Below are 108,085 nucleotides of genomic sequence, written 5' to 3'. Positions count from 1 at the left end.
TTGCATCTCATCCACCTTACAAATTCCAGTCCATTCCCATCCGGAAGATTCACATCACAAATGGTAACATCCACATTATTATCACTTGCAATTCTTTTCGCTTTTTTCACTGATTCTGCAGAAAAAACCTCATATCCGGATTTTTTCAGTGAGAATGTAATTCCACGATTTAAATTTTCATCATCTTCGACCACGAGTATACCTGGCATAGCATATGCACCTCTCTTTATTAACTATTTTTCCTCTTCGTTAAGACCTAGTTCATTACATATTTGTTCTGCCTCAATATCCTCGGCAGTGACTTTCCCTGTAATATCCCTATAGGCTTCTTTTATTCCATTTTTGACCGCCCACTTAATTATAAAATATAATGCAAGTAAGACGATTAGTGCTGTGCCAAAACTAATTCCTAATTCTTCAAACATTTCATTACCTCTGTCAATTCCGATTTGTTAAGTTTCTATTTTTTAAATTATATCAAATTCTACATGCTTCCGCAATCAAACAACGCATCTAACACTATCTGTTTCTAAGAATCTTAAAATTTTGTTATATACATTTTTTAATTTTATATATATAATATAATTACATTGTGCTTAACGAATGTATTTACATTCAAAGAAAGGAACATCTATGAATGCAGGATATGTCCGTCTCTCCAGAGACGATGATAAAAGGAACTATGTTTCCATAGAAAATCAGAAGCTGATTATCAACCAGTATGCAGCAGATCATGGTGTGGTTATTGACCGCTGGTATGAAGATGATGGCATTTCCGGCTATATCTTTGACAGACCGGGATTTCAGCAGATGATGGCTGATCTGGATAAAGATATTGATACTGTATATGTCAAAGACTTTTCACGCCTTGGCAGACATAATGCAAAGGTGCTGTTGCTTCTGGATGAATTTCAGGAACGTGGAAAACATCTGGTTGTGATTGACGATAATTATGATTCTATGGATTCCAGTGACGATACGATTGGCATTAAAACATGGTTTAATGAGCGATATGTAAAAGATACCAGTAAGAAAATCAAACGTGCCATAGGAGCCAGACAGAAAGAGGGAACACTGATTACCAGACCACCGTTTGGCTATCGCCGTAATGAACAAGATAAGACCGTTCTGAAAATTGTACCAAAAGAAGCAGAATACATTAAGCAAATTTATGACTTATATCTTTCAGGTTCCGGCTACCGCAAGATTGCCACATATCTGACTGAGCAGGGAGCACCTACTCCATCTATGATACAGCGTGAACGTGAAATAGAAGAAGGCAGACTGTCCAAAAGACAGGTAGCGTCTAAATGGTCAGATGCTATGATAAAAGAAATTCTGGATAATGATTTTTACATTGGTACTTTTCGCTTGAAAAAACGTGCAAGAAATACGGTTCATGGAAAAGATAAACGTGTACCAAAAGAAGAACAATGTATTTTCGAGAATCACCATCCGGCAATTATTGATAAGGCTACTTTTGCTCTGGTACAAGAATTAAAGGAAAAACGTAACCGTACCAATTATCGTGGAAGTCGGGGGCAATGGTTAGGTTCAGAAATTCCGAATCCTTTTGGCAGTTGTCTGTTCTGTAAGGATTGCGGAAGTCGTCTTACACCAATTAAACGCCAGACTTCCAGCAGGGAACGGAAATATTACATCTGTACTACTTATAATACCAAGGGCAAGCGTTATTGCTCCAAGGCACATTTAATTGAAGAAGATGACCTGCGGGAAGATGTTCTGGCCTATATCAAGATGTGCCGAAATGCTCTCTGTGAAGTTATTTCAACTTATGATTTAAAGGATTTTGAAGCAGAAAAGAAAACAATAGAGGAAAAACGGCATGAACTGCACACAGCCATCAATGAGCGAAAAAGTCAACTGAAAGTTATGCTTACCCAAAAAGTAAAAGATTTGGCGGTTGCTGCGGGAAATGAAGATTTAATCAATGAGACTTACGATTCTATGCAGAAAGATTTATTTGCTCAGATTCATGGTCTGGAAATGCAGATTAAGGAACTGAATGAAACTGTCATAGAAACGCCGGATGTAAAGGATAAATTGAAGAATGCTCTTGAAGTGGTAGATAAAATCATTGCAGGAGGAAGTCTTGACCGAAGAGATATTGAACTTCTGATTGAAAAAATTGTGGTAGACGAAGATGGAATGCCGGAAATTACATTGAAATACGGTCTGTCCAATCTGATCAGTTACAGTCCTGCCGATGAAATGAACCGCAGAGAAAATACCATTATTGCCATTGTGATGAAACTGATTGTTGAGGATGAACGTGAGTTTACTTCTGCAAAATATCTGTCAGAGCATATTACTGATTTGGGATTCAAGAAAACAAAGCAGAGCATACTTCCATATATTGAACTGATGAAAAGTCTTGGGATTCTGGAAAACACAGATAATCCGTTAAAGCCATACAATATTATAAAATCAAAAGAAGAAATAGCACAGTTTACCAAAGACTATCTGCCAGATTTATCACCAGAAACCACTGCGAAACAACTATCAGATGATTATTTACATAGTAATAATGATGACAGGCGGCATGCCAGAAATGGTTTTTGAATATATTCTGAAAAACAACGGCATTGACCCGGCAGCAGATCTGGAAATCGACCAGAGCATTGACTTTGGTTCCACAGCGGCGGCTTTTACAGGTGATGCTTCTGCTGCTTTCACAGTGGAATTCGAGCCTTCCGCTACCGCCCTTGAGAAAGAAGGGGCTGGCTATGTGGTTGCCTCTCTTGGCGTAGATTCCGGATACGTCCCCTACACCTCTTACAGCGCCAAAACCAGCTTTCTCAATGAAAATCCCCAGGTCATCCAAAGCTTTACAACCGCCCTTCAGAAGGGAATGGATTACGTGCAAAGCCACACTCCTGAAGAAATTGCACAGGTAATCGCACCGCAGTTCCCGGAAACCGATCTGGATACTCTCACCACCATCGTCACCCGCTATTATGAACAGGACACCTGGAAAGACAATCTGGTATTTGAACAGGACAGCTTCGAACTTCTCCAGGACATTCTGGAAAGTGCAGGCGAGCTTTCTGAAAGAGTAGATTACGAACAGCTTGTTGCTACTGAATTTGCGAAATCTGCGGTAAAATAACCCAATTTCAAACACACTCTATCTATACAGAGATGGGTACTGATATGTTTTCCAGGGTAAAACATACAGTCTTCATCTCTGTTTTTTATATTTTATCTGCACAAACTGCTACTCTCCCGCTCTATTTTCTGCTATAATAATAACAAAAAAATCATTTTTCCCACTTTTTTGACCTTTAACCACACATTTTTCCAAAAGGAGGGCCCTATGAAACTGAATCCCTGCTGTATGAACTGTCAGCTTCGCAAGCAGGAAGCGAAGATTCGTCACTTTGATGATGAAGACAGGAAAAAACAATATATGGAAGCAATCCGCCGCCGTTTCGACAATCCAAAGGAAGGCGACTGTGTTCCAAGCATTTCCACGGAACTGAAAAAATTTTACTGCTCCTTCTGGGGCGTCCCTATGGAAGATTTTTCCCAGATCAACAGAGAATATGACCAGCTTATGCTGGATCTGGAGGAGGAACTTCGCTCCACCATCCGCTATTCTGCGGATCCGCTGAAAACTGCCCTGATCTATGCCCGCACCGGCAACTACATCGATTTCGCAGCACTTCCGGAGGTCAGCCAAGAGACTGCCCTTGCCCTTATCAAAAGCGAAAACAAAGATACTCTGGATGAACAGGAGTACAAAAACTTTTGCCAGGATATGAAAAAAGCTGCCAATGTTGTATATATTACCGATAACTGCGGCGAAATCGTCCTGGATAAGCTTGCCATTTCGGTTCTGAAGAAAACGTTTCCCAATGTGCGGATCACGGCACTGGTACGCGGTCTGCCGGCTGGAAACGACGCCACCATGGAAGATGCAGAATTTTGCGGACTCACGGATCTTGTCCCGGTACTGGGAAACGGCAGCGATGTAGGCGGCACCTGGCTCCATGGAATCAGCGCCCATGCGCAGGAGCTTTTGCAAAGCGCAGACGTGATTTTGTCCAAAGGCCAGGGCAATTATGAGACCCTGCACGGCTGCGGTCTGAACATCTACTACCTGTTTTTGTGCAAATGTGACTGGTTTATCCATCTTTTTCAGGCAAAATCACTGCAGGGAATGTTCATAAACGAGAGGAGATCCCCTGCTGCTACCGCTTTTTCGTCAGATTGACAAGAAACAGTTCAAAAGTTTGTATGATTCTGCCCTAGCCCTTTTAGGTCATTTTCGCTATACTAACAGCAGATGAAAAAAGCATCGAAACAATTTTGATTATCATAATGTATTGAAATTTGGAGGAAAAATCATGGCAAGCTTATCATTACAGCACATTAACAAAACTTACCCAAATGGTTTCCAGGCAGTTAAAGACTTCAACCTTGAAATCGAAGACAAAGAGTTCATCATCTTCGTAGGACCATCCGGATGTGGTAAATCTACAACACTTCGTATGATCGCAGGTCTTGAGGAGATCAGCGGTGGTACATTAAAGATCGGTGACAAAGTTATGAACGATGTAGAGCCGAAAGACCGTGATATCGCAATGGTATTCCAGAACTACGCTCTGTATCCTCATATGACAGTATATGATAACATGGCATTTGGTCTGAAACTTCGTAAAGTTCCGAAAGACCAGATTGACAAAGCAGTTAGAGAAGCTGCAAGAATCCTTGACCTTGAGAAACTTCTTGATCGTAAACCGAAGGCTCTTTCCGGTGGACAGAGACAGCGTGTTGCTATGGGACGTGCTATCGTTCGTAATCCTAAGGTATTCCTTATGGATGAGCCTCTTTCCAACCTGGATGCTAAACTTCGTGTACAGATGCGTATTGAGATTTCCAAGATCCATCAGAGACTGGGCGCAACTATCATCTATGTAACACATGACCAGACAGAGGCTATGACTCTTGGTACCAGAATCGTTGTTATGAAAGATGGTGTTGTTCAGCAGGTTGATACACCACAGCACCTTTATGAGCAGCCAGGCAACCTGTTCGTAGCAGGATTCATGGGATCTCCGCAGATGAACTTCCTTGATGCTCAGATCGCAGAAAAAGGCGGCGACCTTGTTGCTAAGGTTGGTGAGTATGACGTTGTTATCCCAGCTGCAAAAGCGAAAGTTCTGAAAGATGGCGGCTATGTTGGAAAGACAGTTGTTCTTGGTATCCGTCCAGAGGATATTCATGATTCCCAGATGTTCATCGAGGCTTCTCCAAGCGCTCCAATGACATCTACCGTTAAGGTTTATGAGCTTCTTGGTGCTGAAGTATTCCTGTACTTCGATGTAAACGGAACTCAGGTTACAGCACGAGTTGATCCTCGTACAAACTCCAAGACAGGCGATACAATCAAATTCGCATTCGATATGGAGAAATCTCACTTCTTCGACAAAGAGACAGAGCTTGTTATCTGCAACTAATTTTTAGAAGAATGAAATTGGGCCTCAGGGGTTTTCCCCTGGGGCTTTTTTGTGTTATACTGTGAGTATCTAGGACGGATTTTTATTATTTTTTTCACAAAGGAGACAACCTTATGAAATTACTTCAGATTCTCCAGAAATGTCTGGAAGACTGGAAGAACATCAGTCATCTGGACTTCTGCCTTGTTCATTTAGACAACACGATTTATATCAGCACCTGCGACAGAGCCCTGCCTTCCACCGAGAAACTGGACGAATTTAAGGATGAGGAAGCTTTGTGTATTTCCAATATGAACTGCCGCCTTTACAAGGTTATGGAAAACCACCAGCTTCAGTATATTCTGATCGTGTGGGGAAATGCGGAGGCAGCTTCCACTATCGGGGAACTGGCTGTCTGCCAGATTGAGAGTCTGCTCACCGCTTATACGGAGAAAAGTGATAAGAATGTTTTTATGCAGAATCTTCTTCTTGGCTCCTACTCTGAAGTGGACGCTTTTAACCGTGCCAAGAAGCTTCACATTGCTACAACTGTGAGACGTGCCGTTTTCCTTGTAGAGACCAAACAGAGCAAGGATGAGAATGCGCTTGCTACCATCCGCAATATTTTTGCTGCCAAAACCCGTGACTTTATCACAGCTATTGACGACTCCGGAATTATTGTCCTTCGGGAGCTGCAGCCTTCTGAAGATTATTCTGATCTGGACGACATTGCTCATATGCTGGTAGACATGCTGAATACTGAGGCCATGACTTCTGCCTGGGTTTCTTACAGCAATATTGCGGATGACCTGAAGCAGCTTCCGGATGCCTATAAGGAGGCCCGCACTGCGCTGGAAGTGGGCAAGATTTTTTACACGGGCAAGAATGTTTTCGGATACAACCGCCTGGGAATCGGACGACTGATTTACCAGCTGCCGGTAGAGATCTGCGAGATGTTTATCGATGAGTTTTTCAAGGAAGAGACTCTGGATTCCATTGATGATGAGACTCTTACCACCATCCGCACCTTCTTTGAAAACAACCTGAACCTTTCTGAAACCTCCCGCCAGCTTTATGTGCATCGTAACACGCTGGTGTACCGTTTTGAAAAGCTACAGAAGAAATTTGGATTGGATATCCGGACCTTTGAGGATGCGTTGACATTTAAGCTGGCTATGATGGTAGTGAATTATATTAAGTATAAAAAGGCGAATTAAGTCTTATAATCAGGAAGTTACTTTTACATTTAACAGGAGCCCCGGAAATTTTTCTTGACTTAAAGTTGGGTTTAACATGTATAATAAAGAAAACTATTTTGGCCATGGAGCACTGCTGCTCTGTGGCCTGTCTTTCAAGAAAGGAGTATTTACTTTGATCAAGACAGTTACTTTGAATAGAAATCAGCAACCCACCAAAGAACAAATTCAACAAATAGAAGCTGCTGCCAAAAAGGATATTGTTTTTGATGAAGATTCTCCTGCCCTTACCCCAGCAATGGAGAAAGCCTTTCGTTTGGCGGCCAAAAATCGAAATACACAAAAGAAAACAGGTGTCTCATAATTTCTAATATTGGACACTTTACAAAATTATTTTGGCGGATTCCATTAAATGGATCCGCCATTTTTGTTTAGGACTGCAGATATGCCTGCAGTATAGCAGCGCAATCTTCTGTTATCTTCTATCTTCTCATCCTCTTCTCGCTTGCACGAAGAGTGAGTGTTTCTAAGATGCTTACATATTCGTCTCATCTTCCTTCGCCCACTCAAAGGTGCATCTCACAGCTTTCTTCCAGCCTTTCAGCTTCTTGCTGCGTTCTTCGGCAGTCATGTGAGGGGCAAATTTCTGGCCGATCTGCCAGTTTTGTTTTACTTCGGATGCGTCTTTCCAGAAGCCGGTGGCAAGGCCGGCAAGATAGGATGCGCCAAGGGCGGTAGTTTCGATGCAGCTTGGGCGGACTACCTGGGTGTCCAAGAGGTCGGCCTGGAACTGCATGAGGAAGTTGTTGGCGCTGGCGCCGCCGTCTACGCGGAGGGCGCTAAGATCAAGGCCGGAATCCTTTTCCATGGCTTCCAGCACGTCGTGCACCTGGTAGGCAAGGGACTCTACAGTAGCCCGCACAAGATGGGCTTTTCCTGCACCCCTGGTAAGGCCCAGAATGGCTCCTCTTGCGTACTGATCCCAATAGGGCGCGCCAAGTCCGGTAAAAGCAGGCACTACATAGACGCCGTTTGTGTCTGGCACAGACAGACAGTATTTCTCGGAATCCGGGGAGCTTTCCAGGATTCCAACCTCATCGCGCAGCCACTGGATTGCCGCACCAGCCACAAAAACGCTTCCCTCAAGAGCGTAACCGGGCGTTCCGTCGGCTTTTACCGCAATGGTGGTAAGAAGTCCGTTCTTTGATTCTACGGCTGTATCTCCGGTGTGCATAAGCATGAAACATCCGGTTCCATATGTATTTTTCACATCACCGGATTCGAAACAGCACTGGCCGAAAAGTGCTGCCTGCTGGTCTCCTGCTGCGCCTGCGATGGGAATTCTGCCGCCGATCAGATTCTCGTTGGTATAGCCGTAAATGCAGCTGCTCGGCTTTACCTCCGGCAGCATGCATTCGGGAATATTCAGATACTCCAGAATCTCTTTGTCCCATTTTCTCTGGTGAATATCAAAAAGCATGGTTCTGGAAGCATTGGTGTAATCAGTCACATGCACTTTTCCCTTTGTCAGCTTCCAGATCAGCCAGGTGTCCACAGTTCCAAAAAGCAGTTCTCCATTTTGGGCACGTTCTCTTGCTCCCTCCACATGATCCAGGATCCATTTCAGCTTGGTTCCGGAAAAATAAGCGTCCGGAATCAGTCCGGTCTTCTTTCGCACCAGCTCTGACATACCATCTTTTTCCATCTTCTCAATCATATCGGCTGTTCTGCGGCACTGCCACACAATTGCCGGATAGACAGGCTCTCCTGTCTTTTTGTCCCATACAATGGTTGTCTCACGCTGGTTGGTGATTCCGATGGCATGGATGTCCTCTGCATCCACGCCGATCTTGCTCATGGCCTCAGTAGCCACGGAAATCTGAGAGGACCAGATTTCCTTTGGGTCATGCTCCACCCAGCCAGGCTTCGGATAATACTGTTTGTATTCCTTCTGGGCAACACTGCACATATTGCCCTTCTTATCAAATAAAATACATCTGGAACTGGTAGTTCCCTGGTCCAATGCCATTATATATTTTCCCATAGTACACCTCGTTTTTACTAAATTCTTAATTCCTATTATAACCGATTCCCTTATGTAAGGAAACACCCTAATCTGTCAAAAACTTCATAGAAAAAGCGCCAGCCCGCAAAGTTTCCCCTGCAGGCTGACGCCGAAATTTCTTATATATAATTTTATGCAAGTAAGGTCTTGCCGATGAAATAAACCAGAACCAGCACACCAAGTACGATTCGGTACCAGCCGAATGCCTTGAAGTCATGCTTCTTGATATAGCCCATCAGGAACTTGATTGCAAGGATGGAAACCACAAATGCAACCACCATACCGATTACCAGAATCAATACCTCTGTTCCTGTAAATCCAAAGCCGAATTTCAGCAGCTTCAGAAGGCTGGCTCCGAACATAACCGGAATGCCAAGGAAGAAGGTAAACTCAGCTGCAACGGTACGGGAGGTACCAACCAGGATTCCTCCGATAATGGTGGAACCGGATCTGGAAGTTCCCGGAACAACAGAAAGAACCTGGAAGCAGCCAATCAAAAATGCAGTCTTGAAAGTCAGATCTTCCAGACTTGTGCACTGCGGCTCTCTGCCTTTGTTGTAGTTTTCCACAATGATAAACAGAACACCGTAGACAATTAACGCGATGGCTACTACAACATAGTTGTTGAAATGCGCCTCAATAAAATCATTAAACGGAAGCGCAATAATGATAGTCGGCAGACATGCTACCACGATCTTAAACCACAGGATCCATTTGTCCTTATCACAGTAGCGCTCAACAAAATTCAGAATTACCTGCGCCCATTTCGGCTTCTTAGCGATGGCCATCTGAGTTCTTCTGGGAAGCTTCTTTATGTAAAACGGCCACAGCTTATTCCAGTACAAAACAACGACTGCGAGAATTGCTCCCAGCTGGATCACAACCAGAAATACATCCATAAAATCCTGAGAAACATTCAGGTGAATAAACTCATCCACCAGGATCATATGGCCGGTACTGCTGATAGGAAGCCACTCTGTAATTCCTTCCACAATACCAAGGAGAATTACCTTTAAAAGTTCGATAATATCCATTTCTACCCCTTTCTTATCTTGAACAAAATGAGGACGGAGACTTAAATTTCTCCGTCCTCTTTAGTATATTACATCAAATGACTTTCGTAAACTTGTATTTTGCTTTTTTCGCAAAATTTAGCTTTTGTTTAACAGCTGCTTATCTTCTGGCGATAGTCGCGATATCGATCAGGCTCAACTTCTTGGCATCTGTGTTCTCAAGACTGGTTACCAGAGCTTCTGCTGTATCAAGGCTGGTAAGAACATTTACACCAGTCTCGATGGCATTACGTCTGATCACGAATCCATCCTTCTGATGCTCAACGCCCTGGGATGGGATGTCGATAACCACATCAATCTTATGACCAAGGATCAGGTCCATAAGGTTCGGTGCAGGCTGCTCCAGCTTGTTGGTGCGGATTACCTTAACGCCGTGCTCTTTCAAAGTATTTGCGGTTCCTCTTGTAGCGTAGATACGGTATCCAAGTGCCTCGAATCTCTTTGCGATCGGAACTGCATCTTCCTGCTCTTCCGGTCTGACTGTCATGATCATGTTCTTGTACTTCGGCAGACGGATTCCGGCACCAAGGAATGCTTTGTAAAGAGCCTCATTGAAGGTCTCTGCAATACCAAGGCACTCACCTGTGGACTTCATCTCCGGTCCAAGGCTGATATCAGCGCCGCGGATCTTCTCGAAGGAGAATACCGGCATCTTGATGGCAATATGTTTTGCTTCCGGCTGAAGTCCTGGCTCATAGCCCATGTCTTTCAGCTTGTATCCAAGGATTACCTTGGTTGCCAGCGGTACGATCGGGATTCCGGTAACCTTGCTGATGTAAGGTACGGTACGGCTGGAACGCGGGTTAACCTCAATTACGTATACGTCATCTCCAAGAACGATAAACTGGATGTTGATCATACCGATGACATGCAGTGCTCTTGCAAGACGTTTGGTGTACTCTGCAATAGTCTCTTTTGCTTTTTCACTGATGGTTCTTGCCGGATATACGGAAATACTGTCACCGGAATGGATTCCGGCACGCTCAATATGCTCCATAATACCAGGAATCAAAATGTCCTCGCCGTCGCATACGGCATCAACCTCGATTTCTTTTCCCATCAGGTACTTGTCAACAAGGATCGGATGCTCCTGTGCGATCTGGTTGATCACACCGATGTACTCTTCCACATCCTCATCGCTTACTGCAATACGCATTCCCTGACCGCCAAGTACATAGGAAGGACGAACCAGAACCGGATAGCCCAGCTCATTTGCAGCTTTCTTCGCTTCCTCTGCGGTAAATACAGTGTGTCCCTTCGGTCTCGGGATCTGGCACTTCTCAAGAATCTCATCAAACAGCTCACGGTCCTCAGCTGCATCTACGTTCTCAGCAGATGTTCCAAGAATCTTCACACCCATCTTGGTAAGAGCTTCTGTCAGCTTGATGGCAGTCTGTCCGCCGAACTGAACAACCGCACCGTCCGGTTTCTCAATATTTACAATATTCTCAACATCCTCCGGTGTAAGGGGCTCAAAATACAGCTTATCTGCAATATCAAAGTCTGTACTTACAGTTTCCGGATTGTTGTTGATAATAATCGTCTCATAGCCTTCCTTCGCAAAAGCCCAGGTACAGTGTACGGAGCAGAAATCGAACTCAATACCCTGTCCGATACGGATCGGTCCGGAACCAAGTACCAGGATCTTTTTCTTATCCGGTGTGGCAATTGCTTCGTTCTCTGTGCCTTCGTCACCATATACAGAATAGTAATACGGAGTTGCAGCAGCAAACTCTGCGGCACAGGTATCAACCATCTTGTATGCAGCCTTGATGCCGTACTCACTGCGAAGTCCCTTGATTTCATCCTCAGTTTTGCCTGTAAGGCGGGCAATGATGTAGTCCGGGAACTCCATGCGTTTTGCTTCCAGAAGAAGTTCTTTGGTAAGCTTTCTGTTCTTCAGTGCATTCTCCATACCTACCAGGATTGCAATCTTGTCAATGAACCAGATATCGATCTGTGTGATATCGTGAAGCATGGACTGCGGCATACCGCGGCGGATTGCTTCTGCAATCTTCCAGATTCTGCGGTCATCTACGATCTCAAGCTCTGCAAGAAGCTCCTCGTCTGTAAGCTGGGTAAAATCATAAGACATCAGGCTGTCCACATGCTGCTCCAGGGAACGGATCGCTTTCATAAGCGCGCCCTCGAAGTTGTGGCAGATACTCATAACCTCACCGGTAGCCTTCATCTGTGTGGTAAGGGTTCTCTTCGCTGTAATAAATTTATCAAACGGAAGTCTCGGAATCTTCACTACACAGTAGTCAAGCATTGGCTCGAAGCTTGCGTATGTTTTGCCTGTGATGGCGTTTGGAATCTCGTCCAGGGTATATCCAAGGGCGATCTTCGCTGCAACCTTGGCAATCGGGTATCCGGTAGCCTTACTTGCAAGTGCAGAGGAACGGCTTACACGTGGGTTTACCTCGATTACGCAGTACTCAAAGCTGTCTGGCTTCAGTGCGTACTGGACGTTGCATCCGCCGGTGATTCCAAGCTCTGTGATGATATTCAGGGCAGAGGTACGGAGCATCTGGTACTCTTTGTCCCCAAGGGTCTGGGATGGAGCAACTACGATAGAGTCTCCTGTATGAACACCAACCGGATCAATGTTCTCCATGTTGCAGACTGTGATGCAGTTTCCTGCACTGTCACGCATTACCTCATACTCAATCTCTTTCCATCCTGCGATGCAGCGCTCTACCAGAACCTCGCCGACACGGGAAAGGCGAAGGCCGTTCTCCAGGATCTCTCGAAGCTCATATTCATTATGGGCAATACCGCCGCCGCTTCCACCAAGGGTATAAGCAGGACGAAGTACAACCGGATAACCGATGGTATTGGTAAATGCAAGTCCATCCTGTACTGTTGTAACAACCTTAGATGCTGCAACCGGCTCACCGATTTTTTCCATGGTATCTTTAAATTCCTGACGGTCCTCAGCCTTCTTAATGGTCTGAGCTGTAGTTCCGATCAGTCTTACATTATGCTCCTTCAGGAAACCCTTTTCATCCAGCTCCATAGCCAGATTCAAGCCTGCCTGTCCGCCAAGAGTAGGAAGTACACTGTCCGGTTTCTCCTTCAGGATCAGCTGCTCTACAACCTCTACAGTAAGAGGTTCAATATAAACACGGTCAGCAATGTCTTTATCTGTCATAATGGTTGCCGGGTTGGAGTTCAGAAGAACAACCTCAAGGCCTTCTTCTTTTAAAGAACGGCAGGCCTGTGTTCCTGCATAATCGAACTCTGCTGCCTGACCGATGATGATCGGACCAGAACCAATAACAAGTACTTTTTTAATGTCTTTATTTCTTGGCATTATTTATTTCCTCCCATCATATCCATAAATCTGTCAAACAGGTAACTGGAATCTTGCGGTCCCGGGCATGCCTCCGGATGGAACTGAACTGTAAAAATATTTTTTCCAACATATGCCATTCCCTCATTTGTGCCGTCATTAACATTTACAAATGCAGGATGCGCAATGTTTTTCTCCTCAAGATCCTTGGCATCTACTACATAACCATGATTCTGGGATGAAATATAAACTCTTCCTGTTGCAAGATCCTTCACCGGGTGATTTCCGCCGCGGTGGCCGTATTTCATCTTATAAGTATCTCCCCCTGTTGCAAGTGCCATCAGCTGATGTCCAAGACAGATTGCAAAGATCGGAACATTGGAATCGTAAAGCTTCTTTACTTCTTTAATAATAGAAGTACATTCCTTGGGGTCTCCAGGGCCATTACTGAGCATGATTCCGTCCGGATGATCTGCCAGAATCTCTTCTGCCGGAGTAAGTGCCGGATAAATAGTCACCTCACATCCACGTTTATTCAATGAATGGGCAATATTGCGTTTTGCACCAAAATCCATAAGCGCAACCTTCGGACCGTCTCCCGGAAGGATTTCTTTCTCACGGCAGGTTACCTTTTCTACTACTTTACCAGTTGTATATGCTTTTAACTTGGGGAGAATTGCGTTTAAATCATAATTTTCATCCACTGTGATCATACCATTCATGGTACCTTTCTCACGGAGGATTTTGGTAAGTGCACGGGTGTCAATTCCTGCGATTCCAGGAATATCATGTTTAGTCAAGAAATGCTGAATAGTGTCAACGCTTCTGAAATTGCTTGGAACACGGGATAACTCACGAACGATAAACCCATCAATCCACGGTCTTGCGGATTCCTGGTCGTCATAGCAGATTCCGTAGTTTCCTATTAACGGATAAGTCATGCAAACCGCCTGTCCTGCGTAAGATGGATCAGTCATTACCTCCAGATATCCTGTCATGGAAGTATTGAATACGATCTCGCTGATGACTTCTCTTGCAGCGCCAATGCTGGTTCCTGTAAATACATGGCCATCTTCTAATATCAGAAATGCTTTCATACAATCTCCCTTTCTTATGTCGTATTTTATCCTAAATCTTCAAGATTGTATCATAGCAAAATGCTTTTTTCAACAAAATACAGGCAAAAAAAAATTCTGTTGTGCATAAAAAAATTGTACAACAGAAAAAAGCTACTGGATCTCAGATATCTCTGGTATTCGTAACAAAAGAAAAAAATAATGCAGGAGATGGGACTTGAACCCACACGATCTTGCGACCACAGGCACCTGAAGCCTGCGCGTCTGCCAATTCCGCCACTCCTGCATTTCTTATGTTTCAATCGCTTTCTCGCGACTGCTTGATTATAATACAACATATTCACTTGAATGTCAACACTAATTTTCAAAAAAATTTAAAAAATTTTGAATTTATATTGTTAGTCCATTCTGGTCTTTTTTAAGGTGTCAAATGAAACTGCAATTTATAATAAGAAAGATGGCCATATACAGACGGCCAGGTCTATATTTTTACACCAGAGAAATGAAATATGACGTACAAAAGAATCAGAGAGCTTCGGGAGGATCATGATTTGACGCAGACATATATGGCACACTATCTGAATGTAAATCAGCGCACTTACTCGCGATATGAAAGAGGGGAACGGAGCGTTCCTCTTGAACAATTATGCCGGATTGCTGACTTCTACAAGGTAAGTGTGGATTATCTGCTTGGACGTACTGATGTAAAGCGTCCTTACCCTGCATCCCGGCTCTCCAGGAAAACGTGAGACTTAGAGCAGCAGAAACAGCATCAAGGCTCGCGTCCTGCAAAACACAAAGAGACATCTTCTTTCAAAGGAGATGTCTCTTTATGTTTATATGTTTTCTCTTTTTCTTTTTTTGTCAGGAAGCAGGCTGGATACCGCCCACAGCACAGTACCGGCGGCGATGCAAAAATCCGAAAGGTTAAATACCATCCTGCGCATATCCTTGTTCTTTACATTAAAGCTGATATAATCTGTAACATAGCCCTTATTTCTGCGGTCCATGTAATTCGACATACCGCCTCCAAGAACCATGGCAAGTCCCATTCTTCCAAGCCTGCGGCCATGAATAAGCTCATGCCAGTATTCCCCCAGCACACAGCCAAGACCTGCTAAGGAAAGCTCTCGACAGCTTTCCTCATCAAGCTTTATTTTTCCAAACACCATGTTCTTGTTGTGACAGTTTCGAAAGATCACTCTGCCTCCAAGTACTTCCTCGCGGCTTCCCTGAAGCCTGGTACTGTCTACATGCTCCTTAATTTTGTGATCCAGCAGAAAAATTCCTCCTGCAATACTCAGTGAAAGCATACTCACTTCTCCTCGGCATCTTCCGTTTTCTTATCGCAGGTCTCAGAAGCTTCTGCTTCTTCTTTGGCAGAAGCATTTTCAGGTTCTGTCTCGCTCTCTTCTACTGTCTCTATGCGTTCGTCTGATGCTTCTTCTGGCATCCCTTCCTCCGCTTCTACCGGCTCCTCTGTCTTGGAATCTACAACCTCTCCCTCTGCTGCTTCAGGCTCAGGGTTCGGACATGGAGAACCACAAAGGGGACAAAATGCTGCACTTCTGTCAATAGACTTGCCACATGCAGGACAGATTTTCTGCCCCTTTAAATCAGCTGCCGCATCCTTATATCCTGCAATAATCTGCAAATGCTGCTGGATTTCTTCACAGAATCCCTTCAGTCCATCTTCTACCTCTGTACCATCCTTGTATTTCTCAAAGATTACGTTTCCAATATCAGCCTTCAGCTTCTGCACCATCTGTTCTTCACTAGCAATTTTACTTTTGATCTTCTGTGTCTCATAGATCTGACTTGCTTTTTTACTAAAATCCTTCGTTGTTCTTGTTATCGTGTCACTTAATTCATCAAAAAAATCGCGTGCCATTTTGCCATCTCCTTTATTTATATAAAAAGTGTTGACCACATGTTACCTGTGCAGGCAGCCAAAAAGCAGCTGCGGATTTACTGTACTGAGAGAAGCGGGATTTCCTGACCTCGAAGCAGGATTCTCGGTCCTCCGGTACCTTCAATATATTCTCTTGTAATAATCACCTGTCCAATGCTGTCATCCTTTGGAATCTCATACATGATATCCAGCATATACTCTTCCAGGATAGCGCGCAGTCCTCTGGCACCTGTATGCTTCTCCAGAGCTTTAGCTGCAATAGCATGAAGGGCTTCTTCTTCATAATCCAGCTTTACCTCATCTAATGCAAGAAGCTTCTGATACTGCTTCAGAATCGCATTCTTAGGCTCCTTAAGAATCTGTACCAGCATATCCTCATTCAGTCCGTTCAGCGTATAGATAATCGGAAGACGTCCGATAAACTCAGGAATCATGCCAAACGCACGAATATCATCTACAGTTACCTTCTCCAGAATATGAGGATCGTTGTCATATTTATCCTTAAGATCTGCATAAAAACCGATGGATGCCTGCTTATTCAGTCTCTCCTTAATGATATTCTCCAGATCCGGGAAAGCGCCCCCGCAAATAAACAGAATATTCTTCGTGTTCACAGTAACCATCGGAACCATCGCATTCTTGCTGTTGGCACCTACCGGAACCTCCACCTCGCTTCCCTCAAGGAGCTTCAAAAGTCCCTGCTGTACAGCCTCACCGCTTACATCTCGCTGATTGGTATTTTTCTTCTTGGCAAGCTTATCAATCTCATCAATAAAGATAATGCCGTGTTCCGCTTTCTCTACATCATTGTCTGCAGCTGCAAGAAGCTTGGAAACCACACTCTCAATATCGTCACCGATATAGCCAGCCTCTGTAAGCGAAGTGGCATCTGCAATAGCAAGCGGCACATCCAGAAGTCTGGCGAGAGTTTTCACCAGATAGGTTTTACCGCTGCCTGTAGGTCCGATCATAAGCATATTGGACTTCTCAATCTCAATTTCATCCATAGTATCTGTAGCAACACGTTTATAATGGTTATAAACAGCAACAGACATTACCTTCTTGGCACGCTCCTGTCCGATTACATATTCATCAAGGCTTGCCTTGATCTTGTGAGGTGCCGGAATCTTCTTAAGGTCAATGGCTGGCTTGGCAGCCTCCTTTTTCTTCTTTATTTTCTTCGGATGGGGAATGGCATCCTGAAGGCTTCCCAGATTGATCATGCTTACATTCGGCATGTTCAGAAGATCATTCAGGTTCAGTCCATTATTCATCTGCTGGGTCATAGTGTCAAAGCTCTTCTGCATACAATCGTTGCAGATATGTATATTATTAGGCAGTTCGATCATCTTGCCAGCCTGGCTCTCCGGTCGATGACAGAGAAAGCAGAATTTCTCATATTCGCTGTCATTCTGCTGATTGCTGTCGTTGTTCTCTGTTATATCTCCATCGATGATCTCGTCTCTTTCATCGTCAAAATGATCTGTCATAATTTTTCCTTTCCTGTTTCTTATTCTGTCCTTTTATTGTAGCATATTTTTGTCAGATTTAGAAATTAACTTTTTATAAACAAAGGGGAGCATTTCGCTCCCCTGAAATTTACTGATTACTATCCGGTCTGGCACCTAGCGTGACTGTAATCGTGGATTCCACATATTCTCCGTCGCTCAGGCGTGCCACGCCCACGTCTATTTCTTCTCCTGCTGTATAGTACTGGAGCTTGTCGTTGATATCCGCTTTGCTGGAAACCTTCTGTCCGTCCAGCTTGGTAATAATATCACTCTTCTGGATTCCCGCATTGTCTGCTGCGCCGCCGGAAACAACGTCCATGACAAAAGCACCTGCCGGCATATTATACATCTGGATTGCCTCTCTGGAAAGATCAGCAAACTTCACGCCCAGGTATCCTGCCTGTGATTCATCCGAAACCTTATCTCTTGTTTTGCGGTTCATCAACTCTTCCAGAATCGGCTGTGCCTTGGAAATCGGGATTGCATATCCGGTACCTTCCACACTGCTGGATGCAATTTTGGCACAGTTGATACCGATCAGCTCACCCTGCATATTCAAAAGTGCGCCGCCGCTGTTTCCAGGATTGATGGCTGCATCTGTCTGGATCAGGTCTTCATAAGTATTGGAATCAGACTGAACAGTTCGCTCCAAAGCACTTACCCATCCGGAGGTTACAGTCTGACCATATCCAAGGGCATTTCCAATAGCTACTACCTGCTCACCAACAACCAGGTCATCTGAATTGCCAAGCTGCGCAATCTTAATCTGATTCATGGTCTCTTCCGGGATATCACTTTTCTCCACTGCAATGACTGCCAGGTCTGTATCCTCATCTGTACCTTTGATCTTTGCGGAAACCGCTCCATCAATATTCAAATCTCCATTGCTGGTCACATAATTCTCAGTTTCCTGCTCTGCATTCACCACATCATCGCCAATGAAGCATACGCTTAAAGTAGTTGCTCCCTCTACCACATGATTGTTAGTAGCAATCAGAAGCTCACTGTCATTCTCTCCTACAATAATACCGGAACCGCTTCCTGTGCTCGGATACTCCATTCCATAACCGAAAAAGCTGCGGATCTCCTGCATGCTGACGGAGGTGATTGCCACAACAGAGGGCATGGCAGCCTGTGCAACTCCAGCCACAGGTCCTTTCTCATTTGCAACTGCGTCTGCGCTTACAGTATCGCTGCTGCTCTGGCTGGTCTCATCGGAAACAGAGGAGGTAAGCGTCTCTGCAGTGCCTACAGATGTGGTGGTATCTTTCTTAAAATACTGATCAGATACCGCATTCACCGCCTGAAAAACAAGGCCTGCCACCAGGCCAAAGATTACAGCCAGGGTAATGGTGTTTCTTGCTTTTTTTCCAAAGGAAGAAGATTCTCTCTTTTCATGATGCTTCCGATGTTTGGTCTTCTCTTCTTCCGGCTTCTTTTCCTGTTCGTCTACCTGGTAATGTGCATATTTAGGTTCTGCACCTTGTTCACCGGAAGTGCTTCCGGCACTGCTGCCAGATTCATTTCCCCCATAATTATGGGAGGCATAATAATTGCCATTATCTGAGTCTGCAGCATTGCCGCCAGATTCTCTGCTTCGCGTGTATTTATAATGATACGTTACATTCTCATTCAGATCTTCTTCGGGGGCTGTCTGCTGATCAGATGCAGCCTGCGCGGACACATCTGAATCTGACTGCCGGGGCGTATCATCCGTCTTCTTCGGATCCTGTCCCCAATTCCATTCATCACTCATGTTTTGCTCCCTTCTATGTTAAATCCTAACAATTTCTTTTATTTTATAGTACAAGTTTAGCAATCAATTGTGTTGAAAATGTGATAGATTCTTTAAGAAAAGGTGACAGCGTCAAAAGCCCTATTTTTCTTCCTGTTTTTTCCAGTATTCACGGTTCATGGTACAGAAAAGGATCATTTTCTCCGGCAGCTTCCGGTATCTTTTTCCAAGGAAATATCCTGCATATTTAAATCCGCTCTGCGCGATCAGCCCGGGAATCAGCCAGATATGTCCTGTTTTTACCAGATAGGCAAGACTTTTCTTTACAAGACGAATTCCCTCCCCTTCTGAGGGAACACCTGCGAAAATCTCCGGATGCTCGGCCTGGGAAACACCCAGGTCAAAATTACGGTGAAACTGCTGGCGACAGGAATAATTGTGGGAATGGATCACACAGGCATCTGCTGCGTAGGCAATCCCGTATCCTTTTTTTGCCATGGTTCCGGCATAGATCATGTCCTCATTAAAAATCGCATGCTCGATAAAGCCGCCCATTTCCTGGTAAATCTTTTTCTTATATGCGGCGCACACATTGGAACAGAAATAGGTCTTAATTCCGTATGCTGCAGTATCCTTCTCCCATTTCACGGAAGATTTGTCCGGATAATTAAAGGTACGGGTATATTTTTCCAGATAGGCACAGTCTTCTCTGGCCAGCTGTCTTGCAAAGGCAGCACCTACCTTTGGATTCTCCTGCAGCGGGCGGATCAGATTCTGAATCAGATCCTGATCTGCCGGAACGGCATCCTGAGTCATAAATACCATAATATCTGCATCGGAAAGCTTCGCTGCGGCCCGCCTGGTTCCGCCATGGTCAAAGTCTTCTTTTTTCAGATGGGTCACTTTCACTTTTTGAAAAGCATCCTCCCATTTGGGATTCCAGAATTTTTCTTCTGTATTCATGACAATGATATTTTCTATGGGATAACTCTGGCTGCAAAGTGCATCCAAAAGACCGGCAAATTCTTCCCCCGGACGATATGCAGGAATGATCACATCTACTTTTTCCATTGCCGCTTTCCTCCTTGCGTTTAAAAAAGGGACCATTCCTTCTCAGATGGTCCCCGAATTTTTTCTTTATAATGATGTCACTTCAAGATATCTTTTCTTTTAATATTCGCTTCCGTCTTCAAAGCCATCATCACTATAATCATTATCACTGTAATCGCTGCTATAGTCATCACTGTAATCATCGCTATAGTCGCTGCTGTAATCATTATAATCGTAATTTCCGCTTCCATCTCCCTGCCATACAACATCAGACGAAGTGTCATCACTGGTTACAGCTGGAGCTTCATCCACTAATGTGTCCGCTCCTCCTACAAGCTCAATGATCTTGTCATTGGCTTCAATAATATTCTGGGACGGCTCATAGCTCTCATCTGCGCCGTACAGGAATGCATGCAGTTCCTTAACGTTTTCCTCCAGGGTATCTGCAACTACCATGCTGGCATTCTTAACATCCGCAAACTTGTATTTCGATGGGAAACCTGTAGTATCTGCAATATTGTATCCGATCAGGCTCGGAACCATGTTCAGCAGCTCGGTCTTGGAAACAGATGTAGTAATCAGCGGGAATACCTGATCCATAATATTGAAAATAGTGGTAATTCCAGCCTTCTTCGCCTTATCCACCATAAGGCCGATCACTCGTCTCTGGCGCTCGGTACGTCCCATATCCATACTGGATGTGTAACGGATTCGGCAGTAGGAGACAACCTGTACTCCATTCAGATGATACTCTCCAAGAGCAGCCTCCTCATCAACAGGCTTTGGATCCGGCAGTTCCACCGGAGTGTAGCTCTTTCCAGTCTCTTCCGAGGTTTCAATACAGTAGTCATTCATGAAAACCATTTCTGCATAAGAAAGAGGAAGATCAAGTCCGCCTAAAGCATCTACCGCTTCTGCCATTGCACTGAAGTTTACCGTCACATAATCTGTAATATTCAGATCCAGCATGGTATTCAGCATGGAAATCGCCTGCTCCGGGCCGCCGTATGCATATGCTGCATTCGCCTTGGTATAAGTGTCATTTCCAATATTCAGAAGGGTGTCACGATATATGGAAGCCAGCTTCACTTCTTTGGTATCATTATTGATGCTTGCAACAATAATGGTATCACTGTTCTGCGCATCCAGCGCTGCATTCTTGGAACGCTTGTCAATTGCAAAAAGCGCATATGTGGTATAACCGGTCATCTGCGGTGCCGTCACATTCGTAACAATTTTACTCTCGTCCAGCTGCGGTGTCTCAATCTTATTCAGTCTGCTGTCGATCTGTCCGTATACATACAGACCGCCGATAAACAGAAGCAGACAAAGAATCTCAACAATAAACAGGGCTGTCTTCCTTTTTTTACCAGGTCTTGCCATTTCTCTTTCCTTTCTCAGTAAGCATTCTTATTAATAAATCCCTTAAAAATTGTCATAAACAATATTTTTATATCCAGACCAACGGTCCAGTTCTCAATGTAATACAAATCATACTCGATTCTTTTGCGGATGGAGGTATCTCCTCTGTAGCCATTTACCTGCGCCCATCCGGTCAGTCCCGGTCTTACCTGGTGCTTCACCATGTATCTTGGAATCTCCTCACGGAATTTCTCCACAAAAAATGGTCTCTCCGGTCTTGGTCCCACCAGGCTCATGTCTCCCTTCAGAATGTTAAACAGCTGGGGAAGCTCATCAATACTGGTCCGGCGCATAAATCTTCCAATTCCTGTAACTCTGGGATCGTTTTTCACAGTCCAGGCTTTCTTCTCCTCCGCCTCCGGCTGAATCTCCATGGAACGGAATTTGTACATCCAGAAAGTCTGGTTATGAAGTCCCACTCGCTCCTGGCGATAGATCAGCGGTCCCGGGGATGTGATCTTAATTAAAATACACATCACCAGCATAACCGGAGATGCCACAATGATCCCGATAATGGATCCGATAATATCCATCACTCTCTTGATCATGGAATTGAAGGTATTGCTCAGGGGCACATACCGGATATTGATGACCGGAAGTCCCAGGATATCTTCTGTATATGGTTTGGTAGGAATAATCTTATTATAGTCCGGAATAAACTTTGTATGCACTCCTGATTTCTCGCAAAGTGCAACAATCTCCTCCAGCCGGTAATATTCACTTAAGCCAAGCGTAATCGCAATCTCATCCAGCCTGCTCTCAGGCAGGATCACATTCAGATTGGCAATTCGTCCAATTACCTTAATGCCCTTGTACATAGTACCCGCAGGAATATTGTCATCCAGAATTCCTCTCACAACATACCCCCACTGCGGATTCTCCCTGATGCGGTCAATATATTCCTCTGCTGCCCGGCTGTATCCTACAAGTACCACCTGCTTCTGGTTCAGTCCGCGCTTTCGCATATTCCGCAGGCTGTAGAAAATGAGCATTCTCACTCCCCAGCTGGCCAGAATACAGATTCCATAGAACATATACAGCACAGAACGGGAAATATTCCCCTCTTCAATGGTGTACAGTATAAATATGGTAATCAGAATACCAAGGGAATTGGCCTTGATAATATTTGACAGCACAAGGCGTCTTCCCTGCATCCGCATAGGCTCATACAGGGAAAACGCATGATATAGCAAAATATATGCAGGCAGAATGAAGATCAGAGCAGACATATACTGCTCAAAGCTTCTTGCACGCACTGCAGTTGCCGCAAACGGGCCGATAAATCGAAGTACCCAGGCAAAGAAATAAGATAGCGTAATTACACAGGCATCTACTACAACATGGAGACGACTGAAATTCTTCTGATTGTCTCTGATCAAGCTTGCCACCTCTGCCTTCTGTCCGCCGCCCATGCACTTCCTTCAAAAGTGCTCCAGGACTGTGACTTTCCTTATCTTATAATAGATAAAACAGAATTGCAACAAATTCTTCAAACTTCATTTATAAAAATTTGATAAACATTCTTTTATGCAAAGAATCTGTAAAAGAGATTCCCCCATAATTCCAGCTGGATCTTTATATACTGTTCCAGATTTTTCAATTTGAATTTGACCTTTTTGTCTCTGTGACTGATCTGAAAACCGTTCTTGATCCCGGCAATGTATTCCCTTCCCATTCCTTTTTGGGTAAAGAACAGAATCTTCATTCCAAATCCCAGGATCAGAAACGGAAGATTCAGAAGGATCTGCAGAAACGGCATATTTTTGTAGATCAGATAAATATTATTTCTGGAAGAATACCTGGTCTTGAAATGATTGTATCTGGAGCCGCTTGTTCCGCTTCCTATATGATACACGATTGCTTTTGGGGCATACCAGTTCTCATAGCCATTGATTCTCGCCCTGTAGCCCACATCGATATCCTCCAGATATGCAAAGTGCTCCTCATCAAAATAACCAATCTTCTCGAATATTTTCTTCCTATATATAGCAGCCCCTGCACAGGAGGTGAAAATTTTGTCCTCACTCTCGCAACTGTGAACATCCTTGCCTTTTCCCCTGGCAAAAGCCCAGCCAAGGGCGCTGTAATAATTTCCAGCATCATCCAGCTTGTCCCTGTCATGATAGCAGATCATGCGGGCACTGCAGGAAAAAGCTCTTCTGTGCCGCTTGATGGCAGCCAGCATTTCTCCCACAAAATAGCGGTCCACTTCTGTATCATTATTTAAAAGAAGCACATAAGGAGCCCTGGCTGCGTAAATTCCCTCATTCACAGCTCTGGAAAACCCAAAATTATCAGGCAGTTCAATAATGTGTACCCAGGGATAATTCCCCATTGTAAAGGCCACGCTGCCATCAGATGATCCATTGTCTACCAGAATCGTCTCGAAATTCTGAAATTCCTGCTGCTCCAGGCTGGAGAGCACTCCCTCCAGATATGCCATGCCATTGTAATTTGGTATAATGACTGATACTTCCTGCATAATTTCTCCTTAGTCTTTCTCGTCATTTTTGCCGGACATACCCGGAATCGGTCTCAGGGAATAATTCCATTTGGTCAGAGAAAGATTCTTGTTATAATTAGGGTCTCCATTCTTCAGAATCCCTATCCAATTGCTTCTCATATACTCAATTTCTCTCTGAAAACGGCGGATCTTGGCATCATCATCCTCAGCTCCCCTGGTCTTGGACTCCATATGGTAAAGCTTCACATAAGGGTCATATACCACCAGATAACCTGCTTTTCCCGCTTTCAGGCAAAGATCCACATCGTTGAATGCCACAGCCAGCTGCTCGGTAAATCCGCCGGCCTTGTCAAAAGCACTGCGCTTCATCATCATGCAGGCGGCAGTTACAGCACTCATGTCCTGCAAAATAGAAGCCTTATGAAGGTATCCAGTGCGCTCTGCAGGCATGTCCACGAACATATGGCCTGCAATCCCGCCAATTCCAACCACACAGCCAGCATGCTGAATGGTATTATCCGGGTAAAGAAGCTTCACGCCTACAGCTCCTACTTCTCTTCGCTGGCATACGCCAAGCATCTCACCCAGCCAATCCTCTGTGATCACGGTCACATCGTTGTTCAGGAATAACAGATACTCGCCTCTGGCATTTTTCACGCCGAAATTATTGATGGCAGAATAGTTGAATTCCTTTTTCCAGCAGATCAGGTGGATTCTTGGATCTGCAGAAATCTTCTTATAATATTCAAAAATCTCATCTGTGGTACTGTTGTTCTCCACAATAATGATTTCGTAGTTGTCGTAAAGAGTGTTTTTCCGAATGGATTCCAGACAGTTCTCCAGAGTCTCCTTCTCATCCTTATTGGGAATGATAATGGAAACAAGAGGATGTCCCTGTACCGGATATTTCACACGATAAAAACCAAGGTCTGCAGTATGGCTAACTGTTCCTTTCACCCCGGTACGCTCAAGATGGGCCTCAATCGCACGCCTGCCGGCTTCAAAAGCATACATCTTGCTTGCAGGATTATCTGCGGTAGATGCCTTATGGGTACGCCAGTGATACAAAATCTCCGGCACATGCACAACCTCACGGGCTTTTTCCACACAGCGGAAAATAAAATCGTAATCCTGCGCACCGTCGAACTCACGGCGAAAGCCTCCCACTTCTTCCACAAGCTGCCGTCTCACAACAAAAAAGTGACAGATATAATTGTTGGAGCGAAGAAGATCGATGTTAAAATCAGGCTTTAAGTGAGGCTGAAAATGCTCGTCCAGTTCAGCCGTCACCTTATCCTCATCTGTATACACTGCATCTGCCTGTTCATGCTCATTCAGTGCATTCACGATCTCATACAGGGTATTGGGAGAAAGAAGGTCATCATGGTCCAGAAGCCCCACAAACTCTCCCTTCGCCATGGAAAATGCCGCATTTGTATTCTCTGCAATTCCCTTATTCTCATTCAGATCCATCCAACGGATGCGGCTGTCTTTACTGCTGTACTCTTCCAGAGTCTTTCTCATGGATTCCTCTTCCGGGCTTCCGTTGGCAATGCACAGCTCCCAGTTCTCATAGGTCTGGGCTATAAGAGAATCTATCATCTGCTTCAAAAACAGCTGCGGAGTCCGATACGCAGGAACTACCACGCTGATAAGGGGCGCATAAACAAACTTTTTCTTTCTCTGTTTGTCAAGGACCGTCTGGTCAGGCGCATACGCCTCATACCAGGGACCATATGGAATCTCCTCCGGCTCAAACCGCTCATGGAGCCGGATCCAGAATTCCTTCAGGCCATAATGCCGCAGATATAAAAGTCCCTTCTGGATCATATATGGAGATAATTTTTTGAAGAAACGGGACCACTGGATCCGTCCTTCTGATCCGCTTTTTTCACTCATACCAAAATCCTTTTCTATTATAATTGCCCCTATTTTAACATTGAAGAAACAAATTTGCAAGGAAGGCGTAAAAGAAAGGTTGAATTAACCTGGCTTTTAGGATATGATTGTATCCATAACCAGTACTTATATTTTCTTATTTTACAGGGAAACTATAGGATATGTTATAATTTTATTAAGTTTATTTTCGCACAGGAGTTTATTATATGATGAAAAAGCCAAAGATACTGTCAGCACTTATGGTTCTTGGACTTTCCGCTTCCCTTCTTGGCCAGGTACCGGTTATGGCGGAAGAGGCAGATCAGACCCAGACCACTGATGCAGCCGGTGGAATCACCACCAATTCTATTTCCGGATGGCCTCAGGCCTCCGATATTTCCTCAGAGGCAGCTGTAGTGATGGAGAATTCCACCAATACGGTGCTCTATTCCAAGAATGCAGATGAAGTGCTTTTCCCGGGAAGCACGGTGAAGATCATGACCTGCCTTCTTGCTCTTGAAAATGCACAGCTGACCGATCAGGTTACAATGACCGCTACCGGAGTTTCCGGAGTTACCGATGGAGGTGCCAGCATCTCCTCCCAGGTGGATGAGGTTTTCACTGTGGAGCAGTGTCTGTACGCCATCATGGTAGCCTCTGCCAATGATATCGCTTTGCAGATTGCAGAGCATGTGGGAGGTTCTGTAGATAATTTTGTACAGATGATGAACAGCCGTGCCCAGGAGCTTGGCTGCACCAATACCGTTTTTACCAATCCCACCGGACTTCCCGATGACAATCAGCATACCACAGCCCACGATATGGCACTGATCATGCAGGCTGCCATCCAGAGCGAATCCTTCCGCACTATTGCAGCAGCCACCAGCTATACCATCCCGGCTACTAATAAAGCCGCTGACCGTAATCTGACCAGTAAGTTTACCATGACCGATACCGCAAGCACTGGTTTCTATGAGGGCTGCATAGGAGGAAAAGAGGGCTATACAGAGGCCTCCGGCAGCACACTGGTGTGCGCAGCCCAGCGAGACGGCATGACACTGATCAGCGTTGTTTTGAAGGGTGCTTCCGGACAGACCGCACCGGATGCGGCCTCCATTTTGAATTACGGATTCGATCAGTTCCAGCTGCTTTCTCTTGGAGACAGTGATTTCAGTATTATCTCCGGCGGAGATGTGGTCGTCCCCAACGGCACTGCAGAAGACAGCCTGACTACAGAAGATACACAGAACGGCGATGAGATCGACCGCACTTATCTGTTTAACGGAGCGGCTGTGGGATCAGCTGTCCTTGAGGTGACACAGGCACAGGACACTGCATCTGTTCAGGAAGGTGAACAGAATATGCAGGCCGCCAGAGAATATTCGGAGGCACACACTTACATTCCTTATTATGTGATTGCCGGAGCTTTCCTTATTCTTCTTATTTTCTTTATCTGGAGAATTGTTAAGGTCGTGAAATCTTAACCTATCAAAAAATCAGCCCGAGCAGGATGCTATTGTGCATCTGCTCAGGCTGATTTTTTATTGCTGCCAGGGATTTCGGTTTCAATGATTATTTCATTATTTTCCAAAATCCGCTTCGATTTTCTTCTCGGATTCCATACGAAAGGTGCAGTCCCCACGTACAAGGCTAAGATTCGGATTGTAGTAGGGATCTCCTTTTTTCAGGAACTCTGCATGGCGTTCGCGGAAATGGCTGATTTCCTTTTTAAAGCGCTGCTGTTTTTCCTCGGTATTTTCCATACCGCGTGATTTGGACTCATAATGATAAAGGCATGCCTCGGGAGTGAACACAACTAATTTACCAAGTGCTCTGGCTCTCAGACAGAAATCAATGTCATTTAATGCCACAGTAAAGCTTTCATCCAGTCCATGAAGCTGGTCAAAAACAGACCGTTTCACCATGAGGCAGGCTCCGGTTACCGCACTTTCATCCTGGGCAACTCCAAGACGCCATAAATATCCCATTGCATTTCTGTCGTAACCTGTAAGAATATGTCCTGCAAAACCTGCAATTCCCACAACCACGCCTGCATGCTGTACCGTATTGTCCGGATACAGAAGCTTGGCTCCAACGATAGCCACATCCTCCCGCTGGCAGTATCCCATAAGATTCTCCAGCCACTGCGGAGTGATGACTTCCGTATCATTGTTCAGAAGCAGCAGGAATTCTCCCTCTGCATACTGTGCACCAAAATTATTGATCGCGGAATAATTAAAGGGGCCATCCCATTTAACCACCTTTACTTCTGAATACCGCTTCTCAAGTTCTTCATAATAACAGAAGGTTTTCTCTTCCTCGCTGTTATTTTCAATTACAATAATCTCAAAATTTTTCCATGTGCTTTTTTCCATAATGGAGGTCACGCATTTCTCCAGATCTGCAGTGTGATCCTTATTGGGAATCAGAATAGAGACCTTTGGATTTCCCTTTATGGCAAAATAGCTTCGGAAAACAACAGGATTTCCTGTATATTCTACGACTGCATCAATTCCCATACGCTTATAATGCTCTGTCAAAGCCTTCTCACCGGCAATCACTGCATATGGCTTGTCATCCGGATTCCCTGCGGTAGAGCCCTCATGGCTTCTCCAGTGATAAAGGAGCTTGGGAATATGTCGGATATTCTGTGTATGTTCGGTACAGCGCAGCAGGAAATCATAGTCCTGGGAACCATCATATTCTCCCTGCAGAAGGCCAACCTTATCAAGAAGGGTTCTCTTCACAACCACAAGATGACAGATGTAATTAACACAATGCAGGTAGTCCGGATTAAAGTCCGGCTTAAAATGAGGATACAGACGTTTTCCCTTGATATCAATAATGTCTTCATCGGAATATAATAACTCTGCTTCTGGATGGCTCTCAATCTCAGCTGCCATCTGATAGAGCGCCTCTTCTGCCAAAGTGTCGTCATGATCAGAAAAAGTAATATAATTGCCTGTTGCGATTCCAATTGCCGCATTGGTATTGTCTGAAATTCTCAGCTGTTTTTCATTATATACCACACGGATTCGGGAATCCTTTTTCTCATATTCTTTCAGAAGATTTTTGATCGGAGAATCCGGGCCGCTGCCATCGGAAAGACACAGTTCCCAGTTGCTGTAGGTCTGGGCAAGAACGGAATCCACCAGAGACTTCAGCAAATATTCATCCGTCTTATACAGCGGAACAACAATGCTGAATTTGATGTTCTCTTTAAAAACCCGCTTTCTCTGTCTGTTTAACTCCTGACGGGTAACTTTATTTTCTTTCAGCCAGGTCTCATACATTCCATCCTTCTGCTTCGGCGTCCTTAAGCGTTCGATGCATTTTTTTGCCATTGGAACAGCACCGTGGGCACGGTAATATACAGCAGCTTTTTTGCTGTAGGTGCCAAGTTTTCCCACAAATTTACTGATAGGAGTGGTTCCGATCTGGTAAACCGTCTTGTTTCCTTCCTGGTCCTTTATCACAAAGTAAACTTTTTTTCCTGTCACATTCTCGATGCGAATGGAAAAGCCGCATTCCTTCTCAATAGGCCATTCCCGGTACATCTCTGCTACATCCATTCTGATGCAGCGTTTCACCTTGATTTTCAGTGGTTTTTTATTTTCATCGTAGGCTCTGTACTGCAAAGGTGTTCTGGCTACTGCCCAGCCTCCAAGACCTACTGCATTTTCCTGGGGTGCAAAAATCTCGGCATCCAGAAAGAACTGCGGCCTGCCCTGCTTCCTGGCAATTTCCAGAACATTGGACTTATACCACAGACGTCTCTGCTTTCCATTTACAGCATAAACCTTAATAACCTTATGCTTCTTCAGATCTTCCGGCAAGGTTAGAAATACATCTGCCCATTTGCCCCCTGGAAACTGCTCATCCAGGGTTCGTTCCCTGGGAGATAAAACGATTCGTTCCTGTACCTCTGATGGAAGAAGTTTTCCATCAAGAAAGCTTTCAATCTGATCTTCTTTCGAAATAATGCCGGTAATCATATATTTTTTACTGTCATCCAGAAGAAAGCGTTCTTTCTCTACCAGCAATACTTTTTGACTCATGTTATTTCCCTTTCTTTTCCATAACCTTCTCATATACCATCTGAAGCATGGGTTTGTTTTTCTCTTCCAGTTCCCTGGTCCGCTGTTCTACAAGATCATTTAACCTTGCGTTCTCCTTTTGCAGATCCTGCAGGCACGCCAGCATATCCTGATTTTCCAGATAGATTTCCAGCTGCATGGTCAATTGCTTCGCACCCTGGGGTACGGCAATGTCTTTTATGTGGGGATCCGGCCTGGATATCAAGGCCCAGCTGCCATGGATAAAACCGTCCGGAACTTCTGCTTCATCCATAGATGCAGTCTGTCCGTCAAATGCCAGTTTCTTTATGTGAACCATACAGGGCTGGTCACCTGGATCAATTCGTATTTTGCGGCACTCTGGAGGCAGATCAATTGTGTAGTCCGCATGGCGTGTCATAATTGGACGCTTCGCGGAAAACGGTTCATAGTACCTGCCCTCTTCATCGCCGAAATACACCTGCAGCAGTCCTGTAGTCTCCACAGAAAATGAACTCATTCCAGGCGTCATCACTCCATACATTTCACGCATGGGAACATGACTGCCTGTGATATATCCCTGAAAAGCTTTCTCCATCTGAGCAAATGAGCTCTGCAGAGCTTCACTGATTCCCAGCTCCTGATAAAGCTTCTCTTCATTTAAAGGTGTCCGGATACTGTTTGTCTGAATATAATAGTGAATGATCCGATACAGAACATATTCACAGGGTACCGGAAATTCAAAGGTCCATTCATAATCCAGCAGCGTGATAGGTTCTGTAAGCATTACATTATCACAAACTATATCAATATTTGTAATCTCCGCACACATAAGCTGAGACGGCAATGTCACATTTCCAAATACCTGCTGAAATTCTGCTGTCACTTCAAATGGTTTCTGGCTGTATACAAGCCGCACCTGCTTCAAAAACTCCACAAGCCGATCAAATGCAGCCTGGATTTCCCCTCTCTGCAGCATGCTGTCCAGATGCTCCGAAAGACTTTCTGCATCCAGATACTCAAATTTCACGCCATCTTCCACGATTTCACATTTATTGCATACAAAGGGGACTTTCTCGTACACAGCATTTAATCTGCTGTTCCAGGAAGCCAGATTGTCCATATGCTCTTTTCCTTCCGGGTAAAGAGCTTTTTTCTGCAGCCAGCGCTTTTTGTTTTCTTCCAGAATATCTGTACGGATGGCAAAACGTCTGCTTCTCTCATTGGAATATTTGCTGTAAATAATCTCTGCCATTATTCTTCCTCTCTTTTCGCAATCACCAGAAACGAATTGGAAAACTCCGGAAAAAGTCCGGCATCCACTAAAGAATCATACACCCTTTCTTCATTAAACAGCTGAATCCTGGGTCTGTCAAAATTACAGAAATTATCTTTCAGTTCTCCCTTTTTTGGAAGGCGTTTATCGGAATAGATGGTCAGCGGAAACTTATAATCCGGATAAGGATAATAGAAGGTGGTCTGAAAGCTGCCTGCAGCATCGATCAGTTCCTGCAGTTCTTTTCTTGAAAAGGTTCTTACCCCTTTCGTATCCGGATAATTTTCAATGCCTTCAAAATATTTCCCTACATGGTCTTCGGTACAGCCAGCCCAGTATTTCAGTCCCAGACGATTTTCTATGGCAATGACCAGCTTTCCGTCTTTTTCCAGATGTCTGGATATGCGGCGAAGCATTTCCACATAAGGCTGATGAGTTCCAATATATCCTTCTGAATATTCGAACACGCCAATCAGCGTGATATAATCATATTTTTCAGTAAGGCTCACCTCAATATCCTGAAAATTTCCCACCATGATCTTTACATTGTCACATTCTCGATTTCGGTAAGCATTAATGGTGCTGCGCATTTTGGACAGATCAATACAGGTTACGCTTCCGGCTTTCTTTGCCAAAGCTCCTGTAATAGGACCGCATCCAGAGCCAATTTCCAGAACCTTGTCTGTTTTCCGGATTGGAAGCCACTCCAGTATATTCTGACGGATATGGGAAAAATGGTAAAGTACCGGCCAGCTGTTTTTCTCTGCAATTACACGATTTAATTCTTCTTCCCCATAACTGCGGGCAATTTCCAGGAGTTCCTCTTCTACAGGGCCATCACTGTACAGGTCCTCTCCCGGATAAAACTCATAGTCCAGCGTTACTTTTCCAATTTTTTCCTGCATCTACTATTCTTCCTCCACTGATACTGTGGAATTCATATCATAAAAACCAACGGTGTTCTTGGTAGAAACCACAGTAATGTTGCAAGCGTCATATAAACGGTGAAATACGGTAAAATCTCCATTCTGATATCCGGTACATCCAAAGGAAAGAAGGTATTCTCCCCCCTGCAGATTCATTTCCTGTTCAAAAGTAACCACGCACTCACAGCCTGAAGCGGATTTCTCTACATTTACGCCTTCGTACATGGTATTCGTTCCGGTAATTTCTGTTCCCTGGATATTTTTGAAGGTAAAGGCCATGATTGGCTGCTGAATGCTTTCGTTAAAATGAACCTTCATTTTAATTTTAAACCGGGAACCTTTTTCAATGGTATTGCTCTGGCGGCCCTTGGAATCCAGAACTACAAAATCACAGATCTCAGCCTGCTTGTCTCCATACTCCAAAGTATTGGGATTCACCTGAAAACCACTTCTCCAGTTTGTCTCAGAATTTACAGGTGCTGTATGCTCATCTTCTGCCTGCTTCACTGGATCCTGGTGTACCAGAAGCTGCTTGTACATATCTACCATTGCCTTCGGGGAGCCTTCATCCAGCTTCTCCCCCTGATTCAGCAGGATAACGCGGTCACAGTACTTGGAAACGCTTCCCAGATCATGGCTTACAAATAAAATTGTTTTTCCCTGTTTCTTAAATTCCTCGAATTTATGATAGCACTTCGCCTGGAAAAATACATCTCCTACAGACAAAGCTTCGTCTACTACCAGGATTTCCGGGTCAATATTGATGGCCACTGCAAATGCAAGACGTACGAACATACCGCTTGAATAGGTTTTTACAGGCTGGTGGATAAAGTCACCAATATCTGCAAAACTAAGGATCTCATCCAGGCGCTCATTAATCTCATTCTGGGAAAATCCAAGCATTGTACCATTCAGATACACATTTTCCAGACCTGAATATTCCGGGTTAAAGCCTGCACCTAATTCCAGCAGAGCTGAAATCCTTCCATGCACAGACACTTCCCCTGCAGTGGGCGCAAGTACACCTGTAATAATCTTCAGGATGGTAGACTTACCGGAGCCATTGGTTCCGATAATACCAACACATTCTCCCTCGCGCACATCAAAGCTTACATCTCTTAATGCGTAATGCTCCCGGTAGCGTTTCTTTTTCCCAAAGCCGAGGGAATCCTTCAGACGGTCTGAAGGTTTATTATAAAGCCTGTACATCTTAGACAGGTTCTTTATTTCAATGGCATTTTTACTTTCCACATTAGTTCCTTTCTATTTCCATGCATTATAAAACATCTGCAAAATGAATGCGAAGACGTTTAAAAATCCAGTTTCCGAACAGGAAACAGATGATGGATACTACCCAGAAGTAAATGGTCCAGTTCGGTCTTTCCCAGAACCATCTTTTTATAATAAAGGCATCTCTGTATCCTGACACAATATAAAACATTGGATTCAACTGAAGTATTTTGTACAGTCGGCTCTGTACACCGATCATGCTCTCCGCAACCCACATAATAGGTGTGATCCATACACCAATCTGAAGTATAATTCCGATAATCTGTCCCAGGTCACGAAACAGCACTACAATCGCGCTGGTTGCATAGCACAGCCCCGTTACCAGAAAGAAGGCACATGCACTGTAATAGAAAATCTGTAAATAGTACATATCTGGGAATCTGCCGTTGCACATATAAAGAATAATGGCTAATATAACAAAAAAGCCATGCACAAACAATGCTGAAATAATTTTTACGACCGGCAGCACGCTAATATTAAAAACTACCTTTTTTACCAGGTAATTATATTCAATCAGCGCATTGGTTCCCCCGGAAAGAGCATCTGAAAAGAAAAACCAGGGGACAATTCCCGCTACCAGATAAAGCACAAATGGGATTCCAAGCTCATCTGTGTTGGAGCGGAAGCCCACTGAAAATACAAACCAATATACCAGAATGGTTACAACCGGCTGAACAAATGCCCAGATGGTTCCAAAATAAGATCCTGCATATCTGGTCTTAAAATCATTTTTCGCCAGTTTCATAACCAGCCGGCGGTTTCTGTACAGATCCGCCGGCAGAGAAAAAATTGTTTTAAGCATTTATGATCTCCTATCTCTGAAGTTCCTTTAAACTTCCCCATTTCTGATCCTTGTCAGAGAAGATCAGTTCCATTCCTTCCGGAATCGGCCACTGTACGTTGATATCCGGGTCATTCCAGATCAGACCGCCCTCATCATTGGGATGATAGAAGTCAGAGCATTTGTATGTGAACTCTGCATTTTCGGAAAGAACCAGGAAGCCATGGGCAAATCCCTTCGGAATAAAGAACTGCTTCTTATTCTCTGCTGAAAGAAGAACGCCATACCACTTGCCGTATGTTTTGGAATCTTTTCTTAAGTCAACAGCAACGTCGAATACTTCGCCGTTTACAACACGTACAAGCTTGTCCTGCGGATAGTTCAGCTGGAAATGAAGTCCGCGGAGCACACCGTATCTTGAGCTGGACTGATTATCCTGTACAAACTCCACATCAATTCCAGCTTCCTTAAAATCATTGTAATTGTATGTTTCCATAAAATAACCTCTGGAATCACCAAATACAGTTGGTTCAATTACCTTTAATCCTTCGATATCGTCACAGTTTGTTACTTTAATTTTTCCCATTTTCTTTTCTCCTTATTTCTATTTTTGTGAAGTCAGAGATAAAATATCCCCCCTGACCTGCTGCCTTTGTCTGATCAGGCTTTGTACTGCTTCGTACATACACCGTCTTTATTAAACACAGAAACGATTCTGTTTTTGCTGGTGAGCTTTATACTCTGGGCACGAACACCTGCTTTCGCCCCGGTTCCATTATAAAAATAATACTTCTTTCCCTTAATGGTATGCCAACCTTTATAGGCTTTTCCATTTCTGTCAAAATAATAGGTAAGCTTCTGTTTGCCCACAGTTATAGAATAAAATTTATTCTGTACGCGAATACCATTTTTATCAAAGTAATAAATATTGCCTGAGGAGTCTATATATTTATAATTGGTCCGCAGTTCAAATGTCTTCGGATTAAAATAATAATACCTGCTTCCAATCTTTTTCATTCCAGTGTACGCCATGCCATTATAACCAAAATAGTATTTCTTTCCGCTTTGGGTCACAAACTGATTGCTTACACGAACACCATTTTTATCCAGGAAAAAGAGTGAAGTAGCTGATTTCCGCAATTTGTTCCTGTACATAGCACCGTTAGCTCTGCTAAAATAATAACATTTACCGTCAATTCTTTTCCAGCCGGTGACTTTTACGTTGTTTTCATAATAATATTTCCTGCTGTCCTCTGTAACCCAGCCATTTTTCATCGGGACCTTGTCCTGATATGACGGCTCTGCGGCAGGTGTATAACCTTGCTGAGGCTGCCATCTTGGTACAATTTTGGCAGTATAATCCACAAACCCAAAATTCACATCCACATTGTCCCTTTTTGAAATACCGCTTATAAGATTCTTGGTGGAAGCCATTCCCGAAACTTCGTCGCCAGCCGTCCCCTGCCAGATGGTATACTTGTATGTGCTGGTACTTGGCGCCAGGACATGATCTCCATAATAAGCAATCCAGACATCAATTCCAGCCCCTTCCAGTACACTCCAATCCACAAAATTATTATACCAGTCCAGATTCATATAAAGCATAGGCGTGTACCCAGCCTTACGGATCTCATCGCAGAAAGTAAGGGCAATCTGTGAAATTTCCCTTTTGCTTTTGGTTCCCAGCGTTCTCTCATCCTCCATGTCAAACACTACCGGGTAAGAAACCTTATGCCCTTTCATTTTCTGAATTGCCAGCTGCGCCTCTGCCAGTGCTTCCTTATTGGATTTCGCCAGGCTGTATACATAAGTTCCAACTGGAACGCCAGCTGCCTCCGCCTGTGTCATATTATAATCAAATTTTGAATCCACACGATTCAGACCATAAGAAAGCCGGATAAATGCGAAATCCACATCTTTCTTCACAAGTTTCCAGTCAATCGTTTCCTGCCACTGAGACACATCAATTCCACGCGTGATCGCACCATCTATTTTTTTTCCGCTTCCGTTGTAGCAAACACCATCAATTTTCTTCCAGGCTCTGGCTGCTTCTCCTTCTGTAGAACCTGAAAAAACCCTCACCCTTGCCATTGTTTCCTCTGGTGCAAGATTGTCAATCCTGTCGTAAGGCAAATACCCTGCATTTGCACTGACTGTTGCAGGAGCAGAAATTCCTGCTGCTCCCAATACAGCTGCCAATAAACCAGCTGACAGCCACTTTTTCCAATTCTTCATACTTTCTCCTAGTTCTTTATTTCTAAATATAAAAGTCAGATGCCTTGCGCCTGCAGCGCTGTCACAGCCGTCGATATAATATGTTAAAAATGTATTACTTCGTTATTATACAGTCTCCTTTTTCAAATTTCAACGTTATTCTCCAAAACAATGAAAAGGTGCCTTAAATTCATCAAAACTGATAAAATTAAGACACCTTTCTGTGCTTGTTTTATGTGAGTTATCAAGGACAAAATTCCTCGTCTCTGACTGTCTTTGTCTTATGCAGCCGGATCTGTGGGATCGTAATATCCGCCGTTCTTCCATCTGGCAGGTACAATTGCCCTGCGTCCAAGAGGTCCCTTGAATGATTCGTTGGAATTATAGGTACCGTCAAAGATATAAATAGTAGAACCGCTGCTGTTATAGTATACCCACTTGGCATCGCCTACACAGGTACGGATACATCCGTGAGAAGCCGGGCTTCCAAGTTTATTGTAAGCACTTACCGGAAGATTATAGCTGTTCGCATAGCTGCATGCAACCGAATGAACGAAAATACCACCCTGTCCTGCTCCGTTTACATGAGTTCCATACTGTCCCCAGGATGGTCCCATAAGTGCCTGCCATCTGCTGTAAGGAGTCAGCGTATATTTGCCCTTCGGGGTAGGTGTCCATGGATTACCTACGGAAACACGGATCGTCTTGACTGGAATGGTACGTGCAGAATCCGCATATACAGTCATAACGCCATTTACACGGTCAACCTCAAAGGTATAAGGTCCTTTATAAATATTGGTAAGATCGTTGATTCTGTATCCATTCTTATCAAAGTAATATTTCTTGCCGTTGATCCATTTGGATTCGTTTGTCACATAGCCCTTTTTGTCCGGATTAATATAGCGAACCAAGTTCTGTGAGTCATTTACGATTACCCATCCAGTTGTATATTTACCGGTGGAATCCACATAACCGTATCTGCTTCCCCGCTTTACAAACTCATTGGTAACCAGATTGTAGCTTCTGAAGCAATACCAGTTTCCATTCACCTGGCGCCAGCCGTTTCGAAGCAATGCTCCATCGGCATCTGCATAATAGGTCTTATTCTGGTAGCTAAACATCTTATTCTTAACCAGCTGGCCATTTCTGGTAGTTGGAGTTGAAGGCTGGAAGAAGTATTTCTTTCCTTTTACATTAACGAAACCAGTCGCAAAAGTTCCGTTTATTCTGAAATAACCGCCTTTCCCCCAAATATCTGACCAGTGATTTCCGTTTGCGTTAAACCAAAACCAGCCATAAAATCTTCCATTTGATAAGGTTACTGACTGCCAGCCAGTCTTCTTCACAATATTTCCTGCTGTAGAACCGAAATAATATAAGCGGTTTCCAGCTCCCGGACAACGATGCCAGCAATTCTTCCAATTGGCAACAGAACCGTCATCTGTTACATAATATTGTGTATTATTGTATGTAATGATTCTTCGTTTATAGATGATTCCGGATTTCGTCGTTATATAATATTTACGATTGGACGCTTTCACCATCTGGCTCTTAATCAAATATCCGTCTTTATCAATCAGATACGTATATTTCGGATTTTTGCGTCCGCTTAAACCAGTCGGTACAATTCCGTGCTGCCGAAGCTGACCAATTTTGGAACTGCCCTTTCTGGCTGGCTCATAATATCTCCACTGCTCTCCTGCTGAAGTCTTAAACATTTTCCAGCAATCATGAAACATCTTGCCTGGGATTTCCTGGTCATTTGCTGCCGGCTCAAAATAATACTGTGCAGAAACGCCATTGACAGTTAATGTCACATCCCCTGTACGAGGAGTTCCATTCTCATCCAGGCAATAATATTCGCCATTGATCTTGAAATATCCGGTATATGTATTCTGTGCCTTGGCATTCTCATCCAGCTCTGCAACAGTCAAAGCCTTGCCGCTGTTGCCATAGTACTGGAAATTCTTGGTGTCTTTATTCCACAGCCAGTAGTTCTTCTTCATCTGGCCTACTGTAGTCTTCCAAGGTACCAGTGCTGCGCCTTTGCCTTCGTATTCTTTATATGCGGCGGCAACGCTGCTGTCTGCAGGTGTGAAATAATAATCACCGCTGATCTTGCTGGCACACTCTGTTCCATTCAGAGTTTTCTTGCCAAGTACAAGATATCCGTTCTCATCAAACAGATAATAACCGGTATGATTCGTTCCGGTCTCATTTCTGGTAGTGATTGCAACAATGCCATCGGCAATTGTGTAATAATCGTCCTTCAGGCTGGTCACTTCTGCAGTGCCTGCTGCGTCAGTACCCTCAGTGCCTGTTGCTGCATCTGCAGGTTCAGCATTCTGTGCTTCACCACTATTCTGCACAGCTGCTGCGTCCTGCGCTTCGCTGTTATCAGAAAACTCGTCAGCAGTCTGTTCATCAGCAGAGCCAGCCTCCGCTGGAACGTCAGAAGACTGCACATCAGCAATCTGTACAGCTGCTTTCACAGCTTTCTTTTTATGGAGCCTGAATCTGCCGTCTGATGTCTGCTCCCATTCCTTCCATTCAAAAATGGTGCTGGATTCACTGGCCCGCATATCAGCAGCCTCTTCCGGTGTCTCCTGCACTTCAAAAGAATCTGTCTCATCCGTGTTCTCAAATCCCTGCACATCCTGTACAGGATTCTCTGCACTGGTTCTGTCTCCGTTCTCCGTGCTTCCAGATGTAAAGCCATCGGTAACGCTTTCACCTGCACTGACATTCTCCTGCGGGGTCTGCACGGTGTCAGATGTCTCCTGCTGTGATCCATCAACTGATGGAGTTTCCGGCTCAGATACTGCTGGCTGTTCTGCCTCCACTGCATCTGGCTGCTGTGCTTCCCCAGTCTGCTCTGAAGTAAAACCGGATGTAAAGCCGCCATCCAAAGCGGCGGCTGGAACCTCCAGTCCCATAGAAACACTGAGCAAAATTCCTAAAATTGCTGCGGCTGCTCTCTTTTTCATTTTTCTTCCTCCCAAATGTAAAACTTATTCACCAAGTCCCTTATTTATAACCATTACCAGGTTGCGCAATGCCTCTGTTTCATCAGCTCCTTCACAAAATATTGTAATCTCATCACCGCATTTCACACATGCACCCAGGACGCTCAGAACGCTCTTGGCGTTCGCAGTTCCTCCTGCATATTCAAATGTTATCAGAGATTTATATTTCATTGCCTCTTTACAGAGAATCCCGGCCGGCCGCAGATGAAGTCCGGATGGATTATTGATCTGTACCTTTTCACTTACCATAATAACATCACTCCCTTAACCATTATTCGAATCCGCATTTGTAATTTCTGATATGGTTACATCCGCCACTACATCATCCAGAAGTTCAAATCCTTCCGGCAGCTTCACAGTCACCGGAATCTGATAGCTTCCAACACTCATGTCTGATAAATCTACAGATGCTTCTACTTTCTCAATATCAAATTCGTCAAGGTTACCGTCAGTAGCCTTTACACGGATTTCAATCTTGTCGGTTCCAAAAGTTACCAGAAGGTTATCGTCCAGATTATTTACCTTGACCTGGTTGGACGGCAGTCCATAGGAATGGCTGTCCAGGGGCAGAATGCTCACTTTAACCCAAACATCCTCGCTGGTGCCGCTTGTAAGCTTCACATCATCAGGAAGCGCATCCTTAAGGCTTACCTTTTTCTCAATATCAGCAGTCTCTCCTGTGATATCAATGTCAGCACCGCCGATCCAAAGGATATTATCATTCTGCTTCAGAGTGTCCAATGCTTCATCTGTTCCAGCGATACTTACCGTATCTGGAACGGTAGTTACACTCTCCACCTGATATCCTTCTGCCGGTACACCTACAAAATTCGCACCGATATTCACTCCGGTACGTATCTTCCAGAATTTGGTGGTAACAACAACCTTGGTGTTATCTATGGTGATGTACGACATTCTTCCTGCAAAGCTGTCCTGATTCTTATCAATAATATTCAGCTCTGTTTCCTCGGAAAAATCCTTCGTCTTGCCATCTACATCAACCGTTGCATTTACTTTATCTATTTTATTAATTAAGGACTTCGGTCCTGTAATCTTCACTTTCTCCGGGCTGGCGGTCTGTGAGCCAACCTCATAGCCTTTTCCTGGCTGACTGGAGCCATAATTTACATTAACCAGGAACTCCTGGGTTACCTTCTCCTCCAGTCTGACACTGAGATACTGGGGTGTTACCTTAATGTTGTCAGGACTGATTCCCGGGCAGGAAGCCGTAATGGGAACCATAACCGGATCTGTATCCAGGCTGCCTGCCTGCTGCAGGTCTGCCGTCAGCGTAATATTCGCCTGGGTGATCTTGGTGAGAAGCCGTCTCTCTCCTGTAATGGTAACACGGATGGGGTCCGGATCATCATCCTGCATGCACATCATATTCGCACTGTCCACATAAGCCGTATTCTGTAACTCCACCTTGTCGCCAGCAATGGTGATACTTTTGGTGGACACCGGATTGTCTACATTTACCACAATAAACCAGATCAGAAATCCGATGAGAACAGACATGATTTTCAAAGGGAAATTCCTAGTCAGCTTTGTGTTCTTCATGTTTCATTCTCCCTTTCAGCAGATGACGGAGTTTACTGTTATTGACAACCTTCTTGTTCTGGGCCTTGATCAGAGCAGATCTTAACTCAGCGCTGGTAAGCCCTCTGCTGAGTTCCCCATTCTGTGCCACAGAAACCTGGCCAGTCTCCTCAGAGACGATAATGGTAAGGGAATCGCTTACCTCACTGATTCCCACTCCCGCTCTATGTCTGGTACCAAGCTGCTTGCTCAGTTCCATATTATCGGACAGAGGCAGATAACAGGTTGCTGCCACAATACGATTGCCACGCACAAGAACAGCACCGTCATGAAGCGGTGTATTATGCTCAAAAATATTTATCAGAAGCTGGCTGGTAAGAACCGCATCCACATTGATTCCGGTACGCTCATATTCACTGAGACGGATATTCTGTTCAATTACGATCAGAGCTCCGGTCCGCACCTCTCCCATATCAAAGCATGCCTTTACCAGCTCATTGATGGTCTTATCCGTAAATCGCTCCTGTACTTCCTTCCCGGAATCCAGTGGAAAAATAGATGCCACAATCTTCTTCTGCCCCAATTGCTCCAGCATTTTACGCAGTTCAGGCTGAAAAATAACAACTACGCTGGTAAGAAGTATGGTAGATAGATTCTTAATGATCCAAAGGATCGTATTCATCTTCAGGATATAAGCAACCAAAATAAAAAGGAGCACGATCAGGATTCCCTTAAGCAGCGTATAGGCACGGGTAAATTTTATCCATACCATAAACTGATATATAAAAAAGGAAATCAGGGCAATCTCCAGTATGTCTGTAACTCCCAGACTGGGCAGGGATAATTTTGACAAATATCCTGATAATGTGACTGCCAAATCCTGCATAGCGTACTCCTTTCCGGTACAGGTCTTCCCCACGCTCAGTGGGGAAGCCGTCTTCATTGTTTCATTAATATCCTGCTTTTAGAGATCCTTCAGGGATTCCTCAAGCTTTTTCTCAAAATCCACATCCTTTGCAGCTGGTTTCTCGGCCTGTCTCGGTTTTTTCTCAGCAGCTGGAACAGCAGTTTTCTTTCTCTTCGGTCTTTCATCCTGACGGAAAATCGGATTCGCATAGGTGCCGGAGGACTCTTCTGACCTGCGCTCTTCTCTTACCGGCTCTGCATTGATCTTCTTGATGCTTCTTTCTGAGGTAGCAACAGATGCCTTGGGCACTGCCTTCACATAGTAGAAATACTCATCATCCTCGTATTCCAGCCTCTCAGCTCTGCTGTAATCCCCGCCAAATGCGAAGAATTCCAGCACCAGTGCAAGAAGCACTGCTAAAACCGTACACACAAGCAGCGGTACCATTGCAACGGTTGCATTCAGGTTCATTCCAAAACTTCCAACCAGCATTATAAACACATATGCCACACCGCCTGTAATAATGGATATCCTCCATGCATGATCAAAAGAACGGGTACGGATCAGGTTCACCAGCAGTGTCACTGCTACAAAAGCTACAACAGCGATCCACATTCCCCAGTTCTGCACCAGACCGTCTGCCATGATCTGCAGTTTGTCTGTCATATCAAGATCCGGATTCGACAGAATCGCGGACTGTACTCTTAAGAAGCGGATAAAATAATACATTACCACACCGCATCCGGCCGGAATTGCAGACAGGCTGCTCTCCATCAGTCCGCTTCCAATCGGAAGCAGTGCCGGAATACTGAATGCAAAGGAAAGCGGGGTAAACACAAATGTTATATTCTGCTCTCCGCTGAATCTCATAAAGAAAATGAGCATCAGCAGAATAATCACCAGCATAAAGCCTGCCACTTCAATTCCAAGCGCATAGCTGTGAGCAAGGATCAGTATAAAACCAATATACATCATAGCGGAAGACGGCAGGATAGAACAGATCAGTGCCAGGATCAGAATGACAAATACGTTATTCAGCTGGGACATATACCCCATATTGGAATTGACCCATAAAAAATATACCAGCGCAAGCACAAATTTCAGTACAGGCAGAATATACATTTCATACTGCCCGTATATTCCTTTTATTTTCTGCTTTAATTCAAGTAATGCTGTCATTTTCTATATCCTCCTGACATTTCACGTCCTGCGAATTTCTTTTCTTCACGGTTGTAAATCTTCTCCAGCCTAGTCAGCTGAGAATAATACTCCTTCACGCTTTTCTTGGCTCTGTGATATTTCACGGTATACTGAATATAGGTAAGCAGTGTATACACAACCAGTGTCCCCACATATCCAGCCAGGACCACCACACCAAGAGAAACCAGATCCATCTTGTGAACATTATCCAGAAGATATTCCAGATTATATGCTGCGATCAGTGCAAGTATCAGTCCATATCCAATTGTAACAAGGAAAAAATTCTTAATCAGTGCCAGACCGATATAATCACTCCTGTAATACTTGCTCACCGGAAGATATTTCCTGCCTTCCTGTTTCTCATATAAAGCAAGCCGGTCCATTATCTTTACTTTTTCTTCATTTATCATAAATGGCTCCTTATGCATTTCTTTTAAAGCTGAAAAGCTATACTCATACAGGATGATTGTATCATATATCCCATGGCATGAAAAGTGTTTTTTTACCTGTTGCTTCCAATACATACCGTCAGGAAAAATACATGGGATGCACCCTTTTCCAGAAGAGCATGTGCAAGCACATCCATGGTACTTCCAGTAGTATACACATCATCAATCAGCAAAATACGCATTCCCGATGGATTTCCCACAACCTGGAAAGCTTTCTTCAGATTCTTCTTGCGTCCTGCCGCATCCAGCTTCTTCTGGGACCTGGTCGCCCTGCTCTTCTTCAGAAGCGAAACATCCACCGGAATTCCCGCACTTTTGGCCAGCTCCTCTGCAAGCAGTTCTGCCTGGTTAAACCCTCTTTTGCGCAGCTTCCTCCAGTGAAGCGGAACTGGAACGATCACATCCGGCTTCCACAAAGCCAGCTGATCCCTCCCATAAAGATACAGTGCTCTTCCGTAAAAGCGGCTGTATTCCCGGCAGCCAAAGTATTTATATTTCATAATCGAGTATTTCATCCGGTCATCATACAGAAAAATACCTCTTCCCTGGTCAAAAGCACCCGGGGCGGCCTTGCAGTCCCTGCAGTATTCTTCCTCTTCACTCACCGGTTTTCCGCATTTGTAGCATCTTGCTCCCTGGATGGGTCTCAGGTCTCCTGCACACTCCGGACAGATCAGTGCATGGCTGTCCTTAAGAATCCTGTGACACAGGGGACACCGTCTGGGATACAGCAGGTTCAGAAAGCTCCCGTATCCTTGTTCCAAGAGAGCTGTAACGTTTTTGCTGCTTCTCATTGCGGATCATCTCCCCAAAGGTTTCCTCACTTCCAACTACAGTTACGCATTTCCTTGCCCGCGTCACTCCTGTATACAGAAGGTTGCGGTTCATCAGCATCTTCGGGCCGGAAAGAAGGGGCAGGATTACTGCCGGGTACTCCGACCCCTGGGATTTATGTATGGTTATGGCATATGCAAGCTCCAGTTCTTCCAGCTGTTTAAAGGAATAATCTGCGAAACGGCCATCCTCGAACTCCACAGTGGCAGTCTCTGCAAATTCATTAATTTCCTTCAGAATTCCTGTATCTCCATTGAACACGCCTACGCCTTCCTCTACCGGAATTCCGTATTTTCCACGGACTTCCCATTCCATCTGATAGTTGTTCCGGATCTGCATGACCTTATCCCCTTCCCGGAAAAGCCGTTCGCCGATCTCTTTTTCTTTTTTGTCAGGGCCAGCCGGATTCAGATACATCTGCAAAATCTGGTTCAGCCTTTCCACTCCAAGAAGTCCCTTTCTCATAGGCGTCAGAACCTGGATTTCAAAAGGCTTTGCATCCACATATCGCGGAAGCTTCTCCTGAATCAGTGCGATAACCACCCGGATAATAATGTCCGCATCGTATCTCTTTAAAAAGAAAAAATCCCGGCTTTTATTATCCAGAGAAATCTGCTGTCCATTATGGATTTTGTGGGCGTTCACCACAATATCACTGTGAGAAGCCTGTCGGAAAATCTTCTTCAGCTCTACCACTGGAAAAACTCCGCTTTGTATGATATCGCGCAGCACATTTCCAGGTCCCACGCTTGGCAGCTGGTTCTCATCGCCTACCAGTATGATCCTGGTTCCGGCTGTCACAGCAAGAAGCAGGGAATGCATGAGAAAAATATCCACCATAGACATCTCATCAATGATGATCACATCCGTATCTAACGGATTCTCCGCATTTCTATCAAAATGAATGCCCTGGGACTCCCGGTTGTCATCATCAGGAACTCCATTCAGCTCAAGCAGGCGGTGTATGGTCTGCGCCTCATATCCAGTAGCCTCTGTCATGCGCTTCGCCGCACGTCCCGTTGGTGCTGCCAGCCGAAGCGTCGCCCCTTCTCCTTCAAAAAAACGGATAATGGCATTGATGGTGGTTGTTTTACCGGTACCAGGTCCTCCTGTGAGCACAAACAGTCCGTTTCCCGCAGCTTCTATCACAGCTTTCTTCTGCATTTCTTCAAGCACGGTACCTGTTTCTTTCTCAATCTGAGCGATCCGTCTCTCCATCATCTGTTCATCCTGAGGATAACGGATATTCAGCTCCGTCAGCATTCTGGCAGTATTCAGCTCCAAATGATAATACTGACTTGGATAAACAAGCACGATGCCGTCTTTCTCCTTCAGTACCAGCTTCCTGTCAAGAGCCATATCCATGAGATGCTTCTCCATATAAGAAACATCTACACGCAGCAGCTGGGATGCCCTTGCGAACAGCTCTTCCTTGGGAAGATAGACATGGCCTTCCCCGGAAGCCTGGATAAGAGTATACATCATGCCGCTGCGGATCCTGTAATCTGAATCTGCGTGAATCCCAATACGGGATGCAATGGCATCTGCTATTTTGAAGCCTACACCGGAAATATCATCAGCAAGACGATATGGATTTTCCTGAAGGACTCCATACACGGACTGGCCATATTTCTGATAGATCTTGGCTCCAAGATTCAGGGAAATCCCATATTTCTGCAGGAACATCATCGCTTTTCGCATATCCGCCTTCTCGGTAACCTGAGCAGCGATTTCCCTGGCCTTCTTTTCACTGATCCCCTTCACCTCTGCCAGTCTTTCCGGCTCTTCTTCCACGATTCGCAGGGTGTCCTCGCCGAAATACCGGACGATTCTCGCAGCCAGTGCAACTCCCACTCCCTTAATCGCTCCGGAACCAAGATAACGCTCCATTGCCTGGGTATCCTCCGGTGCTTTCTCCGCATAGGAATGGATCACAAACTGCCTGCCGTACACATGATGCTGGGAAAACTGTCCCTCTGCTTCAATGGTTACCCCCTGGGTAATATCCGGAAAGGTTCCCACGCAGGTGACTTCTTCCTCGGAATCTGAGGTTTTAAGTACCATAACTGTGTAGCCGTTTTCTTCATTTCGGAATACCACATGATCAATATATCCTGTAATTTTCTCACTCATCCCTTATTCTCCTGCTGCCAGTACATATCCAAAAGTCATCCCTTCTGGTATTCCCATCAGACAGAATCCCTCCTGTTCACAAAGGGTACTGCATAAGCAGTACCCTTCTCCTGAATAATCCATTATAATCTCCGCAAATACAGTCCCTGCCATTACTCTTCCATTCTGGTAAGTACTTCGGCATATTTGCCGGTTCCCACCACAACAGCGGACATGGCATCCTGCACGGTAAGTGTGCTTACTCCAGTCTTCTGCTCAATCAGAGTATCCATTCCGTGAAGCATCGCTCCGCCTCCGGTCAGCACAATTCCCCGGTCTACAATATCTGCAGCCAGCTCCGGAGGCGTTTTCTCCAGAACTCCATGTACCGTCTCTACGATCTGATTGGTAGCGTCCTTCAAGGCAATGCGGATTTCCTCGGAAGTTAAAGTGACCACCTTGGGAAGTCCTGTGATCACGTTTCTTCCCTTTACTTCCAGTGTCCGCGGTGAAGCCTCCTGGCTTGCGGTTCCGATTTTTATCTTGATGTTCTCGGCAGCATCCTCGCCGATATAAAGGCTGTGATTCTTTCTCACATAGCTCATGATTGCCTGGTCAAAATTATCCCCGGCAACCTTCACAGATGCAGATACAACCAGTCCTGCCATGGAGATTACCGCCACATCCGTAGTTCCGCCTCCAATATCCACAATGAGATTTCCAAATGGCTTGGTCACATCCACTCCGGCACCGATGGCAGCTGCAATGGGCTCTTCCACAAGGAATACCTCCCTTGCTCCAGCCTGATAGGTTGCTTCCTCCACCGCCTTCTTCTCGATTTCTGTAGTTCCGCTGGGGATGCAGATGCTGATTCTGGGCTTGCGGAAAGCATGTCTTCCCATAGCCCTGGAAATAAAGTATTTCAGCATTTTCTCCATAACGGTGTAATCCACGATCACACCCTGGCGGATGGGACGAATCACTTCCAAGTTGGAAGATAAATGGCCGCTCATCTGTCTGGCTTCTTCGCCGATTGCTTTTATTTTCTCTGTATTTTTATCATAAACCACTACGGACGGCTCGCTGAGTACCAGTCCCCGTCCAGTGGAATATACCTGACTGTTCCTGGTTCCCAGGTCAATTCCAATATCACTGGCAGGCATTGAATTCCCCTTTCTTTACTCCATTGACAACAATTCATTCTGATATCTTTCTTCGTACCATTATAAACAAAAATGTCCCAATTGGAAAGAGGATTATTTGAGATATTTTGCTACATAGCGTCCAGTATGGGATGCCGGGTTCTTCGCAATCTCCTCAGGAGTACCCTTGGCAACAACGGTTCCGCCGCCGTCACCGCCTTCCGGACCGATATCAATAATGTAATCTGCCGTCTTAATAACATCCAGGTTATGCTCAATCACAACTACAGTATTACCGCCATCTGACAGTCTGCGGAGAATCTCCACCAGCTTCTGCACATCTGCAAAGTGAAGTCCGGTAGTCGGCTCATCCAGAATATAAATGGTTTTACCTGTACTGCGCCTGCTCAACTCAGTCGCCAGCTTAATACGCTGTGCCTCCCCTCCTGACAGAGTAGTAGATGGCTGTCCCAGACGGATATAAGAAAGTCCCACATCATACAGTGTCTCAATCTTTCTTCTGATGGACGGAACATTCTCAAAGAAGGTCATGGCCTCCTCCACTGTCATGTTCAGCACATCATAAATGCTCTTGTCCTTATATTTCACCTCCAGCGTCTCACGGTTGTACCGCTTGCCCTTGCACACCTCGCAGGGTACGTATACGTCCGGCAGGAAGTGCATCTCAATCTTGATGATTCCATCACCGCTGCAGGCCTCACATCTGCCGCCCTTCACATTAAAGCTGAAGCGGCCTTTCTTATAGCCCTTGGCCTTGGCATCAGCAGTGGCAGCAAACAGGTCACGGATCTGATCAAAGACTCCTGTGTAGGTGGCAGGATTGGATCTGGGCGTACGTCCGATAGGAGACTGGTCAATGGCAATTACCTTGTCCAGCTGATCAATTCCCAGAATAGCATCATGCTTGCCCGGTATTACTCTGGCTCTATTCAGTTCTTTTGCCAGATGCTTATAGAGGATTTCATTAATCAAAGAACTCTTGCCGGAACCGGAAACACCTGTAATGCAGGTCATGATTCCCAACGGAATATCTACATCAATATGCTTCAGGTTATTCTCTGCTGCACCCTTGATGGTAAGAAATCCAGTGGGTTCCTTACGCACTTCCGGTACCGGGATTTTCAGCCTGCCGCTGAGATAAGCACCTGTAATGGAGTCCGGATTCTTCATCAGCTCCTCGGCAGTTCCCATTCCTACCAGCTGTCCGCCGTGCTCACCAGCTCCCGGTCCAATATCCACAATACAGTCTGCTGCACGCATGGTATCTTCATCATGCTCCACCACGATCAGGCTGTTGCCCAGATCACGCAGATGCATCAGCGCTCCCAGAAGCTTGTCATTGTCTCTCTGATGCAGTCCGATGCTTGGCTCGTCCAGAATATAAGCAACGCCCACCAGTCCGGAACCAATCTGGGTTGCCAGACGGATTCTCTGAGCCTCACCGCCTGACAAGGTTCCTGTCGCCCGTGCCAGGGAAAGATATTCCAGTCCTACATCTGCCAGGAATCCCACTCTCGCCCGGATTTCCTTCAAAATCTGTTTGCCGATCAGCAGCTGCTGAGGTGACAGCTCCATCTTCTGCAAAAACACCTTCAGCTTATCAATGGACATATTGGTCACTTCATAAATGTTCTTATCCGCAACAGTAACCGCCAGGGATTCCTTCTTCAGTCGCTGTCCCTTGCAGGCAGTACATGGAGTGATCTGCATAAAGCTCTCATACTCCTGCTTCATGGATTCAGAACCAGTCTCCTTGTAGCGCTGCTCCACATTGCGGATCAGGCCTGGAAAGGCCACATCATAAACGCCCTCTCCACGCTGGCCCTTATAATAAACCTTCACAGAATGTCCGCCTGTACCGTACAGAAGAATATCCTGTATCTTTTTAGGATAGTCCTGAAATGGCGTATCCAGATCAAATCCATACTCCCGGCACAGTGCATTCAGAATTGCGTTGGTAAAGCTGCTCTTATCCGTACAGGACTGCCATCCCATTACGGTGATAGCTCCCTGTGCAATACTCAGGGACTTATCTGGAATCATCAGATCCGAATCAAATTCCATCTTATATCCAAGTCCCAGACACTGTGGGCATGCACCAAAAGGATTGTTAAAGGAAAAGCTTCTCGGCTCAATTTCATCAATGCTGATTCCGCAGTCCGGGCAGGAAAAGCTCTGGCTGAAATTCATATAATTCCCATCCATGGTATCCACAACTGCCAGTCCATCTGCCAGATTCAGCACGGTCTCAAGAGAATCGGTAAGTCGCTTCTCGATTCCCGGCTTCACAATCAGACGGTCTACAATAATGGCAATGTTGTGCTTAATATTCTTATCCAGAGTGATCTCCTCGGAAAGCTCATACACATTCCCATCAATCTCTGCCCTTACATAGCCGCTGCGTCTAGCCTGATCCAGAAGCTTGGCATGGGTTCCCTTGCGTCCGCGGACTACCGGGGCAAGAAGCTGGATCTTGGTGCGCTCCGGCAGCTCCATGATCTGATCCACCATCTGGTCTACCGTCTGCTTGGCAATTACCTTCCCGCACTTCGGGCAGTGTGGAATTCCCACGCGGGCATATAAAAGACGGAAATAGTCATAAATCTCTGTCACAGTTCCCACTGTAGACCTTGGGTTGCGGTTCGTGGACTTCTGATCAATGGAAATCGCAGGAGGAAGCCCCTCAATGCTCTCCACATCTGGCTTCTCCATCTGACCCAGGAACTGTCTGGCATAGGAGGACAAAGATTCCATATAACGTCTCTGCCCCTCTGCATATATAGTATCAAAGGCAAGGGAAGACTTGCCGGAACCGCTCAGGCCGGTAAGAACCACAAACTTATCCCTTGGAATATCCACGCTGAGATTCTTCAGATTGTTCTCATTAGCTCCTCTGATTCTGATAAACTGTTTCTTATTCTCTGCTGCCATCTGTTCCTCCATTTCCAAACCGCCAGCTGCGGCTATCATCACCTTGTATTTCACATAATTCCGAAACTTCTTCCGGCTTCTTATTGAGTTTGCATCATTTCCTCAAGGATATCATGTGAACATGTGTTCGTCAAGTGGTTCTTATCTCTTTTTCAAAGGAGAAAATCCGCCATAACTGCATTGCTTACATGAATCCCAGCTCTGGATAAACAGACTCTTCCGTCCTCCTCCAGAAGCAGTCCCTGTTTTTTATATTTCTCCAACACTTCTCCATATATCTTCTCTATGGAAGTTCCGAAATATTCCTGAAAATCTTTTTTTGATACGCCTTTTGTCATGCGAAGTCCAAGAAACATGAACTCGCCCATCTCATCTTCCCTGGTAAGAGTCTCTCTGTCTGTTCGTATTTTTTCCAGATTTCCGCTGTTTTCCAGGTATTCTGACATATCAGATGTATTGGTAAACCGCTCCCTGCCAACCAAAGATGCGGCTCCAAGTCCCAGGCCCAGATAGTCCTTTCGCTGCCAGTACCCTTCGTTATGCCTGCAGTTTCTGTCTTTTTTTGCATAATTGGAAATCTCATACTGATAGTACCCATATTTGCCAAGAACCGCTGCCACATCCTCGTACATCCGGTATTCTGTATCTTCATCCGGCAGATCCAGCTTTCTTGCGGAAAAAGGTGTTCCCTCCTCAATGATCAGGCTGTACGCGGAAATATGCTCCGGACCAAGCTTGGCCACTGTGCGAAGATTCTGGATCCAGCCTTCATAGCTCTGTCCCGGGATTGCAAACATCAGATCTATATTAATATTAGAAAAACCCGCCTCCCGTGCCATGTGATAGCTTTCCAGAAACTGTTGATAATTATGGATCCTGCCAAGTGCGCGCAGTTCCTGGTTTTCGGGAGACTGCAGGCCAATGCTGATCCGATTAATCCCATATCTGCGGTAAAGCGCAAGCTTCTCCGGCGTCAGAGTTCCCGGATTCGCCTCAATAGTAACCTCCGCATCTGCTGCCAGCTGAAAATTTTTCCCAATTCCCTGCAAAAGTTTTTCCATAATGCCACACTCCGGCACAGAAGGTGTCCCTCCGCCGATAAAAACGGTATCCACCGTACGCTTTTCTATGGCTGAAACAGCCTTCATTTCCCGTAAAAGTGCATAAATATAAGCTTCCTGCCCGGCCCTGGTAGCAGGACCTGACAGGAAGTCACAATAATCACATTTCTTTATGCAAAACGGGATATGAAAATACAGTTCCAGACTGTCCTTCTTTTTTCCCATCCTGATTTTCCTCCTGAAAATGAGTCTGCATTTTTATAGAAAAAACGCGTCATTTTCTTATTCGTTCTCTGAAGAATCTTCCACTGTATCCGCACTGGTATCCTGGGAAGATGTGTCCTCCCCGCCATCAGCTGCACTCTCAGAAGAAGCCTTCTGCTGATCTGAGGTGCTGGTTCCGGAAGCGCTCTGCTCTTCCTTCTGCACCAGATATTCATTCACCATAGTCACACTGCCGCTCTGTGCAACTGCGTCCTTATTTACCTGACGAGGTGCCACAGTAGGAGTAGGGCTTGGAATCGGGGTGATCTTCATTACTCCCTGGGACGCTGCATCCGGCTCCTTCACCTTCTTTTTGCCGCATGCACAGCTTCCTGCAAAAATCACGATCACCAGAAGGATAGCTGCAAGGATTCCTCCTTTGATCCACTGTTCCCGGTCATTTCTGAAACTTCTTTTGATTCTTCTGATCAGAACATGTAATTTTACTTTCATCTGCTTCCTCCGCCTTAATTCTCATCCAGCTTCAGCACACTCATAAATGCTTTCTGTGGAATCTCTACATTTCCCACCTGACGCATTCTCTTCTTGCCTTCCTTCTGTTTCTCCAGAAGCTTCTTCTTACGGGAAATATCACCGCCATAGCATTTTGCAAGAACATCCTTGCGCATGGCCTTAACGGTCTCTCTGGCAATGATCTTGCTTCCAACAGCTGCCTGGATCGGAATCTCGAACAGCTGGCGGGGAATCTCATCCTTCAGCTTCTCGCACATCTTACGGCCTCTTTCATAGGAAGTATCTGCATGGACAATAAAGGAAAGGGCATCCACTTCTTCCTTATTTACAAGAATATCCAGCTTCACAAGCTCACTTCTCTCATAGCCGCAAAGCTCATAATCCAGGGACGCATATCCTCTGGAGCGGGACTTCAGGGCATCAAAGAAATCGTAAATGATCTCATTAAGCGGAAGCTTGTATTTCAGAAGGGCACGGGTTTCTTCCATATATTCCATGCCAAGGTACTGTCCGCGGCGTTCCTGGCAAAGATCCATGATCGCACCGATAAACTCTGTGGTAACCATGATCTCTGCATTGACAATTGGCTCTTCCATATACTCGATTTCAGAAGGATCCGGAAGATTGGTAGGATTGGTCAGGTCAATGACTTCTCCGTTTGTTTTGTGAACCTTGTAAATAACGCTGGGCGCTGTGGTGACAAGATCCAGGTCATACTCTCGCTCCAGACGCTCCTGGATGATCTCCAGATGGAGAAGTCCAAGGAATCCGCAGCGGAAACCAAATCCAAGGGCTACAGATGTCTCCGGCTCATAGAAAAGGGAAGCATCGTTGAGCTGCAGCTTCTCCAGTGCATCCCGAAGATCCCCGTACTTGGAACCATCTGCCGGGTAAAGGCCGCAGTAAACCATAGGATTTACCTTCTTGTATCCTGGCAAAGCTTCCTCGCATGGGCGATTGTTATCGGTAATGGTATCACCTACACGGGTATCTCTTACATTCTTAATGCTGGCCGTAATATATCCAACCATTCCAGCGGTCAGTTCCTCACATGGAATAAACTGTCCGGCTCCGAAATATCCAACTTCCACAACCTCTGCCACAAATCCGGTAGCCATCATGCGGATGGTAGTACCTTTGCGAACCTTTCCATCTACCATACGGCAGAAAACAATGGCTCCCTTATAAGAATCATAAATGGAATCAAAAATCAGCGCCTTCAGCGGTGCATTCACATCTCCCACTGGTGCAGGAATCTTGGCAACAACCTGCTCCAGCACCTGATCTACATTCAGTCCTGTTTTCGCAGAGATCTGAGGGGCGTCCTGTGCCTCCAGGCCGATCACATCCTCGATCTCGTTAATCACACGCTCCGGCTCTGCACTTGGAAGGTCTACCTTATTGATTACCGGAATGACCTCAAGGTCATGATCCAATGCCATGTATACGTTGGCCAGTGTCTGGGCCTCAATACCCTGGGCAGCATCTACAACAAGAATCGCACCGTCACATGCCGCCAGGCTTCGGGAAACCTCATAGTTAAAGTCTACATGGCCTGGGGTATCGATCAGGTTGAAAATATACTCCTGTCCGTCTTTTCCATGATAAACCGTGCGGACCGCCTGGGATTTGATGGTGATTCCGCGCTCACGCTCCAGCTCCATATTATCCAGAACCTGGGACTGCATTTCTCTCTCTGTAAGAAGACCTGTCATCTCTATAATTCTGTCTGCCAGTGTGGATTTACCATGATCAATATGTGCAATAATACAAAAATTTCGAATTTTACTCTGGTCTGTCATTCCAGACATTCCTCCTCTGGTTATGCTATACTCTTTTATCCTATCAAGAGATTATAGCACAGATTAATTCTGTTTGTCACTTCCTTTTAATACTCTGTTCAGGATATCTGCAAAAGGCTCCATGGCATTTTTCACCTCCTGCACCGTATTGGTCTGAGCACCAGCTTCCAGAAGGAGGGACCGCTTCCGAAGATGAAGGTTATAGCGCAGTCCAGCCAGGTAAATTCCCCGGTAAAAATCAGGGTAGTACAGAGCCGCCTGGTATTCCAGCTGAAAAGAAAAAGCAAGATTGTCGGGTATGTAAGGATTGGGCAGATAATCCACCTGGCCCTGGGTATTGGTGTAGCTCAGGCCATTGTAAAATAGAATCTGGGCTGTGGTTTTCCCGTTGATTTCCGTGACAAGCCTTCGGTCCTCGTCTACGCCGTCCCTGTGAAGATCAATCACTACCTCCACGGAAGGATTTTCCTCAAGCACTTTTTCCACATAATCACAGGCGTAATCGTAGGCCTTGTTTCTGTCCAGTTCCCCGCTCATCATGTCAAAAGCTTCTTTTATGTGCATGACCTGGTAGCCGTATTTTTCTGTGAGAAGGCTGGTAAGATAATCGCCCACGCCAACAATGGTGTCGCTTTCCTCCCCTTCCCTGGAATCTGCAAAGGTCTCTTGGGAATGGCTGTGATAAATCAGAATCTGGGGCTCAAGAGGGCCGTGACTCAGGGAAAAATCTTCCGCCAGAAACTGAGCAGCGTTTAGGTTGGCGGCGGATGCGTCTGTATTTTCGTCTACAATATAGAAATTATTCAGGAGAAAATCATAGTCTGCAAGCCTGTCCGGGGAAAGATCCAGAAGCGGGTGGGGCAGGACGGCCGCCTGCTGCGCAGCTGCGGTTGTCTCGGTTTCGGTGAGGGCTTTGGAATTTGTGTCCGTCTTTGGATTTGTTTTTAACTCTTCCTCCTTTTTTTCTTCTATATTATCCTCTTCTGTTTTATTCTTGCTCTGCATCTGCTGCCCCAGGTATTTTCCATTCTCCCTGGCAATCTGCGCCAGGGTCTGCTTGTCCGTCTCCAGCCAGGTTTCCTGTGTTTTTTCCTCAATAAAATAATAAAGGGGGAACTGCCTGTACACGTTTTCTATGATTTTCCACAGGGAAAAAGGCTCTGGCATTACTGCCAGAACCACCAGAAAACACAGGCAAAGAAAAATGCAGAATACCTTCTGGACTCTTGTCACGGAATCACCTCTTTAAGGTTATCCTATGACGGTGTTTTCCCCCGTATGTTTCTTTTTTTCTTTTCCTTTTCCTTTTCCACATTTCTTATTTTTATGCACCGATCAATCTCCCGGCTCAAAAGTCATATTCAGCCCTTCTGAAATGGTATAGCTTAAATATTTAATGGTCTCGTCCACGTCCTTTGGCGTCACAAACATGCCATGCAGGTGAGGGGAAATCATTTCCTCCAGAAATTCCTTCTGCTCCGACTCCTCCAATGCATCTAGAAGATGGGACATGGAATCGTGGACAATGGTAGCTGCATCCACCACAGTGGGCACTCCGATTCCAATCACCTTTACTTTCAAATTTTCTTCTGTAAGGCCATTTCTGTGATTTCCCACACCAGACCCTGGCGTAATTCCTGTATCTGTGATCTGAATAGTCCGGTTCAGCCTTCTGGTACTTCTCGCCGCCAGAGCATCCACCGCGATCACCACATCCGGCTTTGTGATTTCTACTACGCCTTCTATAATTTCAGAAGTTTCCATTCCCGTCTGGGCCATCACACCGGGAACGATACCGCTGATTGCGTGAAGTGCTTCCTCGCTGGTACTCTTCAGGCCATATTCCCGTATAAGATGGCGGGTCATGCGCAAATTTCCCACAACCTCAGGCCCCAGAGAGTCCGCTGTAATCGCCTGGTTTCCAAGCCCTACAACCAGCACAGATTTCTCTTTCTCCAGTCCGATCAGCTGGCGCAGATGCCTGGACAGCTCCTCCGATACCTCTCTGTGATAATCTTCATCCGGCGCAGAAAGTCCTTCTGACTCGATCGTGATGTAAGTGCCCTGAGGCCTTCCCATGGAACGGGCGCCATTTTCTGTGGTAATCTTTACAACCGTTGTTCTGATTTCCTTTTCTTCATTATATTCTTCCCGTACCTCAACACCACGCACCTCCACATTTTCTTCTGTAAAGCGCTCTCTTGCCTCTACTGCAAGATCTGTCCTGATTTTGTAGCTCCCCAGCATATTCCTTTCCTCCGGTAGTTCTGTTTTCGTTTTTCATCCAGCAATTTATTTCTTTCGTTTCTATATAATCTCTCCACTTTTTGTTAAAATATGTATTGACAATCTTCCGCAATTATTATAAACTATATAAGCATGTTCATAGGAACGCCCGTGTCTGTTCCTGTGCAACGCACATTTTACATTTACACATGAATTGGAGGTGTACGAATTGGCTAACATCAAATCTGCAAAAAAGAGAATTTTAGTTAACAGAACAAAAGCTGCGAGAAACAAATCCATCCGTTCTGCTGTTAAGACTTCCATGAGAAAGGTTGACGAGGCAGTAGCTAACAACGATAAGGCAGCAGCAGAGGTTGCATTAAAAGAGGCTATCTCTACAATCAGCAAAGCAACTTCCAAAGGTGTTTATCACAAAAACAACTGCGCTAGAAAAGTTTCCCGTTTATCCAAAGCCGTTAACAGCATTGGCTAATAGATATCTGAATTTTTAGTTATAAGCTTATAAGTGAAAATTAAGGCAGTCGAACCGTCATCGACTGCCTTTTTTCTATGCTTTTCCAAATTTTCTATCTCACTTTACCTTCTCGCAGAACTGTATTTTACAATCAGCAGTTCCACGCTAAGTACATCCTGGAGCCTTCCTGTTTTCACCGCTTCTTCCGCGTCCACAAAATCTGTCACTGCCTGGCGCAGTTCACTGATCCGGTAGGATCTTGCGCAGGAAGCAATATTTCGCACTACAAAAGAAGGCACTCCAAGCCTGGACGCCATCTCCGGCTGTGCCACGCCTTCCTCTGTATATTCTTTCACCAGCAAAAGCTGCCGAAACTGCTTTGCCAGAAGAAACAGGATTCGCATAGGCGGCTCTTTCAATGTCAGAAGATCATAATACAGATCTAAGGCACGCTTCTGGTTTTTCTCCGTAACAGCACGTACCATGTCAAAAATCTTATTCTGGGTCTGAGTGGTGCAGACCTCTTGGATGTCTGCCCTTGTGACTACATTCCGGTCTCCGGTGTAAGTGATCAGCTTCTCCAGCTCCATTCTCAGGTTTCCCATATCAATTCCTGTCATAGTCAGAAGAAGTTCCATGTCGCGCTGGGTAATATTTTTCCCCTCTCTTTTCAAAATGCCAGCTGCCCACTGCATCAGTGTTTTCTCATCCTGACGGGCAAATTCCCCGATCCTGCCGCAGGATTTTACAGCCTTGTACATTTTGCTTCGCTTATCTACTTCATCTTCCACAAAAACAAGGCAGAGATAGTCTGGAAGCTCTTTCATATAATCTGCCAGTTCATCACATTTGTTTTTGAAAAATCCGGTATCTTCCAGCAGAACCACTCTGCGGTCAGCAAAAAAAGGCATGGTCTCACAAAGGTCGATCAGCTCCTTCACATCGATGTTCCGGCCTTCGTAATGGTTGAAATTCATGGTATCGTCATCTGGATTCAACGCTTTCAGCAGTTTATTTTTATACTGCACCTTCAGATATGCTTCCTCGCCGCACAGCAAATATGCACTTTTAAAATTTCCTGATTTAATGTCTTCCTGGATATTCTTCAAAATATACGCTCCTGTCATTCCGGGATTTTTCTGTCAGCACAGTCCCTGGCTATGCCTGACGTTCCATTAAACCATACCACAAAATTTCTTTTTATTAAAGCATAATTAAATATAATTTCCCAGATATCCTTTCAGCCGAATTTTCCCCTTCTGCCAGGAAACCGTCACTGCACCGCTTTTCATGGTAAATCCCACCTTGCAGCCGGCTTTTTCCAGCCTTTCCACAATTTCCGGGGCAGGATGACCGTAGGTATTGGTAGAAGAACAGGAAATAATGGCATACTCTGGCTTAATTTTGTCAAGAAATTGCTGGCTGGTAGAATAATGGGAGCCATGATGTCCTACCTTCAGAAAATCCACATCCTCAAGGTCCCCCATTTCCAGAAGTTTCTGTTCCGTCTCTTCTCCCATATCACCAGTCAGTAATCCGGTAAACTCTCCATACTTTACCTGCAGTACCATTCCATCCTCATTTACATTTATTCCAGATGCATTTTCCAAAGGGGCGACTATCTGCATTTCCAGTTTTCCGGCTTTCAGACAGTCACCTTCTTTGACTTGTTTTACTGAAATTCCCGCTTCCTTCGCAAGCTGTGACAGCTTTTCCCATTCTTCTGGCGGCGTTTTCCAATTGGGCAGATAAAGGCAGCCAATTTCAACAGAATTCAGTTTTTGCGCTGTCAGTTCCAGAATTTCTTCTACTCCGCTGATGTGATCCTTATCTGTGTGTGATACCAGAATTCCGTCTACTCTGGAAATCCCCTGATTTTTCAGATAAGGGAGAATCTGATACTGCCCGGTTCCGGATTTGTTTGTGCTTCCGCCATCTACAAGGAAACAGTTGCCCTCTGGCGTTCTCACCACAATTCCATCTCCCTGCCCCACATCCAGACAGGTGATAGAAAACGACTCCGTTTTTCTCCAGGAGATCAGAAACAATGCGGTACAGATCAGAAACAGTGACAGATATTTACGCACTCTCAAATTTCCAGCTATATTTTTCTCCTGCACCTTGTCCTTTTCCTTATCTGATGTACTGCTTTTTTTCTTTCTATACGTAAGCAGCAATACCGCACTGGCAAGAACCGCATAGTAAGCAACGATCTGCCAGATTTCCGGCTGTCCGGCGATCCATGTTCCAAAGGGCAGATTTCCAGCCATCATACACAATTTCTCGTAAAATCCTGCCAGAATCTTTCCTGGAAAAATCATCAAGCTTCCAATCTTCAAATTTACACAACCAAGAATCATTCCCAGCACACCGCTTCCCAGTACCACTCCAACAGTGGGAAGTACGATCAGATTAAGAAAAATTCCAATAAGAGAAATTTCTCCAAAGAAGTACAGGGAAACAGGCAGCATAGTCAGCTGTATGGCGGCAGATGCAGCCAGCGCCGTACATAACTTCCCGGTTCTGCCCTCCTTTCCTTTTTCCAGAGTCCTGGTAAACGCAGGAACCACAATTCCAGCTCCTGCCACTGCACTAAAGGATAAAAGAAATCCGCTGTTGTACAAATAAGCCCCAGATTCTCCCAGAATCATCATTGCGGAAACAGCTAGTGCTGTAGGAAGATCATAAATACGGCCTGTTATTTTTGCCCCTGTTGAGATGAGAAACATACAGACCGCACGCATAGTAGATACACTTCCCCCAGTCATCACGCCATACTGCAGCATAAAAAGCAGTGCCAGGAAACCAGACCCCCAGATTCCCAGCCCGGTTTTCATAAGAAGCTGATACAGCCCGGTTCCGATCACACTGATGTGCAGTCCGGAAATGGCAAGAATATGCACAATGCCAGCCATCTGATATCGAAGCTTCACTTCTTTGTCCAGACTGGTTTTATCCCCAAGCACGATTGCCTGAAAAATACCGGCTTCTTTTCCAGCAATTTTCCCAAGGACTCCTGCCAGGTACTCCCGAAGCTGACTTATTCCCTGCCTGTATGCCGAATAATTTTCTGATTTTTCTATTATTTCGGCATTGTTTAGCAAATAATAAATATGCTGGCTGGCATAATACTGCTGGCTGTCGAATTCCCCTGGATTTCGCTTTTCTTCCACTCTTTTCAGCTTTCCGGATACCAAAATAACAGTCCCGGCTGGAACTTCTTCTCTTTGTTTTAAAAACACTTTTACATTTTCAATGGATAATTTTTGTGATTGATAAATCAGATAGGCATTGCTTAGATAAACAGATTGTGAAAATTCATTTTCTGTGGTCTGTATCACTTCTCCACATAGGGTTGCCTGGGGATGCTCCTCGATCCAGGAAACCGCATTTTCCGGAAGAGGATTCCCCCGTATAAGAGGAATCCCCGCCCAGTCTGTAGCACACATGGAAAGCATCAGGATCAGACACAGCATACATAGCGGTCTTCGCGTCATCAAACACGCTCCTTTCCTGGCTTTCACTCACTTTGATCCTCTTTAAGGACCAAATCTGTGTTTTTGCTAAAAAGACTATATAAAGATGTTCCATCACTAAGTGTGGCTTCCGTATCTCCTTCAACAGAAATCTGCACCTTATCTGCAGATGCAGTATCCAGAAGAGAATTTACCACAGAATAGATCATAGTATTTACAGGAATATCAATCCCTGAATCAGAAAAGGCAGAACTGAAATCCACGTAGCAAACATCGTCAGATACTTCTACGCCCAGAATCTCTGTTTCCTGTGGAATGGTCGGATAGTGTCCCTTCACCATCGGTCCCTTGGCAAGCTGCTCCAGGATGACGCGCTCACGGGGAAGAATGCGCTTGTAGTACACATTTCGCTGCTCTGCCACCAGATGCTCCCCTGTCTTATCTGTAAAATACAGGGTAAAGGTGTCATAGCGGTAAGCATCCTTATCTGACCCCCACATCTCCACAAAAGTATTTCCGTCGATCACGCCCACAGCCTGTCCTTTGGAATCCTTCAGTTCTTCACTTTCAATAAAGATCTTGATTCCGGCAACGCCCGGAATCTGCAGAAATGTCCGCGCTACTCCGGCGCGCACCAGAATCTCCCTGGCTCTTGACATTTCACTGTAATCACTGTTAAATTCCAGTTCCAGAAGAGACTCATTCAAACGGTATGTGACAAGCTGTACTCCAGAAGGCAGAAGCGCCAGATTATCTCCGCTTCCTTCCTGGGCATTCAGAATACCGGTAAAATCCTGCAGCATAAACTCTGCGCTCTCCTGCTCCGGCTGATACCGTTCTTTTACCACCTTGGTCTCGTCTTTGTTTACATAATATAAATAATACTGGTTGCTGCCGCTGTCCACTTTCTCCTCCTGGGTTTCCACCGTACAGCCTGTGAGCAGACTACAGGCAAGGACCAGGGCAAGCACCGCACTAAAAAGCTTCTTCATCGGCACCTCCTACGGAATATAAGATAATGGAATGCGGACGGTGAAGGTAGTTCCCTCTCCTTCCTTACTCTCAACCTGAATGTTGCCGTGATGCTTGGTCACCGCACTTCTGGTAATGGCAAGTCCAAGCCCTGTACCGCCGATTTCCTTGGAATGAGATTTGTCCACACGGTAGAATCTCTCAAAGATCCTTCCAATGGATTCCTCTGGAATTCCCATGCCGGAATCTGCAACCTTCACATAAAAATACTTGTGGTCTGCATCCAGAGTCACGCGCACCCATCCGTCATCTACATTGTATTTGATACCGTTTTCTACTAAATTGCTGATTGCAAGGGTAAACTTCACCTCATCCACATCTGCCTCCACAGGACGGAAGCTGTCCAGGATCAGATCAATGTGCCGCTTATCTGCAATTGGACGAAGTCTTTTCAGAATGTCCTCAAGAAGCTGATTGATATTCAGATGCTCTACATTTAGGTCAGCAGCCTTCTTATCCAGCTTCACCAGGGAAAGAAGATCGGTAATGATCTTATTCTCACGGTCGATCTCAGCTGTAATGTCGCTCATGAACTCCTGATAAAGCTCTTCCGGTACTCCCTCCTGGCCTACAAGGGAATCCGCAAGCACCTTCATGGAAGTAAGCGGCGTCTTCAGCTCATGGGACACATTGGATACAAATTCATTTCTGGATTCATCCAGTGTCTTCATACGGGAAAGCATCTTATTAAATGCGTCAGTAATCAACGCCGTCTCTGTATAATCCGGAACGGAAATCTCCTCATTCTGATAACCGTCTGTCAGATCCTCGATGGATTTGGTAACTCTTGCAAATGGCTTCACAAGTACAGTGGAAAGCACATATCCAAGAAGCGCAGCAAGCACAATGATAATTCCTGTGATCAGAATGCTCTTCTGCTCCAGTTCCTGAATATTCTCAGCAATCTCATTGGAAGAAAAGCTGATCAGCATAGCTCCCTGAAGCTGCTTCACCTCCGGACTCTTCACCGGAATCGCCATCTCAATTTTCTGTGTTTTGTTGTTATAGCGGCTGGCTTCCTCGCCTTTGAAGCACTTGATCACCATACTGGAGATCAGTGTCTTGCCTTCATCTACGCCATAAGTATCCTTGATAATCCTGTAGTCCCTGTCAACCAGCAGAATTCTGCCATCATATACATTAGACAACAACTCCAGCTTGCTGTTCACATCCTGCGAGCTGGAGTCATTCATATAATTTTCTTTAATTAACAGGTTGCACAGAATGTCACACTGCTTCTCAACGGTCTGCTTGCGCACAGCTACTGCCTTATTCTCGTAAGCAGCTACCATTACATTGGCAACTATGACACTTGGTACGATTCCCAGAATGACCAGAATGATCAGAATACGGAAACGCAGACTTTTTAAGAAGCTTGGTTTCTTTTTCTCTGGCATCTCTTACGCCTGGAAATAATATCCCACACCCCATTTGGTGTGTACATATTTCGGCTCACTGGGATTCGCCTCAATCTTTTCTCTTAAGCGACGGATATGTACATCCACAGTACGGACATCACCAGGATACTCATATCCCCATACGATGTTAAGCAGGTTCTCACGGCTGTATACCTTGTTTGGGTTAAACACCAGAAGCTCCAGCACATCGAATTCCTTGGCAGTCAGATTAATCTCCTTGCCTGCAATAAATACCCGGCGGCTCTCGCAGTCCATCTTCAGGTCTCCTGCCTCGATGGTCTTGGCCTTCTCTTTCTCTTCCTGATTGCTGCCTGCACGGCGCATAATCGCTTTGATTCTTGCTTTTACCTCAAGGATATTAAACGGTTTGGTGATATAATCATCCGCACCATATTCAAGACCAAGGATCTTGTCCATGTCTTCTCCCTTGGCTGTAAGCATTACAATGGGAACATTTGAAAATTCCCTGATCTGCTGGCAAACCTCAAAGCCATCCATCTTGGGAAGCATAAGGTCAAGGAGAATAATATCGTATTTCTTCTCCTTCGCCATCTCAAGGGCTTCCTCACCGTCATAGGCACAGTCAACTTCCATTCCATCCTGCTCCAGGCTGAATCGGATTCCCTTTACGATCAGTTTCTCATCATCTACTACCAAAACTTTCCTGCTCATTCAGACTCTCCCTTATCCAACTGATATCTTATCTTTTATTTTGGAAAAGGTACCTTCTTTGATACCTTCTACATTCATAATTTCTTCTATGGAGGCGAATCCTCCATGTTCTTCTCTGTATGCAATAATAGCTTCTGCCTTGGACTGACCAATTCCGCTCAGGGTACAAAGCTGCGCAGCATCTGCAGTATTCAGATTAATGCCGGAATTACTTCCAACCCCTTCTGCCAAGCTGTCTTTTGAATTTCCTTCTCTGCCAGTGTCCTCTGACGCACCGCTTTGCAGTGCTTCCGGTACTTTTGAGGCAAGTGCTTCCAGATTCTCTGCAATTTCTTCCTCTGTGGGAACATAAATCTGCTGCCCATCCGTAAGGCTTCTGGCTCTGTTCAGATAGTTCTGTGCTGCCTCAGGCAAATACCCTCCGGCTGCATCTACCGCCTGAAAAATACGGCTTCCTTCATCCAGCTCATATACTCCTGGATTTGCAACCGCTCCGCATACATCTACAAATATGGTCTGTGGAATCTGTGTCATCAGAGGAACGTCATCTCCTGAAACCGGATTATCAAGTTCTCCGGGGTCCGTCTGTTTTTCCCCAGTGCTGCCTGTGGCTTTGGCATTCTCTGTACCTTCGATACGATCTGTATCACCTGCAATTTCTTCCAGAAAAACATCCTCACGGCTCGTACATCCTGTCATACATACTGCCGCCAAGACTGCAAATAAAGCTATCCGGATTCCACATATAAGCTTCTTTTTTCTTTCCATGTCGGTTCCCCTTTCCGCTTTTTGTCAAGGTTCCCCGCCACTCATGCTTTACCTCATCTATTTTAACGAAACTTTACATTTTTTACAATACCATTTCTAAATTTTATCAACCTTTTATTTTTTTGACACTCATATCCTTTTTATCATTATTTCTCCCATTTAAATATGACAATTCCTACAATTGCAATGGCCATGCCAAGCAGTCTGCGCCACTCAAAATCCACTTTTTCTACTCCGAATAAGCCAAATAATTCTATTACATAAGCCACTGCCAGCTGGGAAATGACGATCAGCATGGCTGCTCTGGCAGGGCCTAAGCTTCCCATACTCTGGATCACTGTAATGGTGATAAAGGCACCGATCACACCTCCAAGCAGGGTATATTTATTCTCCACCTGCCACAGGGCTGCAATGCTGTCCCTTCCTGTAAAGATCCATGCCAGCACACAGACCGCAAATGCAGACAGCTGCACCCATCCGGTAGACACCCACAAGCTGGTCTGCTTGGTCACTTCCGTATTAAATACTCCCTGAATGCTCATCAATGCACCAGATATCAATGCCACAAGAATTCCCCACATATAATACCTCCATAAGCGTCCTATACTTCCAGATTCTTCCTTTGATTCAATTAACATTCTGCCGTTTTCCCCAAAGATGCTCCCTTTCTTTGGAAGAAAAGGAGGTGCTCTTCCGGCACCTCCACAATAGTATTATATGTATTTTTCAAAGATTCATTCACTTCGCAAGTTTTTCACTTTTTTTCGTAACACAGCAGTGACAATAATTAGATGACGATAAGATCCAGAGAAAAGCTGGGATGATAATAGCGAGAACTCCTGTATTCCATACCATATGAAGCAGCATAGCCACCAATGTGCAGACAGGAAGTACTTTTCCAGTCAGCAGGTAAGTCTTATAGCTTGCTTCGTAGATTTCTTCCTTCTCCGCTTCGTCACAGCTTGCGAGCCACTGCTCCTGAAATTTCATAGAAGTAGGGTCGCCTTTCTTCTCCGGATAAAGTCTCTGGACCAGCTTTACATAGCGAACCTGCCACAAACTAAAATATCCGACCAGTCCCAAAAACACGACGATTTCTGCTAAAAACATCCATGTCTCACCTGTGCTCTGGCTTTCAATATATTTCATAGAATATCCTGGTGAAATAATCAGCATCATAAGAACGGTTCCCACTGTACTTGCAATCATACCCCAGCTGGAGGACACCTCAATGCGATACTGCAGTTCATGATATTCATCGTCCCCAGCATCCTGCATCTGTTTTCCCATTCTCTTCATCTTCCCATAATTGGTCTCGCAGATCACAAGACAGATTGCACCGCAAATACATTCCAGCATTAATGCATGATCACGTACCGCAAAAAGAAAAGCATCCATTCCATGCCCGATAACTGCTATATAATCCTCTCCGCTAAACGCTGTAACAAAACCAACAATTCCTCCGACAACACCGCCTGCTGCCATGAGCAGTATCATCTTTAAATATGAATTCATTTTCTTCTTAGATTTTCCCTTATTCATCTTCTTCATCCTCCGCATAAATAAAAATATCTTCCACTGTCACCCGGCAGATCTTTGCCAGCTTCAGAGCCAGGGTTACTGACGGCGAGTAATCCCCGCGCTCAATAAGACTGATGGTCTGTCTGGATACTCCTGCAAGCTTCCCCATATCAGCCTGATTGATTCCCAGCCGCGCCCGGTATTCCTTCAAACGGTTCTCCAGTGCCATTTCTTTTCCTTTCTTCTGCCGTGGATGGCAGATTTCTCTTTCGTGTAAGCCGCGCATAAGAATGACTTGTTTCTTTGTCATTTTGACAAGTATATTTGTCATTTCATATTGTTGCTATTGTAGCATTGACAACTTTACTTGTCAACTGTATTTTTCCAAAATAATTCCTTGTCTGAAAATTTATACCTCCTGCACAAAATTTCATAGAAATTTCTATATTTTCCACCTATCCAATCCGCCCATCAGTTGGTATAATAAGTCCAACATCAGATGACTGTCGAACGTACGGACATTCATCACGAAAGGAGAAAAGATATGGCTGACGAAATGAACAAAAGCACACCAGTTGAAGAGGAAATTGAGATCATCACTCTCACTGACGAGAACGGAGAAGACATGGACTTTGAATTTCTGGATCAGATTGATTATGAAGGAAAGCGCTACGCAGTTCTTCTCCCGCCAATCGAGGACGTGGAAGGCGAAGAGGAAAACGAGGATGAGGAAGTTCTGATCCTTCAGGTCGAGGAAGGTGGAAATGACGAAGCAGAGAGCTACGTTTTTGTTGATGATGACGATATCCTCTCCTCCGTTTTTGATATTTTCAAAGAGAAATTCAAAGACGAATTCGACTTCGCAGAAGAATAAAACTATCGAACCCGGGTCTTTTCAGACAAAAAAGATACCCCGAAAGCACATCAAAAACATACTTTCAGAGTATCTTTTTTCATTGGCCAAGAAGAACTTCTGTGCCAAATTTTTACTGTAATTTATGCCAGACACTCATCCAGAATCTCTGCCATCTCATCAATATCTGCCTTTGTGATCACAAGAGGAGGCACAATACGAAGCACATCGCTTCCAGCAGAAATAACCAGAAGCTTCTTCTCCAGAGCCTTCTTTACAACCTCCCCAACCGGACGTCCCTGGATCACAATTCCCTGCATGAATCCCATGCCTCTTCTTGCAGCTGCGCACTCATGCTTTGCCACAAGCTCATCCAGTTTTTTCTCCAGGTATGGGGTCAGTTCCTGTACATGAGTCAGGATCATATCCCTCTCATAAATGTCGAAAACCTTGCTTACTGCAGCGCATGCAAATGGATTTCCACCGTAAGTTGTACCGTGGTCTCCCGGCTTCAGGGAAGCCTGTGCCACCTTCTTATTCAGCACAAAAGCACCCACCGGAACACCGCATCCAAGTGCTTTTGCACAGGTCATAATATCCGGCTGAACACCGTATGCCTGCCATGCAAAATAGTATCCGGTACGTCCCATTCCGCACTGAATTTCATCCAGAATAAGGATAATATCCTTCTCATCACACAGGGCACGAACTCCCTCCAAGAACTCTCTTTCTGCCGGATAAATGCCGCCTTCTCCCTGTACCGTTTCCATAATAATGGCACAGGTTTTGTCTGTGATCTGTGCTTTTACGCTGTCCAAGTCATTAAAATCAGCGAACTTAACGCCGCCCATTAAAGGCTCAAACGGCTCACGGTAATGGGCATTTCCAGTAACAGAAAGCGCGCCGATGGATCTTCCATGGAAAGAATGATTCATGGCAATGATCTCATGATCTGCATGGCCGTCACGAATATATGCGTACTTCTTTGCAGCTTTTAAAGCTCCCTCAATGGCCTCTGTACCGCTGTTTGTGAAAAAAGCCTTATCCATACGGCTTGCATTTACAAGCTTGGCACCAGCCTCAGTCATAGGCTCATTGTAATATAAATTGGAAATATGAGTCAGCTTATCGATCTGTTCTTTCAGTGCTTCGTCATATCCAGGATAGTGATATCCAAGGGAATTTACAGCAATTCCAGCTGCAAAATCCAGGTATTTTTTGCCCTCGGAATCGTACAAATGTACTCCTTCTCCATGGTCAAATACAACTGGAAAACGATTATATGTGTGAAGAATACTAGCTTCTGATTCTTCCATCTGATTATTCATGTTCATGGTAATATTTCTCTCCGTCCTCTCTTAAAATAGCGGTTCCAATACCTTTGTTTGTGAAGATTTCCAGCAGTAAACTGTGAGGAATTCTTCCGTCAAGAATATGAACCCGGTTAACTCCATGCTCGATTGCCTCGATACAGTTGTTCAGTTTCGGAATCATTCCGCCGCCTACAAAACCGTCCTCGATCAGCTTCCTTGCTTCCTGAATATGAAGCTCAGAAATCAGGGATGACGAATCATCTTTGTCCTTGTAAACGCCTTCGATATCGGAAAGAAATGCGAGTTTTTCTGCGTGAACAGCCTCTGCAATGGCACATGCAGCATCATCTGCATTGATATTGTAACTGTCATAATTATCGTCAAATCCAATTGGGAAAACGATCGGAAGGAAGTCTTTTTCCAGCAAATCGTACAGGATTTTCGGGTTTACACTTGTGATATCTCCAACAAATCCAATGTCCTCTCCACCTGAATATTTCTTCTTGCATTTCAGCAGTCCGCCGTCTTTTCCGCTGATACCAACAGCCTGTACGCCAAGGGATTCCACATGAGTAACCAGCTCTTTGTTGACCTTTGCAAGAACCATTTCTGCAATCTCCATGGTCTGGGCATCGGTTACGCGAAGTCCGTTGATGAACTTGGCTTCCATGCCAACCTTTCCAACCCATTTGCTAATTTCCTTGCCGCCGCCGTGTACAATGATCGGCTTGAAGCCAACCAGCTTCAGAAGAACGACGTCCTTGATCACGTTTGCCTTCAGTTCTTCATCCAGCATAGCGCTTCCGCCATATTTTACTACTACGATTTTACGGTTAAAACGCTGTATATAAGGAAGTGCCTCGATCAGCACCTCTGCCTTTTCCAGATATTTCTGATTTACCATCTTTCTTTCCCTCTCTTTTATGAACGATAATCTGCGTTGATCTTTACATAATCATAGGTAAGATCGCAGCCCCATGCAGTGGCTGTGGCATCTCCCATTTTCATATCTGCGATTGCGGTTACCTCATCCTCAGAAAGGATTTTGGTCGCTTCAGCCTCATCATATCCTGTGGAAACACCGTTCTCAATGATCTTTAATTTGCCTGCCCGGCTCTCAAAATATAGGTCAACCTTCTCCGGATCAAACTGTACTCCGGAGTATCCCATTGCACACAAAATACGTCCCCAGTTTGCATCATGGCCATAAATCGCAGCCTTTGTCAGGGAAGAAGTTACTACAGATTTGCTCAGGGTAACTGCGTCTTCTTTGGTCTTTGCGCCAAGAATCTTCACCTCAAAAAGTGCGGTTGCTCCCTCTCCGTCACCTGCGATTTTCTTGGAAAGACAAGTGTTGATATAGTTCAGAGCTTCCATAAATTTATCAAAATCAGCGCCCTCTTCTGTGATTTCCAGGTTGCCTGCCATGCCGTTTGCAAGAAGCAGAACGGTATCATTTGTGGAAGTATCTCCATCAACGGAAACCATGTTAAAGGTGTCTTTGATGTTGGCACTTAATGCTTTCTGAAGCATTTCTTTGGAGATTGCAGCGTCGGTTGTGACAAATCCAAGCATAGTGCACATGTTCGGATGGATCATTCCGGAACCCTTGCACATACCGCCTACGGTAACGGTTTTTCCGCCGATTTCAATCTGCACGGCTACTTCCTTTTTTACTGTATCAGTGGTCATGATCGCCTTGGCAGCCTCTGTTCCTGCCTCCAGGGAACCGTCCAGCTTCGGTGCCATTGCCTTAACGCCATTTACAATTCGGTCAATGGGAATCTGCATTCCGATAACACCTGTGGATGCAACCAGAACACTGTCTGCCGGGATTCCAAGAATCTCAGCAGCTGCATCTGCAGTTGCCTTGCAGTAGCCATATCCTTCCGCACCTGTACATGCATTTGCAATACCGCTGTTGCAGATCACAGCCTGTGCTGCCGGGTGATTATAAACCACATCCTGATCCCATTTTACCGGAGCTGCCTTCACCACATTTGTAGTAAAAGTACCAGCTGCCACACATGGAACTTCGCTGTAAACCATAGCCATATCTGTACGGCCTTTGTATTTGATTTCTGCTGCTGTTGCTGCTGCCTTGAAGCCTTTGGCAGCGGTAACACCGCCTGTAATTATTTCCATAATACTGCTCCTCCTTTGCCCTTTTTGGGCAAATTTATCATCTTTATTTCTGCAAAAACAGCTCTATAAGATTCAATATACTCGTCTCTGATTTCTCTATTACGGATACATCGGAACCTGTAATAAGCCCTCTGCCTCATTAAATCCAAACATCAGGTTCATATTCTGGACAGCCTGGCCTGCAGCACCTTTTACCAGGTTGTCAATAGCACCCATCATGATGATCCTGTGTGTTCTCGGGTCGATCTTGAAGTTCACATCCACGTAGTTGCTGCCTTCCACCCATTTGGTCTGCGGGCATACATCTTTATCAAGAACACGTACAAATGTCTCGTTCTCATAGCATGCATCATAAGCTGCTTTTACTTCTTCATAGGTAATATCCTTGGTCAAAGAAGCGTATGCAGTTACCAGAATTCCTCTGTTCATTGGAACAAGATGAGGGGTAAAATTGATGGTTACTTCCTGTCCGCATGCATAGCCTAACTGGTCCTCGATCTCCGGTGTATGTCTGTGTGTGGCAACGCCGTAGGCCTTGATATTCTCATTTACTTCGCAGTAAAGATTATCTACCTTGGCACCTCTTCCCGCACCTGTTGTTCCGGATTTCGCATCAATAATGATGGTGTTCGGATCGATCATTCCTGCTTTTAAAAGCGGGTAAATAGACAGTGTAGAGCAGGTTGGATAGCATCCCGGGTTAGCGATCAGGCGGGCTTTTTTGATGTCCTCACGGTTGATCTCGCAAAGTCCGTAAACAGCCTCATCAATAAACTGTGGGGATTTGTGCTCGATTCCGTACCATTTCTCATATTTCTTTACATCCTTAATACGGAAATCCGCACTTAAGTCGATCACTTTTGCTCTGGAAAGGATTCCCTCATTTACAAGAGATGCACACAATCCCTGCGGTGTTGCAGTAAAAATCACATCTACCTCATCCGCAAGAGCTTCCATATTATCATCCATACATTTGGCATCTACCAGTTTAAAAAAGTTCTGATAGATTCCTGCATATTTTTTATCAATATAACTTCTGGAGCCATACCATGCTACTTCTACCTCTTTATGTCCAAGAAGAAGGCGCGCAATTTCGTTTCCGGCGTATCCGGTTGCTCCAATAATTCCAGCTTTAATCATTTCATTATCCTCCGTATTTGCAACGTTGAATAAATTATACATCTTCTCTGCATATTATGCAATAGTGATTTTTTCTTTATTTTTACGCTTCTGTCAACTTTTTTGTGCAGTTTATTGCGTGTTTACCTATTAAATGATGTATTTTTATGCAAAGATTTTTTAAAATTTTCTTAAATTTCCTATTGCATATTTATGAGTATTGTTGTATATTATTCTTTGTTGATAGCAATCGGCAAGTAAGAGCCGTTATCACAATGAATATTTATTCAAAATTTAATACGAATTATAACCCTATCTGTTTCAGAGGGATAAGAGAAAAGAGGTAAATATTATGAAAGAAAAAGTTGTACTTGCATATTCAGGCGGACTTGATACCACAGCACTGATTCCGTGGCTGAAAGAAACATTTGATTATGATGTAGTTTGCTGCTGCGTAAACTGCGGACAGGGAAATGAGCTGGACGGTCTTGAAGAGAGAGCCAAACTTTCCGGCGCTTCCAAATTATATATTGAAGACATCGTAGATGATTTCTGCGACAACTATATTATGCCATGCGTAGAGGCAGGCGCTGTATACGAGCACAAATATCTTCTTGGAACATCCATGGCTCGTCCGGCTATCGCTAAGAAGCTGGTTGAGATTGCAAGAAAAGAGAACGCAGTTGCAATCTGCCACGGCGCTACCGGTAAAGGAAACGACCAGATCCGTTTCGAGCTTGGAATCAAGGCTCTTGCTCCGGACATTAAGATCATCGCTCCATGGCGTATGACAGATGTATGGACCATGCAGTCCCGTGAAGATGAGATCGCATTCTGCCAGGCACACGGCATCAACCTTCCATTTGATGCTAAGCACAGCTACAGCCGTGACCGTAACCTGTGGCACATCAGCCATGAGGGACTTGAGCTTGAGGATCCGTCACAGGCTCCGAACTACGACGATATGTTAGTTCTCAGCGTAACTCCTCAGAAAGCACCAGATAAAGAAACTGAGATCACTATGACTTTCGAAGCTGGTGTTCCGAAAACCTTAAACGGAAAAGCAATGAAGGTTTCCGAGATCATCACCGAGCTGAACAAGATCGGCGGAGAGAACGGAATCGGAATCATCGATATCGTAGAGAACCGTGTTGTCGGCATGAAATCCCGTGGTGTTTATGAGACTCCTGGCGGAACCATCCTGATGGCAGCGCATGAGCAGCTTGAAGAACTGATCCTTGACCGTGAGACTCTTGAGACCAAGAAGAAACTTGGCAGCCAGTTTGCACAGGTTGTTTACGAAGGAAAATGGTTCACACCTCTTCGTGAGGCAATCCAGGCATTCGTAGAGTCCACACAGAAATATGTAACTGGTGAAGTGAAATTCAAGCTTTACAAGGGCAACATCATCAAAGCCGGAACAACTTCTCCATACAGCCTTTACAATGAGTCTCTTGCTTCCTTCACAACTGGTGATATGTATGATCACCACGACGCAGACGGATTTATCACTCTGTTCGGTCTGCCGCTGAAGGTTCGTGCAATGAAGCTCGCTGAAGTTGAAAGCCAGAAACAGACCAACGACTGATCTTCATAAAAAATAAAAAGCATAAAAATATCACCGGGAGGTTCGGATTTCTCCCGGTGATATTTTTATGTAAACTTTTTCAATTGAGCAGTGCCTGTCCTCATTCTTTCTGATCATGAAATGTTTTCTAGGAAATCTTCACTTTTTTCTTATCTAATCTTGCATATACCCATTCACGAAACAGAGCATATAATACGGAAACCAATGGAATAAAAATCAGCATTCCCACGATTCCCATAAGATTTCCACCAAGCGTCACCGCCACCAATACCCAGATAGCCGGAAGTCCCACGGAATTCCCAACCACATGAGGATAAATAAGATTGCCTTCAATCTGCTGCAGGATCAGAAACAAGCCCAGAAACATGAACGCCTTCAGTGGACTTACCATAAGAATCAGAAAAAATCCCACCCAGCAGCCGATAATTCCTCCAAATACAGGAATTAGTGCAGTAAAACTGATCAGTACCCCGATGAGCATTGCATACGGAAATCTGCCGATGGTCATGGTTACAAAGAACATGCTTCCCAAAATGACTGCCTCAATACATTGCCCTGTAATAAAGCTTGCAAATATTTTACTTGCCAGTGTACACACATGGCTTTGATATTCCACTACTTTTACCGGCAAAATAGCATATGTAGCTTTCAGAACCTGTTTTCCAAGCTTTTCTTTCTGCAGAAGCACATAGCAGGCAAACACAAATCCAATTGCAAAATTCACTGCCATACTTACAATTCCCATAGTTACAGTTATGGTGGAGGATACCAGATTATCGGCTCCGTTTTTCAGCACACTCACTATAGAATCAAGAATCTTCTGCGGATCAATTTCAATGGCTGATGCCCATTTTACGATTTCAGAATCTCCACTGAAGGTATCTGTAATCCACTTCTGGGCAAGAGGAATATCTTCCTCCACCTTCTTCCCTACGCTTACTAAGGTTGTGCCAATCTCAGGGGCTACAACCAGCACCACGATCAGTATCAGCAAAATCACAAATACAATGGAAAGTACCAGACTTACAGGTCTTGCAAGCTTCGCAGCAGTTCTGCCTGCTTTATTGTTCTTTTCTCTTGCTTTTCCGAAAAGATGTCGTTCTATAAAGGACATAGGCACGTTCAATACAAATGCCATAGCTCCTCCCAACACAAAAGGCAGAAGCAGCCCCCACAAAAGCTTTACATATTTCAGAACCACAGCAAGATTCTGTATCCCCAGATAAAGAAGCACAGCAAATGCAATCAGCCACCGTATCTTTCTCATGTTCTCTTTATTCAGTTCCACGATCTACCGCCTTTCTTTTGTCTTCAAAAAGATTTTATTTTTGTCTATTTTATCACAAAATCTGCATTTTTACCAGTTGCCGCTCCCTTTTCGCAGCATAAATTTTGTTGGTCCGGCTCTGTATATTTTTTCAGATTTATTGACACTTTCTTTTATAAAATGTATAATAATTCATGAAGACAATAACGCTCTTACGAGCGTATTTTTTTTATAATAATAAGCCAGTTGCTTCAATTTCTGGCAAGAAGGAGGTAGCATCACCAAATGAAACAGATATCAGGCAATAAATTGCTGGTAAAGGCACTGAAAGAAGAAGGTGTAGAATATATTTTCGGCTATCCCGGAGCATGCACCATTGATATCAGCGACGAACTATATAAACAGGACGATATTACAGTAATCCTTCCCCGCCATGAACAGGCACTGGTTCACGCAGCAGATGCTTATGCCCGTACTACAGGCAAGGTTGGCGTTTGTCTTGTTACAAGCGGTCCCGGTGCCACGAATCTTGTCACAGGACTTGCCACTGCAAATTATGACAGTGTTCCGCTTGTATGTTTCACAGGACAGGTTGCCCGTCATCTGATTGGAAATGACGCTTTCCAGGAGGTTGACATTGTGGGAATTACAAGGAGCATCACCAAATACGGAGTTACCGTCCGTAACCGCGAGGATCTGGGACGTATCATCAAAGAAGCCTTTTATATTGCCCGCACAGGACGTCCGGGACCGGTTCTGATCGACCTGCCCAAGGATGTTATGGCTGAGCTTGGCAGCCCGGAGTACCCTAAGAATGTTAATATCCGCGGCTATAAGCCTAATATCAGTGTTCACATCGGACAGCTCAAGCGAGCACTTAAAACCCTGGCCAAGGCAAAGAAGCCTCTTTTCCTTGCCGGCGGAGGTATCAATATTTCCCGTGCAAATGATGTTTTCCTTGAGGTTGTAGAGAAAACCGGAGTTCCGGTAGTTACCACCGTTATGGGACGAGGTGCCATCCCTACCAATCACCCGCTTTTTATTGGAAACCTTGGCATGCACGGTGCCTACGCGGCCAATATGGCAGTGAGCAACTGTGACGTTTTATTTTCCATCGGAACACGTTTTAATGACCGTATCACAGGCAAGCTCCATGAGTTTGCGCCGAATGCCCAGATTATCCATATTGATATTGATACAGCTTCTATTTCCCGTAATATCCATGTGGATATTCCCATTGTTGCAGATGCCAGAGAAGCCCTTACAAAAGCTTCCGAATACGTAGAAAATTATACCAGCCAAAAATGGCTCAATGAAATTAGCGGCTGGAAGCAGGAGCATCCCCTTGCAATGCGTCCTAATGACCGGTTAAGTCCGGTTGATATTATAAATGAAATTAACCAGCAGTTTGAGGAAGCAATCATTGTAACTGATGTAGGTCAGCATCAGATGCTGGTTTCCCAGTATGCCCAGATTACTCCAGGCAAGCAGCTGATCATGTCCGGCGGTCTTGGAACTATGGGATACGGTTTTCCTGGCGGTGTTGGTGCCAAAATCGGCAACCCTGACAAACCTGTTATTGTCATCTCAGGCGATGGCGGCATGCAGATGAATATTCAGGAATTTGCCACAGCCGTTCTGGAAGAGCTTCCTCTGATCCTTTGCGTATTCAATAACGAATATCTGGGTATGGTACGCCAGTGGCAGAAGCTTTTCTACGGCAAACGCTACAGTATGACCAACCTTCGTTCCGGTGCCCTTTCACGGCGTACCAACGGAGAAGAATATCCTGAATATACACCGGATTTTGTAAAGCTGGCAGAGAGCTATGGTGCTAAGGGCATCCGTGTTTTCAACAAAACAGAAGTGGCTGCAGCGTTTGAGGAAGCAAAGAAGAATACCAAGGTTCCTACTCTGATTGAATTTGTAATTGATCCGGAAGAAATGGTTTATCCTATGATAAAGCCAGGTGGAACTCTGGAAGATCTGATCATGGATTGCTGATCCTACAGAAGAAATTACAATATTAAAGCATTTAAGTAACTATTCAGCAAATACTGAACAGTTACGCATTTAAACACAAATATTCAGGAGGTATCTTCTATGGCGGATAAAGGAATGAAAAAAAGATGGATTTCTCTCTATGTAGAGAATCAGGTTGGTGTATTGTCCAAAATTTCCGGTCTTTTCTCCGGTAAATGCTACAATCTGGACAGTCTCACAGTAGGTACTACAGAAGATCCAACCGTTTCCAGAATGACAATTGCTACGGTAAGTGATGATGAGACCTTTGAACAGATCAAAAAACAGTTAAACCGTATGGTAGAGGTTATTAAGGTCATTGATTTCACTAACACCTTCGTGCGAATGAAAGAAATCCTTTACATTAAAGTGTTCAATTGCTCTTCAGAAGATAAAGTGGAGCTTTTCCAAATTGCAGAAACCTTTAAAGCAAGAGTCATTGATTACGGTAAAGACAGTCTGCTTCTGGAATTTGTACAGACCGCTACCAAAAATGACGCAGTTGTCAAGCTGATCAAAGAAGAATTCGGTCGAATCGAGGTAGTCCGCGGCGGAAGCGTTGGAATCGAATCTATCAGTATGATGGAGCGATAATAAAATTGATCTGCAATAAAACCCCCTCCTTGACGGGAGGGGATTTATATGTCAAAAACCGTATTTTACAGGAGTGATTATTTATTATGAAAAAACAGCAAATACCATTGAAAAACTCACTGCTTCTCCTGCTTACTGCTACCATCTGGGGAATTTCATTTGTTGCCCAAAGTGAAGGCGGTGACGCAGTCGGAGCATTTACCTTTAATGCCACACGAAACCTGATTGGCTCGCTTGTGCTGGTTCCGGTAATCCTTCTCCTTGGCAGACTAAATCCATCCGGCAAGGCTGTAAGCAGCTCTTCCGCATCTGAAGGCAATATTTTTTCCCGCAACCGCACTTTGATTCTTGGAGGTGTTTCCTGCGGCATTTGCCTGTGTCTTGCATCTAACTTTCAACAGGTTGGAATTTCCTATACTTCTGTTGGAAAGGCCGGCTTTATCACAGCCTGCTATATTGTAATCGTACCAATCCTTGGTCTTTTTATGAAAAAAAAATGCAGCCCGTTTATCTGGATGGCAATTGTTCTGGCACTTATAGGACTTTATCTTCTTTGCATTACAGATGGCTTCTCTATCGGCAAAGGAGATATCCTGGTACTGATCTGTGCATTTCTTTTTTCCTTACATATTCTGGTAATTGACTATTTTTCCCCTCATGTAGACGGAGTGAAAATGTCCTGTATTCAGTTTCTGGTTTGCGGAATTCTCACTGCAATACCGGCACTGATTTTTGAACACCCGCAGCTTTCTGCGTTCAAGGGTGCATGGGGTTCCATCCTGTATGCAGGTGTTATGTCCTGCGGAGTTGCCTATACCCTCCAGATTATAGGGCAAAAGAACATGAACCCTACAGTAGCTTCTCTGATCTTAAGCCTTGAGTCCTGTATTTCTGTTCTTGCCGGCTGGATTCTCCTGGGACAGAAATTAAGTGTAAAAGAAATCATTGGCTGTATAATCATGTTCTGCGCCATCGTGTTGGCACAGCTGCCTCAGAAAAATCCAAAAGAAGCATAAAGCATTTTCAGCTGACAGCGTATCATTCTATAAAAAACAGGAAGAACCGCTCTCTATTGTTAATATAGAGAATGGCTCTTCCTGTTTTTGTTATCAGTCTTTATTTCCCTGGCATATCAGCCATTATACAGCTGATAATATTTGCCCTTCTGAGCAATCAGTTCGTCATGAGATCCTCTCTCAATTACACGCCCCTGCTCCAGAACCATAATGCAGTCACTGTTTCTGACAGTAGATAATCTATGTGCAATTGCAAATGTAGTTCTGCCCTCCATCAGCTTATCCATACCGTCCTGTACCAGCTTCTCAGTACGGGTATCAATGGAACTGGTAGCCTCATCCAGAATCAGTACGGGAGGATCTGCAACTGCTGCTCTGGCAATTGCCAGAAGCTGTCTCTGACCCTGACTTAAATTGGCTCCATTATTGCGCAGCATAGTCTGATAGCCATCCGGCAGCCTGCGGATAAATCCATCTGCGTTAGCCAGTCTGGCTGCTGCAATTACTTCCTCGTCTGTGGCATCCAACTTACCATAACGGATATTCTCCATAACAGTTGTGGTAAACAGATTGGTATCCTGAAGAACGATTCCCATGGAGCGTCTCAGATCACCTTTTTTAATCTTATTGATATTAATTCCATCATATCGAATCTTGCCATCCTGAATATCATAGAAACGGTTCAAAAGATTAGTGATAGTTGTTTTTCCGGCTCCGGTAGAACCTACAAATGCAATCTTCTGTCCTGGCTTCGCATACATCCGCACATCATGAAGCACGATCTTATCATCACGATAACCAAAATCTACGCCATCAAGAACAATATCGCCCTTCAGCTCGACATAATCTGTTGTTCCTGTAGCTTTGTGATAATGCTTCCATGCCCAGCGTCCGGTGCGCTTCTGAGACTCCACAAGCTTTCCATTCTCTTCCTTCACATTTACCAGAGTTACATATCCCTCATCGACCTCCGGCTTCTCATCAAGAAGATCAAAAATACGCTTGGCACCGGCAAGAGCCATAACAATGCTGTTAAATTGCTGGCTCACCTGATTGATCGGCTGACTGAAGCTCTTATTAAAGGTGAGGAAGCTTGCCAGACCGCCAAGTGTAAATCCACCGATTCCGTTTACTGCCAGAACGCCGCCGACAATTGCACAAAGTACATAGCTGATATTTCCGATCTGTGCGCAGGTAGGCATCAGAACATTGGCAAATTTATTGGCATTGTTCGCACTCTCAAACAGTTGGTCATTCAGTTCGTTAAATTTACTAAGACTCTCCTCCTCATGGCAGAAAACCTTAACAACCTTCTGGCCCTCCATCATCTCCTCAATATATCCATTTACAATACCAAGGTTCTTCTGCTGTTCCATAAAATACTTACCACTAAGACCTGCAAGATTCTTGCTGGCAACCAGCATAACTCCAACCATGAACAGAGTCACAATAGTAAGCGGTACGTTTAGAATAATCATGCTTACCAGAACACTGATAATGGTGATCACACTGGAAATCAGCTGTGGAATACTCTGACTGATCATCTGACGCAGGGTGTCGATATCATTGGTATAAATGGACATGATATCACCGTGTGCATGCGTATCGAAATATTTAACCGGCAGGGTCTCCATACGCCCAAACATCTCATTTCTAAGATTGCGCAGGGTTCCCTGACTGACATAAATCATCAGCCGGTTATATGTATAGGTACAGCCTACACCAATGGCATAAAAGCAGGCAACTCGCAGGATTGCCATAGCCAGAGGGTGGAAATCCGGTGTCTCTGATTTCAGAAGAGGCAAAATGTACTGGTCAATCAAAGTCTTGGTAAACATAGTACCCTGTACATTGGCAAGAACGCTGACTACAATTCCAATCACTACAAGAATAATATGGATTCTGTAATTTTTAACAATATATGCCAATAGCCTTTTCAGCATTTTGCCTGGATTCTCTACCATAGGACCGGAACGAAAAGCAGCGCCTCCCCTTCCCGGGCCTTTTATAGGTTTATTACTTCTCATGCCTGCTCACCTCCTTTGTTCTCATCGAAATCTCCGCCGCCCTTTATCTGGGAATTATAAACCTCCTGATAAATAGCATTGTTCTTCATTAATTCTTCGTGAGTTCCAAATCCGCTGATCCGTCCCTCATCCATAACAATAATGCGGTCCGCGCTCTGAATACTGGAAATACGCTGTGCAATGATCAGCTTAGTTGTATCCGGAATTTCTTCTGCAAAGGCTTTTCGAATTCTGGCGTCTGTAGCAGTATCCACCGCACTTGTAGAATCATCCAGAATCAGAACCTTCGGTTTCTTAAGAAGCGCTCTGGCAATACACAGACGCTGCTTCTGACCACCGGAAACGTTAGTTCCTCCCTGCTCAATATAGGTGTGATATTTGTCCGGCATTTTCTCAATGAAATCATCTGCGCAGGCAAGCTGACATACGCGCCGGCATTCTTCCTCCGAAGCATCCTTATCACCCCAGCGCAGGTTTTCCAAAATTGTCCCGGAAAACAGTACATTCTTCTGAAGTACAACTGCCACCTGATTACGAAGGCTGTCCATATGGTACTTGCGCACATCCACACCACCAACCTTCACAGAACCGGAGCTTACGTCATAAAGACGGCTGATCAGATTGACAAGACTGGACTTGGCGCTTCCTGTTCCACCGATGATACCAATCGTTTCACCGGCATGAATGGAAAGATTAATATCCTTGAGCACCGGCTCCTTACTGTCTTTCTTGTAGCTGAAATCAACATGGTCAAATACAATGCTTCCATCAGCAACCTCCATAACCGGATTCTGAGGATCTGCAAGATCTGCCTTCTCATTGATAACCTCAGATACACGCTCTGCACTTGCCGCACTCATGGTAACCATGACAAATACCATGGAGAGCATCATCAGGCTCATAAGAATATTCATACAATATGTAAGAAGGCTCATCAGTTCACCAGTTGTCAGACTGCCGCCCACAATCATCTTTGCACCCAGCCAGCTGATTCCAAGAATACATGCATAAACAGTAAACTGCATAACCGGCATATTCATAACAACCAGCTTCTCAGCTCTTACAAACATTTCATAAACCTTATTACAAGCCTTCTGAAATTTAGTTGTCTCATAGTCCTCACGAACATAGGCCTTTACCACGCGCACTGCATTAATATTCTCCTGTACACTGGCATTAAGATCATCATACTTTTCAAATACTTCCCGGAAATATTTGGTTGCCTTGCGCATAATAAACACAAGAAAGCATCCCAGGAAAATGACTGCGATCAGATAAATGCTGGCAATTCTGGCATTGATCATAAATGCCATTGCCATAGCACAGATCAGGCTGGCCGGAGCACGGGTACACATACGCAGAATCATCTGGTACGCATTCTGCAGGTTAGTCACGTCAGTAGTCAGACGAGTGATCAGACTGGCTGTGCTGAATTTGTCAATATTGGAAAATGAATACGTCTGAATATTGGTATACATGGCCTTGCGCAGGTTACGGGCAAATCCGGAGGACGCATATGCTCCGTACTTTCCGCCTAAAATACCTGTAACAAGCCCTGCAACAGCAAGAAGAGCCATAATGGCACCTCTCTGATAAAGATAACTGATGTTTCCTGCTTCTACGCCATGATCGATCATATCTGCCATTACAAGCGGAATCAGTGTCTCTACCACAACCTCCAGTATCATAAATACCGGAGTGAGGAAGGATGCCTTCTTGAACTCTTTTACCTGAGCAAGTAGTGTTTTTATCATCAGGTTCTCCCCTTTCTTATTGTTTCTTAATCACTTTTTTTGGCTCGGTTATTTCTCCTGCCTCCTGGCAGGCTTTGACAACATTTTCCCGGATCATGTCCGCAGTCTCATAAAATTCCTCCAGCTTCTTTTCAGGAATATCGGCGCTAAGTGCCTTCTGGATACGGGCAAAGTTATCAATGATTTCCATCTGAAACTCCATTCCCTTCGGAGTAAGCACCAGACGCTTCAGTCTGGCGTCCCTTGGTATGGATTCACGGATAATCAGCTGTTTCTTCTCCATAGACTGAAGGATTCCGGAAGCTGTGGAACGAGCCATCTGAAATTCCGCTTCCAGATCTTTCTGAAAAACATCTTCGTCTGAATGTCGGTAAAGATAACCGATGATCCAGCCCTGCATCCGATTGATTCCTGCTTTCTCATCCACTTTGGACTGATATGCATTTACAAGACGGCCTATCATCATATCAAGCGTGTGCAGCTCACGTCCAATGTGTCTGTCGGTCCATTCCCCTTTCCCCGGGCCACATTCTTTCTTTTGTACTTCCATATTTCCCTTCTTTCACAGGCATGTGTCCGAGTTCCGCAATTTCCAGCGGTATTCCCTCGTTCACACTTTCACGGCCATAAAAATAGTTCGCACGCGAATTGTTCGGATTCAAACTGTTCGTGTACGAACTATTATAAGTGGTGCTTTTTTAATTGTCAACTATATTTTCTCATCAGCCAGAAGATTCAGCGGGCGTAAAAGCTCCACTCTTCTTCATCAACAGGAAGATCCTCCATCTGGTATTTCTCTATGCGGATAAAGCTCCCGCTCTGGATTTCCTGGATCATTTCTTCAATCTGGGAAAGCTCTCCCTGTACCTCCATCTCTACTCTGCCGTCCCACAGATTATCCACCCATCCGGTAAGGCCATTGGCTCTCGCTGCATTGGTTGCACGATAACGGAATCCCACGCCCTGCACCTGGCCTGAAAAATATATGTGTTTTCTTACTTTCGCCATTGTACGTCACTCCTTATATTCCTTATGATATACGTCTGGCCAGACAGATGCAAGATTTTTTCTTTTATTTTCCTTCAAAAATCTGAGCGATAGGAGAATCTGATGACAGGATAATGGTTTTGTTTCCGCCTTTCATGGATGCCTTTAGCGCATCCAGGCTTCTTACAAAGGAATAGAATTCGCTTCTTTCCTCTTCTCCATAGGCCTGGGCAAGAATTTTCATGTACTCCTGCTCACCTTCTGCCTCCAGAATCTCGGCCTGTTTTTTCGCATCGGAGATCTGAATGGTCGCATCCTTGTCTGTGGCATTTCGGATCACCTTTGCCTCAGAGTTTCCCTCTGCAGTATAGGTAGCTGCAATATTGTCCCGTTCGGAAATCATTCGCTCATAGACAGCTGCCTTATTATCATCCGGCAGATCCAGCCGTTTTGTTTCAAATTTGATCAGCTGGACTCCGTACTGCTCCATGTTATCTCCTATAGCATCCATCACCTGTTCCGATAATTCGCCGTCACGGCTTGTGATCACCTGATCCTGTGACAGACTGCTGATCACATTTTTGGTAGCATTATATACTGCCGTGTTGATCCTGCTCTCGCTGCTTTCCAGAGAACAGTTTAAGGTCTGGGCGAACTTAAGCGGATCCTGGATTCTCCAGAGCACGTAGCTGTCGCTGATCATAGTCTTTTTATCCTTGGTAATTACGTCAGATGCAGCCAGATCGTACAGCAGGGTCTCTTTGGGAAGCGACTGGGTGCTTTCGATAAATGGAATCTTAAAGCTGATGCCAGGCTCGCTGATCACCCGGTCAACCTTACCAAACTGACGGATCAGCTTATATTCATTCTGCTGGGTTACCGTCACCGATGCACCAGCCAGCGCCACAACTGCGATTCCGATTATTACAGCAATATTTTTCATCTTCATAATAGTCTCCCTCATTTTTCCTATATGGTGATATCACGCAAAGGCTATCTGTCCCTTTTGCTTCTATGTACAGGTTCTGAATTTCCTTTACTTTTCTGTATCTGTATTCTGGGTATCCGTATCCAGCGTATTCTCTGCGGCAAAGGAATCCACAGGCAGTATTTTCTGAACGCCGTCCCCGTTGTCAATAATAATCTTCATTTCAGGAAGCACTTCTTCCATTGTCTCATAAAACATACGGATTTTCGTGGTCTGCGGGTTCTTTACATATTCCTCATACATTGCATTAAACCGGGCAACCTCTGCCTCTGCTTCATTGATACGAACCTGCTTCTGTGCCTGGGCATCCTGGACGATCTGGTCTGCCTGTGCCTGGGCTTCTGGCAGCTTCTCGTTTCGGTATTTGTTGGCATTGTTCAAAGCAGTTTCTTTTCCCTGCTTGGCAGTCTCCACAGCCTTAAAAGCTTTCATAACTTCCTGTGTAGGCGGCTCCGAATCCTGGATGGTGATATTTACAAGCTGGATTCCAATATCCTGTTCCTCCATCTGTTCCAAAATCATCGCTTTGATCTTGCTCTGGATCTCACCCTTTCCTGTGGTAAGAACCTCGTCCACGTTATAACTTGCGATCACAGTACGAATGCAGCTTTGGGCAATATTATTCAGGATTTCCTCCGGTTCTCCGGATGCGTACAGGTATTTCACCGGCTCGGTGATCCTGTATTCCACAAAGAAATCCACATCAATAAAGTTATAATCAGAAGTGATCATAATGCTCTCACTTTCCACAACCTCATTGTTTACCACGCTGTACCCGATTGGAAAACCCTGGATGGTGGTGTTTACCTTCTGGATTTTCTGTACCAGCGGCAGCTTGAAATGAAGTCCTGTTTCCGGCACTGCCTTGGGAACCCCAAAGGTAGTCAGCACAGCCTGTTCCTGCTCCTGGATCTGATAAACAGAATCCTTCACCAGCCCGCTTAGGATCACCAGTCCCAGGGCTCCTGCCACCAGATACTTTACCCGCTTTCCTGTTTTGTTTTTTGGATTTTCAGGAACTTTCGACGGCTCTTCTGATGGGTTTACGCTTTCGTTTTCAAACTCCTGATTCATTTCGCTCATGTTTTCTCCTCCATACGTTTTCCAAACCATAATCGTTTCCAAAGAAAAGAAAAAGACTTTTATTTCAGGCACATGTTTCATGCCCCAAATAAAAGTCTCGCTGATTTCTCATAATGCGGGTATTCTTAATCTACCGTTCTGACGCATTTATGAACCATTTCGTAGAAAAACCTGTCTGGTTCTCTCTTCGTGGCCGCTACTCCCTTTTCTTTGATTGGTATCATATCATCTCTTTTATGAAATGTCAAGAAATATTTTTACACTTTTTATATTATCTTTATTTTGTATGAAAATTCAGTCTTTTAATAAAAACTTCCGTTTTCTACATCATACACGCCCCGAGGAGTGATGCGGATCTGAGGGATTACTGGAAGTGCCATAAAGGACAGGGTGATAAAGGGATCGTGGCCTTTTTTTACTCCCATATCATGAGCCTTCTGAATCATTCTTTTCAGCGTGGCATTGTCTTTCTCAAATCCTTTGTCGCTCATCAGTCCCATAACAGGCAACGCCAGGGTATCAAATACTTTATGATTTTCCACTATGGTATAACCTCCCTGGGTGCGAATCAGTTCCCGCACGGCAAGCTCCATATCCTCATCATTGTCGCCGATTACAATAATATTGTGGGAATCGTGGGATACACTGGATGCGATAGCGCCGCCTCGAATGCCAAAGCCGCCGATCACGCCTCTGCCGATTTTTCCCGTTGCCTTGTGGCGCTCTACCACTGCAATTTTCTGGTAGTCATCGTCTGGCTGGAATTCGCATGGACCATCGGAAGCTTTCAGGGTTCCTTTTCTGGTTGTGATCTGTCCTTCCTCACACAGGATCACCGGGAAAGTACCGTCTTTGGATTCCAGATGAAAGGCTTCTTTTGAAAATTCTGCCACATGCACGGTGTTTTTCAGTTCAGACGCACATGGTTTTATAACAATATTCTCATTTTTATCTATTAATTGTCCTTTGTAGTACACGTCTTCAACTTCTACATTTACAAGATCAGAAAGAACAAGAAGGTCTGCCTGTCTGCCAGGTGCTATTGCCCCTTTGTCTTTCAATCCATAGCAGTTGGCGGCATTGATGGTTGCCATTTTGATTGCGGAAACCGAGTTCATGCCTAGACGGATTGCTTTTCGCACGTTGTGGTCAATGTGGCCTTCCTGCTGAATGTCCTCAATGTGCTTGTCATCTGTGCAGAAACAGAAGCCCTCGCCGTTCATTTTTCTCTGTACAAGGCCGCCTACAAGCGCTTCCAGATTCCGGGCTGCACTGCCCTCGCGGATCAGTATGGTAAGGCCATTTCTTCTTTCTCTCATGGCATAGTCAAAGAAGCTGCATTCATGGTCTGTTGCAATTCCCGCCATGGCGTAGGCCTGAAGGTCCCCTTCCACCAGAAACGGTGCATGACCGTCCCGGATCCTGCCTTCAAAAAGCTCCAGCTTGTCATGCATGCCCTTGTCTCCCTGTACCACGGAAATGCTGTCCATCACCTCGCCAAGCCCCAGAATACGGCTGTTGTTCAGATAAGGAGCCATATCCTGTGCAGTAAGTGTACAGCCGTTATCGTCGATTCCGGTCGCCGGAACACAGGAAGGCATCATCACGTACACATTTGCCTTTACATCCTCCGTCTGTTCCAGAATATAGTCAATGCCGGCAAGACCGGATACATTGGCAGATTCATGGGGATCCACAATAAAAGTGGTGGTTCCGTGGCGGGAAGCTACAGTCACCAGCTCTGCGGGCGTTACCAGCGTGGATTCCAGATGCAGATGGCTGTCAATAAATCCAGGACAAACATATTTTCCGCCAAGATCCCGTTCTTCTTTGCCCTGGAAGCTGCCGATTCCTGCTATGATCCCATCCTGAATGGCAATGTCTCCGCGAATGATCTCTTCTGTAAAAACGTTGATAATTCTTGCATCTTTTAACACCAGATCTGCTTGTTCCAGACCTCTTGCGATTCTGGAATACTGCTGATATTTTTCCAAATTCATATGTATCCTCCTTTCATTTTCAAACAATATTTTATTATACGCAAAAATATTTTGATTATTATTTATGATATTAACACTTGTATGGTAAAATAGCAACGAGAATTTGAAGGGAAATAAAAAAAGCATCGGATTCTAAACGATTGAGGTCGTCAAAATTCGATGCTTTTCAAATGCTCTGTTAATTTTTATTTATCATCTCCGGTAAGACGCAGGATATCCCGGATCTCATCCACATTCATATCAAGGATTACAGCCAGCTCATCAATGGTAAAACGGTTCTCACCGTCGTCATCTGTGAGATCCTTTACCGCGGATTCCAGCTTCTCCACCTTGGCTACCAGGCAGTCATCCTGGAACTTCTGCTGTGTCTGGTCTTCAATGGCCGCAATAATTCCCTTGCGCAGCTGAAGACGCAGCCATGGGTCATCTTTATGCTCTGCTTCCGGATCAGACAATGCTGTAAGAAGCACTACGTTAGCTTCCTGAATCAAATCTGCCAGGTGAATCTCTGCGCAGTTCATGTCTGCTGCCATGTTTGCCGCTACCGGCAAATAAATACTGGTAAGTGCAGCTTCTGCAAGAGCATCCCCATCTGCAAGATTTTCAAAAAGCGTATGGACCATTTCCTGGCTTACTTCCTTCCCAGTGCTTACCTCTGACAGGTATTCTTTCAGATAAGCTTCTTCCTCCGGGGTAAGAGGTGTCTTGGTTCCATTGGGCTGAGCTTCTGCCTCCCCGGCTGCTTCCTCCGCCTGGGCTGCATTTTCTTCCCCTTCTATTGTAATTCCCTGCAGCTTCAGATACTGCAGGACCTTCACCATCTGGCTGGTCTCAAGATCTGTACTTGCAAAATGCTCCCGGATCTGCTCATGTGTCAGCAGATTCCCATTCTGTTTTCCCAGATCACAAATTTCTCTTAATTTTTCCTGAAACTGAACAACGTCCATTCTGTTCCTCCATATTAAACAATCCGAACCTATTCTTCTTACGAAGAACTGATCCGGATCATTCCTCATTCGCTGCGGATGACAGGACTTGAACCTGCACGTCGTAAACACCAGAACCTAAATCTGGCGCGTCTGCCAATTCCGCCACATCCGCATATGCTATATTATTTAAAAAACCGGAACACCTTATCAAAAGGCTTCCGGTTCTCATTAGCAGTGAAGCATCGGGGATTCGAACCCCGGACAACTTGATTAAAAGTCAAGTGCTCTACCAACTGAGCTAATGCTCCATATAAGACTGGGCTAGCTGGATTCGAACCAGCGAATGCAGCAGTCAAAGTGCTGTGCCTTACCGCTTGGCGATAGCCCAAAGGCAAAGGGTGGATACAGGGATTCGAACCCTGGGCCTCCAGAGCCACAATCTGGCGCGCTAACCAACTGCGCTATATCCACCACAGCGTGTCAGAAGGGATTCGAACCCCCGACCCACGGCTTAGAAGGCCGTTGCTCTATCCAGCTGAGCTACTGACACATGCTCTCTTCATCAGAGAAGCGGGTGATGGGAATCGAACCCACGTATCTAGCTTGGAAGGCTAGTGTTCTACCATTGAACTACACCCGCATTTACGCTGAAACGGTAATGTTGTTACAGCAGTCGGGGTGACAAGATTCGAACTTGCGGCCTCCTGGTCCCAAACCAGGCGCTCTAGCCAAACTGAGCCACACCCCGATGTTTACAACATCATTTCTATGAAGTTGTCATTCCTCGATCTCTCAAGAATTTGTTTTCTCTCGCTCAAGGCAAGAGTTATTATATTATATGGTCTTCCATTTGTCAACACCTTTTTTTACATTTTTTTATATTTTTTTCAAAAAATAGAACAACTCCCGGAAACCCGCATAAAATAAGGGCTGGCGGCATTTCTGCCGCCTCCATTTTCCCCTTTTTGGACCTCGTTTTTCCTATTTTTCCTAAAATTTCTTCAAAAAACTTTTCCGAATTTTTTATTCCGCTCCATCTTCCGTCTGGGCAAATCCGCCGGTAAGCATGGTCTCAAAGAATGAGGCAAGCAGATCTGTTTCCTGCCGTTCCAGAGTCAGGGTACCGCCCTCAACGCCAATGGTCATGTCTGTCTCTGTTTCATCCTCGAAAGTAAATGTAAATTTCATGTCATTTGCTTCCTCATAAACCATATAGGTGCCTTCCGACTCTTCATCCTCCCCGAGAACGCCCATACATGCCCAGACCAGTTCTGATTTCTCTGTGTTAATGATCGCCACCAGTCCGTTTGCATTCTCAAAATCAAATGCCATCAGAATATCCGTGCCCTCTTTTTCATTGTAAGTGCCGTAATAAACATCCTCAAAGCCTTCCATCATGGTCGCTATTGCTTCGTCTACATCCAGGTCGCCGCTTTCCACAGCTTCCTGAGTACCGGACAGATAATCTCCGCCTCCTGTAGGCTTTGCCGCAAATGCCTGTGCCGGAACCATTATTGCCGTCATAAATACTGCCATTCCTAATACAACTTTTCTCTTCATAAATAAAATCCTCCTGTTTTTATTTTCCATGAAATATCTGTACACCCACCACTGCAAACCATGCTTATCACATAAGCATTTTTTAGCTGTTCAGTAGTCCTGATCATTACTGCTTCTACGCCTCAGCCTGAATCTCCCCGTCTTCTACAGTAAACAGAATCACATCCGAAGTGGCACTTTCATTTCTTGCGTCCACAAGCTCAAACATCATGGCAAAGGTTCCATCTCCCAGATCTTCCTCGCCAAAAGCGGTGTCCTCTGTAACGGTGAAGGTATCTACCTCCACCAGTTCCAGTTCATCATCGCCGGAAAGGGTTCCGCCATAGTGAAGGGTGGTAATCTCATCTCCTGGTTTTAACTTCACCAGATTACGGTCGGACATTCCATTGTCATCCAGCCCTTTTCTTGCTCCAAGGATCTGGAAATCCTCCTCATTGTAATCATATACCACATGAAGCTGATATTCCTCGCCATTCAGAAGGATCGGCACGCTGTACAGGTTATAGTCCTCGCCTTCATAAATAATATCCATATACACCAGATAACCGTCTATTGCACCCCACACGCCCCGGAAATTATCGGTAAACACGCCGTTCTCCCAGTCCATATTAATGTCATTGTCCCGTCCAAGGTACAGAAGAATATCCTCTTCCTCATCAAAATAAGCCAGCTGGCAGTAAACGCCCTTCAGCATATTCACCGTATCCATGGAAAGCTCCATTACGCCGTAGCCGTCATCATTGACGTAAACCGGATAATCGGAATCTTCAGCCGTTTCCAGGGTAGCAATCTCTGGTACCTCATCATATCCCATTTCTTCCACATACTGCTGTCCCGCTTCACTGAGACTGCCGCTAAGCGCATAGCCGTAAAGATATTTAAAGGATTCGCTGGCACCAATTTCCGAATAAATATTGAAATCCGACAGGTTTCCATCATAGGAATAATAACAGGACAAGCCTCCCGCCTGCTGCCTGTAAGAGCCGTTTACCTTATAAACCACACAGTCTTCCAGCGCCGCGATCACATCCTCACAGGTATCCGTAAGAATATCCCGGTTATTTTCCGCCAGGTCCCTCAAATCTACCATATTGGTATATCCAGTGTCCTTTGTGTTGCCGCCGTAGTTCTCCGCATATTCCGCATTTCGCCCGAAGCAGGAAAAGAAGGACGGATCCTCACAGGCGTAGGAAAGCGCCTCTTTTCCCATATTATCATATGCAGTAAGCACTGCACCGATCTTGCCAAGATCCACCACGGAAAGAGTAGTCTCGTCCTCTGTGCCGTACATCTCACAGCCTTCCATATAGGTATCGCAGATCACAGTTCCAAGCTCTGCCCCGTCCATCTGCGGATTATCTGCAAGGGCCTGGACCCATCCTGTGTAATACCAGCCGTTTCCCGGCTCTGTTTCCTCGCTTGCCACCATATAGCGGGCAATATCGGAAAAAGCATTGGCGGTATCCACAGTCGCCATCAGACAGGCATCAAATCCCACCAGTTCCAGGGGAGGATTTTCCTCAGACAATTCATAAACCGAATCAAAGGCGTCATAAATTTCTGCCAGGGAAAGGGAATCATAGCCATACAGCTCATCAAAAGCCACGCCGCCAGCACTTCCGCCTCCGTGATTCCAGAAAATCACTGCCGTATGCTCTGCCGGATAATTGTCCCTGCAAAATTCCAGGAAGTCTGCCAGCGTGCTGCTCTCTCCCATATTGGCCGAATCCAGCTGCTGCACACACTCAAAGCCTTCACTGCTGTACACATACCGTTCCAGATAATCCGCTTCCACCGTCTCATTTTGCCACTGGCTGCTTCCGCCTGTTTCTATAACAATTTTCACATTTTCCGGAGGTTCTGCTTCCATCAGCTCACTAAGATCCTCTGTAGCACTTCCATAATTGCTTTCCAGATCACTGCCGCACAGGTACCAGTAGATGGCCCAGTCATCCGTTTCCTCGGCCTGTACTGCCTTTATTCCCTGCATATTTCCAAGGAAAGACCCCTGTGGTGCAAATGCCAGTGCCCCGGCTAATAAAAGGGAACCCGCTGTTTTTACTGCGCATTTTCTCTTCATACCGTCTCCTCCTGCTTTTCATATATGGTAATGTCCACACTGGTGACATGTCCGTTTTATCAGAACTGCTTTCATTTTTTTCATTATAAGTCCTGTTCCAGATCTCCACAATACATCTGGCAGGAACGTCTTTTTTCTGGCAAAAAAGCGCAGAGTGTGCTACACTGGTTGGGAATAACAGGATGGGAATGCAAAGGATGTGAACGACATGAAGATTGCCCTTGTGGACGATGAAAGGATTTATCTGGACGAAATGCAAAAGCTCTGCCTTGAATTTGCAGCGCAGCACACCATCCAGCCAGAGATTTTCCGTTTTTCCAGCAGCGAAGATTTTTTGAAAAGCTGGCAGCCCGGTTTTTATTCAATTATTTTTCTTGACATTTTTATGAAAAATGGAAATGGCATTGAAACAGCCCAAAAGCTCCGTGAGGGAAACGACAATTCTCTTCTTGTTTTCCTCACATCCAGCAGTGATTTTATGCCGGATGCTTTTTCCTGCCATGCCTTTGATTATATTTTGAAGCCAATTACCAGAAGCAGAGTTTTCCAGGTACTCCTGGATGCACAGAAACTTCTCCCTGGAAACTCACGCTATATTGAAGTGAACAGCAACAGACAGAATATTCCGGTCTTTTTGTCGGACATCCAGTCTGCCGCCACAGATGCCCATTATCTGGATATCCATCTGAAGGACGGCAACCTTGTACGCACCCGCATGACAGCCTCGGAATTTCTGAAGCTTACAGGCGAGGACTGCCGCTTTCTGGTGATCAACAAAGGCCTGATCTTGAACATGGATTACATTTTTAATATGGAAAACAACAGCTGCATTATGACAGACGGCTCCCGTTTTCCCCTGCGGATCCGTAAGGCCAAAGAGCTTGCCCTCACCTTCCGTCAGTACCAGTTCAGCCAGCTTCGCCAGGAGCAGAAAAACAAAGGCTGGAATACATAGAGCGCACCCGACATCACATCAGGTGCGCTCTGTTTTTTTATTATAAAAACCGGATCTCCACTTCCGGTTCTTCTCCTTCGTGCAATTCCATCACTGCATAGCTTGGCTGACGGCCCTCCTGCCTTGGAAAAGAAAGGCTGCCGGGATTGATTACCAGTACGCCATTTTTCTTCTCGATTACCGGCTTATGTGTGTGCCCGAAGCATACCATCTCGCATTCTCTGGCTGCCACCTCCTCTGAAATTCCGTAAAGGTCCATGGAAACACCGTAATTGTGTCCATGAGTTACCATGATCTTATGCCCTTCCAGAACAATCTCATCCTCTCTTGGAAGGTCGCTGAAAAAATCATTATTCCCGGCTACAATGGTGCAGGGACATTCTGCTAGAGCTTCAATAAAAAACTCTCTTCCCTCCACATCGCCGCAATGGATCAGATAATCAAAGGGCTGCTCCACTGCGACCGCAGCTTCCAGCTTCTCGTCTCTTCCGTGGGTATCGCTGACAATCAGTATTTTCATCGCAGTTCTTCCTTTATTGCCTGCAGAGCTTTTCCTCTGTGGCTGATCTTATTCTTCTCTTCCATTGACAGTTCCGCAGAAGTACAGCCATATTCCGGCAGGAAAAAGATAGGATCATAGCCAAAGCCGTTTTCTCCTTTTTCCTCATAGCCGATTCTGCCTTCCATGGTTCCTCTTACCGTCTCCACTCTTCCATCCGGAAAAGCAGCTGCAATGGCACAGACAAAACGTGCGGTACGCTTCTCATCCGGAACCCCTTCCAGTCTCTTGATCAGGCTGGCATTCTTCGTATGGTAATCTGTGTGCTCTCCCATATATCGAGCAGAATAAACGCCTGGTTCCTTATTCAGATAATCGATTTCCAGCCCGGAATCATCCGCCAGCACGATCTCGCCTGTCAGCTTGCTGATAGCGGTAGCTTTGATCACAGCATTTTCCTCGAAGGTTTTGCCGTCCTCTACAATGTCCGCCTGGATTCCTGCTTCTTTCATGGACAGAATTTCCGCATCCAGATCACTTAAAATCTCACGGATTTCTTTCATCTTATCTGCATTTCCTGTTGCAAAAATAATCTTTTTCATTCTATGGTGCCTTCTTTCTTTTCCTGGGACTGGCTGCGCTTCGGGGGCTTTGGTCCAAGGAACTGGTAGAAATATGTTTTCAGCATTCCGTTGTAGATCTTACGGTTCTTATCCGCTTTCCGGCCAATGTCGCTCTCTGCTTTGTCATAAGAGGTAATCAGATACATGGACCACTTATCAAGGCCGCGATAGCTCTCACCGATCTCACTGTAAAGCTGGGGCAGGGCTGCTTTTTCCTCAAGACGCTCGCCGTATGGGGGATTGGTGATAATAAATCCGTATGGCTTGGGATGATGAAACTCTTTTACCGGACGCTGCTGGAAATGGATCAGGCTGTCTACCCCTGCCATCTTAGCATTGGCACGGGCTGCTTTGAGAGCTTCTGCGTCAATGTCATAGCCCTGGATATCGGTTTCAATTTTTAAGTTTACACGATCCTGCGCCTCTTCTACAGCGTTATACCAGCATCTTCTTGGCACAACGTGCTTCCAGTCCTCAGCCAGGAAGGAACGGTTCATGCCCGGCGCCATATCAGCAGCCATCATGGCAGCTTCAATGGGAAAAGTACCGCTTCCGCAGAAAGGATCCACAAGGCTGCGGTCTTTTTTCCACGGGGTAAGCATGATCAGGGCGCTGGCAAGCGTCTCGGTAATCGGCGCTTTAACTGTCATCTGGCGGTATCCTCTCTTGTGAAGGGATACGCCTGAGGTATCAATGCCGATGGTTGCCACATCCTTCATAAATGCCACGCGGATGGGAAAGCTTGCCCCGTCCTCTGGAAACCAGGATACGTTATAAACGCCCTTCAGACGCTCTACAATGGCTTTTTTCATAATGGACTGAATGTCAGAGGGGCTGAACAGCTTGCTCTTTACAGAGTTGGCCTTTGCCACCCAGAACTTGCCGTCCTGGGGAATGTAGCGCTCCCATGGAAGAGCCTTGGTTGCCTCAAACAGCTCGTCAAAGGTCTCTGCCTTCACCTCTGCAACCTTCAGAAGAATGCGCTCTGTAGTTCGCAGGAAAACATTGGCGTCTGCAATTCCCTGGGCATCTGCCAGAAAAGTAACCTTGCCATCCTCTACCTTGCTGATCTCATAGCCAAGATCCAGTATTTCCCGTTTCAAAACCGCTTCCAGGCCAAAATGGCAGGGTGCGATCAGTTCAAATTTTTCCGTACTCATTTACCGTATTTTCCCTTCTTAAAGTACAACGCTTTTTACAATATTTCCCTGGAAATCCTTAATGGAAAAAATGCCATCCTCAAGCACTGCATATGTAGGCGGATTTCCTTCCTTTGGAATGGAGACGGAACCTGGATTCAGGAGAATATAGCCGTCCATCTGCTCGGCCTTCAGTACATGGGTATGTCCGTGGATCAGGATGTCTCCCTGGCATAAAGGCGGCAGATTATTCTGGTTGTAAACATGTCCGTGGGTGGCATAAAATGTCTTTCCATCAATGGCAAGGATGCAGTAATCTGCCATTACCGGGAAATCCAGAACCATCTGGTCCACTTCTGCCTCACAGTTTCCTCTTACTGCATAGATCTTGTCCTTCATGGCATTCAGCATTGGAATTACCTGCTTGGGGGCATATTCCTTTGGAAGGTCGTTGCGCGGGCCGTGATAAAGCAGATCGCCCAGCAGAACCAGGCGCTCTGCCCCCTCTTTTTCGAAAGCATCCAGCATTTTCCTGCAGTAATATGCAGAGCCATGGATGTCTGATGCAAACATATATTTCATAGATTTCATTTCTCCTCTGTTTTTAAACTGTAAAATGTTCCTGGCCTTTCGCATATCCAATGCAGGAAACATTTTTCCTCTTTACCTTATCATGCCGGAAGAAAAATTACAAGAGAATACGCACATCACATAGAATCCTCATACTTTATATCACAGACCAGATTTCTTCCCCTGTATGCATTCATGCCGCCGATCACAGTTCGGGTCTCATAGCCATTTCTTGCCAGCACTCTTGCCGCCAGAAGGCTTGCCCCTCCCCGGTCGCAGTACAGCACCAGGATCTTTCCCCTGGGAAAATCGTATTCTGACATTTCCTCGAATTCCTCATAGGGCAGATTTACGGCACCTTTCATATGTCCGGTGCGGTATTCTTCCCTGCTCCTTAAATCTATGAGAAAGGCATCTCTTCGCCCAACATAGTAATCCAGCATTTTGGCAGAAATCGGCTCAACGGGAAACATGACAGATCCCCTTTTTAACCAGTATATGCTGATTTTTCTGGTTGGGAACAAATTTTCCACTTTCCTATGGAGGCTGATAAATTATGCAGAAAAAAGACACAGAATCCCAAATGTCCTGTGCCTTTCTTCTGATCCGCCCTATTGGGCTTCACCAAGCTTTTGTTTTTCAGGCAGTATGATTCTGCCTTTTCGCTTTTATTTGTGCTGCTTTTTACAGACAGCAGATTCTTTTAGTATTTGGAAGTGGTATCTTCCTCGGACTCGTAAGAATTGCGGTTCTTATTTTTGCTGCTGTTTTTTGTGTAAGTGTTTTTGCAGTCCTGAGAATTTGTCTCACTTTCGTAAGCTCTGTTTGTTGAATTCTTGCTGTTCTTGTTTTCAGATTCGTAATTTTTAGCCATTTGTGTATTCCTCCTGTTGAATGTTATCGGATTACTTTGTATATTCTCCCCAAAACCAACAAGAATATTCATCAAAATGATATTGCTTTTTTTTCCAGTTTATATTATAATTGCTCTTGTAAAAAGAATTTACCCTTCAAAAATTTTTTTTACATAACCCCTTATTTAATTATTTATACTCCCCTCGAAATACCCGGTAGCTCCCCTACCGGGTATTTCTCTGTGTATTTATAAGGGTTTGCGGGATTAGTGGAAACACTGTTCTTGTAATATTTTCGTAACATTCGATAGGTATGTCCAAAATATGTCCAAGCTTCGATTTTCGATTCCAGGCTTAGTTCTGATTCTTCATAACCTAATATAATCAGCCCCGGAACAGAATATGAATCTGTTTCGGGGCTGTCTTTAAATTTCTTTCATTTATGATTACTTATGCTGCAGGAGTCTCGCTGTCATCCAAGGTATCTCCAGCCATATCAGTCTGATCGTCATACTCTGTAATCTCCTCTGCACCGCTTCCAGATGCAGCTTCCATTACACTTTCCAGCCAGCCGTCCGGCATTCCGGCGCTAGTAAGATTCGCTGTGATGGTATCCATGTTAACATCCTCACCGAATTTCTCCACATCTGCGTCATTACTGAAGTCATAAACATCTGTGAGAGAAGCAAAATCAACAGCTTCCAGATCTTCGCCCTCATTGCCGCCTGTAATAGATAATGCGCCAAGAGAAACGCCGTTTGCTGCAAGTGTAAGGTTCCACTCCATATTATTTTCATCTTTGCCGTCAGTTGTAAAGATCAGCTGCATTCCGCCAAATGGATCATAGGAATTGCCGTCCTCATCTTCGATCGGTGCTCCGGAAATGGTGTAGGTACCTTTCCAGATGCCGTTCTCAACAGCCTTGGTGTCATAATCTGCAACCTCAATCACGGCTGCATCCTCTCCGCCGGAAGTAAAGGTATAAGTTCCGCTTAAAACATCACCGCTTAAGGTTCCGCTTCCGTAAAGTCCCACACTGTCCTCATCGGAACCCATAGTAAAGGAAAATCCTCTCTGGTCGCCGTCAGTTGTGCACAGATAGCTGAAAAGACTCTCTTCCTGCTCACCGTCATCAGCAAGCACCTCGCGTCCTACCACTTCTCCATTGTCATCCACCCATGCTCTTAACACAAAGCCGGATGTATCGCTCTCATCAATTTCTCCGTCCAGATCCTTCTCCAGATCCTCGATTGCCTGCAGGAATGTATCATAGGAATATTCCGGATCGTTCATAGCTTCTGTCCAGCTCTCAATCAGTCCCTTCAATTCCTCATCCGTCTTGGCAGTGTCCAGAATCTGCTGGAACATTGGCTGAGCCTCTGCCTGTGTCACATGGCCTTCCAGTACTGTCAGTTCTTGGCTGACATCACCTGCTGCAGAACTCTGTGTCCCCGGATTCTCTCCGTCTGTCATATTGTCAAAAATAATGTCAGAATATCTGGTAAGGATGGAAGTCAGAGCATCCGCCTCCGGCAGATTATCCAAAGTAGAAAAATAGCTGTTCATAGCATCTGCCAGATCCATGCTTGTGGAGAACGAAGAATCCATTCCTTCCTCTTCCATTTCAGCTTCTGCTTCCTGGGTCATCTGCTCCATGTTCATTTTGATATAGCCTTCATTCAGCTCCGGAATTCTCATATAAACTTCAGAATTCTCTGTATCAAAATAGTACTCGATGGTACAGATCTTCGTGCCATTTACCTTCACATCCATGGTTTCGATCATGGTACCCTCATTTAAGTTCACCTTAGTGTCCATAGATGCATCTTCAAGCCAGGAGATATCCACAGGGGTGAGCATTCCAAGGATTGCTTTTCCACCGTCATCCAGACTCAGCTTGATCTCTGCATTTCCTTTCACTGCGCCATCGCCGATCTGTGCAAGATCCTGTGCATAATCTGCGCCCATTTCCTGGATTGCTTTGGCAAATGCGGCTTTCTCCGTTTCCTTGTAGGAATCTGCTGCCCATGCGGTCGCAGGTACTGCACTGATTCCCATAAGAGATGCTAATATAATGGCTGTAATCTTTCTCTTCTTCATACTTTCCTCCTTAAGTCAGAATCTGTTACTGTTCACACCGTGCCCAGTAACACGCTTCGCGGAATATTACCAGTGAACAGTAGCCCGAATCTTCTGAGATACATTGACATTTAGTTGATTATGTCAGATAATTGAGTTGTTATTAGAATATCATCTGGCATATTTAATGTCAACAGATTAACAGTATTCAAATTTATTTTTGTAATCTGCATTTTCTCGCTATTGAGAAAAAAACTATTTTGCCCTTATATTTCTCTTATTTCTCGCAAATGTACTCACCCAAGTTTTCCATATATCTCTGATCCCGCTCCACCGTGATCACCACCACATCATCCGGCTTGTACTCTTCCAGAAGCTCCGGGGTAAAATCATCGATGCGCACAAACACCGCATTCTGATAACGATACGGAAGGAATTTCTCCAGACGGAGCCGGAAGGAATCCCCAATCACAAGAATGGTTCTCTCATTAGACGAATTAGAAGAAAAGACCTTCAGCGTCTCCTCCCCGCCTTCACTTTCTTCTTTTTTCACCTTATAGTGAAGTCCATCGTGAAAATCACTGAGCCCATATTCCCTGTCATCATCCAGTTCCTCATATCTGCCGATCATCCGGGACAGGTCCCCGCGACAGGGCTTCTCCCCTTTTTCTATCACAATCTTCTCAATTGGCAGGGATTCTCCTGTCAGATCCCGGGTAATCTTTTCACTGGTGATATAGCCGCCCAGATTATTCATATGGGTATCATATTTGCGGAACAGCTGATACTGTTCGGAATATCCATCAAGATAATCATAAAGATACTCAAATTCCACATCGGAATTTTCAGCCATATACCTGGCGAAGCTTTCCATTCTGGAATCCCCCTCACCGATGATCTCCGGCTTATCCGGCATGTACTGGGTATAAACAGTCTCCTTGTTCGGCGCTACATAATAATGGAATGTCTCCACGCCATACCCGTAGAGCCAGTCTTGCACCTTGGCAATTCCAGCCGCAATTTCCCTGCTTTTTTCCTCGGTATACAAATTGGTCTTCTGATAATCAGCCATTGCGTTTTCCCCGTCCTTAGAAGGCAGGTAAAAAAGCCAGTTATCCTTTCCAATCACCACATCTCCAATCTTCGTATTCCGAAAAAGGCTGGTATCCATATAATTATTCAGACTCACCAGCGCATTTTTGAAGGGAAGATGATCCTTATAAAATTCCTCAAAGGCCTCTGGAAATTCCCCAAGAGAAGACAGACTGACCTCCGGAAACGCCGCCAGTTCCCTGTTCTCATTATTCTGCGTATTAAATTTATCGGAAAAAGCTCCGAAAATCACATTGGGCAGTATCAGACTTCCTGCAAATAACCAAATCAAAACTTTTTGTTTTCTCATATTCTTCCTGTCAAAATCTGAAATAAATAAACGGATTGTAGCTGTTGTTCACTAACGCCATCACACAAAGCCACAAAATCGCTATAGATGCCACGATTCTTGGCACTGTGACCACGCCATTCTCCGGAAATTTCCCCGGCATTTTTTCCCGCAAAAGCCCATACACCTTCTGAACAAATCCCGCGAACAGAATTCCCATGATCAACAGAAACAGCAGCTTTTTGTCCAGATATGCGGAGGTCAGAATCATTCCTCCATGGGACACAAACAGGTTCTTCACATAAGAACAAAACAGTCCGAAGTCCTCCGCACGGAAAAGGATCCAGCCCAAGAACACCACGATCATGGTATATCCCCAGCCAACAAAGCCAGGCAGCTTCTCCAGCTTTTTCCCCAGCCACACCCGTTCCAGGATCAGAAACAGTCCGTGATAAAGTCCCCAGAGAATAAATCCGGTTCCTGCGCCATGCCACATTCCGGTAAGGAAAAACACGATCAGAAGGTTTCGGTAGGTGCAAAGCGCTCCTTTCCTGTTCCCGCCAAGGGGAATGTACACATAATCCCGGAACCAGGAGGACAGGGAAATATGCCACCGTCTCCAGAATTCTTTCACAGAGCCGGACACGTAGGGATAATCAAAGTTCTCCTGAAACTGGAAGCCGAACATTTTCCCAAGGCCGACTGCCATATCGGAATAGCCTGAAAAATCGTAATAGATCTGCAGCATATAGAGAACTGCCCCAAGCCACAAGGCCTTTCTTGACACGGCTTCCGGTCCGTACTGAAAAATATCATCCACCACTTCCGCGAAAGCATTTGCCAGAAGAACCTTTTTCCCAAGGCCCCAGCAAAAGCGCATGACTCCTGCCGCAAATTTCTCCACAGTCTCCTTTCGTTCCAGAATCTGCTGCGCAATATCCCGGTACTTTACAATTGGTCCTGCGATCAGCTGGGGGAAAAAGGAAATGTACAAAAGCATATACCAGAAATTCCGCTGTGCCTTTACCTCTCCCCGGTAAACATCGATCACATAAGACAGCGCCTGGAAGGTATAAAAGGAAATTCCAATAGGCAGTGCCACCTGGGGAATCGAGAGATTTCCAAGGCCGCCAGGCAGGATTTTGCCAATTATCTCTGCCAGGAAATTAAAGTATTTAAAATATCCCAGAAGGCCAAGATTGATCAGAACCGTTCCCCATAGAATTCCCTTCCTATGGGTCTTATGGTCTTCCATAAAAATTCCGCCCATGAAATTAACCAGAACAGAACAAAGCATGAGAAGAATATAAATAGGTTCTCCCCACGCATAAAAAAGCAGGCTGAAAAACACCAGAATCCCATTGCGGATTTTCCTCGGGCTAAGATAATAAGCCGCAAGCACCAGCGGCAGAAAAATCCACAGAAAAAGCATTGAACTAAAAACCATTTGCCTCTCCTTTCTGTGGCATTAGTATAGCAAAAAAACCTTCCGTACACCAGAGGCTATGTAAAAAAAGCCGCCGATGTATGGAAGGTTCCTGATTTATGTGGATTATGGAATAAAATTACCAGATTTTAGAATCCACAGCTGCACGCTCGATAGAAAGGCCTTTCATGTATCTTTCCATAAACATGTTGAAGCCCTCTACTCCCTCCGGATCCGGGTTCAGGGTACTGCCCTGATTTCCTGCAAATACCTTGGTATCCAGGAAGTCTTCCAGAGTTTCATTTCCATCTTTATTTACAAGATAGGAAGCCAGAACTGCGATTCCCCATGCGCCGCCCTCTCCGGCAGTTTCCATAACAGAAACCGGAGCGTTCACTGCGTCTGCAAGAATCTGCTGTCCTACGCCTTTGGTCTTAAACAGTCCGCCGTGTCCAAGAAGACGGTCTACTTTTACGCCCTCTTTCTTAAACAGAATGTCAAGGCCTACTCTCATGGCACCAAGACAGGTGTAAAGATGGGTTCTCATAAAGTTTGCCAGATTGAATTTGCTCTCCGGGGAACGTACGAACAGCGGTCTTCCTTCCGAAAATCCGGTCATATGCTCGCCGGAGAAATAGCAGTAGGACAAAAGTCCGCCGCAGTCTACATCGCCTTCCAGAGCCTTATTGTATAAGGTTCCGAACAGCTTGTTCATATCAGCTTCTATGCCCATTGCCTCTGTAAACTCACGGAAAATATTGACCCATGCATTTAAATCTGTTGTACAGTTGTTGGAATGTGCCATTGCTACCGGATGTCCGGACGGAGTGGCTACCATATCAATCTCAGAATATGGGGCAGATAATTCTTTCTCCAGTACGATGGAAGCAAATACAGAAGTTCCGGCGGAAACATTTCCGGTACGCTTTGCAACACTGTTGGTTGCCACCATTCCGGTTCCTGCATCACCTTCCGGCGGGCACATTGGAATTCCGGCTTCCAGTCTGCCTGTCACATCCAGCAGTTTAGCTCCCTCTTCTGTAAGGCATCCTGCATCTTCACCGGCAACCAGACACTTAGGCAGAATTTCACGAAGCTTCCACGGGAAACCGTAAGAAGAAACCAGCTCATCAAACTGCTGCACCATGGTCTCGTTGTAGTCCTTCTTGCTGCTGTCTACCGGGAACATTCCGGCAACATCCCCGATTCCAAGAACTCTCTGTCCGGTAAGCTTCCAGTGTACATATGCTTCCAGAGTAGCGATATAATCAATATCCTTCACATGAGGCTCGCCGTTTAAGATAGCCTGATACAGATGGGCAATGCTCCATCTCTGCGGGATATTATACTGGAAAAGCTCTGACAGCTTTCTGCTTGCCTCTCCGGTAATATTGTTTCTCCAGGTTCTAAAAGGAACCAGAAGATTTCCTGCCTTGTCAAAAGGCATATAGCCGTGCATCATAGCACTGATTCCAATTGCTCCCACACGGGTCAGCTCTATGCCGTATTTCTCCTTTACATCCTTTACCATCTGCTGATAGCAGTCCTGGATGCCGGACCAGATGTCCTCAAGGCTGTAGGTCCACACACCATTCTCATAGCGATTCTCCCACTCATGTCCGCCTGATGCGATAGGCATGTTATTTCCATCTACCAGTACGGCCTTGATTCTTGTGGAACCAAACTCGATTCCAAGAGCGGTTCTGTTCTCCAGGATCGCCTGTTTTGCTTCTGCTGCTCCCATTGTAAATCCTCCCTTTTATTTGCGGAACGCAATCTCGTTCCAGCGAAGTTCATTCTTGAAATTACGAATTGTAGTATCTTCGTCAATGTAAACAGCTTCGATTCCCATTGCAGCTGCCCAGTCACCCATCTGCTCTGCAGTAAGATCGTAGGTAAATGCAGTGTGATGTGCGCCGCCGGCAAGGATCCATGCCTCTGCACCAGTTGCCAGATCCGGCTTTGGTGTCCAGAATGCGCTTCCTACAGGAAGCTTCGGCATCGGTTTCTCTACTTTCTTGCAGTCTACATCATTGATGATCAGACGGAAACGATCTCCCAGATCTACTAAAGAGGTTGCAATTCCAGGTCCTGTCTTGGATGTGAATACCAGTCTTGCCGGATCCTCTCTCTCACCCATGCTAAGCGGGCAAACCTTGATGGCTGGCTTTCCATCTGCTACAGACGGGCAAACCTCCAGCATATGGGACTGCAGGATTCCTTCCTTACCCGGAACCAGATTGTAGGTATAGTCTTCCATAAGGGAGGTACCCTTGGCATCCTTCATTCCAGATGACATGATCTTCATCAGGCGTACCATTGCGGCTGTCTTCCAGTCACCCTCTGCGCCAAATCCATAGCCCTTCTCCATCAGTCTCTGGATTGCCAGTCCCGGAAGCTGCTGCAGTGCCCCAAGATCACCAAAATGGGTAACAATTGCCTGATAATTTTTCTCCTCAAGGAATCTCTCGAAACCAATCTCGATTCCTGCCTGTACTGCTACATGACGTTTGAATTCTTCCGGATCTCTACCCTCCAGAATAATGTCATATTTATTATAATATTCTTCCACAAGAGCGTCAATATCTCCCTTGGAAACAGCACTTACATATTCTGCGATCTCGTTTACCGGATAGGCGTCAACCTCCCAGCCAAATTTGATCTGAGCCTCTACCTTGTCACCCTCTGTAACTGCTACGTTGCGCATGTTGTCTGCAACACGGCATACACGGATATGGCTGCTTTCCATAATACCAATGGCAGTTCTCATCCAGGATGCAAGACGCTCCTGAACCTTCTTGTCTGTCCAGTGTCCTACAATGACCTTGCGCTCGATTCCCATACGGGTAACCATATGTCCATATTCACGGCCGCCGTGTGCAGACTGGTTCTCATTCATGAAATCCATATCAATGGTGTCGTATGGAATTTCCTGGTTGAACTGTGTGTGAAGATGGCACAGCGGCTTTCTGTATTCCTTCAGTCCCAGAATCCAGGATTTTGCCGGGGAAAAGGTGTGCATCCAGGTGATTACACCTGCACAATCCTCATCTGCATTTGCCTCGTTGAAGGTCTTGCGGATCAGTTCGTTTGTGATCAGGGTTGGCTTCCACACGATCTCATAGGGAAACATTCCGGATTTGTTCAGCTCATCCACAATAATGCGGGAATGCTCTGCTACCTTGCGAAGGCACTCATCTCCATAAAGGTCCTGTGATCCTGTGCAAAACCAGAATTTGTAATTTCTTCCTGTTTTCATTGATAAAACCCTCCTTGTGTTATATATTTTGTTAATATTGTTATTATCTCAGTCATATTTCCGGCAGGATCCTCGGATGATCAGTTCCGGCTGTATCATTCGCTCCACCTTACTGTCTTCTTCCGGCACACCGGCGATTTTTTCCAGAATCAGCTCTGCGGCCATCTCTCCCAGTTTTTCCTGGGGATGAGCTATGGTAGTAATTCCGGTTCCACGCTGGGCATAAAGAGAGTTGTCGTAACCGGTTACGGATATGTCCTCCGGAACCTTCAGCCCGCAGGCTTCCAGCGTCTCGATCACCTGCACCGCGATCTGGTCATTGTAGCAGACAATCCCGTCCGGCAAATTCCCGCTTCTTACCATTTCTCGAACCATCATGGCAGGCTTGCTTTTCCGGTCTTCTGTATGAAACCATACAACTGCATCCGGATCGTAGCTGATTCCAGCCTCCTGCAGCGCCTTTACATACCCCTTGTGCCGATTGATTCCCTGGATATCATCCGCCTTGAAAAATCCTGTAATCCGGCGGTGTCCCAGTTCCAGAAGATACTGGGTGACCAGATATCCTCCCCGCACATCATCCATAAGGATATGGGGCTTGTCCTTCATTTCCGTATAAATTCCCTGAATAAAAACATAAGGGATCTGGTACTTGTCCAGATTTTCATAGAGATTTGGGTGACGGCAGCTAAGCTGGCTTTTGCTCGGCTCGATGATCAGTCCATCAATATCCTTCTGCAAAAGCTCCTCCAGACATCTGGCTTCCTTCTGACGGCTGTTTCCCGTATTTTTCAGAATAATGCTGTATCCCTGCTCGGACAGGATATTATCCATTCCCTGGATCAGCCTTGGGAAAATATAATCGGAAATATAGGTGGTCACTACTGCAATATTTCTGGACTTCTTCATGTGCCGCATTTTTTCTGAGCAGAAGGTTCCCTTGCCGTGATAGGCTTCCACGTAGCCTTCCCGTTCCAGAAGTGCTATGGCTTTGCGCACGGTATGTCTGCTGAGGGAATATTTCTCTGTAAGCTGATTCTCGGAGGGCAGCTTCTCTCCTGGCTGTATCTGGCCGGAAAGGATTTCCTCTTTCAGCTCTTCCATCAGGGTAAAATATTTGGGCTTGCCGTTTTCCGTCATGTTTCCTTCCTCCTGATTTGTATCTTACAACTTGTACGCACATATGGACAAGTTGTTGTTTACTGACAGACTGCAACAAAATATATATAAGACTTTGTGAAATTTTACTTACTTTTGGATTTTAATAATGATATGAATAATAGAAAAAACTGTTATTTCACGCTTATGGCATTTACACCGAAGGCTTTTCCCGGATCATATCCATGAATGAGCCATGCCAGGCATAAACACATTCATGGATACGGTCCAGAACTTTCCCTGTTAATTATAAGATCTCAATCAACGCATCAATATCTTCCATCTTTGTGGCCCAGCTTGTTGCAAAGCGAACCACTGTATGATTGTCGTCATATTTTTCCCAGAAGCCATATTTCACCTTTTTGCCCAGTTCTTCCATCTTCTGGTTCTCAAGCACTACGAAAATCTGATTGGTAGGAGAATCGAGAAAGAACTGATAGTTCTTTTCCTTCAGGGCAGACTTTAATTTCGCAGCTGTATCAATGGCATTTTTGCTGATTTCCAGGTACAGGTTGTCTGTGAAAAGTGCATCGAACTGAATTCCAAGAAGCCTTCCTTTGGCCAGAAGTGCCCCCTGCTGCTTGATCATGGTGAAGAAATGCTTCGGAGCCTTTTTCGGGAACACAACCGCTTCGCCGCACAGCGCGCCAACCTTTGTGCCGCCAATATAAAATACATCTGTGTATTTGGCAATGTCCTTCAAAGTTACATCCGTATCTGCCACCAGGCCGTATCCAAGTCTTGCGCCGTCCAGGAACAGCGGGATCTCATATTTTCTGCACACACCGGAAATATCTTCCAGTTCCTGTCTGGTGTAAAGGGTTCCGTATTCTGTGGGATGGGAAATATATACCATTCCCGGGAAAACCATGTGGTCGTAACTTCCGTCTGCATAGTAGGTTTCCAGATAATTCTTCAGATCTGCAGCTGAGATCTTGCCGTCTTTCTGAGGAAGCGGCAGCACCTTATGTCCGGTAAATTCGATGGCACCTGCCTCATGGGCATTCACATGTCCGGTCACTGCAGAAAGCACGCCCTCATAGCGGTTCAGCATGGATGCAATCACCACTGCATTTGTCTGGGTTCCTCCAACCAGAAAATATACCTCTCCATCCGTGCAGCCGCAGGCAGCCTTGATTTTCTCCTTTGCCTGGTCACAGTAAGGGTCCTGTCCATATCCCGGCACCTTTTCCATATTTGTTTCCAGTAATCTTTTTAAAATCGCCTCATGGGCACCTTCACAGTAATCGTTCTCAAAATATAACATTTTGTACTCCTTCTGTTCTTTACTTGTATCATAACTTGTATGCTTCAGAACAAGCTTGAAATATCTCCCCCATTTCCAGCAAAGTGGGGCATGCAGATTGCGGGAATGATTTTGAGGGCACGCTCTAATCATACCCCTGGAAAACTTTTTTTACAAGCCTGCTTTTTTCTGTTGACAAATCCAGGTTCTGCAAACTATAATGACCACAATGAAAGGGAGTAGCTGGCATATTGGATTTTTGCTTTTGGGAAGCATGATTCATTATGGATTTTCATGCGTCAGAACGGTAAGCAGTGCAGAAGCATATTTGCGAAAAGATTTCTGCATGCTGCAAGCCCGCATAGAATTGAAATAGCAAGACTTTTATTACAATATTCGCATATCTTTAGGTATGCCTTATTGTAATAAAAGTCTTTTTTATATATTTTTTTCACAATACTACCCCAAAGGAGGAAACACTATGGATTTTTTAACAGATGGAATTATGGCTCTGACATGGCAGCAACTGGTAATGTACGCTGTAGGAATCACTTTGATCTGGCTGGCGATCAAGAAAGGGTTCGAACCAGCCTTGCTTTTGCCTATGGGATTTGGTGCCATTCTTGTAAACCTGCCATTTTCCGGAGTGGTAAATCAGACCCTCACCGGAGGAATCCAGGCAAACGGCGTCATTGAGTGGATGTTCCATGTGGGAATCGAAGCTTCCGAGGTGATGCCGATCCTGCTGTTTATTGGAATCGGCGCAATGATTGATTTCGGCCCCCTGCTCTCCGGACCTTCTCTGTTTTTATTCGGTGCCGGCGCACAGTTTGGAATATTTGCGGCTATTCTCGTGGCTGCCCTGCTTGGATTTCGTCTTACAGATGCGGCCTCTATTGGAATTATCGGTGCAGCAGACGGACCAACCTCCATTCTGGTATCCCAGGTTCTTGGCTCCAGGTACATCGGCGCCATTGCAGTGGCAGCCTATTCCTACATGGCTCTGGTTCCCATTGTGCAGCCCTTCGCCATCCGCCTTGTCACTACAAAAAAAGAACGCTGCATTCACATGGATTACAATCCCAAATCCGTTTCCAAAATTATAAGGATTGCCTTTCCCATTGCCGTAACCATGATCGTGGGACTTGTTGCCCCTCAGTCTGTTGCGCTGGTAGGCTTCCTTATGTTCGGAAATCTGATCCGTGAATGCGGTGTTCTTGGAACCATGTCCGATACCGCCCAGAATATTCTGGCAAACCTGATCACCCTGCTTCTTGGAATCACAATCTCCTTCAGCATGCGTGCGGATCAGTTCGTAACCAAAGACACCCTGCTGATCCTGGTGATCGGGCTTTTTGCCTTCGTAATGGATACCATCGGCGGAGTCCTTCTGGCCAAATTTATGAATCTTTTCCTGAAAAAAAAGATCAATCCCATGATCGGCGGTGCCGGAATCTCAGCCTTCCCCATGTCCTCAAGAGTAATCCAGAAAATGGCAATGGAAGAAGATCCCACCAACGTGATTCTCATGCAGGCTGCA

89 protein-coding genes, 8 tRNA genes and 2 pseudogenes (1 of these 99 running past the window's edge) are annotated in these 108,085 nt (G+C 45.1%); 17 read left to right on the top strand and 82 right to left on the bottom strand.

Going from position 1 to position 108,085, the window contains the following annotated elements; genetic code table 11:
• A partial coding sequence (locus tag H8S54_RS17965) for a response regulator transcription factor (RefSeq protein WP_186901953.1) occupies nucleotides 1-209 on the bottom strand: 209 nt, incomplete at its 3' end.
• 24 nt (nucleotides 210-233) lie between these two features.
• A complete protein-coding gene (locus H8S54_RS17960; protein WP_117853249.1) occupies nucleotides 234-425 on the bottom strand; it encodes a DUF6019 family protein in 192 nt (63 codons plus the stop codon).
• A 208-nt stretch (nucleotides 426-633) separates the two neighbouring features.
• Here H8S54_RS17960 and H8S54_RS17955 point away from each other — a divergent pair, with 208 nt between their 5' ends.
• The 6 genes and pseudogenes from H8S54_RS17955 (at nucleotide 634) to H8S54_RS17930 (ending at nucleotide 7,022) form a co-directional block, all read left to right on the top strand.
• On the top strand, nucleotides 634-2,583 hold the full coding sequence (locus tag H8S54_RS17955; RefSeq protein WP_186901952.1) for a recombinase family protein: 1,950 nt from the start codon (nucleotides 634-636) through the stop codon (nucleotides 2,581-2,583).
• Nucleotides 2,558-3,130, top strand: a pseudogene (locus H8S54_RS17950) (ABC transporter substrate-binding protein); the annotation flags it as partial. The gene H8S54_RS17955 and the pseudogene H8S54_RS17950, both read left to right, overlap by 26 nt.
• Nucleotides 3,131-3,337: 207 nt before the next feature.
• Nucleotides 3,338-4,237, top strand: coding sequence for a damage-control phosphatase ARMT1 family protein (locus H8S54_RS17945; RefSeq protein ID WP_186901950.1), 900 nt, complete (start codon nucleotides 3,338-3,340; stop codon nucleotides 4,235-4,237).
• A 133-nt stretch (nucleotides 4,238-4,370) separates the two neighbouring features.
• Nucleotides 4,371-5,483 carry an ABC transporter ATP-binding protein gene (locus tag H8S54_RS17940; RefSeq protein WP_117853240.1) on the top strand — a complete coding sequence of 371 codons (1,113 nt, stop codon included), beginning with the start codon at nucleotides 4,371-4,373 and terminating at the stop codon, nucleotides 5,481-5,483.
• Nucleotides 5,484-5,596: 113 nt separating this feature from the next.
• The gene (locus H8S54_RS17935) at nucleotides 5,597-6,679 is read left to right on the top strand and encodes a PucR family transcriptional regulator (RefSeq protein WP_021925815.1); all 1,083 of its coding nucleotides are present in this window, start codon (nucleotides 5,597-5,599) and stop codon (nucleotides 6,677-6,679) included.
• 76 nt (nucleotides 6,680-6,755) lie between these two features.
• On the top strand, nucleotides 6,756-7,022 hold the full coding sequence (locus tag H8S54_RS17930) for a hypothetical protein (RefSeq protein WP_021925814.1): 267 nt from the start codon (nucleotides 6,756-6,758) through the stop codon (nucleotides 7,020-7,022).
• 171 nt (nucleotides 7,023-7,193) lie between these two features.
• Here the strand turns inward: H8S54_RS17930 and glpK are convergent, their stop codons facing one another.
• The 5 genes from glpK to H8S54_RS17905 all read right to left on the bottom strand — a co-directional run bounded on the left by glpK (nucleotide 7,194) and on the right by H8S54_RS17905 (nucleotide 14,453).
• Complete coding sequence (gene glpK / locus H8S54_RS17925; protein ID WP_021925813.1) at nucleotides 7,194-8,702, bottom strand: glycerol kinase GlpK; 1,509 nt, start codon at nucleotides 8,700-8,702, stop codon at nucleotides 7,194-7,196.
• Nucleotides 8,703-8,854: 152 nt separating this feature from the next.
• Entirely contained in the window at nucleotides 8,855-9,757 is a 903-nt protein-coding gene (locus H8S54_RS17920; protein ID WP_117853232.1) for an undecaprenyl-diphosphate phosphatase, read from the bottom strand.
• Between the two features lie 139 nt (nucleotides 9,758-9,896).
• Complete coding sequence (carB, locus tag H8S54_RS17915) at nucleotides 9,897-13,112, bottom strand: carbamoyl-phosphate synthase large subunit (protein WP_186901949.1); 3,216 nt, start codon at nucleotides 13,110-13,112, stop codon at nucleotides 9,897-9,899.
• Nucleotides 13,112-14,188: a carbamoyl phosphate synthase small subunit gene (locus H8S54_RS17910; RefSeq protein ID WP_186901948.1), complete on the bottom strand. Its 1,077-nt coding sequence runs from the start codon at nucleotides 14,186-14,188 to the stop codon at nucleotides 13,112-13,114. The genes carB and H8S54_RS17910 overlap by 1 nt, the downstream gene beginning before the upstream one ends.
• A 181-nt stretch (nucleotides 14,189-14,369) precedes the next feature.
• A tRNA-Leu gene (locus tag H8S54_RS17905) sits at nucleotides 14,370-14,453 on the bottom strand.
• Nucleotides 14,454-14,676: 223 nt separating this feature from the next.
• On the opposite strand from H8S54_RS17905, the gene H8S54_RS17900 reads away from it, so the two are divergent.
• Complete coding sequence (locus H8S54_RS17900; protein ID WP_021926312.1) at nucleotides 14,677-14,916, top strand: helix-turn-helix domain-containing protein; 240 nt, start codon at nucleotides 14,677-14,679, stop codon at nucleotides 14,914-14,916.
• Between the two features lie 87 nt (nucleotides 14,917-15,003).
• On the opposite strand, the gene H8S54_RS17895 is transcribed toward H8S54_RS17900, so the two are convergent.
• From H8S54_RS17895 to H8S54_RS17855, 9 genes are all read right to left on the bottom strand, one after another.
• Nucleotides 15,004-15,480 (bottom strand): signal peptidase II, encoded by a 477-nt coding sequence (locus H8S54_RS17895; RefSeq protein WP_186901947.1) that lies wholly within the window; start codon nucleotides 15,478-15,480, stop codon nucleotides 15,004-15,006.
• Between the two features lie 2 nt (nucleotides 15,481-15,482).
• The gene (locus H8S54_RS17890) at nucleotides 15,483-16,058 is read right to left on the bottom strand and encodes a zinc ribbon domain-containing protein (RefSeq protein WP_186901946.1); all 576 of its coding nucleotides are present in this window, start codon (nucleotides 16,056-16,058) and stop codon (nucleotides 15,483-15,485) included.
• A gap of 77 nt (nucleotides 16,059-16,135) precedes the next feature.
• A complete protein-coding gene (gene clpX / locus H8S54_RS17885; protein ID WP_117853220.1) occupies nucleotides 16,136-17,569 on the bottom strand; it encodes an ATP-dependent Clp protease ATP-binding subunit ClpX in 1,434 nt (477 codons plus the stop codon).
• A 109-nt stretch (nucleotides 17,570-17,678) separates the two neighbouring features.
• Entirely contained in the window at nucleotides 17,679-19,346 is a 1,668-nt protein-coding gene (locus tag H8S54_RS17880; protein ID WP_186901945.1) for a S1C family serine protease, read from the bottom strand.
• A gap of 120 nt (nucleotides 19,347-19,466) precedes the next feature.
• Nucleotides 19,467-20,396 (bottom strand): glycosyltransferase, encoded by a 930-nt coding sequence (locus H8S54_RS17875; protein WP_186901944.1) that lies wholly within the window; start codon nucleotides 20,394-20,396, stop codon nucleotides 19,467-19,469.
• 99 nt (nucleotides 20,397-20,495) lie between these two features.
• Nucleotides 20,496-21,758 (bottom strand): LCP family protein, encoded by a 1,263-nt coding sequence (locus tag H8S54_RS17870; protein WP_117853213.1) that lies wholly within the window; start codon nucleotides 21,756-21,758, stop codon nucleotides 20,496-20,498.
• Nucleotides 21,759-21,772: 14 nt separating this feature from the next.
• The gene (locus H8S54_RS17865) at nucleotides 21,773-23,176 is read right to left on the bottom strand and encodes an undecaprenyl-phosphate glucose phosphotransferase (RefSeq protein ID WP_117853359.1); all 1,404 of its coding nucleotides are present in this window, start codon (nucleotides 23,174-23,176) and stop codon (nucleotides 21,773-21,775) included.
• A 146-nt stretch (nucleotides 23,177-23,322) separates the two neighbouring features.
• Nucleotides 23,323-24,279 carry a glycosyltransferase family 2 protein gene (locus tag H8S54_RS17860; RefSeq protein WP_117853211.1) on the bottom strand — a complete coding sequence of 319 codons (957 nt, stop codon included), beginning with the start codon at nucleotides 24,277-24,279 and terminating at the stop codon, nucleotides 23,323-23,325.
• Nucleotides 24,280-24,288: 9 nt separating this feature from the next.
• Nucleotides 24,289-26,160, bottom strand: coding sequence for a glycosyltransferase family 2 protein (locus H8S54_RS17855; protein WP_186901943.1), 1,872 nt, complete (start codon nucleotides 26,158-26,160; stop codon nucleotides 24,289-24,291).
• A gap of 206 nt (nucleotides 26,161-26,366) precedes the next feature.
• On the opposite strand from H8S54_RS17855, the gene H8S54_RS17850 reads away from it, so the two are divergent.
• The gene (locus tag H8S54_RS17850) at nucleotides 26,367-27,623 is read left to right on the top strand and encodes a D-alanyl-D-alanine carboxypeptidase family protein (RefSeq protein ID WP_243000256.1); all 1,257 of its coding nucleotides are present in this window, start codon (nucleotides 26,367-26,369) and stop codon (nucleotides 27,621-27,623) included.
• 96 nt (nucleotides 27,624-27,719) lie between these two features.
• Here H8S54_RS17850 and H8S54_RS17845 read toward each other — a convergent pair whose 3' ends face one another.
• The 22 genes from H8S54_RS17845 to gpr all read right to left on the bottom strand — a co-directional run bounded on the left by H8S54_RS17845 (nucleotide 27,720) and on the right by gpr (nucleotide 56,690).
• Complete coding sequence (locus H8S54_RS17845) at nucleotides 27,720-30,197, bottom strand: glycosyltransferase family 2 protein (protein ID WP_021926301.1); 2,478 nt, start codon at nucleotides 30,195-30,197, stop codon at nucleotides 27,720-27,722.
• Nucleotide 30,198: 1 nt separating this feature from the next.
• A complete protein-coding gene (locus H8S54_RS17840; RefSeq protein WP_117853203.1) occupies nucleotides 30,199-31,449 on the bottom strand; it encodes a hypothetical protein in 1,251 nt (416 codons plus the stop codon).
• The gene (locus H8S54_RS17835) at nucleotides 31,449-32,375 is read right to left on the bottom strand and encodes a class I SAM-dependent DNA methyltransferase (protein WP_117853200.1); all 927 of its coding nucleotides are present in this window, start codon (nucleotides 32,373-32,375) and stop codon (nucleotides 31,449-31,451) included. Before H8S54_RS17835 ends, H8S54_RS17840 begins: the two co-directional genes overlap by 1 nt.
• A 3-nt stretch (nucleotides 32,376-32,378) precedes the next feature.
• The gene (locus H8S54_RS17830; RefSeq protein WP_117853354.1) at nucleotides 32,379-33,605 is read right to left on the bottom strand and encodes an ABC transporter ATP-binding protein; all 1,227 of its coding nucleotides are present in this window, start codon (nucleotides 33,603-33,605) and stop codon (nucleotides 32,379-32,381) included.
• A 67-nt stretch (nucleotides 33,606-33,672) separates the two neighbouring features.
• Nucleotides 33,673-34,488 (bottom strand): ABC transporter permease, encoded by an 816-nt coding sequence (locus H8S54_RS17825; RefSeq protein ID WP_021926298.1) that lies wholly within the window; start codon nucleotides 34,486-34,488, stop codon nucleotides 33,673-33,675.
• 10 nt (nucleotides 34,489-34,498) lie between these two features.
• Nucleotides 34,499-35,053, bottom strand: coding sequence for a dTDP-4-dehydrorhamnose 3,5-epimerase (gene rfbC, locus H8S54_RS17820; protein ID WP_021926297.1), 555 nt, complete (start codon nucleotides 35,051-35,053; stop codon nucleotides 34,499-34,501).
• 74 nt (nucleotides 35,054-35,127) lie between these two features.
• Nucleotides 35,128-36,702 carry a GH25 family lysozyme gene (locus tag H8S54_RS17815; RefSeq protein ID WP_173765189.1) on the bottom strand — a complete coding sequence of 525 codons (1,575 nt, stop codon included), beginning with the start codon at nucleotides 36,700-36,702 and terminating at the stop codon, nucleotides 35,128-35,130.
• Nucleotides 36,703-36,962: 260 nt separating this feature from the next.
• Complete coding sequence (locus H8S54_RS17810; protein ID WP_186901942.1) at nucleotides 36,963-39,668, bottom strand: L,D-transpeptidase family protein; 2,706 nt, start codon at nucleotides 39,666-39,668, stop codon at nucleotides 36,963-36,965.
• Nucleotides 39,669-39,692: 24 nt separating this feature from the next.
• Nucleotides 39,693-39,956 (bottom strand): HPr family phosphocarrier protein, encoded by a 264-nt coding sequence (locus tag H8S54_RS17805; protein WP_021926293.1) that lies wholly within the window; start codon nucleotides 39,954-39,956, stop codon nucleotides 39,693-39,695.
• A gap of 15 nt (nucleotides 39,957-39,971) precedes the next feature.
• Nucleotides 39,972-41,267 (bottom strand): CdaR family protein, encoded by a 1,296-nt coding sequence (locus H8S54_RS17800; RefSeq protein ID WP_173765185.1) that lies wholly within the window; start codon nucleotides 41,265-41,267, stop codon nucleotides 39,972-39,974.
• Nucleotides 41,245-42,132, bottom strand: a complete 888-nt coding sequence (cdaA, locus tag H8S54_RS17795; protein WP_021926291.1) for a diadenylate cyclase CdaA — start codon at nucleotides 42,130-42,132, stop codon at nucleotides 41,245-41,247. The genes H8S54_RS17800 and cdaA overlap by 23 nt, the downstream gene beginning before the upstream one ends.
• 78 nt (nucleotides 42,133-42,210) lie before the next feature.
• On the bottom strand, nucleotides 42,211-43,332 hold the full coding sequence (locus H8S54_RS17790) for a hypothetical protein (RefSeq protein WP_186901941.1): 1,122 nt from the start codon (nucleotides 43,330-43,332) through the stop codon (nucleotides 42,211-42,213).
• On the bottom strand, nucleotides 43,329-43,763 hold the full coding sequence (locus H8S54_RS17785; protein ID WP_021926289.1) for a hypothetical protein: 435 nt from the start codon (nucleotides 43,761-43,763) through the stop codon (nucleotides 43,329-43,331). Before H8S54_RS17785 ends, H8S54_RS17790 begins: the two co-directional genes overlap by 4 nt.
• Nucleotides 43,764-43,855: 92 nt before the next feature.
• Nucleotides 43,856-44,596: a ComF family protein gene (locus H8S54_RS17780; RefSeq protein ID WP_117853192.1), complete on the bottom strand. Its 741-nt coding sequence runs from the start codon at nucleotides 44,594-44,596 to the stop codon at nucleotides 43,856-43,858.
• A complete protein-coding gene (recD2, locus tag H8S54_RS17775; protein WP_021926287.1) occupies nucleotides 44,493-46,769 on the bottom strand; it encodes an SF1B family DNA helicase RecD2 in 2,277 nt (758 codons plus the stop codon). Before recD2 ends, H8S54_RS17780 begins: the two co-directional genes overlap by 104 nt.
• Nucleotides 46,770-46,921: 152 nt before the next feature.
• Nucleotides 46,922-47,911 carry a rod shape-determining protein gene (mreB, locus tag H8S54_RS17770; protein WP_021926285.1) on the bottom strand — a complete coding sequence of 330 codons (990 nt, stop codon included), beginning with the start codon at nucleotides 47,909-47,911 and terminating at the stop codon, nucleotides 46,922-46,924.
• A 93-nt stretch (nucleotides 47,912-48,004) separates the two neighbouring features.
• Nucleotides 48,005-50,842 carry an excinuclease ABC subunit UvrA gene (gene uvrA / locus H8S54_RS17765; RefSeq protein ID WP_021926284.1) on the bottom strand — a complete coding sequence of 946 codons (2,838 nt, stop codon included), beginning with the start codon at nucleotides 50,840-50,842 and terminating at the stop codon, nucleotides 48,005-48,007.
• A 152-nt stretch (nucleotides 50,843-50,994) separates the two neighbouring features.
• Nucleotides 50,995-52,128, bottom strand: a complete 1,134-nt coding sequence (gene hemW / locus H8S54_RS17760; protein WP_021926283.1) for a radical SAM family heme chaperone HemW — start codon at nucleotides 52,126-52,128, stop codon at nucleotides 50,995-50,997.
• Between the two features lie 57 nt (nucleotides 52,129-52,185).
• Nucleotides 52,186-52,620, bottom strand: coding sequence for a hypothetical protein (locus tag H8S54_RS17755; protein WP_021926282.1), 435 nt, complete (start codon nucleotides 52,618-52,620; stop codon nucleotides 52,186-52,188).
• Between the two features lie 14 nt (nucleotides 52,621-52,634).
• Nucleotides 52,635-54,452, bottom strand: coding sequence for a translation elongation factor 4 (lepA, locus tag H8S54_RS17750; RefSeq protein ID WP_173765175.1), 1,818 nt, complete (start codon nucleotides 54,450-54,452; stop codon nucleotides 52,635-52,637).
• Between the two features lie 54 nt (nucleotides 54,453-54,506).
• The gene (locus H8S54_RS17745) at nucleotides 54,507-55,676 is read right to left on the bottom strand and encodes a stage II sporulation protein P (RefSeq protein ID WP_243000253.1); all 1,170 of its coding nucleotides are present in this window, start codon (nucleotides 55,674-55,676) and stop codon (nucleotides 54,507-54,509) included.
• A gap of 102 nt (nucleotides 55,677-55,778) precedes the next feature.
• The gene (gene gpr / locus H8S54_RS17740; RefSeq protein ID WP_021926279.1) at nucleotides 55,779-56,690 is read right to left on the bottom strand and encodes a GPR endopeptidase; all 912 of its coding nucleotides are present in this window, start codon (nucleotides 56,688-56,690) and stop codon (nucleotides 55,779-55,781) included.
• Between the two features lie 208 nt (nucleotides 56,691-56,898).
• On the opposite strand from gpr, the gene rpsT reads away from it, so the two are divergent.
• Nucleotides 56,899-57,162, top strand: a complete 264-nt coding sequence (gene rpsT / locus H8S54_RS17735) for a 30S ribosomal protein S20 (RefSeq protein WP_330385673.1) — start codon at nucleotides 56,899-56,901, stop codon at nucleotides 57,160-57,162.
• Between the two features lie 104 nt (nucleotides 57,163-57,266).
• Here rpsT and holA read toward each other — a convergent pair whose 3' ends face one another.
• The 9 genes from holA to H8S54_RS17690 form a co-directional block, all read right to left on the bottom strand.
• On the bottom strand, nucleotides 57,267-58,253 hold the full coding sequence (gene holA / locus H8S54_RS17730) for a DNA polymerase III subunit delta (protein WP_021925588.1): 987 nt from the start codon (nucleotides 58,251-58,253) through the stop codon (nucleotides 57,267-57,269).
• Between the two features lie 105 nt (nucleotides 58,254-58,358).
• Nucleotides 58,359-60,641 (bottom strand): DNA internalization-related competence protein ComEC/Rec2, encoded by a 2,283-nt coding sequence (locus tag H8S54_RS17725; RefSeq protein WP_186901940.1) that lies wholly within the window; start codon nucleotides 60,639-60,641, stop codon nucleotides 58,359-58,361.
• Between the two features lie 23 nt (nucleotides 60,642-60,664).
• Complete coding sequence (locus H8S54_RS17720) at nucleotides 60,665-61,612, bottom strand: GerMN domain-containing protein (protein WP_186901939.1); 948 nt, start codon at nucleotides 61,610-61,612, stop codon at nucleotides 60,665-60,667.
• Nucleotides 61,613-61,621: 9 nt separating this feature from the next.
• Nucleotides 61,622-63,049, bottom strand: a complete 1,428-nt coding sequence (locus tag H8S54_RS17715; protein ID WP_117853175.1) for a sensor histidine kinase — start codon at nucleotides 63,047-63,049, stop codon at nucleotides 61,622-61,624.
• Nucleotides 63,050-63,052: 3 nt separating this feature from the next.
• Nucleotides 63,053-63,742 (bottom strand): response regulator transcription factor, encoded by a 690-nt coding sequence (locus tag H8S54_RS17710; protein WP_021925592.1) that lies wholly within the window; start codon nucleotides 63,740-63,742, stop codon nucleotides 63,053-63,055.
• 12 nt (nucleotides 63,743-63,754) lie between these two features.
• Nucleotides 63,755-64,510, bottom strand: a complete 756-nt coding sequence (locus H8S54_RS17705) for a helix-hairpin-helix domain-containing protein (RefSeq protein ID WP_243176888.1) — start codon at nucleotides 64,508-64,510, stop codon at nucleotides 63,755-63,757.
• 146 nt (nucleotides 64,511-64,656) lie between these two features.
• Complete coding sequence (locus H8S54_RS17700) at nucleotides 64,657-65,091, bottom strand: DMT family transporter (protein ID WP_021925594.1); 435 nt, start codon at nucleotides 65,089-65,091, stop codon at nucleotides 64,657-64,659.
• 157 nt (nucleotides 65,092-65,248) lie between these two features.
• Nucleotides 65,249-66,052, bottom strand: coding sequence for a DUF3169 family protein (locus tag H8S54_RS17695; RefSeq protein ID WP_021925595.1), 804 nt, complete (start codon nucleotides 66,050-66,052; stop codon nucleotides 65,249-65,251).
• Entirely contained in the window at nucleotides 66,045-66,260 is a 216-nt protein-coding gene (locus H8S54_RS17690) for a helix-turn-helix transcriptional regulator (protein ID WP_117853345.1), read from the bottom strand. Before H8S54_RS17690 ends, H8S54_RS17695 begins: the two co-directional genes overlap by 8 nt.
• 315 nt (nucleotides 66,261-66,575) lie before the next feature.
• On the opposite strand from H8S54_RS17690, the gene H8S54_RS17685 reads away from it, so the two are divergent.
• Nucleotides 66,576-66,905 (top strand): DUF1292 domain-containing protein, encoded by a 330-nt coding sequence (locus H8S54_RS17685; RefSeq protein ID WP_243000251.1) that lies wholly within the window; start codon nucleotides 66,576-66,578, stop codon nucleotides 66,903-66,905.
• A gap of 122 nt (nucleotides 66,906-67,027) precedes the next feature.
• Here H8S54_RS17685 and H8S54_RS17680 read toward each other — a convergent pair whose 3' ends face one another.
• The 4 genes from H8S54_RS17680 to argC all read right to left on the bottom strand — a co-directional run bounded on the left by H8S54_RS17680 (nucleotide 67,028) and on the right by argC (nucleotide 71,482).
• Nucleotides 67,028-68,218, bottom strand: coding sequence for an aspartate aminotransferase family protein (locus tag H8S54_RS17680; protein ID WP_021925598.1), 1,191 nt, complete (start codon nucleotides 68,216-68,218; stop codon nucleotides 67,028-67,030).
• Nucleotides 68,205-69,101 carry an acetylglutamate kinase gene (gene argB / locus H8S54_RS17675; RefSeq protein WP_021925599.1) on the bottom strand — a complete coding sequence of 299 codons (897 nt, stop codon included), beginning with the start codon at nucleotides 69,099-69,101 and terminating at the stop codon, nucleotides 68,205-68,207. The genes H8S54_RS17680 and argB overlap by 14 nt, the downstream gene beginning before the upstream one ends.
• Nucleotides 69,102-69,118: 17 nt before the next feature.
• Nucleotides 69,119-70,342: a bifunctional glutamate N-acetyltransferase/amino-acid acetyltransferase ArgJ gene (gene argJ / locus H8S54_RS17670; RefSeq protein ID WP_117853170.1), complete on the bottom strand. Its 1,224-nt coding sequence runs from the start codon at nucleotides 70,340-70,342 to the stop codon at nucleotides 69,119-69,121.
• A 99-nt stretch (nucleotides 70,343-70,441) separates the two neighbouring features.
• On the bottom strand, nucleotides 70,442-71,482 hold the full coding sequence (gene argC, locus H8S54_RS17665) for an N-acetyl-gamma-glutamyl-phosphate reductase (protein WP_173765167.1): 1,041 nt from the start codon (nucleotides 71,480-71,482) through the stop codon (nucleotides 70,442-70,444).
• Between the two features lie 331 nt (nucleotides 71,483-71,813).
• On the opposite strand from argC, the gene H8S54_RS17660 reads away from it, so the two are divergent.
• Entirely contained in the window at nucleotides 71,814-73,049 is a 1,236-nt protein-coding gene (locus H8S54_RS17660; protein WP_117853168.1) for an argininosuccinate synthase, read from the top strand.
• A 127-nt stretch (nucleotides 73,050-73,176) separates the two neighbouring features.
• On the opposite strand, the gene H8S54_RS17655 is transcribed toward H8S54_RS17660, so the two are convergent.
• The gene (locus H8S54_RS17655) at nucleotides 73,177-74,337 is read right to left on the bottom strand and encodes an AI-2E family transporter (RefSeq protein WP_186901938.1); all 1,161 of its coding nucleotides are present in this window, start codon (nucleotides 74,335-74,337) and stop codon (nucleotides 73,177-73,179) included.
• 264 nt (nucleotides 74,338-74,601) lie between these two features.
• On the opposite strand from H8S54_RS17655, the gene ilvB reads away from it, so the two are divergent.
• From ilvB to H8S54_RS17640, 3 genes are all read left to right on the top strand, one after another.
• A complete protein-coding gene (gene ilvB, locus H8S54_RS17650; protein WP_173765163.1) occupies nucleotides 74,602-76,320 on the top strand; it encodes a biosynthetic-type acetolactate synthase large subunit in 1,719 nt (572 codons plus the stop codon).
• Between the two features lie 99 nt (nucleotides 76,321-76,419).
• Complete coding sequence (ilvN, locus tag H8S54_RS17645; protein ID WP_021925604.1) at nucleotides 76,420-76,932, top strand: acetolactate synthase small subunit; 513 nt, start codon at nucleotides 76,420-76,422, stop codon at nucleotides 76,930-76,932.
• Between the two features lie 101 nt (nucleotides 76,933-77,033).
• Entirely contained in the window at nucleotides 77,034-77,948 is a 915-nt protein-coding gene (locus H8S54_RS17640) for a DMT family transporter (RefSeq protein WP_186901958.1), read from the top strand.
• A gap of 116 nt (nucleotides 77,949-78,064) precedes the next feature.
• On the opposite strand, the gene H8S54_RS17635 is transcribed toward H8S54_RS17640, so the two are convergent.
• The 17 genes from H8S54_RS17635 to H8S54_RS17555 all read right to left on the bottom strand — a co-directional run bounded on the left by H8S54_RS17635 (nucleotide 78,065) and on the right by H8S54_RS17555 (nucleotide 91,356).
• On the bottom strand, nucleotides 78,065-79,975 hold the full coding sequence (locus H8S54_RS17635; protein WP_186901937.1) for an ABC transporter ATP-binding protein: 1,911 nt from the start codon (nucleotides 79,973-79,975) through the stop codon (nucleotides 78,065-78,067).
• Nucleotides 79,972-81,729, bottom strand: coding sequence for an ABC transporter ATP-binding protein (locus H8S54_RS17630; protein WP_186901936.1), 1,758 nt, complete (start codon nucleotides 81,727-81,729; stop codon nucleotides 79,972-79,974). The genes H8S54_RS17635 and H8S54_RS17630 overlap by 4 nt, the downstream gene beginning before the upstream one ends.
• A 16-nt stretch (nucleotides 81,730-81,745) precedes the next feature.
• A complete protein-coding gene (locus H8S54_RS17625) occupies nucleotides 81,746-82,279 on the bottom strand; it encodes a MarR family winged helix-turn-helix transcriptional regulator (RefSeq protein ID WP_186901935.1) in 534 nt (177 codons plus the stop codon).
• A 185-nt stretch (nucleotides 82,280-82,464) separates the two neighbouring features.
• Nucleotides 82,465-82,737 (bottom strand): acylphosphatase, encoded by a 273-nt coding sequence (locus H8S54_RS17620; RefSeq protein ID WP_021925609.1) that lies wholly within the window; start codon nucleotides 82,735-82,737, stop codon nucleotides 82,465-82,467.
• A gap of 64 nt (nucleotides 82,738-82,801) precedes the next feature.
• Nucleotides 82,802-83,665, bottom strand: a complete 864-nt coding sequence (hflC, locus tag H8S54_RS17615; RefSeq protein WP_186901934.1) for a protease modulator HflC — start codon at nucleotides 83,663-83,665, stop codon at nucleotides 82,802-82,804.
• Nucleotides 83,666-83,752: 87 nt separating this feature from the next.
• On the bottom strand, nucleotides 83,753-84,787 hold the full coding sequence (gene hflK, locus H8S54_RS17610) for an FtsH protease activity modulator HflK (RefSeq protein ID WP_186901933.1): 1,035 nt from the start codon (nucleotides 84,785-84,787) through the stop codon (nucleotides 83,753-83,755).
• 302 nt (nucleotides 84,788-85,089) lie between these two features.
• Nucleotides 85,090-86,787, bottom strand: a complete 1,698-nt coding sequence (gene ade, locus H8S54_RS17605; protein WP_117853152.1) for an adenine deaminase — start codon at nucleotides 86,785-86,787, stop codon at nucleotides 85,090-85,092.
• A 185-nt stretch (nucleotides 86,788-86,972) separates the two neighbouring features.
• Nucleotides 86,973-87,734, bottom strand: coding sequence for an RNA polymerase sigma factor region1.1 domain-containing protein (locus H8S54_RS17600; protein WP_021925614.1), 762 nt, complete (start codon nucleotides 87,732-87,734; stop codon nucleotides 86,973-86,975).
• Nucleotides 87,735-87,807: 73 nt separating this feature from the next.
• Nucleotides 87,808-87,888, bottom strand: a tRNA-Leu gene (locus H8S54_RS17595).
• A gap of 63 nt (nucleotides 87,889-87,951) precedes the next feature.
• Nucleotides 87,952-88,024 (bottom strand) — tRNA-Lys (locus H8S54_RS17590).
• An 8-nt stretch (nucleotides 88,025-88,032) separates the two neighbouring features.
• Nucleotides 88,033-88,104, bottom strand: a tRNA-Gln gene (locus H8S54_RS17585).
• Between the two features lie 9 nt (nucleotides 88,105-88,113).
• A tRNA-His gene (locus H8S54_RS17580) sits at nucleotides 88,114-88,187 on the bottom strand.
• 5 nt (nucleotides 88,188-88,192) lie between these two features.
• Nucleotides 88,193-88,266, bottom strand: a tRNA-Arg gene (locus tag H8S54_RS17575).
• 19 nt (nucleotides 88,267-88,285) lie between these two features.
• Nucleotides 88,286-88,356, bottom strand: a tRNA-Gly gene (locus H8S54_RS17570).
• 33 nt (nucleotides 88,357-88,389) lie between these two features.
• A tRNA-Pro gene (locus H8S54_RS17565) sits at nucleotides 88,390-88,464 on the bottom strand.
• A gap of 275 nt (nucleotides 88,465-88,739) precedes the next feature.
• Nucleotides 88,740-89,276 (bottom strand): hypothetical protein, encoded by a 537-nt coding sequence (locus H8S54_RS17560; RefSeq protein WP_186901932.1) that lies wholly within the window; start codon nucleotides 89,274-89,276, stop codon nucleotides 88,740-88,742.
• Nucleotides 89,277-89,391: 115 nt separating this feature from the next.
• Nucleotides 89,392-91,356, bottom strand: a complete 1,965-nt coding sequence (locus H8S54_RS17555; protein WP_186901931.1) for a clostripain-related cysteine peptidase — start codon at nucleotides 91,354-91,356, stop codon at nucleotides 89,392-89,394.
• A gap of 208 nt (nucleotides 91,357-91,564) precedes the next feature.
• Between H8S54_RS17555 and H8S54_RS17550 the strand changes: the two genes are divergently transcribed.
• A complete protein-coding gene (locus H8S54_RS17550) occupies nucleotides 91,565-92,311 on the top strand; it encodes a LytR/AlgR family response regulator transcription factor (RefSeq protein ID WP_186901930.1) in 747 nt (248 codons plus the stop codon).
• Between the two features lie 40 nt (nucleotides 92,312-92,351).
• Here H8S54_RS17550 and H8S54_RS17545 read toward each other — a convergent pair whose 3' ends face one another.
• The 13 genes from H8S54_RS17545 to H8S54_RS17485 all read right to left on the bottom strand — a co-directional run bounded on the left by H8S54_RS17545 (nucleotide 92,352) and on the right by H8S54_RS17485 (nucleotide 106,566).
• Nucleotides 92,352-92,831: a metallophosphoesterase family protein gene (locus tag H8S54_RS17545; RefSeq protein ID WP_186901929.1), complete on the bottom strand. Its 480-nt coding sequence runs from the start codon at nucleotides 92,829-92,831 to the stop codon at nucleotides 92,352-92,354.
• Nucleotides 92,828-93,412: an XTP/dITP diphosphatase gene (locus H8S54_RS17540; RefSeq protein ID WP_186901928.1), complete on the bottom strand. Its 585-nt coding sequence runs from the start codon at nucleotides 93,410-93,412 to the stop codon at nucleotides 92,828-92,830. Before H8S54_RS17540 ends, H8S54_RS17545 begins: the two co-directional genes overlap by 4 nt.
• Nucleotides 93,409-94,593 carry a THUMP domain-containing class I SAM-dependent RNA methyltransferase gene (locus H8S54_RS17535; RefSeq protein WP_186901927.1) on the bottom strand — a complete coding sequence of 395 codons (1,185 nt, stop codon included), beginning with the start codon at nucleotides 94,591-94,593 and terminating at the stop codon, nucleotides 93,409-93,411. Before H8S54_RS17535 ends, H8S54_RS17540 begins: the two co-directional genes overlap by 4 nt.
• Nucleotides 94,594-94,611: 18 nt before the next feature.
• Entirely contained in the window at nucleotides 94,612-95,154 is a 543-nt protein-coding gene (yfcE, locus tag H8S54_RS17530) for a phosphodiesterase (RefSeq protein ID WP_186901926.1), read from the bottom strand.
• Between the two features lie 125 nt (nucleotides 95,155-95,279).
• Nucleotides 95,280-95,615: a rhodanese-like domain-containing protein gene (locus H8S54_RS17525; protein ID WP_117853135.1), complete on the bottom strand. Its 336-nt coding sequence runs from the start codon at nucleotides 95,613-95,615 to the stop codon at nucleotides 95,280-95,282.
• A gap of 230 nt (nucleotides 95,616-95,845) precedes the next feature.
• Nucleotides 95,846-96,016 carry a hypothetical protein gene (locus H8S54_RS17520; protein ID WP_021926376.1) on the bottom strand — a complete coding sequence of 57 codons (171 nt, stop codon included), beginning with the start codon at nucleotides 96,014-96,016 and terminating at the stop codon, nucleotides 95,846-95,848.
• Between the two features lie 430 nt (nucleotides 96,017-96,446).
• Nucleotides 96,447-98,096 carry a hypothetical protein gene (locus H8S54_RS17515; RefSeq protein WP_186901925.1) on the bottom strand — a complete coding sequence of 550 codons (1,650 nt, stop codon included), beginning with the start codon at nucleotides 98,094-98,096 and terminating at the stop codon, nucleotides 96,447-96,449.
• A 256-nt stretch (nucleotides 98,097-98,352) separates the two neighbouring features.
• Nucleotides 98,353-99,477, bottom strand: a complete 1,125-nt coding sequence (locus H8S54_RS17510; RefSeq protein ID WP_117853130.1) for an alginate O-acetyltransferase AlgX-related protein — start codon at nucleotides 99,475-99,477, stop codon at nucleotides 98,353-98,355.
• 10 nt (nucleotides 99,478-99,487) lie between these two features.
• Nucleotides 99,488-100,903 carry an MBOAT family O-acyltransferase gene (locus H8S54_RS17505; RefSeq protein WP_186901924.1) on the bottom strand — a complete coding sequence of 472 codons (1,416 nt, stop codon included), beginning with the start codon at nucleotides 100,901-100,903 and terminating at the stop codon, nucleotides 99,488-99,490.
• A 118-nt stretch (nucleotides 100,904-101,021) separates the two neighbouring features.
• Nucleotides 101,022-102,626 (bottom strand): xylulokinase, encoded by a 1,605-nt coding sequence (locus tag H8S54_RS17500; RefSeq protein WP_117853126.1) that lies wholly within the window; start codon nucleotides 102,624-102,626, stop codon nucleotides 101,022-101,024.
• Nucleotides 102,627-102,641: 15 nt separating this feature from the next.
• The gene (gene araA, locus H8S54_RS17495; protein ID WP_021926371.1) at nucleotides 102,642-104,141 is read right to left on the bottom strand and encodes an L-arabinose isomerase; all 1,500 of its coding nucleotides are present in this window, start codon (nucleotides 104,139-104,141) and stop codon (nucleotides 102,642-102,644) included.
• A gap of 48 nt (nucleotides 104,142-104,189) precedes the next feature.
• On the bottom strand, nucleotides 104,190-105,281 hold the full coding sequence (locus H8S54_RS17490; RefSeq protein WP_117853124.1) for a GntR family transcriptional regulator: 1,092 nt from the start codon (nucleotides 105,279-105,281) through the stop codon (nucleotides 104,190-104,192).
• A 265-nt stretch (nucleotides 105,282-105,546) separates the two neighbouring features.
• Entirely contained in the window at nucleotides 105,547-106,566 is a 1,020-nt protein-coding gene (locus tag H8S54_RS17485; RefSeq protein WP_173765134.1) for a threonine aldolase family protein, read from the bottom strand.
• A gap of 39 nt (nucleotides 106,567-106,605) precedes the next feature.
• Here H8S54_RS17485 and H8S54_RS19525 point away from each other — a divergent pair, with 39 nt between their 5' ends.
• Together H8S54_RS19525 and H8S54_RS17480 are read left to right on the top strand one after the other, a co-directional pair.
• On the top strand, nucleotides 106,606-106,788 hold the full coding sequence (locus H8S54_RS19525) for a DUF6783 domain-containing protein (protein WP_408610302.1): 183 nt from the start codon (nucleotides 106,606-106,608) through the stop codon (nucleotides 106,786-106,788).
• A 238-nt stretch (nucleotides 106,789-107,026) separates the two neighbouring features.
• Nucleotides 107,027-108,085 (top strand): annotated as a pseudogene (locus tag H8S54_RS17480) (sodium ion-translocating decarboxylase subunit beta) (its annotated part continues 66 nt past the right edge of the window); the annotation flags it as partial.

Origin of the sequence: Blautia segnis (genome assembly GCF_014287535.1) — a bacterium.
Lineage (GTDB): Bacteria > Bacillota > Clostridia > Lachnospirales > Lachnospiraceae > Blautia_A > Blautia_A acetigignens.
Note: the sequence above shows the minus strand (reverse complement) of the source record. Positions and strands in the feature narration are given on the sequence as shown.

Excerpts from the sequence above, each read along its gene's own strand:
- H8S54_RS17960 (WP_117853249.1), bottom strand. The coding sequence starts at position 425 with ATGTTTGAAGAATTAGGAATTAGTTTTGGCACAGCACTAATCGTCTTA.
- H8S54_RS17955 (WP_186901952.1), top strand. The coding sequence starts at position 634 with ATGAATGCAGGATATGTCCGTCTCTCCAGAGACGATGATAAAAGGAAC.
- H8S54_RS17945 (WP_186901950.1), top strand. The coding sequence starts at position 3,338 with ATGAAACTGAATCCCTGCTGTATGAACTGTCAGCTTCGCAAGCAGGAA.
- H8S54_RS17940 (WP_117853240.1), top strand. The coding sequence starts at position 4,371 with ATGGCAAGCTTATCATTACAGCACATTAACAAAACTTACCCAAATGGT.
- H8S54_RS17935 (WP_021925815.1), top strand. The coding sequence starts at position 5,597 with ATGAAATTACTTCAGATTCTCCAGAAATGTCTGGAAGACTGGAAGAAC.
- H8S54_RS17930 (WP_021925814.1), top strand. The coding sequence starts at position 6,756 with ATGTATAATAAAGAAAACTATTTTGGCCATGGAGCACTGCTGCTCTGT.
- glpK (WP_021925813.1), bottom strand. The coding sequence starts at position 8,702 with ATGGGAAAATATATAATGGCATTGGACCAGGGAACTACCAGTTCCAGA.
- H8S54_RS17920 (WP_117853232.1), bottom strand. The coding sequence starts at position 9,757 with ATGGATATTATCGAACTTTTAAAGGTAATTCTCCTTGGTATTGTGGAA.
- carB (WP_186901949.1), bottom strand. The coding sequence starts at position 13,112 with ATGCCAAGAAATAAAGACATTAAAAAAGTACTTGTTATTGGTTCTGGT.
- H8S54_RS17910 (WP_186901948.1), bottom strand. The coding sequence starts at position 14,188 with ATGAAAGCATTTCTGATATTAGAAGATGGCCATGTATTTACAGGAACC.
- H8S54_RS17900 (WP_021926312.1), top strand. The coding sequence starts at position 14,677 with ATGACGTACAAAAGAATCAGAGAGCTTCGGGAGGATCATGATTTGACG.
- H8S54_RS17895 (WP_186901947.1), bottom strand. The coding sequence starts at position 15,480 with ATGCTTTCACTGAGTATTGCAGGAGGAATTTTTCTGCTGGATCACAAA.
- H8S54_RS17890 (WP_186901946.1), bottom strand. The coding sequence starts at position 16,058 with ATGGCACGCGATTTTTTTGATGAATTAAGTGACACGATAACAAGAACA.
- clpX (WP_117853220.1), bottom strand. The coding sequence starts at position 17,569 with ATGACAGATCATTTTGACGATGAAAGAGACGAGATCATCGATGGAGAT.
- H8S54_RS17880 (WP_186901945.1), bottom strand. The coding sequence starts at position 19,346 with ATGAGTGATGAATGGAATTGGGGACAGGATCCGAAGAAGACGGATGAT.
- H8S54_RS17875 (WP_186901944.1), bottom strand. The coding sequence starts at position 20,396 with ATGGAAAAAGTAGATGTGATCATTCCTGCATATCGTCCGGGGGAAGAA.
- H8S54_RS17870 (WP_117853213.1), bottom strand. The coding sequence starts at position 21,758 with ATGGCAAGACCTGGTAAAAAAAGGAAGACAGCCCTGTTTATTGTTGAG.
- H8S54_RS17860 (WP_117853211.1), bottom strand. The coding sequence starts at position 24,279 with ATGCAGGAAGTATCAGTCATTATACCAAATTACAATGGCATGGCATAT.
- H8S54_RS17855 (WP_186901943.1), bottom strand. The coding sequence starts at position 26,160 with ATGAGTGAAAAAAGCGGATCAGAAGGACGGATCCAGTGGTCCCGTTTC.
- H8S54_RS17850 (WP_243000256.1), top strand. The coding sequence starts at position 26,367 with ATGATGAAAAAGCCAAAGATACTGTCAGCACTTATGGTTCTTGGACTT.
- H8S54_RS17845 (WP_021926301.1), bottom strand. The coding sequence starts at position 30,197 with ATGAGTCAAAAAGTATTGCTGGTAGAGAAAGAACGCTTTCTTCTGGAT.
- H8S54_RS17840 (WP_117853203.1), bottom strand. The coding sequence starts at position 31,449 with ATGGCAGAGATTATTTACAGCAAATATTCCAATGAGAGAAGCAGACGT.
- H8S54_RS17835 (WP_117853200.1), bottom strand. The coding sequence starts at position 32,375 with ATGCAGGAAAAAATTGGAAAAGTAACGCTGGACTATGAGTTTTATCCG.
- H8S54_RS17830 (WP_117853354.1), bottom strand. The coding sequence starts at position 33,605 with ATGTACAGGCTTTATAATAAACCTTCAGACCGTCTGAAGGATTCCCTC.
- H8S54_RS17825 (WP_021926298.1), bottom strand. The coding sequence starts at position 34,488 with ATGCTTAAAACAATTTTTTCTCTGCCGGCGGATCTGTACAGAAACCGC.
- rfbC (WP_021926297.1), bottom strand. The coding sequence starts at position 35,053 with ATGGGAAAAATTAAAGTAACAAACTGTGACGATATCGAAGGATTAAAG.
- H8S54_RS17815 (WP_173765189.1), bottom strand. The coding sequence starts at position 36,702 with ATGAAGAATTGGAAAAAGTGGCTGTCAGCTGGTTTATTGGCAGCTGTA.
- H8S54_RS17810 (WP_186901942.1), bottom strand. The coding sequence starts at position 39,668 with ATGAAAAAGAGAGCAGCCGCAGCAATTTTAGGAATTTTGCTCAGTGTT.
- H8S54_RS17805 (WP_021926293.1), bottom strand. The coding sequence starts at position 39,956 with ATGGTAAGTGAAAAGGTACAGATCAATAATCCATCCGGACTTCATCTG.
- H8S54_RS17800 (WP_173765185.1), bottom strand. The coding sequence starts at position 41,267 with ATGAAGAACACAAAGCTGACTAGGAATTTCCCTTTGAAAATCATGTCT.
- cdaA (WP_021926291.1), bottom strand. The coding sequence starts at position 42,132 with ATGCAGGATTTGGCAGTCACATTATCAGGATATTTGTCAAAATTATCC.
- H8S54_RS17790 (WP_186901941.1), bottom strand. The coding sequence starts at position 43,332 with ATGACAGCATTACTTGAATTAAAGCAGAAAATAAAAGGAATATACGGG.
- H8S54_RS17785 (WP_021926289.1), bottom strand. The coding sequence starts at position 43,763 with ATGATAAATGAAGAAAAAGTAAAGATAATGGACCGGCTTGCTTTATAT.
- H8S54_RS17780 (WP_117853192.1), bottom strand. The coding sequence starts at position 44,596 with ATGAGAAGCAGCAAAAACGTTACAGCTCTCTTGGAACAAGGATACGGG.
- recD2 (WP_021926287.1), bottom strand. The coding sequence starts at position 46,769 with ATGAGTGAGAAAATTACAGGATATATTGATCATGTGGTATTCCGAAAT.
- mreB (WP_021926285.1), bottom strand. The coding sequence starts at position 47,911 with ATGCCTGCCAGTGATATTGGAATTGACCTGGGAACCAGGAACAGTCAG.
- uvrA (WP_021926284.1), bottom strand. The coding sequence starts at position 50,842 with ATGGCAGCAGAGAATAAGAAACAGTTTATCAGAATCAGAGGAGCTAAT.
- hemW (WP_021926283.1), bottom strand. The coding sequence starts at position 52,128 with ATGGGAAAAAAGAAGGACAGTCTGGAACTGTATTTTCATATCCCGTTT.
- H8S54_RS17755 (WP_021926282.1), bottom strand. The coding sequence starts at position 52,620 with ATGAAAGTAAAATTACATGTTCTGATCAGAAGAATCAAAAGAAGTTTC.
- lepA (WP_173765175.1), bottom strand. The coding sequence starts at position 54,452 with ATGTCTGGAATGACAGACCAGAGTAAAATTCGAAATTTTTGTATTATT.
- gpr (WP_021926279.1), bottom strand. The coding sequence starts at position 56,690 with ATGCTGGGGAGCTACAAAATCAGGACAGATCTTGCAGTAGAGGCAAGA.
- H8S54_RS17725 (WP_186901940.1), bottom strand. The coding sequence starts at position 60,641 with ATGACGCGAAGACCGCTATGTATGCTGTGTCTGATCCTGATGCTTTCC.
- H8S54_RS17720 (WP_186901939.1), bottom strand. The coding sequence starts at position 61,612 with ATGAAGAAGCTTTTTAGTGCGGTGCTTGCCCTGGTCCTTGCCTGTAGT.
- H8S54_RS17715 (WP_117853175.1), bottom strand. The coding sequence starts at position 63,049 with ATGCCAGAGAAAAAGAAACCAAGCTTCTTAAAAAGTCTGCGTTTCCGT.
- H8S54_RS17710 (WP_021925592.1), bottom strand. The coding sequence starts at position 63,742 with ATGAGCAGGAAAGTTTTGGTAGTAGATGATGAGAAACTGATCGTAAAG.
- H8S54_RS17705 (WP_243176888.1), bottom strand. The coding sequence starts at position 64,510 with ATGGAAAGAAAAAAGAAGCTTATATGTGGAATCCGGATAGCTTTATTT.
- H8S54_RS17700 (WP_021925594.1), bottom strand. The coding sequence starts at position 65,091 with ATGTGGGGAATTCTTGTGGCATTGATATCTGGTGCATTGATGAGCATT.
- H8S54_RS17695 (WP_021925595.1), bottom strand. The coding sequence starts at position 66,052 with ATGAATAAGGGAAAATCTAAGAAGAAAATGAATTCATATTTAAAGATG.
- H8S54_RS17690 (WP_117853345.1), bottom strand. The coding sequence starts at position 66,260 with ATGGCACTGGAGAACCGTTTGAAGGAATACCGGGCGCGGCTGGGAATC.
- H8S54_RS17685 (WP_243000251.1), top strand. The coding sequence starts at position 66,576 with ATGGCTGACGAAATGAACAAAAGCACACCAGTTGAAGAGGAAATTGAG.
- H8S54_RS17680 (WP_021925598.1), bottom strand. The coding sequence starts at position 68,218 with ATGAACATGAATAATCAGATGGAAGAATCAGAAGCTAGTATTCTTCAC.
- argB (WP_021925599.1), bottom strand. The coding sequence starts at position 69,101 with ATGGTAAATCAGAAATATCTGGAAAAGGCAGAGGTGCTGATCGAGGCA.
- argJ (WP_117853170.1), bottom strand. The coding sequence starts at position 70,342 with ATGGAAATAATTACAGGCGGTGTTACCGCTGCCAAAGGCTTCAAGGCA.
- argC (WP_173765167.1), bottom strand. The coding sequence starts at position 71,482 with ATGATTAAAGCTGGAATTATTGGAGCAACCGGATACGCCGGAAACGAA.
- H8S54_RS17660 (WP_117853168.1), top strand. The coding sequence starts at position 71,814 with ATGAAAGAAAAAGTTGTACTTGCATATTCAGGCGGACTTGATACCACA.
- ilvB (WP_173765163.1), top strand. The coding sequence starts at position 74,602 with ATGAAACAGATATCAGGCAATAAATTGCTGGTAAAGGCACTGAAAGAA.
- ilvN (WP_021925604.1), top strand. The coding sequence starts at position 76,420 with ATGGCGGATAAAGGAATGAAAAAAAGATGGATTTCTCTCTATGTAGAG.
- H8S54_RS17635 (WP_186901937.1), bottom strand. The coding sequence starts at position 79,975 with ATGAGAAGTAATAAACCTATAAAAGGCCCGGGAAGGGGAGGCGCTGCT.
- H8S54_RS17630 (WP_186901936.1), bottom strand. The coding sequence starts at position 81,729 with ATGATAAAAACACTACTTGCTCAGGTAAAAGAGTTCAAGAAGGCATCC.
- H8S54_RS17625 (WP_186901935.1), bottom strand. The coding sequence starts at position 82,279 with ATGGAAGTACAAAAGAAAGAATGTGGCCCGGGGAAAGGGGAATGGACC.
- H8S54_RS17620 (WP_021925609.1), bottom strand. The coding sequence starts at position 82,737 with ATGGCGAAAGTAAGAAAACACATATATTTTTCAGGCCAGGTGCAGGGC.
- hflC (WP_186901934.1), bottom strand. The coding sequence starts at position 83,665 with ATGAAGATGAAAAATATTGCTGTAATAATCGGAATCGCAGTTGTGGCG.
- hflK (WP_186901933.1), bottom strand. The coding sequence starts at position 84,787 with ATGAGCGAAATGAATCAGGAGTTTGAAAACGAAAGCGTAAACCCATCA.
- ade (WP_117853152.1), bottom strand. The coding sequence starts at position 86,787 with ATGAATTTGGAAAAATATCAGCAGTATTCCAGAATCGCAAGAGGTCTG.
- H8S54_RS17600 (WP_021925614.1), bottom strand. The coding sequence starts at position 87,734 with ATGGACGTTGTTCAGTTTCAGGAAAAATTAAGAGAAATTTGTGATCTG.
- H8S54_RS17560 (WP_186901932.1), bottom strand. The coding sequence starts at position 89,276 with ATGAAGAGAAAAGTTGTATTAGGAATGGCAGTATTTATGACGGCAATA.
- H8S54_RS17555 (WP_186901931.1), bottom strand. The coding sequence starts at position 91,356 with ATGAAGAGAAAATGCGCAGTAAAAACAGCGGGTTCCCTTTTATTAGCC.
- H8S54_RS17550 (WP_186901930.1), top strand. The coding sequence starts at position 91,565 with ATGAAGATTGCCCTTGTGGACGATGAAAGGATTTATCTGGACGAAATG.
- H8S54_RS17545 (WP_186901929.1), bottom strand. The coding sequence starts at position 92,831 with ATGAAAATACTGATTGTCAGCGATACCCACGGAAGAGACGAGAAGCTG.
- H8S54_RS17540 (WP_186901928.1), bottom strand. The coding sequence starts at position 93,412 with ATGAAAAAGATTATTTTTGCAACAGGAAATGCAGATAAGATGAAAGAA.
- H8S54_RS17535 (WP_186901927.1), bottom strand. The coding sequence starts at position 94,593 with ATGAGTACGGAAAAATTTGAACTGATCGCACCCTGCCATTTTGGCCTG.
- yfcE (WP_186901926.1), bottom strand. The coding sequence starts at position 95,154 with ATGAAATATATGTTTGCATCAGACATCCATGGCTCTGCATATTACTGC.
- H8S54_RS17525 (WP_117853135.1), bottom strand. The coding sequence starts at position 95,615 with ATGTTTCCCGTTGAGCCGATTTCTGCCAAAATGCTGGATTACTATGTT.
- H8S54_RS17520 (WP_021926376.1), bottom strand. The coding sequence starts at position 96,016 with ATGGCTAAAAATTACGAATCTGAAAACAAGAACAGCAAGAATTCAACA.
- H8S54_RS17515 (WP_186901925.1), bottom strand. The coding sequence starts at position 98,096 with ATGAAGAAGAGAAAGATTACAGCCATTATATTAGCATCTCTTATGGGA.
- H8S54_RS17510 (WP_117853130.1), bottom strand. The coding sequence starts at position 99,477 with ATGAGAAAACAAAAAGTTTTGATTTGGTTATTTGCAGGAAGTCTGATA.
- H8S54_RS17505 (WP_186901924.1), bottom strand. The coding sequence starts at position 100,903 with ATGGTTTTTAGTTCAATGCTTTTTCTGTGGATTTTTCTGCCGCTGGTG.
- H8S54_RS17500 (WP_117853126.1), bottom strand. The coding sequence starts at position 102,626 with ATGGGAGCAGCAGAAGCAAAACAGGCGATCCTGGAGAACAGAACCGCT.
- araA (WP_021926371.1), bottom strand. The coding sequence starts at position 104,141 with ATGAAAACAGGAAGAAATTACAAATTCTGGTTTTGCACAGGATCACAG.
- H8S54_RS17490 (WP_117853124.1), bottom strand. The coding sequence starts at position 105,281 with ATGACGGAAAACGGCAAGCCCAAATATTTTACCCTGATGGAAGAGCTG.
- H8S54_RS17485 (WP_173765134.1), bottom strand. The coding sequence starts at position 106,566 with ATGTTATATTTTGAGAACGATTACTGTGAAGGTGCCCATGAGGCGATT.
- H8S54_RS19525 (WP_408610302.1), top strand. The coding sequence starts at position 106,606 with ATGCTTCAGAACAAGCTTGAAATATCTCCCCCATTTCCAGCAAAGTGG.